At 40.1% G+C, this 115,343-nt stretch carries 100 protein-coding genes, 2 pseudogenes and 1 riboswitch (1 of these 103 running past the window's edge); of the genes and pseudogenes, 12 read left to right on the top strand and 90 right to left on the bottom strand.

All coding sequences use genetic code 11. From position 1 onward, the window contains the following. Both M3610_RS09115 and M3610_RS09110 read left to right on the top strand, forming a co-directional pair. A protein-coding gene (locus tag M3610_RS09115; protein ID WP_251458589.1) for a VanW family protein crosses the window boundary here: on the top strand, positions 1-432 show its 3' portion. The gene continues 471 nt to the left of window position 1, outside the view; only the last 432 of its 903 coding nucleotides appear in the window; its start codon lies off the left edge, out of view; it ends in the stop codon at positions 430-432. An 88-nt stretch (positions 433-520) separates the two neighbouring features. Then, on the top strand, positions 521-1,666 hold the full coding sequence (locus M3610_RS09110; RefSeq protein ID WP_251458587.1) for an SLAC1 family transporter: 1,146 nt from the start codon (positions 521-523) through the stop codon (positions 1,664-1,666). Between the two features lie 114 nt (positions 1,667-1,780). Here M3610_RS09110 and acnA read toward each other — a convergent pair. The 10 genes and pseudogenes from acnA to M3610_RS09060 all read right to left on the bottom strand — a co-directional run bounded on the left by acnA (position 1,781) and on the right by M3610_RS09060 (position 14,194). Then, positions 1,781-4,279 (bottom strand): annotated as a pseudogene (acnA, locus tag M3610_RS09105) (aconitate hydratase AcnA). A gap of 153 nt (positions 4,280-4,432) precedes the next feature. Next, positions 4,433-5,374: a hydroxymethylglutaryl-CoA lyase gene (locus M3610_RS09100; protein ID WP_251458584.1), complete on the bottom strand. Its 942-nt coding sequence runs from the start codon at positions 5,372-5,374 to the stop codon at positions 4,433-4,435. 14 nt (positions 5,375-5,388) lie between these two features. Further along, positions 5,389-6,600 (bottom strand): CaiB/BaiF CoA transferase family protein, encoded by a 1,212-nt coding sequence (locus tag M3610_RS09095; RefSeq protein WP_251458582.1) that lies wholly within the window; start codon positions 6,598-6,600, stop codon positions 5,389-5,391. 135 nt (positions 6,601-6,735) lie between these two features. Next, entirely contained in the window at positions 6,736-7,923 is a 1,188-nt protein-coding gene (locus M3610_RS09090; protein ID WP_251458579.1) for an FAD-dependent monooxygenase, read from the bottom strand. Positions 7,924-7,956: 33 nt separating this feature from the next. Continuing rightward, entirely contained in the window at positions 7,957-9,096 is a 1,140-nt protein-coding gene (locus M3610_RS09085) for a cupin domain-containing protein (protein ID WP_251458576.1), read from the bottom strand. A 103-nt stretch (positions 9,097-9,199) separates the two neighbouring features. Further along, complete coding sequence (locus M3610_RS09080; protein ID WP_251458573.1) at positions 9,200-10,033, bottom strand: fumarylacetoacetate hydrolase family protein; 834 nt, start codon at positions 10,031-10,033, stop codon at positions 9,200-9,202. A gap of 35 nt (positions 10,034-10,068) precedes the next feature. Next, a complete protein-coding gene (locus M3610_RS09075; RefSeq protein ID WP_251458570.1) occupies positions 10,069-11,532 on the bottom strand; it encodes an MmgE/PrpD family protein in 1,464 nt (487 codons plus the stop codon). Further along, positions 11,498-12,304 (bottom strand): enoyl-CoA hydratase/isomerase family protein, encoded by an 807-nt coding sequence (locus M3610_RS09070; RefSeq protein ID WP_251458567.1) that lies wholly within the window; start codon positions 12,302-12,304, stop codon positions 11,498-11,500. The genes M3610_RS09075 and M3610_RS09070 overlap by 35 nt, the downstream gene beginning before the upstream one ends. A gap of 33 nt (positions 12,305-12,337) precedes the next feature. Further along, the gene (locus M3610_RS09065; protein WP_251458564.1) at positions 12,338-13,291 is read right to left on the bottom strand and encodes an acyl-CoA dehydrogenase family protein; all 954 of its coding nucleotides are present in this window, start codon (positions 13,289-13,291) and stop codon (positions 12,338-12,340) included. A gap of 42 nt (positions 13,292-13,333) precedes the next feature. Further along, positions 13,334-14,194 carry a hydroxymethylglutaryl-CoA lyase gene (locus M3610_RS09060; protein ID WP_251458563.1) on the bottom strand — a complete coding sequence of 287 codons (861 nt, stop codon included), beginning with the start codon at positions 14,192-14,194 and terminating at the stop codon, positions 13,334-13,336. Positions 14,195-14,376: 182 nt separating this feature from the next. Here M3610_RS09060 and M3610_RS09055 point away from each other — a divergent pair, with 182 nt between their 5' ends. Continuing rightward, a complete protein-coding gene (locus M3610_RS09055; RefSeq protein ID WP_251458561.1) occupies positions 14,377-15,546 on the top strand; it encodes an acyl-CoA dehydrogenase family protein in 1,170 nt (389 codons plus the stop codon). Between the two features lie 56 nt (positions 15,547-15,602). Beyond that, the gene (locus tag M3610_RS09050; protein WP_251458559.1) at positions 15,603-16,571 is read left to right on the top strand and encodes a VOC family protein; all 969 of its coding nucleotides are present in this window, start codon (positions 15,603-15,605) and stop codon (positions 16,569-16,571) included. Positions 16,572-16,795: 224 nt separating this feature from the next. On the opposite strand, the gene M3610_RS09045 is transcribed toward M3610_RS09050, so the two are convergent. The 11 genes from M3610_RS09045 to M3610_RS08995 all read right to left on the bottom strand — a co-directional run bounded on the left by M3610_RS09045 (position 16,796) and on the right by M3610_RS08995 (position 29,158). Beyond that, entirely contained in the window at positions 16,796-18,016 is a 1,221-nt protein-coding gene (locus M3610_RS09045) for an MFS transporter (protein ID WP_251458557.1), read from the bottom strand. 83 nt (positions 18,017-18,099) lie between these two features. Further along, the gene (locus tag M3610_RS09040; RefSeq protein ID WP_251458555.1) at positions 18,100-19,326 is read right to left on the bottom strand and encodes a Gfo/Idh/MocA family protein; all 1,227 of its coding nucleotides are present in this window, start codon (positions 19,324-19,326) and stop codon (positions 18,100-18,102) included. 203 nt (positions 19,327-19,529) lie between these two features. Continuing rightward, positions 19,530-20,360 (bottom strand): IclR family transcriptional regulator, encoded by an 831-nt coding sequence (locus tag M3610_RS09035; protein WP_251458553.1) that lies wholly within the window; start codon positions 20,358-20,360, stop codon positions 19,530-19,532. Positions 20,361-20,558: 198 nt separating this feature from the next. Continuing rightward, positions 20,559-21,236: an isochorismatase family protein gene (locus M3610_RS09030; RefSeq protein WP_251458551.1), complete on the bottom strand. Its 678-nt coding sequence runs from the start codon at positions 21,234-21,236 to the stop codon at positions 20,559-20,561. A gap of 59 nt (positions 21,237-21,295) precedes the next feature. Next, entirely contained in the window at positions 21,296-23,263 is a 1,968-nt protein-coding gene (locus M3610_RS09025) for a TRAP transporter permease (protein ID WP_251458548.1), read from the bottom strand. A 47-nt stretch (positions 23,264-23,310) separates the two neighbouring features. Further along, on the bottom strand, positions 23,311-24,393 hold the full coding sequence (locus tag M3610_RS09020) for a TAXI family TRAP transporter solute-binding subunit (protein ID WP_251458545.1): 1,083 nt from the start codon (positions 24,391-24,393) through the stop codon (positions 23,311-23,313). A 99-nt stretch (positions 24,394-24,492) separates the two neighbouring features. Continuing rightward, the gene (locus M3610_RS09015) at positions 24,493-24,756 is read right to left on the bottom strand and encodes a hypothetical protein (protein ID WP_251458543.1); all 264 of its coding nucleotides are present in this window, start codon (positions 24,754-24,756) and stop codon (positions 24,493-24,495) included. A 2-nt stretch (positions 24,757-24,758) separates the two neighbouring features. Further along, complete coding sequence (locus tag M3610_RS09010; RefSeq protein WP_251458540.1) at positions 24,759-26,009, bottom strand: aromatic ring-hydroxylating dioxygenase subunit alpha; 1,251 nt, start codon at positions 26,007-26,009, stop codon at positions 24,759-24,761. A gap of 45 nt (positions 26,010-26,054) precedes the next feature. After that, complete coding sequence (locus M3610_RS09005) at positions 26,055-26,798, bottom strand: class II aldolase/adducin family protein (RefSeq protein ID WP_251458537.1); 744 nt, start codon at positions 26,796-26,798, stop codon at positions 26,055-26,057. Positions 26,799-27,109: 311 nt separating this feature from the next. Next, positions 27,110-28,111: a PhnD/SsuA/transferrin family substrate-binding protein gene (locus M3610_RS09000; protein ID WP_251458534.1), complete on the bottom strand. Its 1,002-nt coding sequence runs from the start codon at positions 28,109-28,111 to the stop codon at positions 27,110-27,112. Between the two features lie 240 nt (positions 28,112-28,351). After that, entirely contained in the window at positions 28,352-29,158 is an 807-nt protein-coding gene (locus M3610_RS08995; protein WP_251458531.1) for an RQC domain-containing protein, read from the bottom strand. A 169-nt stretch (positions 29,159-29,327) separates the two neighbouring features. On the opposite strand from M3610_RS08995, the gene M3610_RS08990 reads away from it, so the two are divergent. After that, positions 29,328-29,957 carry a class I SAM-dependent methyltransferase gene (locus tag M3610_RS08990; RefSeq protein WP_251458528.1) on the top strand — a complete coding sequence of 210 codons (630 nt, stop codon included), beginning with the start codon at positions 29,328-29,330 and terminating at the stop codon, positions 29,955-29,957. 136 nt (positions 29,958-30,093) lie between these two features. Here the strand turns inward: M3610_RS08990 and M3610_RS08985 are convergent, their stop codons facing one another. The 5 genes from M3610_RS08985 to M3610_RS08965 form a co-directional block, all read right to left on the bottom strand. Further along, positions 30,094-31,470: an amino acid permease gene (locus tag M3610_RS08985; protein ID WP_251458526.1), complete on the bottom strand. Its 1,377-nt coding sequence runs from the start codon at positions 31,468-31,470 to the stop codon at positions 30,094-30,096. A gap of 373 nt (positions 31,471-31,843) precedes the next feature. Then, complete coding sequence (locus tag M3610_RS08980; RefSeq protein ID WP_251458524.1) at positions 31,844-33,130, bottom strand: dihydrolipoamide acetyltransferase family protein; 1,287 nt, start codon at positions 33,128-33,130, stop codon at positions 31,844-31,846. 12 nt (positions 33,131-33,142) lie between these two features. Continuing rightward, positions 33,143-34,165 (bottom strand): alpha-ketoacid dehydrogenase subunit beta, encoded by a 1,023-nt coding sequence (locus M3610_RS08975; RefSeq protein WP_251458521.1) that lies wholly within the window; start codon positions 34,163-34,165, stop codon positions 33,143-33,145. Then, entirely contained in the window at positions 34,165-35,232 is a 1,068-nt protein-coding gene (gene pdhA, locus M3610_RS08970) for a pyruvate dehydrogenase (acetyl-transferring) E1 component subunit alpha (protein WP_251458519.1), read from the bottom strand. The genes M3610_RS08975 and pdhA overlap by 1 nt, the downstream gene beginning before the upstream one ends. Before the next feature lie 25 nt (positions 35,233-35,257). Then, a complete protein-coding gene (locus M3610_RS08965) occupies positions 35,258-36,397 on the bottom strand; it encodes a Leu/Phe/Val dehydrogenase (protein ID WP_251458517.1) in 1,140 nt (379 codons plus the stop codon). Between the two features lie 376 nt (positions 36,398-36,773). Here M3610_RS08965 and M3610_RS08960 point away from each other — a divergent pair, with 376 nt between their 5' ends. Beyond that, positions 36,774-37,232 (top strand): Lrp/AsnC family transcriptional regulator, encoded by a 459-nt coding sequence (locus tag M3610_RS08960; RefSeq protein WP_251458515.1) that lies wholly within the window; start codon positions 36,774-36,776, stop codon positions 37,230-37,232. Positions 37,233-37,395: 163 nt separating this feature from the next. Here the strand turns inward: M3610_RS08960 and M3610_RS08955 are convergent, their stop codons facing one another. The 36 genes from M3610_RS08955 to M3610_RS08780 all read right to left on the bottom strand — a co-directional run bounded on the left by M3610_RS08955 (position 37,396) and on the right by M3610_RS08780 (position 81,588). Next, entirely contained in the window at positions 37,396-38,946 is a 1,551-nt protein-coding gene (locus tag M3610_RS08955) for a solute symporter family protein (protein ID WP_251458514.1), read from the bottom strand. Then, positions 38,946-39,296, bottom strand: a complete 351-nt coding sequence (locus M3610_RS08950; RefSeq protein WP_251458512.1) for a DUF485 domain-containing protein — start codon at positions 39,294-39,296, stop codon at positions 38,946-38,948. The genes M3610_RS08955 and M3610_RS08950 overlap by 1 nt, the downstream gene beginning before the upstream one ends. 440 nt (positions 39,297-39,736) lie before the next feature. Beyond that, positions 39,737-40,690 (bottom strand): NAD(P)H-dependent flavin oxidoreductase, encoded by a 954-nt coding sequence (locus M3610_RS08945; protein ID WP_251458510.1) that lies wholly within the window; start codon positions 40,688-40,690, stop codon positions 39,737-39,739. 135 nt (positions 40,691-40,825) lie between these two features. Next, complete coding sequence (gene paaX, locus M3610_RS08940; RefSeq protein ID WP_098571819.1) at positions 40,826-41,725, bottom strand: phenylacetic acid degradation operon negative regulatory protein PaaX; 900 nt, start codon at positions 41,723-41,725, stop codon at positions 40,826-40,828. Between the two features lie 100 nt (positions 41,726-41,825). Continuing rightward, the gene (locus M3610_RS08935; RefSeq protein WP_251458508.1) at positions 41,826-42,602 is read right to left on the bottom strand and encodes an enoyl-CoA hydratase-related protein; all 777 of its coding nucleotides are present in this window, start codon (positions 42,600-42,602) and stop codon (positions 41,826-41,828) included. 261 nt (positions 42,603-42,863) lie between these two features. Beyond that, the gene (locus tag M3610_RS08930) at positions 42,864-44,069 is read right to left on the bottom strand and encodes a 3-oxoadipyl-CoA thiolase (protein WP_251458506.1); all 1,206 of its coding nucleotides are present in this window, start codon (positions 44,067-44,069) and stop codon (positions 42,864-42,866) included. After that, complete coding sequence (locus M3610_RS08925) at positions 44,066-44,941, bottom strand: 3-hydroxyacyl-CoA dehydrogenase (protein ID WP_098571816.1); 876 nt, start codon at positions 44,939-44,941, stop codon at positions 44,066-44,068. Before M3610_RS08925 ends, M3610_RS08930 begins: the two co-directional genes overlap by 4 nt. 84 nt (positions 44,942-45,025) lie before the next feature. Beyond that, positions 45,026-46,543 carry an aldehyde dehydrogenase family protein gene (locus tag M3610_RS08920; protein ID WP_251458504.1) on the bottom strand — a complete coding sequence of 506 codons (1,518 nt, stop codon included), beginning with the start codon at positions 46,541-46,543 and terminating at the stop codon, positions 45,026-45,028. A 15-nt stretch (positions 46,544-46,558) separates the two neighbouring features. Continuing rightward, on the bottom strand, positions 46,559-47,332 hold the full coding sequence (locus M3610_RS08915; RefSeq protein ID WP_251458502.1) for an enoyl-CoA hydratase-related protein: 774 nt from the start codon (positions 47,330-47,332) through the stop codon (positions 46,559-46,561). A gap of 15 nt (positions 47,333-47,347) precedes the next feature. Then, positions 47,348-48,124 carry an enoyl-CoA hydratase/isomerase family protein gene (locus M3610_RS08910; RefSeq protein WP_098571813.1) on the bottom strand — a complete coding sequence of 259 codons (777 nt, stop codon included), beginning with the start codon at positions 48,122-48,124 and terminating at the stop codon, positions 47,348-47,350. Then, positions 48,121-48,426: an EthD family reductase gene (locus M3610_RS08905; RefSeq protein ID WP_251458499.1), complete on the bottom strand. Its 306-nt coding sequence runs from the start codon at positions 48,424-48,426 to the stop codon at positions 48,121-48,123. Before M3610_RS08905 ends, M3610_RS08910 begins: the two co-directional genes overlap by 4 nt. Positions 48,427-48,441: 15 nt before the next feature. After that, positions 48,442-48,942 carry a 1,2-phenylacetyl-CoA epoxidase subunit PaaD gene (paaD, locus tag M3610_RS08900; RefSeq protein ID WP_098571811.1) on the bottom strand — a complete coding sequence of 167 codons (501 nt, stop codon included), beginning with the start codon at positions 48,940-48,942 and terminating at the stop codon, positions 48,442-48,444. 24 nt (positions 48,943-48,966) lie between these two features. After that, positions 48,967-49,779, bottom strand: coding sequence for a 1,2-phenylacetyl-CoA epoxidase subunit PaaC (gene paaC, locus M3610_RS08895; protein ID WP_251458496.1), 813 nt, complete (start codon positions 49,777-49,779; stop codon positions 48,967-48,969). Next, entirely contained in the window at positions 49,776-50,129 is a 354-nt protein-coding gene (gene paaB, locus M3610_RS08890) for a 1,2-phenylacetyl-CoA epoxidase subunit PaaB (RefSeq protein ID WP_098571809.1), read from the bottom strand. The genes paaC and paaB overlap by 4 nt, the downstream gene beginning before the upstream one ends. 25 nt (positions 50,130-50,154) lie before the next feature. Beyond that, entirely contained in the window at positions 50,155-51,111 is a 957-nt protein-coding gene (gene paaA / locus M3610_RS08885) for a 1,2-phenylacetyl-CoA epoxidase subunit PaaA (protein ID WP_251458493.1), read from the bottom strand. A 94-nt stretch (positions 51,112-51,205) separates the two neighbouring features. Then, positions 51,206-52,531, bottom strand: a complete 1,326-nt coding sequence (locus M3610_RS08880; RefSeq protein ID WP_251458490.1) for a phenylacetate--CoA ligase family protein — start codon at positions 52,529-52,531, stop codon at positions 51,206-51,208. Between the two features lie 253 nt (positions 52,532-52,784). Then, the gene (locus M3610_RS08875; protein WP_251458487.1) at positions 52,785-53,915 is read right to left on the bottom strand and encodes a Ger(x)C family spore germination protein; all 1,131 of its coding nucleotides are present in this window, start codon (positions 53,913-53,915) and stop codon (positions 52,785-52,787) included. A gap of 6 nt (positions 53,916-53,921) precedes the next feature. Further along, complete coding sequence (locus M3610_RS08870; RefSeq protein ID WP_251458484.1) at positions 53,922-55,370, bottom strand: spore germination protein; 1,449 nt, start codon at positions 55,368-55,370, stop codon at positions 53,922-53,924. Further along, the gene (locus tag M3610_RS08865; RefSeq protein ID WP_251458481.1) at positions 55,367-56,434 is read right to left on the bottom strand and encodes an endospore germination permease; all 1,068 of its coding nucleotides are present in this window, start codon (positions 56,432-56,434) and stop codon (positions 55,367-55,369) included. Before M3610_RS08865 ends, M3610_RS08870 begins: the two co-directional genes overlap by 4 nt. A 479-nt stretch (positions 56,435-56,913) precedes the next feature. Beyond that, positions 56,914-58,395 (bottom strand): amino acid permease, encoded by a 1,482-nt coding sequence (locus tag M3610_RS08860; RefSeq protein WP_251458477.1) that lies wholly within the window; start codon positions 58,393-58,395, stop codon positions 56,914-56,916. A gap of 72 nt (positions 58,396-58,467) precedes the next feature. Next, complete coding sequence (gene hutH / locus M3610_RS08855) at positions 58,468-59,985, bottom strand: histidine ammonia-lyase (protein WP_251458475.1); 1,518 nt, start codon at positions 59,983-59,985, stop codon at positions 58,468-58,470. A gap of 392 nt (positions 59,986-60,377) precedes the next feature. Beyond that, entirely contained in the window at positions 60,378-61,943 is a 1,566-nt protein-coding gene (locus M3610_RS08850) for an FMN-binding glutamate synthase family protein (protein WP_251458473.1), read from the bottom strand. A gap of 270 nt (positions 61,944-62,213) precedes the next feature. Then, positions 62,214-62,657: a Gp49 family protein gene (locus M3610_RS08845; protein ID WP_251458471.1), complete on the bottom strand. Its 444-nt coding sequence runs from the start codon at positions 62,655-62,657 to the stop codon at positions 62,214-62,216. A 326-nt stretch (positions 62,658-62,983) separates the two neighbouring features. Next, entirely contained in the window at positions 62,984-64,768 is a 1,785-nt protein-coding gene (thiC, locus tag M3610_RS08840) for a phosphomethylpyrimidine synthase ThiC (RefSeq protein WP_251458469.1), read from the bottom strand. 145 nt (positions 64,769-64,913) lie between these two features. Beyond that, positions 64,914-65,028: riboswitch (TPP riboswitch) on the bottom strand. A 121-nt stretch (positions 65,029-65,149) separates the two neighbouring features. Next, complete coding sequence (locus tag M3610_RS08835) at positions 65,150-66,439, bottom strand: efflux RND transporter periplasmic adaptor subunit (protein ID WP_251458467.1); 1,290 nt, start codon at positions 66,437-66,439, stop codon at positions 65,150-65,152. 337 nt (positions 66,440-66,776) lie between these two features. Then, positions 66,777-68,027, bottom strand: a complete 1,251-nt coding sequence (locus M3610_RS08830) for an exo-beta-N-acetylmuramidase NamZ family protein (protein WP_251458465.1) — start codon at positions 68,025-68,027, stop codon at positions 66,777-66,779. Between the two features lie 98 nt (positions 68,028-68,125). After that, on the bottom strand, positions 68,126-70,198 hold the full coding sequence (nagZ, locus tag M3610_RS08825; protein ID WP_251458463.1) for a beta-N-acetylhexosaminidase: 2,073 nt from the start codon (positions 70,196-70,198) through the stop codon (positions 68,126-68,128). A 27-nt stretch (positions 70,199-70,225) separates the two neighbouring features. After that, complete coding sequence (locus M3610_RS08820) at positions 70,226-71,911, bottom strand: serine hydrolase domain-containing protein (RefSeq protein ID WP_396953639.1); 1,686 nt, start codon at positions 71,909-71,911, stop codon at positions 70,226-70,228. Positions 71,912-72,337: 426 nt separating this feature from the next. After that, positions 72,338-74,221: a sigma-54-dependent Fis family transcriptional regulator gene (locus tag M3610_RS08815; protein ID WP_251459011.1), complete on the bottom strand. Its 1,884-nt coding sequence runs from the start codon at positions 74,219-74,221 to the stop codon at positions 72,338-72,340. 300 nt (positions 74,222-74,521) lie between these two features. Further along, positions 74,522-75,901, bottom strand: coding sequence for a dihydrolipoyl dehydrogenase (lpdA, locus tag M3610_RS08810; RefSeq protein ID WP_251458460.1), 1,380 nt, complete (start codon positions 75,899-75,901; stop codon positions 74,522-74,524). A 16-nt stretch (positions 75,902-75,917) separates the two neighbouring features. Further along, positions 75,918-77,150: a dihydrolipoamide acetyltransferase family protein gene (locus M3610_RS08805; RefSeq protein WP_251458457.1), complete on the bottom strand. Its 1,233-nt coding sequence runs from the start codon at positions 77,148-77,150 to the stop codon at positions 75,918-75,920. A gap of 27 nt (positions 77,151-77,177) precedes the next feature. Beyond that, the gene (locus M3610_RS08800; protein ID WP_251458455.1) at positions 77,178-78,206 is read right to left on the bottom strand and encodes an alpha-ketoacid dehydrogenase subunit beta; all 1,029 of its coding nucleotides are present in this window, start codon (positions 78,204-78,206) and stop codon (positions 77,178-77,180) included. A gap of 116 nt (positions 78,207-78,322) precedes the next feature. Next, on the bottom strand, positions 78,323-79,315 hold the full coding sequence (locus M3610_RS08795; RefSeq protein WP_251458453.1) for a thiamine pyrophosphate-dependent dehydrogenase E1 component subunit alpha: 993 nt from the start codon (positions 79,313-79,315) through the stop codon (positions 78,323-78,325). A gap of 264 nt (positions 79,316-79,579) precedes the next feature. After that, complete coding sequence (locus M3610_RS08790) at positions 79,580-80,320, bottom strand: GTP pyrophosphokinase (RefSeq protein ID WP_251458451.1); 741 nt, start codon at positions 80,318-80,320, stop codon at positions 79,580-79,582. 98 nt (positions 80,321-80,418) lie between these two features. Then, entirely contained in the window at positions 80,419-80,874 is a 456-nt protein-coding gene (locus tag M3610_RS08785; protein WP_251458450.1) for a CBS domain-containing protein, read from the bottom strand. 219 nt (positions 80,875-81,093) lie between these two features. Beyond that, positions 81,094-81,588: a MarR family winged helix-turn-helix transcriptional regulator gene (locus tag M3610_RS08780; protein WP_251458449.1), complete on the bottom strand. Its 495-nt coding sequence runs from the start codon at positions 81,586-81,588 to the stop codon at positions 81,094-81,096. A gap of 309 nt (positions 81,589-81,897) precedes the next feature. Here M3610_RS08780 and M3610_RS08775 point away from each other — a divergent pair, with 309 nt between their 5' ends. After that, positions 81,898-82,278, top strand: coding sequence for a MazG nucleotide pyrophosphohydrolase domain-containing protein (locus M3610_RS08775; RefSeq protein ID WP_251458448.1), 381 nt, complete (start codon positions 81,898-81,900; stop codon positions 82,276-82,278). 133 nt (positions 82,279-82,411) lie between these two features. Here M3610_RS08775 and M3610_RS08770 read toward each other — a convergent pair whose 3' ends face one another. From M3610_RS08770 to M3610_RS08755, 4 genes are all read right to left on the bottom strand, one after another. Next, the gene (locus M3610_RS08770; RefSeq protein ID WP_251458446.1) at positions 82,412-82,957 is read right to left on the bottom strand and encodes an HD domain-containing protein; all 546 of its coding nucleotides are present in this window, start codon (positions 82,955-82,957) and stop codon (positions 82,412-82,414) included. Between the two features lie 286 nt (positions 82,958-83,243). Further along, entirely contained in the window at positions 83,244-83,435 is a 192-nt protein-coding gene (locus M3610_RS08765) for a hypothetical protein (RefSeq protein WP_251458444.1), read from the bottom strand. A 389-nt stretch (positions 83,436-83,824) separates the two neighbouring features. Beyond that, the gene (locus M3610_RS08760) at positions 83,825-84,286 is read right to left on the bottom strand and encodes a phage tail protein (RefSeq protein ID WP_098571779.1); all 462 of its coding nucleotides are present in this window, start codon (positions 84,284-84,286) and stop codon (positions 83,825-83,827) included. Between the two features lie 12 nt (positions 84,287-84,298). After that, positions 84,299-84,778 carry a GyrI-like domain-containing protein gene (locus tag M3610_RS08755; protein ID WP_251458443.1) on the bottom strand — a complete coding sequence of 160 codons (480 nt, stop codon included), beginning with the start codon at positions 84,776-84,778 and terminating at the stop codon, positions 84,299-84,301. 111 nt (positions 84,779-84,889) lie between these two features. Between M3610_RS08755 and M3610_RS08750 the strand changes: the two are divergent. Then, positions 84,890-85,111, top strand: a pseudogene (locus tag M3610_RS08750) (helix-turn-helix transcriptional regulator); the annotation flags it as partial. Positions 85,112-85,859: 748 nt separating this feature from the next. Here M3610_RS08750 and M3610_RS08745 read toward each other — a convergent pair. The 12 genes from M3610_RS08745 to M3610_RS08690 form a co-directional block, all read right to left on the bottom strand. Then, positions 85,860-86,729 (bottom strand): sugar phosphate isomerase/epimerase family protein, encoded by an 870-nt coding sequence (locus M3610_RS08745; protein WP_251458441.1) that lies wholly within the window; start codon positions 86,727-86,729, stop codon positions 85,860-85,862. Between the two features lie 40 nt (positions 86,730-86,769). Next, positions 86,770-87,900, bottom strand: coding sequence for a Gfo/Idh/MocA family protein (locus M3610_RS08740; protein ID WP_251458439.1), 1,131 nt, complete (start codon positions 87,898-87,900; stop codon positions 86,770-86,772). A 74-nt stretch (positions 87,901-87,974) separates the two neighbouring features. Beyond that, on the bottom strand, positions 87,975-88,853 hold the full coding sequence (locus tag M3610_RS08735; RefSeq protein WP_251458435.1) for a pyridoxal phosphate-dependent aminotransferase: 879 nt from the start codon (positions 88,851-88,853) through the stop codon (positions 87,975-87,977). Between the two features lie 59 nt (positions 88,854-88,912). After that, complete coding sequence (locus tag M3610_RS08730; RefSeq protein WP_251458432.1) at positions 88,913-89,086, bottom strand: hypothetical protein; 174 nt, start codon at positions 89,084-89,086, stop codon at positions 88,913-88,915. A gap of 104 nt (positions 89,087-89,190) precedes the next feature. Continuing rightward, positions 89,191-90,480, bottom strand: a complete 1,290-nt coding sequence (locus M3610_RS08725) for an ABC transporter substrate-binding protein (protein WP_251458429.1) — start codon at positions 90,478-90,480, stop codon at positions 89,191-89,193. A gap of 107 nt (positions 90,481-90,587) precedes the next feature. Next, positions 90,588-92,270 carry a M20/M25/M40 family metallo-hydrolase gene (locus M3610_RS08720; protein WP_251458426.1) on the bottom strand — a complete coding sequence of 561 codons (1,683 nt, stop codon included), beginning with the start codon at positions 92,268-92,270 and terminating at the stop codon, positions 90,588-90,590. Then, positions 92,257-92,856 carry an MOSC domain-containing protein gene (locus M3610_RS08715; RefSeq protein ID WP_251458424.1) on the bottom strand — a complete coding sequence of 200 codons (600 nt, stop codon included), beginning with the start codon at positions 92,854-92,856 and terminating at the stop codon, positions 92,257-92,259. The genes M3610_RS08720 and M3610_RS08715 overlap by 14 nt, the downstream gene beginning before the upstream one ends. Continuing rightward, positions 92,837-93,814, bottom strand: a complete 978-nt coding sequence (locus M3610_RS08710; protein ID WP_251458423.1) for an aldo/keto reductase — start codon at positions 93,812-93,814, stop codon at positions 92,837-92,839. Before M3610_RS08710 ends, M3610_RS08715 begins: the two co-directional genes overlap by 20 nt. Then, positions 93,814-94,848: a Gfo/Idh/MocA family protein gene (locus M3610_RS08705; protein WP_251458421.1), complete on the bottom strand. Its 1,035-nt coding sequence runs from the start codon at positions 94,846-94,848 to the stop codon at positions 93,814-93,816. The genes M3610_RS08710 and M3610_RS08705 overlap by 1 nt, the downstream gene beginning before the upstream one ends. Before the next feature lie 60 nt (positions 94,849-94,908). Next, positions 94,909-96,027 (bottom strand): Gfo/Idh/MocA family protein, encoded by a 1,119-nt coding sequence (locus M3610_RS08700; protein ID WP_251458418.1) that lies wholly within the window; start codon positions 96,025-96,027, stop codon positions 94,909-94,911. A gap of 101 nt (positions 96,028-96,128) precedes the next feature. Continuing rightward, positions 96,129-96,944: a carbohydrate ABC transporter permease gene (locus M3610_RS08695; RefSeq protein WP_251458415.1), complete on the bottom strand. Its 816-nt coding sequence runs from the start codon at positions 96,942-96,944 to the stop codon at positions 96,129-96,131. Then, positions 96,941-97,780 (bottom strand): carbohydrate ABC transporter permease, encoded by an 840-nt coding sequence (locus tag M3610_RS08690; RefSeq protein WP_251459010.1) that lies wholly within the window; start codon positions 97,778-97,780, stop codon positions 96,941-96,943. The genes M3610_RS08695 and M3610_RS08690 overlap by 4 nt, the downstream gene beginning before the upstream one ends. A gap of 367 nt (positions 97,781-98,147) precedes the next feature. Here M3610_RS08690 and M3610_RS08685 point away from each other — a divergent pair, with 367 nt between their 5' ends. Next, positions 98,148-99,923 carry a cache domain-containing sensor histidine kinase gene (locus M3610_RS08685; protein ID WP_251458412.1) on the top strand — a complete coding sequence of 592 codons (1,776 nt, stop codon included), beginning with the start codon at positions 98,148-98,150 and terminating at the stop codon, positions 99,921-99,923. Then, positions 99,904-101,397 (top strand): response regulator transcription factor, encoded by a 1,494-nt coding sequence (locus M3610_RS08680; RefSeq protein WP_251458409.1) that lies wholly within the window; start codon positions 99,904-99,906, stop codon positions 101,395-101,397. The genes M3610_RS08685 and M3610_RS08680 overlap by 20 nt, the downstream gene beginning before the upstream one ends. Before the next feature lie 354 nt (positions 101,398-101,751). Here M3610_RS08680 and M3610_RS08675 read toward each other — a convergent pair whose 3' ends face one another. Beyond that, the gene (locus M3610_RS08675) at positions 101,752-102,231 is read right to left on the bottom strand and encodes a GyrI-like domain-containing protein (RefSeq protein ID WP_251458406.1); all 480 of its coding nucleotides are present in this window, start codon (positions 102,229-102,231) and stop codon (positions 101,752-101,754) included. Between the two features lie 111 nt (positions 102,232-102,342). On the opposite strand from M3610_RS08675, the gene M3610_RS08670 reads away from it, so the two are divergent. Beyond that, entirely contained in the window at positions 102,343-103,305 is a 963-nt protein-coding gene (locus M3610_RS08670) for a helix-turn-helix transcriptional regulator (RefSeq protein ID WP_251458404.1), read from the top strand. Between the two features lie 203 nt (positions 103,306-103,508). Here M3610_RS08670 and M3610_RS08665 read toward each other — a convergent pair whose 3' ends face one another. Both M3610_RS08665 and M3610_RS08660 read right to left on the bottom strand, forming a co-directional pair. Then, on the bottom strand, positions 103,509-104,633 hold the full coding sequence (locus M3610_RS08665) for an NADH:flavin oxidoreductase (protein WP_251458402.1): 1,125 nt from the start codon (positions 104,631-104,633) through the stop codon (positions 103,509-103,511). A gap of 115 nt (positions 104,634-104,748) precedes the next feature. Beyond that, positions 104,749-106,014, bottom strand: coding sequence for an MFS transporter (locus tag M3610_RS08660; RefSeq protein WP_251459009.1), 1,266 nt, complete (start codon positions 106,012-106,014; stop codon positions 104,749-104,751). 316 nt (positions 106,015-106,330) lie between these two features. Between M3610_RS08660 and M3610_RS08655 the strand changes: the two genes are divergently transcribed. Then, positions 106,331-106,711: a YkvA family protein gene (locus M3610_RS08655; protein WP_251458400.1), complete on the top strand. Its 381-nt coding sequence runs from the start codon at positions 106,331-106,333 to the stop codon at positions 106,709-106,711. A gap of 68 nt (positions 106,712-106,779) precedes the next feature. Here the strand turns inward: M3610_RS08655 and pqqE are convergent, their stop codons facing one another. The 9 genes from pqqE to M3610_RS08610 form a co-directional block, all read right to left on the bottom strand. Further along, complete coding sequence (gene pqqE, locus M3610_RS08650; protein ID WP_251458398.1) at positions 106,780-107,922, bottom strand: pyrroloquinoline quinone biosynthesis protein PqqE; 1,143 nt, start codon at positions 107,920-107,922, stop codon at positions 106,780-106,782. Beyond that, on the bottom strand, positions 107,897-108,241 hold the full coding sequence (gene pqqD, locus M3610_RS08645) for a pyrroloquinoline quinone biosynthesis peptide chaperone PqqD (protein ID WP_251458396.1): 345 nt from the start codon (positions 108,239-108,241) through the stop codon (positions 107,897-107,899). The genes pqqE and pqqD overlap by 26 nt, the downstream gene beginning before the upstream one ends. 43 nt (positions 108,242-108,284) lie before the next feature. Continuing rightward, on the bottom strand, positions 108,285-109,025 hold the full coding sequence (gene pqqC, locus M3610_RS08640) for a pyrroloquinoline-quinone synthase PqqC (protein WP_251458394.1): 741 nt from the start codon (positions 109,023-109,025) through the stop codon (positions 108,285-108,287). Positions 109,026-109,030: 5 nt separating this feature from the next. Next, positions 109,031-109,957 carry a pyrroloquinoline quinone biosynthesis protein PqqB gene (pqqB, locus tag M3610_RS08635; RefSeq protein ID WP_251459008.1) on the bottom strand — a complete coding sequence of 309 codons (927 nt, stop codon included), beginning with the start codon at positions 109,955-109,957 and terminating at the stop codon, positions 109,031-109,033. Further along, positions 109,945-110,199: a hypothetical protein gene (locus tag M3610_RS08630; RefSeq protein ID WP_251458392.1), complete on the bottom strand. Its 255-nt coding sequence runs from the start codon at positions 110,197-110,199 to the stop codon at positions 109,945-109,947. The genes pqqB and M3610_RS08630 overlap by 13 nt, the downstream gene beginning before the upstream one ends. Positions 110,200-110,611: 412 nt before the next feature. Further along, entirely contained in the window at positions 110,612-111,076 is a 465-nt protein-coding gene (locus M3610_RS08625; protein WP_251458390.1) for a hypothetical protein, read from the bottom strand. 120 nt (positions 111,077-111,196) lie between these two features. Then, entirely contained in the window at positions 111,197-113,125 is a 1,929-nt protein-coding gene (locus tag M3610_RS08620; protein ID WP_251459007.1) for an outer membrane protein assembly factor BamB family protein, read from the bottom strand. A gap of 286 nt (positions 113,126-113,411) precedes the next feature. After that, on the bottom strand, positions 113,412-114,593 hold the full coding sequence (locus M3610_RS08615; RefSeq protein WP_251458387.1) for a class I SAM-dependent methyltransferase: 1,182 nt from the start codon (positions 114,591-114,593) through the stop codon (positions 113,412-113,414). An 80-nt stretch (positions 114,594-114,673) separates the two neighbouring features. Continuing rightward, positions 114,674-115,343: transposase (locus tag M3610_RS08610; RefSeq protein WP_251458384.1), on the bottom strand; the 670-nt coding region annotated here is incomplete at its 5' end.

Here is a 115,343-nt window from a genome sequence, read left to right as displayed (position 1 = left end):
GCCATTAATAATTTTGTTCTTTTCCCAGGGGAAATTTTTTCCTTTAATAAAGTTGTTGGTAAAAGAACAGCAGAAAAAGGTTATATGCCTGCAACAGTCATTTATAGAGGAAAATTTTCAGAAGATATTGGTGGTGGGATTTGCCAAGTATCATCTACCCTTTTTAATGCAGTGGATAATGCGGGATTAAAAGTTATCCAACGTGTTTCACACAGTAAAAAGGTTACCTATATTCCACCAGGGAGGGATGCAACCGTTAGTTGGAATGGACCAGATTTTGTATTTAAAAATAAATACCATGAACCCATTCTAATTCAAGCAAAAACATTAGGGAACAAGTTAACCATTGAGTTATATTCTTCAGAATTCATTAACTTTAGTCCAAGAAAAGTTCCACATCTTCCTAATGATCAAAATCACCAACCCAAGTGAGATCACTTGGGTTTTTTGGTGCTTATAAATTTCAACACAATCCCTATATTTAGAACCTGAACAAATGTGCAGACCTCCAGATGGATTGATGGTATACTTGATAGATACTACTATGGTAATGGTGATAAATGTGGTTTATTTATTGATATTGATTTTCTTCATGGTTTGTATTATTTTATTTTTCACTTTTAAAAAACTTTATATTAGAACTTCAACCATGGCTATGGTTATGGCAATTGGGATTGTTACGCAAGGTGTTCTATTAAACTATTTCGGAATCCAGTTCTTCCAACATATAATTGGAAAAATTCTAAGCATTATTAACTTATCCCTTTGGTTTGCCTTTATTCTTTCTTTGATCATTGCCAGTTTGGATGGGAAATTTAAAGACATCCATTATGCCAATCGGATCAATCGTTTTGGGATCGGCACATGGGTTGCTGGCACATCTATTTGTGGCATTTTATTTTATAAACAATTTATCGAATTGGGATTTATTTCGGTTATTCTTGCTTTTATTAATATCTTCCTGTGGATGATTTATATTGGGATCAGTGTAAAAACTTTTATAGAAATCTCTCGGACAAAATCATATTCGAATGTCCATGGAATACTTCTTCTTACTACTGTAAGTACACAATCAATCGTCCTGTTACTTAACACTGTTTTCAAAGAATGCCCTGATTTCATTAATCTACCTTTACTAATCATAGGATTTAGTTTTTATCTTGTTTGTGTTTTCTTTATTTTATATAGATACATAAAAAATCCTTGGTCTATTGAAAAGGATTGGAACAATACGAACTGCATTTTACATGGGGCTTTATCTATTTCAGGGATTGCCTGTTTAGTCACCGGCATCGTTAGTATTGAAACGATAAGATGGATATGGCGAGCAGCCCTACTTATTTTCATTATGGTAGAATCTATTGAAATTTACAGGCTTTTTAAACGGTTTAAACACTACGGCTTTAAAAAAGCAATCTTTATTTATGATGTTACACAATGGAGTAGAGTGTTTACTTTTGCCATGTTTTATACTTTTACATCCCTTATCCATACCCATTTATTGATCGGATCCATTGTGATTGACACCATCTTAAACGAAGGCGTATGGATAGTAATACTTCTTCTAATGCTTGAACTAATGCTTTATGTTAGTGATCTCATAAAAGCTAATAAACAATTATCAAGACAAATTAGTAAAGAAAACGAAGTAAGCTCTCCATTTTAATTGGGGAGCTTTTTCATTATGCCTATTTATTGTTGGCTGCCAATTGAAGCATGTGCTGCCAGCCAAGTCTCTAAAGAATTCCTTAATTTTTCATTTTACACCATGCTAATCTTTCTATCTCTCTACCCATTGGTCTAGGATACTCTGAAAAACACCCTTTTTCGAATAAAGCTCAATCTCCATGCGGGTATCCAAGCGCAATACTGTCTGGAACAGGGTCCTTGAGCCATCCGGTTTAATGGCTTCCACTCCCACCTTTTGTAACGGACTGAGCGGTTCGCTCAATCCTATAATGGAATACGTTTCTAGACCATCCAGATTCATCGATTCATAGTTTTCTCCAGGCAAAAATTGAAGCGGCACAATCCCCATCATAACCAAGTTACTTCGGTGAATTCTTTCAAAACTTTCCCCGATAACTGCTTTGACGCCAAGGAGGGAGGTACCCTTTGCGGCCCAATCCCTTGCACTCCCCATTCCATAGTCTTTGCCGGCTAAAATAATCAGCTGCGTATTTTCCTGTTGGTAGACCATGGATGCGGAATAGACATCCATTTCTTCCCCGCTCGGTACATAGAGAGTTGTACCTCCTGTTTTTTCTACTAATTTATTCTTAAGCCTTGGATGGGCAAAAGTTCCTCTGACAAGTACCTCATGATTTCCTCGGCGCGAACCGTAAGAATTGAAGTTGGCGGATTCGACGTCTTGCTCAATAAGGTATTGTCCAGCTGTACTCTCATAAGGAATGTTGCCGACCGGCGAAATATGGTCTGTTGTAACCGAATCACCGAGCATTAACAAGACTCTCGCTTGGTGAATATCTCCTGGCTTGGATTCTTTGATCTCCGCTTTGAAGAAAGGGGATGCTTTAAAGTACGTGGACCGATCATCCCACCTAAAAATCGGATGATCATCATATGCTAGACCCTGCCATTTCTCGTCCCCTTCAAATACATTTTCATAGGCTTCACGATATAAATCGGATGAAATTGTAGAATCCACTAGGCTGGCAATTTCCTCGGAACTGGGCCAAATATCCTTCAAATAAATCTCTTTACCCAAGGCAGATCTGCCCAATGGTTCTCTCTCCAAATCAATATCCATGGTGCCTGCGATAGCAAAGGCGATAACTAAAGGAGGAGAGACCAAATAGTTTGCTTTTACTAAGGAATGAATGCGTCCTTCAAAATTACGATTTCCGCTTAATACGGCAGCAACCGTCAAACCCTGCTCCTGAATCTCATTTTCTACTTCTTCAGCCAGTTTGCCGCTGTTGCCAACACATACTGCACATCCGTAACCGGTATGATAAAATCCCAGCTTTTCCAAATAGGGAAGTAATCCTGCTTTTTGCAAATATGCCGTTACTGCCTTTGATCCTGGTGCCAAAGAAGTTTGAATGGTTTTAGGTACGGTTAAGCCGTACTCCACCGCCTTCTTTGCCAAAAGCCCTGCCCCTATCATATTGAAGGGGTTTGATGTATTCGTACAGCTAGTTATAGCAGCAATCACGATGGAGCCATCCTTCAATTGCGTACTCCTATTCATCCCGTTAGAGCTAAGTGAAAGGGACTTGGGAAACGATTGTCTCACCGCAGAAATCGGCAATCTGTCTTGCGGTCGACTTGGACCCGAAACACTTGCTTCCACAGTCTGTAAATCAAACTTTATTAAGTCTGAGTACGCTTTTCCATTTCCACTGGAATCGGGTATATGGAATAATCCTTGTTTTTTACAATATCGCTCCACAAGATCAACTTCCTCATCCCGTTTGCCCGTTATACGTAAAAATTTTAATGTCTCTTCATCAACCGGAAAGAATCCGCAAGTTGCCCCATATTCTGGCGCCATATTGGAGATGGTCGCCCGATCAGGGAGGGAAAGCCTGTTCAAGCTGGGACCAAAAAATTCGACGAATTTACCCACAACATTGTGCTTTCTTAGGATCTCCGTTAACGTTAAGGCAACATCCGTCGCCGTAACTCCCTCCTTCAGCTGACCAGTAATTTTGACCCCTACCACGTCGGGTACTGATATACTTACAGGGATACCAAGCATGGCTGCTTCTGCTTCGATTCCTCCAACACCCCAACCCAACACTCCTAATGCATTTACCATTGTGGTATGGGAATCCGTACCGATTACCATTTCGGGATGAGCGATGCTCTCATCACCTTGATTCGTTAATTGTACGACTTTGGTCAAGCATTCCAAATTAACTTGATGAATGATGCCATTAGCCGGTGGGATGACGCGAAAGCCTGCGAAGGATTGCTGCGCCCATTTTAAAAACCTGTATCTTTCCTGATTTCGTTCATATTCTATTTGAAGATTGTTTGAAAAAGCAGATGTCGATCAATAGTAATCAACTTGAACCGAATGATCGATAACCAAATCAACGGGAATAACGGGATTTACGTGACTTGGATCGATTCCTTCCTCCATCAATCGTTGACGAAGCGACACCAAGTCGACTAAAGCCGGAACACCCGATGCATCTTGCATAATAACTCGTGTGGGCATTAGCGGAATTTCAACCGATTCATTAGAGCCTCTTGAAGCCACTCGGATCAAATCCAGTTCTGTAAGTCCGAGTCTGCTTTGATTTCGCATGAGCGATTCAAGCAGTATCATCGTTGTATATGGCAAGTTATCCATATTCACAATACCACTTTGTCCCAACGACTGCAGGCTGTTAATGGTAATCGATCCATTGGCAGTACTTAACATTTGCTGAAACACTCGAAGTCCTCCATTTCTCCCTAGCTATAACTTTACTTTTTGCTGAGCCTTTGGACTTGCAGATAAGTCCGAACATTTGCCAGCTTTCAAAACAAAGCTGTCTACATATTGCGGAAGACTCCGCTGAATATCCATTGCCGCCTCCAGTACGCTATTTAATGAAACACCGGTATGAATTCCCATTTCCTCAAATCCGTGAATCAAATCCTCAGAAGCTATATTTCCGCTGGCTCCGGGTGCATAAGGACAGCCTCCCAATCCGCCAGTGGAGCTGTCAAAATGAACAATGCCTTCCTCCCATCCAGCCACGGCATTGGCAAACGCCATGCCTCTTGTATTATGAAGATGAAGTGAAAAAATGAAGTCCGGAAATCTCCTCATTAATTCACGAACATTGTTTTTAATTCGCAATGGATTTGCCATACCCGTTGTATCGGCAAGTGAAACTTCCTTAATTCCTAAGGAACGGTACCGTTCACATATCATCACAAGACGTTCAACTGGAATTTCACCTTCATAGGGGCATCCAAACGCAACAGAGATCGACCCCGATACCTTCATGCTGTTTTTTTCTGCTAGATCAATTAGCGGTTCAAACTTCTGAAAAGCCTCTAGTGTCTTGCAGTTTGCATTACTTATGCTATGGGAATCGGAGGCAGACAGCATCAGCTTCACCTTGTCTACGCCAGCTACAATGGCTCTTTCCAAGCCGCGGGTATTTGGAACCAGTGCCCTCAGCTTCACATGTTCCGAGCGTTTGATTCTTTTCAACACTTCATCCGCATCTTTCAATTGCGGAATCGCTTTGGGATGAACAAAAGAAGTAACCTCAATCTGTTTGTGGCCGCAATCAATCAGTTGATTAATAATTCTGACTTTTTCTTCCGTTGGAATCCATTCACTGACGCTTTGAAACCCGTCCCTTGGACAAACCTCAGTAATTATAATCTCTCTATTACTCGCCAAGTTTGAACACTCCTTTATATCACTTTTTTCTCTTTTAAACTAGCAATGGTTCCTTCGTCCAGTTCCAAGAGTATTTTTAGAATTTCATCATTATGCTCGCCTAAATCCGGAGCAATTTGCCTGATGGAACCCGGTGTTTCAGAAAATTTTGGAACCACACCTGGGATCTTAACTTTCCCTAGACGCGGATGGTCGACTTCCACAATATTTTCTCTCGCCTGATACTGAGGATTTTCAAAAATATCCTTAATACTGTAGATTTGACTCATCGGTACGCCGCATTCGTCTAGGAGATGCTGCAGTTCGTCCTTTGTTTTCGTTTTCACCCAATCGGAAACAATCCCATTGACTTCATCAAATCGCGTCAAACGGACCGAGTTGGTATGATAGCGTTCATCCGTCAGCATATCTACACGATTCATGGCTTTTGCCAAACGCTCAAAGGTCTTGTCGGAGCTCGTAACCAAAATCACCCACTGTCCATCCTTGGTTAGAAAATTCCCTGCAGGTGCTGAATGACCGCTCAATCCCGGTGATCTCTCTTTGATGGTGCCAGTCTGATCATAGTCCGTAACCAAAAATTCCATCATTCTAAACATTGATTCATATAAGCTGACATCTACGTATTGACCTGAGCCCTGCTCCTGACAATCCCTGTGATACAAGGCTGTAACCGCAGCAAAAGCGACATAAATCCCTGTAATATAATCCGTTAAGGAAAAAGAAGGACTGATTGGCGGGCGATCAGGGTATCCATGCAAATACGTAAAACCGCTGAAGGCTGTGGCGGGTGTACCGAAACCTGCTTTGTGTGAATAAGGGCCGGTCTGTCCATAACCTGTTACCCTGATCATGACTAAATCAGGATTGATTTTTCTCAGATCCTCATAGCCAATCCCCCATTTTTCCAATGTTCCGGTTCTGAAGTTTTCAATGACCATATCAGATTTGCTAACCAGTTTTCTTAGTATTTCCTTGCCCTCTTCCTGGTGTAAATCCAACGTAATTGATTTCTTATTACGAGCCATACCAGGCCATCTTAATCCTTCTCCTTTATAATAGGGTCCTAGATTACGCAGTGGGTCACCGACATCGGGCATTTCAATTTTAATAACTTCTGCCCCAAAATCACCAAGAAGTGTAGCACCATAGGGAGCTGCAATAACAGTTGATAAATCGAGAATACGGATACCCTCTAAGGGACATTTCGATTTATTAAATTTCATGTATGATCACGCCCTTGAATTTATATTAAATCAAATGATTTCTCTTCAAAAAAGGTATACGTAAAGGCTATATCCATAAATGTAAAAAGGAATATAGCCTTTGAATTACTTGAATTAGAACCTGCCTATTTATTATTATACAGTAGTAAGCACTTTCTCTTTGTAAAGCCAATCTAAATAGTTGTAATCGTCTTCTGAACGGTTCAGCATGATTGTATTACGCAGAAGTCTTGTAACTGAATCTTCTGCATGCTTGATTTCTCCCCAAGTCCGTGCTCCACGCTGCACCTGTGCCGTTCTTGGCATACGATCTTGTTGGTATTCGTCCAATGCTTTCGCTATATTTGAACCGTTCGCACGGATTTTTTCAGTTAAACAAACTGCATCTTCAAGTGCTTGACATGCCCCTTGTGCAAGATATTGCAGCATCGCATGAGCACTATCTCCCAGGAGCGTCACGCGATTGGTTGACCATTTATCCAGTGGTTCGATATCAAACAGCTTTGTGACCAAACCGCGTTCTGCAAACTTCAGTGATTCTTTAATGGTCGAACAGCTATCGCCAAACATTTGATGGAGTTCCTCCACAGTCCCCCAATCATCGGAGTTCTCATTAAATTTGTAGCTTTTGAATACCGCTACTTGGTTAATAACACTCTTATGACGTACCGGATACTGTACCAAGTGAATGCCAGGTCCAATCCACGTTAACTTTTCGTCCCAATCAATATCAATCGTCATTTCAGACATCGGGACAGTAAAGCGATAGACCACATACTGAGAGATAACTGGATCTGCTTGACTTACTAGTTTACGTGCCATTGAACGGATACCATCCGCACCGATGACTGTTTCCGCTTGCAGTACCGCTCCGTTTTCACAACATAATTCTACATAATCATCGGATTCTTTAATGGATTCCAATTTATGATTGGTTAAAAATGAAACATTATCTAACGATTGACAAGCCTTCAGCAAAACACTATGCAAATCAGAACGATGGATAACAATGTACGGATATCCGAAACGATCACGGAATGAATCTCCAAATTGAACGGCCGACAGCTCCTTACCGCTTAACGCGTCCATGAACACATGACGGCGGGGAAACACCGCCAGTTTATAGACTTCATCCAGAACTCCCAAAGCATCAAGCGCCCGTAAGCCGTTCGGACCTACCTGCAATCCGGCGCCCACCTCACCAAACTGTGGTGCCTGCTCGAGCAGTGTTACTTTTTTTCCTAATTTAGCAATTCCGTAAGCAGCAGCTAAACCCCCTATTCCACCGCCTACAACGATAACCTCTTTAACTTCTCCCACCATAATCACCCCATATATGAAATTAGATTATTTCTACTAATCTATCGCTATTACATCTGAGAGTTCAGGCTCAAAAACTGATAGAATCGCCTGGTAACCGACATTTTCTGGATAAGCTTCTTCTCGTTCAAAGCCAAATGGCTCCAAAATTGGCAGATCGTTCGTAGAAAATAAAAATGCCTCTTCTATTTCAGATGTATTCACATGCTCATGCCAGGTCCAGGCCGGCAGTGCGAAGAAGTCGCCTGCTTCCCAGTCAAAACGAACACCGTTCATCACCGTATACCCGCTTCCCTTGTGCACATGATATACCGAGCTGTGCATATGGCGATGCGCTTTACCCCTATATTGAATCGGCAGCTTCTGCATTCTGGCGCCAACTCTTCCATTTGCGTCCTTGCCGGTGGATGGATTGATATATTCCACGGCGAATCCGTCGAATGGATCTGGAGCTAATTCACTTTGTCCATCCAGTGCTTGTTTTGTCAAATCCCATGTGTATCGGCCGAGCGGTGCAGGTGATGGCTTGCGATCCGAAATCGGCCGTACCATCCCTCCCGCATAACGCTTTGTGCCGTAATCATCAGGAAACTCAACTGGCTGCTGCTCCTGCGGATACAGTTCGAAGAATGAACTTGTCAGTGCAGAAGTGAATGGGATATCTAAACAGTCCATCCAGAGTACCGTTTCGTCTCCTTCATTTACATGATCGTGCCAGCACCACTCCGGCGTAATAACGTAGTCCCCCGGTTCGAAATGATATTTCACACCGTTCACAATGCCGGATGCACCCTGGCCTTCCATAATAAACCGCAGTGCTGAAGTCATATGCCTGTGTGATGGGGCAATTCCCCCAGGATTAAGCGCTTGAACGGCAGCATACAGTGTTTGCGTTGCCCCGCCCCATCCGTGTGGCTCCAAATGCTTCATACCTGGATTGATTAAATAAATGGCTCGCCGATCAATGGATCCCGTCCCTACCTCGAGTAGCTCCTTGGCTTTATCCAGGGCCTCAAGGATTTGCCTTTTTTTCCACAAATACGGAACAGCTCGCGGCTTAGGCTGATGTGAGCTGAATACGGAAGCCCATAAAGGACCCATATTCTTATCCTTAAGCTCTTGGTGGAATTCCAACAATTCTGGTGTCCATTGTTGTTTTGATTTATGTTCAGACATATTACTTCCCCACTTTCGTAATAACGTACAGTAACAATAAAATCATTTAAGTAGTCACATACTCGAATCAAATAGTATTAATTTAAACAAACAAATAATTTGGTCATATTCCCGGCTTGAAGTCGACCTGTACAGAAAATTCACCGATTCTTTCGATGTGAATTCGAACAATATCACCTTTAGTAATTGGAGCAACTCCTTCCGGTGTTCCAGTCGTAACAATATCTCCAGGAAGAAGCGTCATGACACTGGAAGCTGCCTCAAAAAATTTATAGCAATCGTAAATGAGATCACTCGTGTTGGCAGATTGTCTGATTTCATCATTAACCCACAGATTCATTTGCAGTTGATTAGGATTTTCCACTTCGTCACCCGTCACAATCCATGGACCGATTGGAGTAAAGGTATCAAAGGATTTTCGCCATGGTCGATCTTCCTTACCGCGGACCGTAATGTCCATTAAAGCAAGGTATCCGAAGATGTACTTAGACGCATCCTCCGCCTTAACATCCTTGGCTTCCTTACCGACAACGAAAGCAATTTCCGCTTCATGATCCACTCTTCGGTCTCTGAACGGCAGCAGCACCGTTTCATCAGGTCCAATAATCGAAGAAGGCGATTTAAGGAAAAATTCGAGACCGTCCACCGTTGAAGCGGTGTTCATCTCTTGTTTGTGCAGGATATAATTGATAGGAGCTGCTACGATTTTGCTCGGATTTGGGACAGGGGCACGTAATGACACGTCCGATACTTGATATACAGGACAAGAAGCTATGCCAGCTTTAATTTTGGGTTTCAAAACATCGAATTCTCCCATCAGTTTGACTAGGGAAGCTTGCGGTTCCTCGTTACTCCAAGATGTTAATTCAGTAATATCGATCACACTGCTGCCATCGACAACACCAACGCGATTTTCATTGAACAATGCAATTTTCATTTTGATACTCCTTCCATTTGATTCATCCATTGAAATCAAATCATTTGTTTTTGTTTATAATCATTCAATTGGTTGTGTATCTCATTTATCCAATCACTGAAGTATGTGAATGTGTCGATTCGTAAACCTTGATCATATAGTTCATGGGCGATTTGCTCCATGCTGCCATAATTAAGGAAGGACTGGGCGTAATAACTCAAACAACTGATCCACTTCTCTCGGTGCTCTTTTTCGCTCAGGGGGTATTCTTTGGAACCCGGTGAATGTTGAAGCGTTTTTGCATACATTTGACCGTTCTTTGTCTTAATTTCTATTTCTACAGGCAATCTTCGATTGAGTCGCTTGTCCTCCTCCGTTTCCTGCAGTTCTATCACCTTGACCATAGGCAGCAATTTCTGAATGTCCATCCGCTGCACTTGCTCATCCTCAAAACTGCTCAACCTAACATGTCCATCGGCTATCGCTGCAAGGACGGTATATTCGGCACTAAACTTTCCCTGTAAGCCTGTCACAGGACGTGAATGTACCAAAGGCAAAAGACTTCTCGGCTGTGCCCGAAGCACAATTGCCTGTACAGCATCCAAACTCAACTGATATTCCGCTTTGAGATCAAGCGCCCCTTGGATAAATCGGTGTGTACCAAAGCAGCAAGGGAACTTCTTGACGGATAACCCCTCTAACATATCGTAAGGCTCTCCGAATCTGATGCGGTTCATCGCGTACAGGAGATCCCCCTCATCGGCCCCGCCGCTAAACGCCATGAAAAAGCCTCGTTTTCCAAAAATATCACGATTCCCTGTAAAGCCCTGTCTAGCAAGCATTACCGCCTGAATGCCGTGTGATGCCGACAATCCAACATGCAGCGACTTGGTCATGGAACCGAAATTCTTCTGTAGCCCACCTGTCATCGATGCAGCGATAGCAATGGCATGAGAGCATTGCTCCGCATTGAGATGAAGCAGATAGGAGGAAGCAGCAGCCGCTCCAATCGTACCCAACGTATCGGTGGCATGCCAGCCGAGATTGTAATGCCGTATCCCCATAACCTGCCCAATGCGGATCATAACTTCCGTGCCGATGCTATAGGCCGTAATGACCTCCTTCCCCGAGCTCTTTAGCTTCTCGGCAAGGGGTGTTATCGCAGACAGAATCGGAGCACTTGGATGGATGACGACACCAACCGAAGCATCGTCATAATCCAACACATGGGAAGCCGTCCCGTTTATGATGGCTGCTTTATCGCAATCAACTTTCACAGGCTCCCCCCAAAGAGAGGAGACACCGCCCTGCCCGCTCTCCTGCGAGACATAGACCTTTTTAGCCCTTTCTACAGCAGGTTCCTTCCATCCTGCTAAAGCTACTCCCATCGTATCAATAATGGCCCTCTTAGCTAATTCCACCATTTCTTCTGGAAGCTGATGATAGGATGTTTCCGTAATAAAGGCAGCGAGCCTTGTCATGAAATTATTGATTTTTCCATCTTGGTCTACGTTTTTCATTAAATGCTGCCACTCCCTCTAACCGGTCTTCCGATGTCACTAACTGGTTGTATGCTGCAATATCCAGAGCGTAGGCCGTATGGTAGTCTGTTTCGGATCCTTGGTTAATCGAGACTTTTGCTGCTCTTACTGCCATTGGCGCGGTGTTTGCAATCAATTCTGCCAATTCCAGTGCCGTTTCCAGCGCGATTCCTTTGGAAACGACTCGGTTGACCATACCCCATTCGTATGCTAATGCTGCATCAATTTTTCGTCCTGTATAGATAAGCTCTTTGGCACGGCGTACCCCAATTGCTCGAGCCAGATTTTGCAGCCCTCCGCCACCAGGTAAAATTCCTCTTAATGCTTCCGACAATCCGAAAACAGCTGTTTCCGAAGCAATGATAAAATCAGTCGAAAGTGCCAATTCACATCCTCCAGCAAGTGCATAGCCTTCCACGGCGGCAATGATAGGTACCGGGAATTCCCGAGTCAACAGGACCAAGTCCTCAATGATATGATGTTGTCGTTTCCACGTGCCGTCACTCATTCCGTTACGTTCTTTTAAATCGCCTCCGGTGCTGAACGCTCTCTCCCCTGCTCCGGTAATAACAACGCATCTTAACTCTTCGTTATAGGCCTGCTCACGGAAAAGCCTTAGCCTTTCCTCAAGCATTTTAGTATTCATCGCATTCATTACTTCAGGTCTATTTAGCGTGACAACCAGAATTTCGTTATTTTCACCCTTAAATTCAACCTTCAGCATTTCATAAGATTCTTGCACTATACTCACAGCATTCGCTCTCCTTTCCTGACTTCTTCTTACTTAATATGATCTTGGCATTTTCAATACGTGCTGACCTACATAGCTTAATATCAGATTCGAAGAGATTGGAGCTATCTTCATCATTCTTGCTTGCATCCACTTGCGGTTAATGTGATACTCGTTTGCTGCAGCATAGCCGCCGTGCGTTTGCATACATGCTTCAGCCGCATGATACGCAGCCTCAGAGCAAAGGTACTTCGCCATATTTGCTTCTGCACCCGCCTGTAGATTGTTATCGAATTTAGTTGCAGCTTTATACATAAGTGCCTCCGCAGCTTGAAGCTCCATATACGCTTGAGCAATCGGGAATTGGATGCCCTGGTTTTGGCCGATCGGACGGTTAAATACAACACGCTCATTCGCATACTTGACAGCTTGGTCAATAAACCACTTCCCATTGCCAAGAGCGGAACCAGATACAAGAATCCTTTCTGCGACCATTCCGTCCATCACGCAGTAAAGTCCTCTTCCTTCTTCACCAATTAAGCATTCCTCAGGAACTTCAAGGTCGTTGAAGAACAATTGATTCGTGTCTCCGCCTAGCATAGTAGAAATTTTCGTTGATTCAATTCCGTTTCCAACTTCACGGGTATCAATCAGGAACAAGCTGATGCCGTGAGTTCTCTTTTCTACTTTGTCAAGTGGTGTGGTACGGGCCAGAAGCAGCATCAAGTCTGTGTTATTGAAGCGGGAAATAAAGATTTTTTGGCCGTTAATAATGTAACGGTCTCCCTTTTTCTCGGCAAATGTTTTAATTTTAGTTGTGTCCGTACCAGCATCCGGCTCTGTTACTGCAAAGGTCTGCAGTCTTAAGGAACCGTTTGCAATTTGCGGTAAATATTTACGCTTTTGTTCCTCATGGGAGTGTCTCCAATAATCTAAATCAAACCGGGAACAAACCTCTCTCACGCCAGCGCGAATATCATTTTGCAGGTCAGAAAATTCAAAATCCATCTTTAATTCCTCCACGTTCTATGATTATTTTTTTCTATTAATTTATGATCCTTGTACCTGCATCCAGGATTGTGGTCTAATTCCAGGAAGAACCCCGCCCTTGGACAGATGCCCAGGAAGCTCTCGGCCCACAATTTGTTCAACCATCTTGGAGCATTCGACTAAAGCTTCTAAGTTAAGTCCGGTATCAATGCCCATTTCTTCGCACAGAAATGCGACATCCTCTGTAGAAATGTTTCCTGGTGCTCCTTTCACTGCAGCAAATGGACATCCTCCTAGTCCTGCAACCGCCGTATCGAATTCCCAAAGGCCTTCCTGTAGCGCAGCGTATACGTTTGCGAGACCCTGTCCGCGTGTATCATGCAGATGCAAATGTATATTAATTTCCGGCCATTTATCCTGAATGGCACGAACCGTTCGTTTAATCTGTTCCGGGTTGGCCCAGCCCATCGTATCAGCTAATTTGACTTTTTGAATCCGTTCTCCATAACTTTCTGCCAAGGAAATGACCTTGCCCATGATGTTAAGCAAATGATCCAAATAGATGTAGCCTTCAAAGTTACAGCCAAAGGATGCCATAAATCCCATCTGTTTCACAGGAATGCCTGCTGCCTGATAGGCTTCAATCCATTCTGGCAACGCTTTCAGCATTTCACTGGTCGATTTATTCAAATTCCGCCTCGAAAAGGCATCACTTGCAGATAGAACAAGACTTCCGTCCAATGTAACGTTATTGGCTAGCGCTCGCTCCAGCCCTTTCAAATTCAGATATGCTGCACGATAAGCCACCCCTTGCACTCTCTCAATCTTTGCTAATACTATTTCCGCATCTGCCATCTGCGGAACCCACTTCGGACTGACAAAAGATGTAACCTCTATGTTTTTGAGTCCAGTCTGGCTCAATGCATTAACGAAAGCAATCTTATCCTCTGTGGGAATCTTGCTTGTTTCGATTGAAAGCCTTCCCTTGGCCCTACCTCATACAATTCAACGTGTTGGGGTAATGTCATAGTCTTACCTCCTAACCAACAATGCTCTTAACCGTTAAATAATTATTTAAATCCATGTTGAAAGGAACTGATTGTATGGCAGTACTTGTTGAAAATAAATTGCTTTTTAATGAAATAATCGAAAAAGCGAAAAGAATTGGTGAAGCAGCAGAGCTTGAAGCGTTACAAGCCGATCAAAATGCCACAATATCTGAAAATATTGCAAATATTATTCGGAACGAAAATATTCATCGTTTAATTCTTCCGAAAGAATATGGTTACCCACAACTTGATTGGCGTACATTTGTCGATATGGTCAGCACAGTTGGCTATTACAATTTATCGGCAGCTTGGCTCACATACTTTTTTTCAGTGCACAATGCATGGGTGTCATATTTACCAAAGCCGTTACGTGACGAAATCGTTAACCAAGGCGGCTTTGTAGCCGATGTTTTTGCACCTATAGGGCAAGTAGAAAAGTGTGAAGGCGGCTACTATGTTTCTGGTAAATACAACTTTGTAAGCGGTATCAATTATTGTGATTGGGTTGGCGTTGGAGCGATGATGAAATTTGACGATTCTGAGAAGCCTGAACGAGTAGGTATTTGCTTAAAAGTGTCTGATTTAGAAGTTGTGAAAAACTGGGATTCTCTTGGATTACGCGGCTCAGGCAGTAATACACTGATTGTTGATAAAGTTTTTGTAAAACCTGAATCGATTCTTCGTTTTAGTAAAATTATTGAGTGCAGTCAACCGCCAGAAAAGGATTTCGATCAAGATTATTTATATTACAACACCCCCTTCTACCCTGGCTTCTATGTTGGATTTGCTGCAATGGCGGTAGGCGGCGCTGAACGTGTATTACAAGAGTTTGAAAAACATACAGCAGGTCGAATTCGCTTCTCAGGTGTCGTTGAAAAAGAATCTCCTACAAGTCAGCGCGTACTTGCAGAATTAAGTATAGAAATGGAATCAGCTAAAGCTTTATTAAACCAATACATTGTCATGATGGAACAAGATAAAGGCGGTCCATATGAAGGGGCTAGATATAAAGCAATACGAGCTGCAATTATCGATAAGTGCGTCAATATTGGTGTTAAAAGTTTATTAACACTTGGCGGACATGCCTTATTGAAAGGTCATCCTGTTGAATTGTTTGCACGTGACTTAATTGCGATAGCTACTCATATTACATCTTTATACGAAGATGGTATTTACGGTTATGGCAGACATTTATTTGGTATCAAAACAGGTATCCAAGGATAATAGGTTGCCAGTTTTACAACCTACTGGTTCACATTCTTTAAATTGAGGTGAAAATTATGGAAAAATTTATTTATGCTCCAGAAATTGCAAAATTAGGTCACGTTGCATTAGTAACAGAGGACTTAGAAACATCACTAAGGTTCTTTAAAGAAGTAATCGGTTTAGAGGAAACACGTGCAGTTAATGGTACACACTATTTACGTGCCTGGGGTGACTTTGAGCACCATTCCCTTTCAATCAAAGCTGGAGAAAAGTCTTACATCGACCACATCGGATGGAAAGCAAAACGGCGTGAGGATGTTGGAACCTTTGCACTTCTTTTAGAAGATGCTGGCACAGATGTACGCTGGATTAAAGATGGTGAAGAAGCAGGTCAAGGAGAAGCGATTCGTTTTGAATTACCAAGTGGGCACCGCTTTGAAATTTATTACGATATGGAAAAACCAGCAGCTGAGGAAGGTCGTAAATCAGTGCTGAAAAATCAAGTATATAAATCTTGGGCAAAAGGTGTTTCACCACGACGCATCGACCATGTCAATTTGCAAACTTCAATGGATAATAATCGAATAGTAAACTACTTAACCGAAACATTAGGCTTTAAGCTTCGCGAATACTTCGTTAATCCAGATGATGAACAAGTAGCTAGCTGGATGAGTGTTACAAACTTAGTACACGATGTTGCGATGATGACGACGATAAATTCAATTGGACCCAATGAAATGCACCATATCGCCTACTGGCTAGATAACTCTCAAGACCTTTTACGTGCAGCTGACATTTTATGTGAAAATGAAGTTGGCTTTGTTGGACCTGGTAAACATGGTATTTCACAAGCGATGTACATTTATGTAAAAGATCCAGGCAGCGGCCTTCGTGTTGAAATCTTTACAAATAGTTATTTAATCTTCGAGCCTGATTGGGAGCCTATTAAATGGAGCTACGATGAATACCTTAAACATGGCTCTACCTATTGGGGCGATCGTCGCCGCGATGATGTAAATCGGGAACAACCAGTAAAAGCATAACTTAGTTTCCTGCCGTCACCACACATATCATTCACTCATAGAAGAACGACAAATCCCAAATTCTCAATTTTAATTGTGATAATTTGGGATTTTTTATATGACGCTACCCCTTGCTGGTACATCTAGTAGTGCATTTTTATTAACAATTTTTCCATTCAAAGAATTTCACATCAGTTCAAACATTAGAAGAATTAAGACTTCCCCTATTTATTTTGGGATATGTTTTAATTTGTTTTTTTCGCTAGTCTTTCTTTTTCATCTCTAGATGAAAAAGATAAATCACTTATACTATCATGTGCATTTCCATTTTCCACCTTCTGCAATCGAGTAAAAAAAGCTCCTAAAAGGAGGACAATCCCGGATACCATAAAAATAGCTGAAACCCCGGCTATTCTTCCCACTGCCCCAAAGAAAAAGGGCGAGACGAACTGGGAAGATCGGTTAAAGGTCAACCGTAAGCCCAATACTTCTCCCTGCTTATCTAGCGGACTTACCTTCATTGCATAAGCCAGACTAAGGGGCTGCCCTAATCCTAACCCAATCCCTAGAAAGACAGCGATGAGTCCGTAGAGAACTGGAAAATCACTTACATTCAATAACATAAAAGAAAGCCCGCTGATTATCAATGTGGAGGTTAAAATTTTACCCCGCCCAAAGATTTGCAATAGGCGAAATTGTATGAGACGAACTCCAATAGATGATGCGGCCACAAGGGATAAAACGATGCCGATGCTGCTAGCGTTCATTCCGACTCCAGTACCCAAAACAGGAAAATAAGCCACAAAAAGATCTTTTGAATACAATACTAATCCGCTGATAATAAGTGCTTTCCGTAAATTATCATGTTTTAGCATTTTCCATGAGGATGTTTTATTACCCGCTTTTTCTATTCTAGAGGCAACTGCACTTTTCCAGAATTTAATTGGTACAAGCAAGCAGCTGATTAAGACGATACCGACAATGACAGCAGCCATGGCGAACGTAAAGCGAAAACCAACGTACTCATACCCAAACCCGCTTGCGAGGGGCCCGATTAGCTCGCCTAGCGAACCTGTTAGGCTAAACATAGCAATAAGATTATCCTGGTTCCCTGGAAGGTTTCCAACCGTTTTTTGCAATGAAATGAGACAGCAAATTTGCGAAAAACCCATTAGTAATTGCGAAAAAAAAAGTGTTGGAACAATCGGGATGATGATCGGAATCAATACAGACACTAACAAACCAATACTTCCTAACAAACACATATGCCGAGCGCCGTATGCATCCAGCCACTTCCCAGCTTTAACGGCAAAAAGCATTGGAAAAAATGCATAAGCCGAAACCAAAATTCCAATGACACTCACGGATATACCTTGTGAATCGGCAAATAAAGAAACAATGGGTCGTGTTCCCTGCACTGCAATAGAAATTAACGTTTGAATGATTAAAAAGTAAGAAAGAACCACCCTTCCCTCACCTCATATAAAGGATAACAAGCTTCAACACCTGGTGTGTTGAAGCTCGTCTTGCACCCTTTTCCAAATTTTTATCAATATTTATTTCTCACTATTTGCTTAGATGAGTTAATAGCTACTTGATGCTTCAGGTAAATTTCCTTGCGTTCCCTGGCAGATTTCAGGACTGCTTGACAAACTTCTAAATTTGCTTTGCCCCATTTACCATCATGAATAGGAGGTTTATCAAAGGCAACCGCATCATATAGCTCGGCAATCATTACATCCCGCCCGGTTTCATTCCCAAGCTGAATCTCCACTTTATCGCTTTCTCCGTAAACGTACAACCCATTCGGTGATTGACGGATGTCGCCCCGCTCACAACTAACAACCGTTAATCCAAAAAACGGCTGATGAGCTTTTTCTTGATCATAGTTTTTTGCATGTTTTCCACCGTATCCTTTTAGACTTTTTAACCTCCTTTCCTCCTCACTGCTGCTCAATTGCTGAATAGCTTTACGAGAAGACCCGTAGCCTTGATCCCTTTGTGATGGACCACCTTCACCAATTCCAAACGTAAGTTCCGTAGTTAAAAAATGATCATATCCATTATAAACAGCAGTTGCTGCAGTACCATCTTCAAATTCTAAAAAGGCTGCATGGGCCCCTTCTGTCGGACGAGATTCATCCCACCGGCCAGCCATTGCACGGACACTTCTAAGCATACCTCCGCCAATATATCGAATAACATCAAACTGGTGAGAACCTTGTCGGTAGGTTACACCACCACCGAGCTCTGTATCTAGCTCTTCAGGTGTACGCGGACGGTACATCCAGTCATTATAATACCAATTGTTAATCATCCGCACCTTCCCAAGCGTACCTTTTTCAATAATTTCTCTTATCTTTCGTATAGGCGGTTCAAAACTAAACGAATGTCCGACGATCATATGAATCCCCGCCTGTTCAGCAGCCTGAATAAGCAAATCAGCCTCTTCAACTGATACTGCTAAAGGCTTTTCAACAATAATATGTTTTTTATATTGCGTTGCAATTCTCACATGTTCTACATGAAATTCCGTCGGACTTGCTATGTAAACAGCATCAACCTGCTCACTTTGACATAAGTCCTCTACACTCAAGTAATACTCAGCCTGATAATCCCCAGCAAACTTCTTCAACCGTTCTTCATTTCTACCGCTTGCTGCTGTAACCTTTACATTTGGGTGTTTTGCAATACTTGGAAGCAGGGCACTACCCGCATTTCCCAATCCGACAATCCCTATGCGGAGCAAATACGGATGATCTTGAAAATTCATCATTATATCATTCCTTTCATTTGTGATTAGTTGATAACTTTTTCATCTTTTTTCACAATACGGAACGCATTCCACTTTATTAACTTAAGAAAATTATAGCATTTTTTTGATTTTGTTTTCAATGATTGTTATAAATATTCTGAAAATAAAATAAAACTGCACGAATACCAATCTAACTTTGTATCCGTACAGTTTTTTATCGTTAATTACTGTGTTATTTGCATGTTGAAGCGACTTTGCGCACCACTGTCTCCCATGGATTCTGAAATCTTGTAAGCAGTATACATAACTTGCTTAATAATAAATGGCTTTCGATCTTCTGATAATCGATGGATTGGCCCAGCTGCTGTTAATCCACCAATAAGTCTTCTAGTATGATCGAAAACGGGTGAAGCAATCGCAAATGAACCTTTAAGTCGATCATCAATAGAGAGAACGAATCCTTGTTTGCGAATAATCTCAAGCTCATTTTCTAATACGATTTCCTCTATAGGCAATTGATTAAGCTTTTTCGCATCGGCAATAATTCTCTTACGTTCGGTTTCCTCCAGGTTTGCTAGCAGGATTTTACCGGAAGCCCCTGTCCATAAAACATTACGCTGGCCAACTTTGACAATATTACGAATTTCCTCTGAACTTTCCACCATTTCAATGCACACTCGTTGATCTGCTTCAATAATATTTAGATCAATTGTTTCTGACAATTCTTGAGATAGCCTTTTCATAAACGGTAATGCTGTGTCCCTTAAAGACATATTTCCACTCACCACAGCACCTAAATTAAATAGCTTAAACCCTAAACTGTATTTTTGGGTTTGTTTATCCTGTTTTATGTAGCCGCATATCGCCAGTGTAGCAAGCAAGCGATAAATGGTGCTTTTTGACAAATTTGTTTCGGCGGCCAGTTCACCTAATGATTTTTGCGGATTTTCAAGTGTAAAACATTCCATAATTCTCAAAGCTCTTTCCACAGATTGTACTGTTTGAATTGATTCTTTCATCAAAACTCCTCCGTCTCTAAAACCAATATGTACCAACACTTACCTCCTACGCAAGAAAATACCTAAATTAAACTATATATACATAATAGTTTATCATGTTTTTATGGGTAAGAGTTACTACTGCTTTTGGAAATGAACGGGTAATCAATCAAAAACCCTTTTAGGACCAGAGCTGTGGATTATCATTACCACAGTAGTTTAATATATAAAGAGTGAACTAGGTTCGACTGATTTTTAGAACGCACTCAATCTTAAATCAAGATGCCCTTTCACCTCACCAAGGCTCATAACATCTGCATATTTATGGTGAAGGTCAAACAAGCTTACTTTATGAGAAATAATACTACGGTCAAATGTACATTCTTCTACTATAACCGGATGAAATCCGTAAGAATAAGCATCTACAGCCGTAGCTCGAACACATCCACTTGTGCTTTCACCGCAAATAATTAAAGAATCAATGTCCATCCTAGTTAGGTAAGCGATCAATGGAGTTCCAAAAAAACAACTGGCGCGTTCCTTTTGAATGATAATATCGGTTGGTGCTGGTTGGAAAGCTTCATGTATTTCATAAGAGTTATCATGTACAACATTTCGCTGCCTATTTGTTGCTTGAATGCGATTTGTACCTTGTGTGGAGTAAATCAATGGTATTTGATGACTTCTAGCCAATGAAATCAATTGTTTTGTTGGCTCAATGGCATTCCAAGCATGAATCCCGCACGAACTTGGATACTTTTTCACCACATCTTTTACAGGCAAAGAACCACCTTCGTAGACCAGATTATAAAGATCGATCAGAAGCACAGCAGGCTTCATTCCAATGAACGTTACCCGTTCATATGATTGATAAATATCCCTCGTGTCAGAATCTATCACATCATGCCAACAATATTGTTTCACTTCACTCATTTCAAGCCTCCTTATCATAAAAAGTCTCCAGGTTTTAATCTGGAGACACATATTACCGCTTATGCTTCAAGAATATTGACATCCTCTGTATTCTTATCTGGGTTTAGGCTCTTCTTGGCTTTTATTCGATTCAGACTTATAATCGTTACAGTAATAATGAGTCCTATTACGTCACTAATCACCCCCGGTGCAATTAGTAAGATGCCGCCCACTAATAAGATCACTTGTTCCAACTTGTTCATTCTTGCTTTATACCAGCCTTCCACAGCAGCAGCAATCGCAATAACGCCAATCACTGACAGTACGATACTGGAAGCGATATCCCACCATGTACCTTTTAAAAGGATTCCTGGATCATAGACAAAAATAAACGGTAAAATAAAAGCGACAATCGCTAGTTTACAAGCATTCAGACCAATTTTTACCGGGTCCGCCTGTGCGATACTTGAAGCTGCAAATGCCGCCACTGCCACAGGAGGAGTGATAGCCGATAAGCAGGAGTAGTACACGATAAATAGATGGGCGTTCAACGCAGGTATATCCATATTGATCAATAATGGTGCCGCTAACACTGCCGTCAAGATATAAGCAGAAGAAACAGGCATCCCCATTCCAAAAATAACACATAAAACTGCCGTGGCTACTAATGTTAAGAATAGACTTCCAGCTGTTAGCGAGAAAATTAATGTTCCAAACTTGGAGGCAAGACCTGTCAGCATAATTCCATCAATCAGTATTCCAGCTGCTGCACAAGCCATGGTCACAGGGACCATTCGTTCAATCACTTCTTCAAAAACTAGGATCAATTTTTTATACCCGATCCGATATTCTGGTTTTAACCAGCTGCACACAATGACAATTGCCGTTGCCAATACAGCAGCCAAGGAAGCGGTCATTCCGTTCATAATGCCAATTACCAAGAATACGAGAGGAACTAGGTAGATCCAGCCTTCTTTAAACACATCGCTTATTTTGGGGATCTCTTCCTCTTTTAACGTAGGCATATTTTGTTTGATGGAACGGAAATGCACCTGTAAAAAGATTCCTAAATAGTAGAGTAAAGCAGGAACTGTCGCCGCTATCACGATTGCACCATAGCTGATTCCTGCATATTCAGACATCAAAAAGGCAGCGGAACCCATGATCGGCGGCAAAATGCTGCCACCTGTGGAAGCGGCTGATTCCACTCCTCCAGCAAATACGGGTGAATAACCCATCTTTTTCATCGTAGGAATATTAATCGATCCTGTGGTTAACACATCTGCAGTCGGACTGCCAGATATCATCCCAAACATTCCGGATGTGATAACCGTAATTTTGGCAGGTCCGCCAACACTTCTGCCTGAAATGGTTGCCGCTAAACGGAAGAAAAACTCTCCCCCTCCAGCTGCAGTAAAAAACGCGCCAAACAAAACAAATAGAAAAACATAGGTTGCTGCCACGCCAAGCGGCGTACCAAAAACTCCATTCGTTGTGTAGACCATATCATCTAAAAAGTGATTATAGTCTATTACGCGATGAGAATACGCGCCAGGAATATACTGCCCCCAAAAAACGTAGGCTAAAATAACGAGGACAACAGAAGTAAGTGTAAAACCCAATGTCCGTCTTGTTGCTTCGAGTGTTAATAGTACCGTCGCAATTCCTATTGCCATTTCTAACGGGGTTAACGGATTAAATAATGGGATACGCTTCAAATAAAGTTCAATATTCATTAAGAAGTAAACACCAATACCAAGTGACATTGCAGCCATAAAAATATCCAGCCATGTTGGCTTCTGCCCTTTCACTCTCTTCGTCGAACTAAATTGCAGGAAGGCAGCGGTTAAAACTAAAGGATAAAATACGGTGGTATATTGGTATAGATCCATTGTTCCAATTGCCCCAAGCCATACTTCAAAGATAGTCAAAATAATAGCCATCGTTAAAATCATTTTACGAAAGAAACCGGTTAGGACTCTTCGGTTGCCTTCCTTAAAAAATGCCCGGAATAGTCCCATTTCTTTTTCAACTTTTTGAGAACCCAATTAACTCCCACCTTCCTCGGTTCATGCAAATGGTCAGATATTAGAAATTACTTAATAGCCCCAATTTCTTTATAGAATGCTTCTGCTCCTGGAGCTAATGGAATCGCTCCAGTATCTGCCAGATTTTCTGCTGTCATGTTTTTCACAGCCGGGTGTAGAGCTTGAATGTTCTTTAAGTTGTCAACTAATGACTTGGCCATCTTGTATTGATCGGTAGCACTGACTTTGTCGCTGACTAAAATAATCCCGTTGATTCCCACTGTTTGTACATCTTCCTTCTGAAATTGATAGGTTCCTTTTGGAATGGTGTATGCATTTAACTTCCACTCTTTGCCTAGAGTATCGATGGTATCCTGATTAACAGACCAAAGCTGAAGGTCAGTCTGAACCGCATTTTCTTGGACTTTCGCGTCTGGAGCAAAAACAAAGTCAATCGTAATATCCATTCGGTTACTTCCCATTGCTTCCCAACGCTGTGAACTGCCTTCCCATGTGAGGGATCCTCCCCAATCTTTCAATTTTTTATCTGTAATTCCGTTTGCTTCAAGTGCTGTATTGGCTGCCAAGGAGTTCAGGTTTCCTTGTTGATTAATCGCAATCCTTGCAGGTACTTTTTTCTCAGCTATTTCCTTCAAACTTTTAACTTTGTACTTTTTCGCAAAGGCATCACGGACGGATATCTGCATGGATGCATTTTGGTAGATACTTCCAATCGCGTGCATATTTTCATATTTCTGGGCAAACGGTGGTAACCCTTTGATTGCTGCAATCCCTTCCACATCTTGAATAAGCCCAAGCTCAACTTGTCCCTCATCGACTAACTTAATATTTCCAGCACCGCTCCCTGGTTCATAGGTTGCCGCTGATCCCGGATAACTGTCAGCGAATGATTTGGAAACAACTTGACCAAGACCGGACCAAAAACCGCCTACTGAACCGCCAGCCAATGTCACTTTTATGGCATTGGTGTCTGTTTTATCAACTGGCTGGCTTTTCACAGTTCCAGTATTTGCAGCTGGTGAAGAGTTTGATTTTTGAGTCGACTCACCGTTGGAACATGCCACCATTCCAGTTAACAACGTACAGCCAATGATTGTAAGACCCCATTTAGAAAATTTAGTATTTTTCACGATTTCGCCCCCTGTTTTTTGGTTCTCAGTCCTTATTACTGGAATCGCTTTCAAAAACATATAGAGGATTACACCTTCCAAGGCGTATCCAAAAAAACCTTAATCTTCTTCTTCCAGCTCCATTGTTGTCAGTTGCTTTACCTCTGCTGACTCCCAAAGGTACCCGCAAGAATGGCACCAGCAAAAATATACATTTTGCTCTGATCTCCAATATTCCGTAATGAAACTGCGCGAGTCGCTCATCGACTGACCGCAATGGCTGCAGTAATTGACTGTTGGGGCAAATGTAGTGTCTCTCTCACCCTTTTGGATTAGGGAGGAATCGACAAATGGTTTGTCTTTCCCCCGCAGCATATATGTCATTATTACTTAACCCCCACTTTGTCAAATAAAGCGACTACATCGTCAATAATTGGTGAGAAACGCGTCTGGAATCTCTTAAATACACTTTCAAAGCCGTCACTGAAATGATGCTTTTTTCTCTCCAACGGCAGGACGATGATATGGTTATCCGCCTCATTCCGAATCGTTCCAATCGGGTCTTCCCCCTGTGCCACTTTTTCAATTTCCTTTTTAAGCATTTGCCGATAGAAAATGATCCCCTTATCCGTAGTCCCCAAACGTTCTTCCGTTCGGTCTGCGATTGTCCCCTGCGTAATCCAGCACATAATATCCTGTCCATCAATGTAATCGGTAATAAATTCGCCGTTTTCATCTCTGTAAGGAACATCATATAATGGAATTTCTTTTAAATGATCAGGAATTTCTACATCAAGTCCTGGTGCATACGCCATATACCAGATATGCCATGTGGTTTCATCATCAATCGGAACTCGGATCTGGAATTGATAAGACCCAAGACCGCCACTGCCAACCGCCAGCATAAAAGGAAATACGACTGGATGTCCGATGCGCCAATCATCACTGTCTTCTGACTGTCCTTCTAGCAATCTCCTTTTAACAACGCCATATTCAAATGGATCAAAAGCAATTTTGTTATGCTTGCGTTGGAAGGCCACTTCCTGTGTTTCTCCTTTTAAACCTGTTACATAAGCATGATAATGACCATGGAGCCACTCAGTATGGACGGGGTCAAGTGAATTTTCCATAATTTGCAGCCAGTTACAAGGGATAACCGCGCTGCCAATCATACGCACAGCATGCTCGACGACAAAGCCGTCAAAACGTGGAAGCAATGGTGCCGGTGCTGGACCGAGATAAGCAAAAATGAGTCCACCCATTTCCTCAACCGGATATGATTTTGTTTTAATCCGGTCTTTAAAGGTACTGGTATCTGGTTCATTTGGCTGCTCCGTACATTGCCCTTTTTGATTAAAGCACCATCCATGATACTGGCAGCGCAATCCCTCTTTTTGAGGCATTCCATATACTAAAGATACTTTTCTATGAGGACATCTCTCGTCAATTAAACCTAGATTGCCAGACAGGTCACGGTAAAGAACCAAATCTTCACATAAAACTCTGACTTTTTTTGTTGGCTTGTTTTCTAGTTCACTCACTGCAGCGACTGGAATCCAATAGCGGCGCATTAAATTTCCCATTGGTGTATCGGGTCCAACACTAGTTAACAACTCGTTTTGTTCTTGACTTAACATCTAAATGCCCTCCTATTATTCATAATCATAAGATTTACCCCTTACCTATTTAGACATCATTGTTTGTGGTGATTGTTCATTAATACCTTCTAAGATGCCTTGTTTTAATGCCCTTTGTTCATGGTAGGTCCATACTTTCTCAATAATACTTGGCTGCCAGGCTGTCTCTCTTGTTCGGACTAGATTATCTCCGGTTAGCACCCTAATCTCTCGTCCCAAGAGCAAAGCATCATATTGTTTTTTTGCATTTTCTTCAATAAATACTGATCGAGCGAAAGCCGCCTTTACACTTTCAGCGGCAACAACCGTTCCGTGATTACGCAGCTGAACAGAAATTTCCTTACCGATTGTTTCGGCTAATTCTGCTCCCAATTCCGCGGTGTTAATTAAACTTGATTTCTCATAAACAGGTACGTTGTCCACAAAGGATCCGATTCCGAAAACTGGCTTCATTGCCACATCTGCTATTCCAAGCACGGTTTGATAATGCGGATGGTTGTGAATTACACTTAATACGTCACTGCGTCTTTTATAGATTTCTGTGTGAATATGGTATTCGCTTGGCGGTTCTGAATCTCCCTCTAACAATTTTCCATTTAAATCACACATTACGATATCACCCACTGTAACAGATGCTCTGCTTGCTTTTCGGGAATTAATGAAAAAACGGTCAGTACCTGGAATCCTACAACTGACATGCCCATTCATATCCAGCAGTTCAACCGCTTCTAACATGCGTATTGCTTTTGCTACTTGAAGCTTTAACTCTTTTTCATCTACTTGCCCCATGATCTTTCCCCTTTTTAAAATTTTTTTGTCAAAAGGATTAAAATTATTTCATTAAACCGCTTTCATTGAGGTCTATAAAAACCACCAAGTTATCTTTTTGAGTAAAAATTTCGAACGTTCATAGTTTGTTATAATTCCATATAGCGGAACGCGTTCCATAATGTGGTTATTATGTTTTTTATTATACTGACAGTGAAAACCTTAGTCAATACTGAATATTATTTATTTTCTGAATTCATTTTTTCAAAAAAAGGTAGCAGCAGCTCTAATTGAACATAAAGACTAGCTTTATGGCCAAATAAGCTTTAAGTTTATAGTGTGTATGCTTCTAGAGTCGATTGTGCAAACAAATCCTCCGCACTTAATCGATTATTAATCATTCCTTGCTCATACGAATACGTAACAGCTGCTTCTAAAGTTTTTCGATTTTTCTCCAACCCATATGGCCAGAAATCTTCTCCCATTAATTGACGGGTATTTTCCCATTCAGAAACAAACCAAGGCAAAGTTACTTTTAAAGCTGCTGTTTGGTTAAATCCGTCATAAACTTTCTGCTTTGCTTCCACAAAAGCCGAATAAAGATTGGCAGCAACCCATGGATGCTCTTTCAGAATTTCATCCTTAATAGCAACAACATGCATAATTGGGAAGATGCCTGTTCGTTTATAGTAATCTTTTTCGATAGATACATTGTCTGGAAACAGCCGTTGCACTTTCGGCGACCCCTTTAAAAAACAGGATGGAGCTCGTGGAGCAATAAAAGCATCTATTTCTCCATCTTCAAGCATTTGATTTAAGGTTTGTTCTTCATTTATTGGCTGGATATTAATATTGTCTGGTAACGAGAGTTTTATTTTTTCAACTCGGCCCGGGGTCTCCTGTCCACCTGTAAACCAGTTCATTTCGGACGGATGAACACCATACTCATGTTGTAATATTCCACGAATCCAAAGGCAGGCCGTCAACTGGTACTCTGGAATTCCAACCCGTTTTCCTCTTAAGTCCTCCGCTTTTTCAATTCCAGAATATTTATTAATATAAATCCCTGAATGACGGAAACTTCGAGACATAAAAACAGGTATTGCCGTGAAGTTTGGAAAACCGCGGTCTTTAGCAATTAAATAAGAGGATAGCGATAATTCGGATACATCAAATTCCTGATGGCGCATCATTCTCCAAAAAGTTTCTTCAACCGGCATGTTCAGCCAGTTTAAATCAATTCCTTTTGCTTGAACAGTGCCATTGGTTAAGGCTTGAATTCGGTCATAATCCCAACACGCAAAATTTAAATGCAGCTTTGACAATTTGATCACCCTTTCCGTTTCACAATGCGAAATACATTCCACATCATGATTTGATTATACTGCTGATGTAGTGTTTAATCAATACTGAATATTAATTATTTTCAGAATTTATAGTTTAGAAAGAAAAACATCTTTAGTAAAAAACAAGCCAAAAAATCCCCAATCCTTAATTGGATTGGGGGGGGATTCCATATAGTTCAAAAAAACCAATCTCATAGAATGATTCAGGTAATTTATCCGATCCGCTGCTTAGTCAATAACTCTTGCCACATCATTACCACACTTTTGACATTTCCCTTCCAACACAATTCCACCAGAAAATTCTTTAACAGTATATTTCTCAATTTTAACAACATCACAACAATAACTACACCAAACATTTCGTTCTAATTGCCTCCGGAATTCTACAGGAATCGAAAGCCATTTTTTATTGGCAGAAAAAGAGACCAATTCTTGGTTTTCTTCTCTCTTCGGTTTTTCTTCTACTTTCTCCAATAAATCGATCACTTCTTGAATTTTTGTCCTAAGTTTTTTAAATTCAATCGTTTGCCATGCATTCAAGATTGTGATTAAATCTTTATTGCCTGAATTTGCGATTTTCTCTAATAATAGTAGAATTAAGCTTCGGTTCCGGTCTTTTAAGGTTTCAACAAATTCATATCTTTTATTTTCAGCAGCATCAATAAGCTTTTCCAATAATTCATCCGCATAGGTCTCGCGTTCAATGTTCCAGCCTTTATCCGTATAGACTAGCATTGGCAGTCTGCCGTCATACTTGATAGCTAAATAATGATGAAGAATTAGCCAGTCTATTTTTGCGAGAATCTCTTTTTGAGAATTACCTTTCAACGCCCCGTATACAGGGCTGTAGTCCAATCCTAATTCTAATAACTTTTTATCTTTTGACCCTGCTAGAATTTTGGCAAGCATAGCCCGGCCGCCACTCATGATTAAATCATCTGCCCCACGCAAAATGGTTTTAATTTCATTGTCTGGCACAGACTTAATTCCTGTTGGATTAAGCTCATACCTCACCTTATTTCCTTTTTTTACCATAATTATCCCTCATTTTAAAAAAACTCTTTTAATTTCTAGTATAGTACTTTCATGATATTTTATCGAAACTTTAATAGAAAATATGATTAGAATTGCTTTGTGTATCCATGGATATTATAATCTTTCAACAGGAACGATTTTTTAAGCAATTTGTAAAGGAGATTGAGTTATGACGGAATTTTGGGAATCAAGTTTTATCCAAAATCAAATGATGTGGGGATTCGAACCCTCAGACTCCGCAATTTTAACAAAGGACTTTTTCCTTGAAAAGAATGTAAAGGATCTATTGATTCCTGGTATTGGGTATGGAAGAAATGCAAAGGTTTTTTTGGACAACGATATAAATGTAACTGGTATTGAGATTTCAAAAACAGCGATTGAATTGGCAAGGCAAAATGGGCTTACTATTCCTATATTCCATGGTTCAGTAACCGATATGCCCTTTGATAATAAGCTTTATGATGGTATATTTTGTTATGCACTTATTCACTTATTAAATGATCGTGAGAGAGAGAAGTTAATTAAAGATTGCTATAGTCAGTTAAAGCCAAACGGTTATATGATTTTTACTACTATTTCAAAAGAAGCCCCCATGTTTGGAAAGGGTAAACAACTAGGGAAAGACTATTTCGAGATCATGAAAGGGGTAAAAATGTATTTTTATGATGATGACTCCATTAAACAAGATTTCGGGAAATATGGACTGATAGAATTTTCGGAAATTGTTGAACCACATAAGAATGCGGAAAATAAACCTCCATTTAAATTTTTAATGGTAAAATGTCAAAAGGTACTATAATTTAGGATTTGTCTGCATACAAAAATGCACTTACTTTGTAAAGTAATTTATATTTTTAAATGTAAAAAATGATAGGAGCCATTATGGCCCCTATCATTTTTTTATTGTTCACCTATTCTCTAAACTATGGATATGACTATACTACTTTATTCTGTTTTACTATCATGGTATCTTTTTCATTCACATTTTTAAACTTAAAGATGGAAATCAAAGATAGCACCGCTAAAACAACGAGACAAGTAATAATACTCACTCGATTCTGTTCATCTAACAAAAATATAACTGTTATGATGCTTAACGTAACGACTGTAATCGCAGTTACATATGGGAATCCCCACAATTTAAAGCTTGGTTCTTTAGGATAGGAATTGCGAAGTTTTAAATGTGCTAGACAAATACCAATCCAGACCAACGATACAACAAAACCCGGAACCGCCATTAATAAAGTAAATACCTTTTCCTGCGCAACAAAGGCAATCATGGAGCCGCCGACTAATATAATTGCTGTTAATATTAAACTGTATAATGGAACACCCTTTTTTGATACAAAAGAGAAAGACTTTGGAGCTTCCCCTTCAACCGCTAGGGAATGAAGCATCCGTGTACAACCGTATATACCGGAGTTGGCTGCAGATAAGACAGCTGTAATTAAAATAAAGTTCATAAGGTGAGCTGCCCCCTTCAGGCCGGCCATGGATAACACCTGAACAAAGGGACTCGCTTGACTGATGCCAATTTCATTCCAAGGAATTAAACCACAAATGACCAGAATTGGCAGCGTGTAAAACAAAATAATTCTCCAAACAAAACTTTTAATCACCTTAGGTAAAATCCGTTCTGCATCTTTTACTTCTGTGACTGTTAATCCTATTAATTCAGAACCTCCATAAGAAAACATTACGATTAACAGAGCTGTAAAGATTGACATCCACCCATTCGGGAAAAAACCGCCTTGCTCTGTAAAATTGTGAAGATAGTTGGATTGATTGCTTGGGATAACTCCAAATAGAATACCTGCTCCTAATATGATAAATACGATAATCATGGTGATTTTAATGCCTGCAAACCAAAATTCAAATTCCCCATAATTTTTAACATTCATCATGTTAATTCCAATAACTAAAGCGGCACAGCCTAAACTTAATTCCCAAAGAGGAATGGATGGAAACCAGTATTGCAAGAAGCTGCCTGCCACGACAATCTCGATCACACATACAGCCAGCCACATGAAACAATACATCCAGCCTATAACAAAGGAAGCACGCTTACCAAATGCTTTCTGAACAAAGCCTTTCATATTTGTGTTTGGATAGACGATGGCCATTTCTGCTATAGCTCCCATAACAACAAGAAGCAATAGTCCTGCGAACATATATGTAAAGATAACACCTGGTCCTGCTATTGATACGGTTTCTGCACTACCTTTAAAAATCCCTGTCCCTATTGCTCCTCCCATGGCCATCATACTTATATGCCGCGGCAACAACTTCTTTTGCAATGATGCATCTTTCATTAACTAGTCCTCCTAAACTCTTTTAATTAATATACTAGAACGACAAGATCAAAATGAGCTATCAACGGTTTTCCTTGATGGTAACGAACTTGTCCAACCGGATAAACCTTTAGTGCAAACGCTTACACATTTTGCCGTTGTTCTTTTTTGGAAATTTGATTGCACCCACGCCTCAGGTGAGGTCCGATTTATTTTCGGGAGATCTGTTTCTGCAACTTATCTGCTTTTTGAGATAGGAAGACTTCAACCAATCTATTGGATAATACTTTACCAAAATAATGTGGAGTAGTCTTCCTAATTTGGTGTTCTATTGTCCCTGAGCTTTGTGGGACTTACTAGTTATATTCTTGGAGTTTAGTGGATTTATTGGTTACTATGCAAGTTCTATTGGCCACAACTTAGGGTTTTCAATTAATTGTTTAAAGCGGTTCGTAAAGGCTACTGCTGTTGCACCGTCTGCAACGCGGTGGTCAAACGCCATCGACATGGTCATGATCGAGCGAATCGCAATCTCATCGTTTTCCATAACAACAGGCATTTTTTTCGTCTTATGGAAGGCAATTAACCCTGTTTCCGGATGATTTATAATCGGAGTAGCGCCAATACTTCCTAATGGACCGACATTACTGATGGTAAATGTTCCTCCTTTTAATTCAGCCGACGTCAGCTTATCCTCTTGCGCTTTTTTCGTTAACTCTTTCAATTTGTCATGAATTTGACGAACAGATAATCGGTCAGCATGATGAATGATAGGTACAATTAAACCATTTTCCGTATCCGTGGCAATTCCAATGTTATATTCCTTCTCTAAACGGATTACTTCATTCTCTTCATCAAGCTTGGCATTAAATACAGGGAATTGTTTTAATGCCACTGCAATCGCTTTGATAAAGAAAGCTACAGCCGAAACATTGATATTCATTTCTTTTAAATCATTTCGATAGGTGAGCAGCTCAGTAAGATCTGCTTCTTCAAAATGTGTCACATGAGGAATCGTATAAAGTGACTGGGTCATTTTCTTTGCAATTTGCTTTCGACGGCCTCTAAACGGAATTACTTCTGCATTAGTTTCATTTATGCTCGGAACTTCCTGCTTTTGAATCTCTTGTTTAGGTTCTGCTTTTGCTTTAGTCAGGTCGGCGGAAGGCGCTTTCATTTCCTTAGAAGATTGGATTTCATCACGTTTTTTAACAAAGTTATATATATCTTCCACCGTGATGCGCCCAAATGTACCAGTACCTGTAACTTCGTTAATATCTACACGAAACTCTCGTGCAATTTTTCTTGTGTAAGGCGCCGCGATGATGAATTTTTTTTCTCCTTTTTGCTCAGTCACTGCTACTTGCTGCGGTTGTGATTGTAACGCCTCTACCTTATTAGAAGCTGCTTCTGCATGTTTCTCTTCCATCTCAACCGCTTTTGCTCCTTCTGTTTCCAGTACAAGAAGAGTGGTACCAACGGAGACCGTATTACCATAGTCCACAACAATTTCCTTTACTTTCCCTGAAGCTGGGGAAGGAAGCTCAGCTACCATTTTATCTGTTTGTACCTCTACAAGAGGCTGGTCCACCTTGACCGAATCCCCCACTTTGACGAAATAGTGGATAATTTCTCCCTCTGTCATCCCTTCACCAATATCATGAAGTTTTACTTCAACCAATGTTTTCCCCTCCTAAAAATGCATAACTTTTTCGATTGCGTTAAATACCCGCTTTGGTGTAGGTAAATAATGTTCTTCGAGCGCAAATAATGGTACCGGTACATCAAAACCTGTCACGCGCTCAATCGGAGATTTCATATGCAAAAATGATGTATCATTTATAATGGAAACAATATCATTACCCACTCCGCCTGTAGCATGGGCTTCATGAACAATCACCGCACGTCCGGTTTTTTGAACAGATTCTGCAATAATGTCCTTATCAAGTGGATAAAGGGTCCTTAAATCAATGACATCACAAGTAATGCCATATTTTTCTGCCTGTTCCGCTGCTTTCATGGCTACCGGTACCATCGCACCCCATGCAAAAACAGAAACGTCATTTCCTTCTTTGAGCCTTTTCCCTTTTCCAATTTCAACTATATACTTTCCTTCTGGAACCTCTTCACGGGTAGCACGGTAGATTCTCATGGACTCTAAAAATAAAACGGGATCCGGATCTTCGATAGCTGCAATGATCAGACCCTTTGCATCGTATGCAGATGAAGGGCAAACCACTTTTATTCCGGGCATATGTGTAAACAACGCTTCCACACTGTCTGAATGAACCTCCGGGGCACGGATGCCGGCACCGTATGGAGCACGGATGACCATTGGAACGGTATAGCTTCCCATCGTACGCATACGAATTCGTGAAACATGTGTCATGATCTGCTCATACGCCGGATAAATAAAACCAAAAAACTGCATCTCCGCTACGGGTTTGAATCCATTGACAGCCATTCCGATAGAGGTTCCGATAATCCCTGCTTCGCTCAGCGGCGTATCAATAACGCGTTCTTCCCCAAATTCTTTTTGCAACCCCTCGGTAGCACGGAATACACCACCGTTTTTACCGATATCTTCACCAAGTAAAATAACTTGCTCATCCTCTTTTAACATCGTGCGCAACCCATCTGTTACGGCTTGAACGAGTGTAAGTTCGTTCGTTTTTCCAGTTTGGATATCTGCCGGTCTTTCTACACTTAAAATCATCAGGCTTCCCTCCCGATCAATTGAAAATATTCTTCTTTTTGTTTTGCAATTGTCCAAGTCGGCTTTTCAAATACATTATCGAATAAGTCATTGATATTTGGTTTTGGATAGCTTTCCATATCTTTTACCGCCAGTTCGACTTCGGTTGCGATTTCTTCTTTGATCTTCATCACCCAATCTTCATCCCAGAAGTTATTTGCTTTCATATAGCGTTCTACACGAAGAATAGGATCTCGATTTTCTCGAATGATGTCACTCTCGGACTGATCGCGATATTTCGTTGGGTCATCTGCCGTTGTATGAGCACCATATCTCCATGTCATAGCTTCAATTAAAGTTGGGCCTTCACCTTGACGGGCACGGTCAAGTCCTTCCATCGTTTGGAAATACACAGCAAAAATATCATTTCCATCGACACGGACACCCGGCATATCATAAGCGAGTGCTTTTTGGGCAATCGTTTTTGAATTCATTTGTTTTTTAATCGGCACTGAAATCGCAAAGCCGTTATTTTGATTAAAGAAGATAACTGGAGCTTTAAACACACTGGCAAAATTCAATCCTTCATGGAAATCGCCCTCTGAAGTGGCACCGTCTCCAAAATAGGCAATCGCTGCATTTTTCGTTCCTTTTCTTTTTTCCGCCATAGCAGCCCCTGCTGCATGCGGGATTTGTGTTGCAATAGGAACGGCAGGTGGGAAAATCTTTTTCCCTTCTTCAGGCACGCATCCCTCCACACGTCCATTCCAATATAAATATGTACGGGCCATGCCGGCTCCAAACGTTAACGTGGCACCATGGTCACGATAAGTAGGGAATACCCAGTCATCTTTTTCAAGCGCAAGTGCACTTCCAACTTGAGAAGCTTCCTGACCCTCAAACGGAGCATACGTTCCAAGTCTACCTTGACGTTGCAAACTTATGGCTTTTCGATCAAAGGTACGAATGCGAACCATATTATAGTAGAATTTTTTAACAAGATCTTCAGTTATTTTATCTTTGTAATCCTCATTTATTACTTGGCCGTACTCATCAACAATTTGAAATATTGGAAATTCCGTTAACATGTCATCACCTCATAAACAGAAATTATTATTTACGAATATCCCATTTAGGACGTTTGGTATGAGTGAAAAAGCTATTATGCTTTTTTCTGTCTTCTATTCGTTTTTCACATAGTCGGTTTGCAGCTTGGATGGTCGTGATATCATCCAACTCTGCCTGTCTGTACACTTCCAATAACGATGTGTAAATGGATTTTGTTTTCGATAATACACGCTCTTTATTGTAGCCATATTGTTCATCTGCTACTTGAATTAGACCTCCAGCATTTACAATGTAATCTGGAGCATATAAAATTCCTTTTTGTTTCAGTACTTCTCCGTGTTTCTCAGTAAGAAGCTGATTGTTTGCCGAACCAGCTACTGCTTTTACTTTTAACCGTTCGATCGTTTCATCGTTAATAATTCCACCAAAAGCACATGGAACAAATACATCTGCTTCTGCGGAATACACATCATTTCCACTTACTACACGAGCAATGCTTCCTAATTGTTTTGCACGGTCTTGAATGGCTTTTATGGCTTCTTCATTAATATCACTTACGTATAAATCAGCGCCGGATTCAAGCAATTGTTCGGCAACTTTGAACCCTACTTTTCCAAGACCTTGGATAGTGTAGGTCTTTCCGGAAAGATCATCTGAACCAAAAACGACTTTATTCGTTGCTTTGATACCGTAAATGACTCCAAGCGCAGTCGGAATGGATGAATCACCGCCGCCTCCGTATGCTTCAGGAATTCCTACGATGCAATTTGTCTCTTTTGAGGCATGGATAAAGTCATCCATTGAAGTACCCATATCTGTTCCTGTGTAAAAACGTCCGTTTAAAGAATCAACAAACTGGCCGAAAGCTCTAAACATAGCCGGTGTTTTATCCGTTGAAGGATCACCGAAGATTACCGCTTTACCTCCACCGAAATCGACATCGGCAGCAGCGCATTTATATGTCATCCCTTTAGATAAACGCAGTACATCTTCCAAGGCCTCATCCATTGTACGATACGGGCGCATACGGCAGCCCCCCAATGCAGGTCCGAGTGTTGTATTATGGATAGCGATAATCGCTTTCAATCCTGTTGTCGGGTCGTTACAAAAAACAATTTGCTCATGCTCATGCATTTTTTCAATAACTGATTCAGTTTTTTGTACAGAATGTTCTAACACGTTCATTTAAATTACCTCCATTAGCACTGTGATTATAGTAGAAAATCATTTAAAAAAAAGAGAAAAAACAACGTCTTTTCCTGTGTTAATGATGAAGAACCTTCATTTTCGACGACTTGCTTGACTCTTCTTCTCGAATGACCATCTCTAGCTGCCTGCTTTTCGCTTTGGCAGCGATTACATTTAATTAAATAGATGCTTAGCAGTGGATATCGTTTATCTTTTTATTTGTTTAAAAATATGAATGATTACGCTTCCATTTAATAATAATCTATAATATAATTGAAAAACATACCAAAATGTACAAGTTTTGGTGATAATCATTATATTTTGCATAAGTTTTTCAATATTTAACTTCATTTTTAAAAAGGGGAATACTTCTATGGACCAATTAGATATTCGTCTGCTTGAACTTCTTCAAATGGACGGACGGATTACTTTAAGTGAATTATCGAAGAAATTATCCCTTAGTCGTCCAAGCATTACTGAGCGTTTAAAAAGGCTACAAGATAGGGAAATTATTGAAGGATTCAGTGCCCGGGTATCTCTCGAAGCCATTGGACGTGATGTAATCGTTTATATTCAGGTAAGTGAACTCAAGTTATTATCTTATACAGAATTTGAGAAGCGGATTATCGATGACCCTGACATCATTGAATGTCATCGATTAACTGGCTCAGTTAGCTATTTACTTAAGGCTGCCGTTACAGGGATGGATCATCTAAGCAAGCTTATTGACCGGCTGGCTCCTTACGGAAATGTAAATACATCAATCGTTTTATCATCACCCGTCTCATTTCGCTGCATCACTCCACATGATGTTATTGAAGAAAAAAAGTAAACCAGGTGCAATGGGTAGAAAAAAGGAAAAACTACGCCACTAAATGTCCAGTTTCATTTCATCCTGGAATCGTTCTTAAAACAACAACAAAAATGAAGGTGCTACCGATTAAGGTAACACCTTCCTTTACTTTATTTTAAACTTAAAGTCTAGTACCTATATATCAATGGTCTTTCGCAGCACTAATCCCATACCCCGTGTTTGATTTATATATAACCTCTGCAAAGCTTTCTGCATTCGATTTTTCCCTAGACAGAACTGTTCCGAAATATGCTCCAAGGAAACCTAGCGGCACCGTGTAAATAGTTGGATTTAGCATCGGGAAAATAGGATCCCCGGTAAAAATGGCAGCTCCCGGCGTTGGACTCCATACATTCGGGCTCAATAACACAAGGACAACCGAGCTGATTAATCCAATCAGCATTCCTGTAATAGCCCCTGTTGAATTAAAGCGCTTCCAGTAAATTGTGCATAAGATTACAGGAAGATTTGCACTAGCAGCAATACCAAGAGCCAGTACAGACAAGAAAGCGACATTTAATTTTTGGGCAGACAATGCAAGTAAAATAGAAACAACAGCTACTCCGATAGAAGCCATACGTGCTACAAATACTTGCTGCTTCTCTGTTACTTTTCCGCCTTTAATGATTTCTCCATAAATATCATGAGCAAACGCAGATGCGGATGTGAGCACAAGTCCGGAAACGACGGCAAGAATGGTAGCAAAAGCAACGGCAGAAACAAAAGCAAATAAAAAATCTCCGCCCATCGTTTGCGCCAACAAAGGTGCTGCCATGTTTCCAGCAGGATTCGCAGCAACAATATTTTCAAAGCCTACAAATGCAGCTGCACCAAAGCCTAAAAAGATGGTCATAATAAAAAACGCGCCAATGAACCATGTGGAATAAACGACTGATTTACGTGCGGTCGCTGCATCTTTTACGGTAAAGAAACGGACAAGAAGATGCGGTAAACCTGCTGCCCCTAAGACTAGTGCCATATTAAAGGAAATCATATCCAACCCATCTTTGTATTTGTTTCCTGGATTCAAGAACGCTTCTCCCAATGGCGTTGAGGACTTGACATGCTGAAACATATTCATAACACTGAAGTCAAATTTAGCAAACACAATAAACGTGATAACAAATGATCCGATGAGCAATAAAATAGCTTTTGTAATTTGCACCCAGCTGGTAGCGGTCATTCCGCCAAAAATAACGTAAATCGTCATCAGGATACCGACAAGCAAAACGGATGTCGCATAATCGATTCCAAGCAGTAACTTAATAAGTCCGCCTGCCCCAACAAGCTGAGCAATCATATAAAAGATCGAGATAACCAGCGTGTTAACTGCAGCTACCCCTCGAACTTTTTTGGAATTGAAGCGTGCCGTAATCATGTCGGCCATTGTGTACTTTCCTAGATTTCGAAGTGGCTCAGCAACCAGATAGAGCAAAAATAAAAAGGCAACTAGATTTCCAATACTCATGTAAAATCCATCAAACCCCACTAAAGCGATAGCTCCTGTAATTCCCAAGAACGAAGCGGCAGACATAAAATCCCCGGCTACCGCCAGACCGTTTTGCCATGCCGTCAATCCACCTCCGGCTGTGTAAAAATCGCGGGCATTTTTTGTTCTTTTAGATGAAAGATAGGTGATGACCAATGTTAAAGCGATGATTCCCAGGAATAAGGATAATGCCAATAGACTCATTAATACAATTCCTCCTTATGTTTCGCTACGATAGCTGCCGCTGAATTATCAAATTTTTCAGATTTCTTAATGTAGACAAAACCACATACCCATACGAGTACAAATTGCAGTAATGCATATACCCATGCCCAAGTGATATGACCAATTGCCTGATAATTTAATATTTTCGTATAAGCGGCTAAAATAGGTAAGGCAAAATAGAATAAACAGAAAAAGACGGCCATTGGCAAAATAAATGATTTCTTTTTCTTTACCAGCGTTTGAAAATCACTCGTTTGGATCAGTGATGTGTAAGAAGCCTTTTGTCCTATCTGCGTGTGTAGTTTCTGTTCTTGAAATTGCACTCCCATACATGTTCCCCCTTTTATAACAAATGTAAATAATCTCCACAAACATTCGTTATGTATTTAAATTCCCCAAATCAAAATCTTCTACCAAAGCCCTTAAATTAAATAGTAAATAGCAATTTTTCTATCTATCACACTCCTGAAGATTAAAAAACGCAACGTTTATTTAACAACAAACAAATTATAAACGACGGTTTAATATCTGTTATACTTTACTTGATTAAAATACCATAGGATTGAACATTTGTAAATAAAATTCAGACATTTCTGAACAGAATTAGTTTTTCTCTAGTTTTATATTAAATAACCTTTCATCTGCGAGATTCTTGCTGCCCGTTATTTCAATATCAGATAGGAGGAATTGAGCTATTGTGGCAAGACTTGCACGCCAATAAGCCCAAAGGAAACTTCCTTTGGGCGCTTTAAAGGTATATTTTTTTATTTTAACGAATTATGTCCATAGCTACTCTATTAATTTGCCTGCTGGCTTCTTCCATCATGCCGTCCAACAGCTCTTTCACGCTAGGGATGCCAGAAATCAATCCTGCTACCTGTCCGCTATTAATAAATCCATTTTCTAAGTCTCCTGCTATCGCTCCCGTTACATGCTGTTTTTCGGACGTCATCTCATTATATTGTTCTAAAGTCATCCCTTGCTCTTCTATATTACGCAATTTGTGTGCATATGGGGTTTTTAACATTCTTCTTACACGCCCCACAGAACGCCCTACAATGACTGTGTCGGTGTCACTTGCGTGAACCAAATTTTGTTTATACGTGTTATGAAAAGGAGCCTCTTTTGTAGCAATCAGCCGTGTACCGATTTGGACACCGCTGGCACCTAGCATCAACGCCGCCGCTAGGCCTTTTCCATCTCCTATTCCCCCAGCAGCAAGTACGGGAATGCCCACAGATTGAGCAATTTGCGGAATAAGTGTGAAGGTTGTCAGTTCAAGATTGGAGTTAATTCCAGCTGCTTCAAATCCTTCCGCTACTAAGATATCCGCTCCGGCCGCTTCTGCTTTTTGCGCATGCTTTACAGAAGCGACAACAGCAATGACTTTTACTCCATGATCATGAAGAACCGGAATAACAGGAGCAGGATTCCCAGCAGATAATGATACAACTGGAATCTGATGTTTTATAACTAACTCTACTAGTTCCTTTATATAAGGTGTAACAGTAATCGCAATATTTAAAGCGAATGGCTTATTTGTTCTCTTCTTCGTTTCTAGAATAATGTGTTCTACTTCGTCCGGCGACATGGTACCGCTTCCAATTGTTCCTAGGCCTCCCGCTTCTGAAACAGCCGCCGTGAGAGGCGCATTGCTGATGTTTCCCATGCCCCCTTGAATGATAGGGTATTTAATATGCAATTGTTCCGTTATATATTTCACTTTTACCACTCCCCTTATAAATAATGTTATAATAGAATCAACTTAAACACAATCATATTCATACATAAAGGGCCATAATATGCATTTTTTTCAAAAAAGAATGCACCAAAAAAATTCCTAGAGGCACGCTTCCCTCTAGGAGTTTTTTATTTGATCGCTTATTAAATGATGGTCAGAAGCATCGTATGATTGATCTTTACGCCTTAAATCATTATCTTCCTGGAAAACCTCTTCAAAGAAGCGGTTAGCCGGCTCAGCTAATAATTTATAATATTGACTAAACAACAACGCCGCATGGTTACCGCTCCAGCGCGCAGGTAAAAGCTCCTTCGGCAAACCGGGATCAGTGAATAAAAACTTCCGATACTCGTGAACAAGATTCGTTCTCTCAACAAAACATTCCGCATCGGTCATCTCGCCTCTTTGCATGATACTTTGATGCACAATGTATTTCCTGCTGTAATCCGAGATAAATTGTTCATACTTTTCTTCAATCTCAGATAAAGGCCAGCTTCTCTCTACTAGCGATTGGCTTTCCTTCGGCCCCTTATATTCTGATAAAAAGAAATCAACGTATGGCCTAATATCATATTTGTCGATTAAGAGCTCAACTTCCTTATCTAAGGCGTTGGGAGATATCCAGCAGCCATTGGCAAAACTTCCAAAGCCACTCCAAAGTAATTCTTTTCTGAGTTCATCCCGAATTTGTCTTTTTTCTTCCGGAATGGTATACATAAGGATTCGCCACTTTCCATCCCATTCATGAGGATTCAGCTTGAAAATTCTTCCCGCGGCTTCTTCCATACGGTTAGCACCTCGAGAAGTTAGAAAATAATAACTTTTATTCCCCTTTTTCTCTGACTGAATCCACCCTAGTTTCAACATACGCGAAACAGCAACCCGAACAGCCTGTTCATTATGTCCAAATTCTTTTAATAAGCGTATTAAACTTCCAATCCAAATCTTATTTCCATAATGGCGTAAGTAATCGCCATAAATCGTAAAAATCATGGACTGCGTATTAGCAGTACTCATTTATCTCCCTCTTTCTGTTTGCACCGCCTGGATCTGTTTGATTATTAAAGAAGTGGAGACTAGAGAATCTATTATTGTCCAATGCTGAGTATCGCAACTTTTATTTTCCAGTGAAATTAGCCGTTCTCCGCTCGCTAAAAGCTTGCAAAGCCTCTAATCGATCTTCGGTTGGAATTGTTATTTCATAGGCTTTCGACTCAATTGCCAATCCAGTTTGCAAATCTGCATTCATCCCTTGATTAATTGCATATTTCGCCTGCTTTAAAGCAATTGGACCATTTTTCAGCATTTCTGCTGCAAACTCTTCACAGGACTTCATTAGTTCATCACGCTTTACAACTCTCGTCAGTATTCCCCATCCATAAGCATCTGAAGCAGAGATTTTTCGCGCGGTAAAAATCAGCTCTTTCGCTTTTGCCTCGCCAATTAACCTCGGTAAACGCTGCGTACCTCCAGCTCCGGGAATGATCGCCCAGCTCGTCTCTGTAAGTCCCAGTTTCGCTTCCTCTACTGCAAATGAAAAATCACAGGCCAACATTAATTCAAACCCGCCGCCAAACGCATACCCATTTACCGCCGCAATCGTTGGCTGTGGAAGAGATGCGATGCTGTTGAATACATCCCGAATTGCTTTTACGTTTCTTCTTACTTGTACATCGGTTAAAGTTTTACGCTCTTTTAAATCAGCACCTGCACTAAAAGCCTTCTCACCTGCTCCAGTGAAAATAACTACTCTCACTTCAGGATCTAGCTCAATAGTATCTACCACTTCTTGTAATTGCTTTAATGTCTCATAATCAAAACAATTTAATACGTCAGGACGATTTATTGTTACATACCCTATACTATCTTCTATTTTATACAAAACATTAGACATTTTCTACACCTCTTTTTATTTGTAGGCTGTGTTAAACTTATCTGTTGATTTCCGTTCCAGGCACTTCGCTTTCCGCGGGCGTGCCGGGGAGCCTCCTCGGCGCTTTTAGCGCCTGCGGGGTCTCCCCTGCCCCGTACTCCCGCAGGAGTCTTCGTGCCTGGAACGAAGGTCAACAGAGCGCAAAAAACAACATTAATCCTTAACACAGCCTATTTGTAAAAAAACCCTTACTTGGCATGTCGTCAAATAAGGGCCCTCCCGTTATTCTGTTACATTCTCTACGATCGCCGCTATTCCTTGCCCAACACCAACACACATCGTCGCAAGGCCGTATTTTTCATCACGTTTCTTCATTTCGTATATAAGGGTTGTTAAGATACGGGCTCCGCTTGCCCCAAGCGGATGGCCAAACGCAATCGCCCCTCCGTTTACATTCACTTTAGTTGTATCCAGTTCCAATTGACGGATGCATTCCAAAGATTGAGAAGCAAATGCCTCATTCAATTCAATTAAACCTAGATCCTCTACCGTTAGATTAGAACGCTGCAGCGCTTTTCTTGTAGCAAAAATCGGTCCTAATCCCATGATAGCCGGCTCTAACCCTGCTGTCGCTCCTACTACATACTTCACTAAAGGCTTCAATCCTAATTCCTTCGCCTTATCGGCACTCATGATCAATAACGCTGATGCTCCGTCATTGACACCTGAAGCATTACCCGCCGTAACCGTGCCTCCTTCAAACAGAGGCTTTAATTTTCCCAGTTTATCTAATGTTGTATCTGGACGAGGATGCTCATCCGTATCGACAACAATTTCATTTCCTTTTCGATCTTTATATACGACAGGGACAATCTCTTCTGCAAAACGATTTTCTTCCATCGCTTTTTTCGCTCGCTGCTGACTCTCAATAGCGAACTGATCCTGATCACTCCGCGAAACATTAAAGCGCTGAGCTACATTTTCAGCTGTTTTCGGCATTGTGTCTACGCCGTACATTTCTTCTAACTTTTTGTTTGTGAAGCGCCAGCCAATCGTCGTGTCCTGAAGCTCCATACCACCGCGAGGGAATTCTTTATCAGGCTTTGCCATAACGAAAGGCGCACGTGTCATACTTTCCGTTCCGCCGGCAATGTAAATATCCCCTTCTCCAATCGCAATCGCTCTCGCTGCATACATGACAGCATCTAATCCAGAACCGCACAAACGGTTCACTGTTGTACCCGCAACGCTAACAGGGAGACCTGCCAGTAAAGCCGACATTCTGGCTACGTTACGATTATCTTCCCCTGCCTGGTTTGCGTTTCCAAAGATTACTTCTTCAATTTCATCAGTTGGAAGAGCTGGATTGCGTTCTACAAGCGCCTTGATGACAACCGCACCTAAGTCATCTGGACGTACACTTTTTAATGCTCCGTTATATCTGCCAATTGGTGTTCGAACAGCATCTACGATTACAACTTCTCTCATTTTTTAACCGCCTCTTTTTCTTTGGTAGTATAATCATATACTCCCTTGCCTGATTTTCGACCTAAACGTCCTGCCTTCACATATTGCTCTAATAACGGAGCCGGACGATATTTTTCACCAAGCTTCTCATGCAAATACTTTAAATTATTTAATCGGGCATCTAATCCTACCAAGTCTACAAGTTCAAAAGGACCCATTGGGTAGTTCAATCCCAGTTTAATGGCTTTATCAATCTCCTCAGGTGTACCCAGCCCTTCTTGAAGCATGTAAAAAGCTTCATTACCGACCAAGGCGCTAATACGGCTTGTGACAAATCCAGGGAACTCATTAATGACAACTGTTTCTTTTCCCATCTTTTCCGCCACTTCTTTAATCACTTGTGCTGTTTCATCACTTGTTTCCAAGCCGCGAATAATTTCTACAAGCGGCATTTTATGAACCGGATTAAAGAAGTGCATCGCTATTGTTTTTTCCGTACGGTTTCCGTATGAAGCAATTTCCGTAGGACTCATTGTTGAAGTGTTTGTCGCAAAGAAACAATGAGCTGGTGCATATTTTTCAATGGTTTCAAATACCGCTTTTTTGATTTCAGCTTTCTCAGGAACCGCCTCAATCACTAAATCCGCTTCACTGGCCGCTTCTTGTAAATTAGTAGCATAGTAAAGATTTCTCTTGGACAATTCTACCGTTTCAGCAGATATTTTCCCGCGGGATAATCCTTTTTCAAAAATGCTGTTCAATTCCTTTTTGGCATTTTCTAATGCCGCTTCATTCACATCCACTAATGTAACCGAGTATCCGCCGACTGCTCCTACATAAGCAATTCCTCTTCCCATTACACCCGAACCTACTACTACAATGTTATTAATCATGGTTGTCCTCCTTATTCAACACACTATTATGCAAATGAGTACGAATAAAACTCGTTCGGAGCTTTATCCGTACTCATCATAGATTTACACACCAAATGGATTTAACGGACGGCTGCCATAGTACGAAATAATGCTTTTTGTTTCCGTATAAAGATCAAGCGTCTCAATGCATAGCTCACGGCCAAAACCGGATTGTTTATAACCGCCAAATGGTGTTCCAGGCATGGCTGAGAACGGACAGTTCACCATAACGATACCAGCTTGAATTTGATTTGCTACACGAGTAGCACGTGCTCCGTCTTTCGACCAAACAGCTGAACCTAGCCCAAATTCCGTATCATTAGCTAATTTGATGGCTTCTTTTTCATCTTTAAATTTCATGATCACGACAACTGGTCCAAAAATTTCTTCCTTAACTACTTTCATGTCATGATTAACATTGGCAATAACAGTTGGCTCGTACCAGAATCCATTTTCAAAGCCTTCGACTTTTGCCCCTTTACCACCGGCCAAAATCTCTGCCCCTTCCTCAATGGCAGATTTCACATAACCATCTACAACATCCCATTGACCTTGATCAATAATCGCACCAACATGTGTTTCTTTGTCAAATGGATTTCCTAATTTCAATTTCTTTGTCTTTTCAACAAATTTACTTACAAATTCGTCATAAATGTCTTCGTGTACGTATAAACGTGAGCGGGCTTCACATGACTGACCTGTATTGTAGAAAATACCGTATAAAGAACCGTCTACCGCAGCATCGATATCAGCATCGTCAAATACAATATTAGGAGATTTACCGCCTAGCTCTAATGTAACACGCTTTAACGTTTGTGACGCTCTTGCCATGATATCTTTACCGATTGGTGTAGAACCAGTGAAGGCTACTTTATCCACTTGTGGATGCTCCACTAAGTAGTTTCCAACTTCTGCACCTGAACCAGGAACGATATTCACGACTCCTTCAGGTACTCCCGCCTCAAAACAAATTTCTCCAAGAATAATAGCTGTAAGCGGTGTTAAACTAGCCGGCTTTACAACAACTGAACATCCGACAGCGATGGCAGGAGCAATCTTCCACGCAGCCATCATTAATGGGTAGTTCCAAGGAATGATCTGCGCGCAAACTCCCACAGGTTCTTTTTCAGTATAGTTGTGGAATTGTCCTGGCAGAGGGTTCACCGTACCGCCATGTCCTACGATGGCACCTGCATAAAATTCGAAGTCTTCAATTGCCTGCATCACTTGACCTTGTGCGGCATGCAGGGATTTGCCTGTATCTAAAATCTCTAACTCTACTAATTCATTAAATCTTGAACGCATGATCGAAGCGATTTTATTTAATACACGAGAACGTTTATTAACTGGTGATTTTTTCCATTTGCCAAAATCAAAGGCATTGCGCGCGGCTTGAATGGCTTTTTCTGTATCTTCTTTTGTCGCTTTCGCTACTTCCGCAATGACTTCGCCAGTAGCAGGATTATATGTTTTAAACGTAGCGCCGTTGCTGCTTTCTACCTTTTCGCCATTGATGATTAAATGGTAGAATTCACGTTTCATAGTAGGTTTTTCTGTTTTGATTTCTTGAACTGTTGTCATATTATCCCACTCCTTTTATTTTCCTGTGAAAACAGGTTTGCGTTTTTCTAAAAATGCGTTAACACCTTCACGAGAATCTTGTGTTAATCCTGCAATACGTTGCCCTTCTGCTTCTTTCTCTAAAAAAGAGTCAAAAGAAAGGTTGTTAGCCAAGGTTAAATAACGTTTGATTAAGCCGATTGCTTTCGTTGGCATTTGTGCAAGTTTCACAGCAAACTCCTCGACTTCTTGTTCCCAAGTATCCATCGGAATCACTTTTGTCACTAGCCCGAGGTCAAAAGCCTTCTCAGCACTAACCTTTTCTCCCAAGATAGACAGCTCTGCCGCTTTCGCGCTTCCGATTAATTTAGAAAGGAAGTAAATATTACCTGAATCTGGAATTAATCCGACATGGATGAAGGCATTAAGGAAGCTTGCTTTTTCTGAAGCTATTCTAAAATCGCAAGCAAGTGCTAAACTAAATCCGGCCCCTGCTGCTACACCGTTTACGGCAGCAATAATAGGCTTTTCACATTTCACAATTTGTTTCACCATTGGGCCGTAATGATCTCTGAGAACTTGGCCATGATCCATTTCCTCATTAACTTCCACTAAGTCTTGTCCGGAGCAAAACGCACGCCCTTCACCAGTTATGACAATACATCGCACGGTTTCATCTAAGGATGCTTCTCTTACCGCCTCTTTTATTTCGCGATTCATTTGAGCGATAAAAGCATTCAGCCTATCCGGTCTATTCAATCGCAGCCAAGCTACGCCATCTTGCACATTGTAGCGAATCGTTTCAAACATATCTCTTCCGCCTCCTTATCTTCCATTGAAGTGCGGTTTTCTTCTTTCTATGAAAGCCTGCATTCCTTCTTTTTGATCTTGTGAAGAGAACAATAAGTAAAAATTCTTTCGTTCATACTGCATCCCTTCGTATAAGGAATGGTCCACCGCTTTATTTACCGAATCTTTAATAAGTCGCAATGATAAAGGAGGTTGTTTTGCTAGCTTATTGGCAAACTTCATTGCTTCTTCCATCAATAGTTCTTCAGCCACAATCCGATTAACGATTCCGTGCTCCTGCGCTTGTTCTACCGAAATTCTATCCCCGGTCAAAAGCCATTCCAGTGCTTTTGTTCTTCCAACCAGCTTCGTTAAACGTTGGGTGCCTCCGGCTCCTGGCATTACACCAATATTGACTTCTGGAAATGAAAATTCAGTACCGCTTGCTGCAATTAACAGGTCGCAGCAAAGCGCTAGCTCAAAACCCCCACCCAACACAAATCCTTTCACCGCGCCAATTATCGGTTTTTTGATAAGACCTAAACGATCCCAATCAGCAAACTGATTTAACAGCTCTAAACGAATGGAATCATCATTTGCCATTTCATCAATATCAGCACCGGCTGAAAAAGCACGTCCTTTTCCGGTAATTAAGATCGTGACCACTTCATCCTGCTGATCAAATGATTCCATCGCTTCGACAATTTCTCTTACCATTCTGCGGTTTAATGCATTGTATTGCTTAGGGCGGTTTAGTTCAATTAATCCTACCCCGTCTATAATGGAAGTTTCGATAAATTGAAAACTAATCATTTCACTTCTTCACCTATCATTAACGTTACAAGTTCTCCAGCAAAGCCCATTAAATCTTTCCCAGAAGCCTTGCCCTCTACAGAACGCATACCTTGCTTAAGGGCTTCATAATCGTCGTAGTACATTTCACACATTAAGTAATACTCTCCTTCTCCCCCCATAGGAGAGCCGGTGATTTTGGTTACATCCATTTTACGAAGGCCGGGAATCTTCTCTGTAATAGGACCGTGAACATTAAAGTAATGCTCGTCAAATGCTTCTTTGTTTTCAGGATGTTTATATAATGCAATCATTTTCACCATGGTTGTATCCTCGCTTTACATTAAATTTGAAATCGGCTTCATTGCCTCAAATGGGTTTTTGCAGCTTTTGCAATACAAAATGCTTCTACATGCTGTTGGGCCAAAGATATTTTCCAATGTTACATAAGTAGATCCACAGTACGGACAGTCTACGTGCCAGGAGCCGTCTTCCTCCATCCGTTTTGGAGGAGGGGCTATTCCGAACGCCTTTAGCCCCTGTTGTCCTTTTTCCGTGATACGGTCTGATGTCCATGGCGGGGATTGAACAAACTCCACCGAAACTTCTTCAACAGCCGGAAGCCCTTTCACCGCAGAAACAATATTGTTTTTAATAAACTCTAAAGCCGGACAGCCTAAAAAGGTCGGCAATATTTTAATCGATATAGCACTGTTTTGGATAGAAACTTCTTCCACCATTCCTAAATCAATTATACTTACTGTATCAATCTCAGGATCTTTTACATTTTCCAATATGCTTAACACGTCTTCCTGTGTTATCTGCAAGGGTGCTATCATTATTTACACCTCTTTTCTGATTGATTACCAAGGCGCAACAGGATCGAGTTTGTATACTTCACCGAGTGTTGATAACGCGTCATCTAATTCTTTTGTGTGTTCTCCGTTGCGTCCATTTTGGCTTTGAGGATTTACTTTTCTAGGAATTTCTAAATCTAGCGATTCAAATATATTAGCAAGAGCAACAGTCCATTTTTCTTTTAAAACGCTTTCTTCTTCAATCAAGCCAAACTGTTTCATTTGTTCAGCATGACTTCCTAATGAAAATACATCATCAAAGTCACTCATTACTTTGTCCATTGCTTGGATCATTCGCTCTTTCGCATCTTCTGTTGTACTTAAAAGCTGAACAAACCAAGTTTTCCAATGAAGCAAGTGATAGTAAAGTTCCATATTTACTTTCACCGCTACTTCTGCCAGCGGACCGTATGCGCTTTGTTTCAGCGAGTCTATTTTCACTTTCTTTGCTAGTGTGTAGAAACAATTTCTTACTACCGCGTAAGCCCAATCATATTGTGCATCTTCCATATAATGACCCGGGCCGTTTAAGCGTTCTACTAAAATACTATTCTTTCTTTCATGCGCAGGACGAGCATGCGCTAGATCGTCTGCTTTCCCTAATCCTAATTCTTCCAACAAGGTATAGAACATTGCCGCATGTCCCATGCTGTCCTGGCTGATGGAGGAAGATGCCACATCCTCTTCAATATGCGGAGCTAATCCAAGCCATTCAGAACCACGGTAAGCAAAAAAGAAATCATCATCTGCCAGCTGAAATAATAATTCAACCAATGCCTCTTTATATTCTGGGCTTAATGTTTTTGCTGCTTCACTCATTTGTCTTTTCCCCCTGCCCACGACAAAATCTCTTTTTCATCAAACATCTTCTGTTCGTAATGACGCCATTTTTTCTTTAAATATCCGTATCCTTTAGTTGTACGGTAGTCTTTATTATCTAAACGTTTTAATATTTGCTTTTCTTCTGGAGCTAACGCTCGAATGTCTGATCTGTTAACCACCCAAATGTCAGCAACCGGTTCACGGCGCATAAAATTTTCTTGAGCCATAATCAAAGCCATTTCTGCGTTTGGAGCGAGCAAGCTGAACTGATGCTGGAACGCAGAGCTAGGTGTACGTTTACTAAACACTTCATACTCTTGATAAAATGTTTTCTTGTTATTTTCCATTTTTCCATCTACCCCCTTCTGCTTCTCAGCGAATCGCTGCACTTAATGCTTCTCGTACCCAAGCGTTACTCTCGTAAGATTTCCGGCGAAGGTTCAGACGAGCTTGAGATCGCGGACCTTGGTTTTTGCTGATTTTCTTTAACTCATCCCAATTAGGCTGTTCATACACCCACTGTTGCTTTTCCTCATCATAATGGAGTGTCGGGTCCGGAATCGTTAAACCTAATGATAAAATTCGCGGTATATATTTCGTAAAAAAGGCTTGACGTAGTTCTTCATTGTTTTTTGTACGAATCTTGTATTTAATGGTTACATCTTGTTTCGAGCTGCCCATCGTAGTGCTGCTGGCAGGTCCAAAGAATATAAGCAAAGCCTCCCACCAACGGTTTAGTGCCTCTTGAATCATGGCTTTTTGCTCTTCTGTTCCTTCCGCCAGAGCAATGATGATGGATTCACCATGCTGAGCATGGAACACTTCTTCTGCACAAATGCGATGGAGTGCTCTTGCATATGGGCCGTAGGAAGCACCAAGCATATCCGTTTGAGTGATGATTGCCGCTCCGTCTACAAGCCAGCCGATTAATCCTGCATCACCCCAAGTTGGTGCTGGCATATGAAACACATTGTGAAACTTAAGCTTCCCTTGAAATAAGTCTTCCATTAAGTCGCCTCTTGATTTTCCGTAAGGCTTTAACAGGTCTTCTGCTACACGCAGCAATAACTGGCCATGTCCCATTTCATCCTGAACTTTTGCCATGATACCGAGTTTCCGACGAAGAGAAGGTGCTTTCGGTACCCATTCTTTTTCCGGCAGCGCTCCCATAATTTCGCTCATTCCATGCATCGAAATTAATTTAATAAGTGCTGTCCTATATTCATCAGGCATCCAATCGTCTACTTCGATCTTCTCCCCCGCTTCGATGCGCATCATAAATTGTTCTAACTTTTCCGCCTCAGTTAATGTTTCTGTGAGATTAGACATCGTCTATTCCCTCCCTTTCGTATAACACTTCTATAACGATATTATAAATTATTGTTATATTAAAAATCAAACTATTTTTTAAAAATTTATTATTTTATACAGTAACAGCAACTTTCCGCTCATCCACAATGCGGACTGCTTTGCCTTCAGATCTAGGAATACTTCTTGGAGCCAGCACTTTTACCTTCATGCTCACCAAACAGTTATTCTTCATCGAATGCTGTACTTTTTTCATAACAAGTTTAATACGTTCATGCTGAATGTCGTTATTTACTTGTTGGTAAACCTCTTCAGTAACTTCCACATGTAATTCCACTACATCCAACGTTCCTTCCCGGCGCAAACGGACCTGGTAATGCGGAGCGAGATCCTCAATTTGGATTAAAAAATGTTCAATCTCAGACGGAAAGACATTTACTCCACGGATAATGAGCATATCATCGATACGGCCCTTCACACGTGACATTCTTGTGGTTGTTCTGCCGCATTTGCATTTTTCCCTCGTAATAGAAGCGATATCTCCTGTACGATAACGTATAACTGGAAATGCCTCTTTCGTTAAGCTAGTGAAAACCAATTCGCCTTCTTCACCATCTGCTACAGGTTCAAGAGTATCCGGATTGATGACTTCCACGATAAAATGATCCTCGGCAATATGTAATCCATCTTGCGATTCATGACATTCCATCGCTACTCCCGGTCCCATTACTTCACTCAATCCATAAATATCACAGGCTTTAATCCCAAACTTGTCTTCTAAAACTTTACGCATTTCTTCCGACCATGGCTCTGCCCCAAAAATACCAAATTTTAAAGAGCTGTTTTTTGGATCTTTCCCCATATATTCCATTTCTTCTGCAACTTTCAGAATATAGGAAGGCGTTCCAGCAATTACTGTTGGCTTAAAGTCTTCAATGACAGTAATTTGGCGGTCTGTATTCCCCCCGGATATCGGAACTGTCGCCATGCCAAGTCTTTCTGCTCCATAATGAATTCCTAATCCACCTGTAAATAATCCATATCCGTACGCATTTTGAAATACTCCATCTGGTTCCCCACCCGCTATTGCAATGGCGCGGGCAACCATATCTGCCCAATTATCAATATCGTTCTTTGTATAGCCCACTACAGTTGGCTTTCCGCTTGTACCAGAAGAAGCATGAATGCGAATGATGTCTTTCATGTCAGCCGCAAATAAGTTGAAAGGGTAATTGTCACGTAAAGCTTCTTTTTTTGTAAATGGCAGTTTCCTAACGTCTTCTACAGTTTGGATGTCCTCTGCTGTTATATTAAGTTCATTAAACTTTTCTTGATAAAAAGGTACTTTAGCCGTCACTCTTTTTACCGTTTCCTTTAACCGCTTCAACTGTAGCGCTTTCATTTCCTCTTGTGAATACGTTTCAACGTCATGAATAATCATTACTTCATCCCCTTTGTTTGACTCAATCCTTTTAAACGCTTACAAAAAATCTCATTGCAGGAAAAACATGTAACGTTATTTTTGTTATCAGTGTGATTTTTGTTACACTTTATATTTATAAGGTATCACATATAACAAACGTTGTAAATATTTCAAATATTGTAATAGTGAAAATATTTTAAAAAACTTTGATGATTGCCTACCCTTTCTTTTCAAAAGTGATATATTATCATCACAAAAGAAAGACACAGCATTATGCCGCGTCTTTTTTTGCATTTCCATATTTGTAATTCCCCGGTTCCAATTTGATCTTGACCTGTATCTGTTTTACCGAATGAACGTTAAATTTCCTTATTGTGGCGATACTCCAATGGTTCAAATAATATTTATACGATTTCTCACTAATGTTCAAGACATCTGTATTCAGCTGGTCACCTTTTTTTACAGTCGATAAAATTTCGTTTTTTATTATTTTATTGATCTCCTTTTCCACTTCTTTTAGTGTTTTATTTTTGCTATTTTGAGTCATAATTCCCTTCCCTTTGACCACAATCTTATATGTAGGGTCCTTTTCTTTTGAAACTAAGATTTTTGTTTTAAGGTTTCTCACTCGTACTGATAGATTTTCGTTCCCAGGCCGGATAAAGATATCTTGGTTTTGTCCTGTGAACCAACGTAGTCCACTAAACTCCTTTTTGCTCAACCAACCTTTAAAGTGCTGCTTGGAAAATACATATTCTCCATTGATCAGGGCGATTGATTTTTTCTTTCCTTCCGTAAAATGGGTGTTGTCAATTTTTAACGACGGGATTAAAGTCGTTCCAACCGATCGGGAATATCGGGTAGTAAATTGATGATATTTAATGATCGGGAGTGAAAAATTATAATGGATGGTCTCTTCGGGTCTATGGATGACCGTAAACAATTGTGGATAATTAAAAAAGCTTTGCGTTTCCATTAATGATTTTAGGTTCTCTCCTGTGCCATAAAGGACGATGTTGTACCTCATTAATGGAGACCGACTAATAAGATCCATCACAGCCTCCATTTTTTCTTTCAAAATACTGTCGCTAAGTATGATGGTTGTAACATGTCCATAATTTAATGGCAATGCGGACAGTTGTTCCAATACGCCAAGAGCTGCCGCGAGACTTTCTCCTTTCGCCTCCCCGATTAAAATGGGCTGTTCTTCTAAAGAACTTCCTTCTCCTTTAGCGATATTCCCAAAATTTAGACCCTGAATATAGAGTTTAAATTCTCCCTCTTTATAGTCCATTCCCAAAGCGGTAACATACGTCTCGCCTTCGATTTGTTTTGCCCCAAAACAACCTGTTAAAAGAAACATAAGGCATGTTAGGATGATGAAAGAAATCAGGTTCCTCATGGAAAACTACTCCTTTTGTCTGGTAGTGTCCTTTGGTTGAAATATTGTATTGCGTTTTTTTAACAGCTTAGGGGGAAATTTAATGATCATTTGTAAGATGTTATTCAAATTTGGAAATGCATATATGGCTACATAGGGCTGCCCGAAACTTTCAAGTGAAATAGCAAGGGTTATGATGATGAAAAAGGAAAGAAAAAATCCATACATCCCAAACATGGATGAGAGGATAAGAACGAAATAGCGAAGAATAAGCACATTCCCCGACAAGTTTTGGTTAACCAATGTATACCCCGAAATGACGGTAATGGAAATCACGACCAGCATGGAAGGAGACGTTAATCCGGCCCTGATTGCCGCATCTCCGATTATTAACCCGCCTAAAACGGCGACGGTTTGTCCTACCGCTTTCGGAAGCCTGAGCCCTGCTTCCTTAAACAGTTCAAATAAGGTTAGCATGATTAACGCCTCCATAGATCCTGATAAAGGCAGCCCTGTTCTTGACACCGCGATGGTGGCAAGGAGGTTATAAGGAATCTGCTCGGTTTGGTGCGTGATTAAGGCAATGTAAAAGCCCGGCAATAAAACGGTGGTGATTATAGCGGATAACCTAAGTAAACGAACGAAACTAGTGTAAAAAAAACTGGTGTGCACATCTTCAGGCGAATACGATAATTGCATAAGAGCTGTCGGGCCAATCAAACAACTAGGACTTCCATCCACCAAAATAGCAAATCTCCCTTGATTCAAAGCTTCCACAATATAATCGGGTCTGCCAACGTAATCAAGTAACGGAAAAATGGAAAAGGGGTGGTCGTAGAGCATTTCTTCTAATTGATTGCTGCTGCTTAAAATATCGATCGTAAAAGATTTTAATCGACTTTCAACGTCATCCAAAATAGAGGGATTAATGATATCCTCTATATAAAGCAGGGAAATTTTCGTTTTGCTTCTTTCACCAATCGTATAATCCACGCTTTTTAAGGTAGATGTTTTTAATCGTTGACGGATCAGGGCCATATTATCGGAGATACTTTCGACAAATCCGTCTCTTGGCCCTCGAACAGAAGCTTCCAAATTGGTTTCTTCCGGGCTTCTCTTTGGTGCATTAGAGACAGGAATAAAAAATACATCGTTTGTTTCCTTATTCAAAATGACTAATTCTCCAGAAAAAAGCCTTTGTTCTATTTCATACTTGACATTAGCATCATCAGAAAGCTTAGTGACCCCCAAGAGAAAGTCTAAGCGTTCAATTCTAAGTGTTCGCTCTTTTTCCATCGCTTCCTTGATGTTAGGGAGAATGGTTTCGTTTATTACCTTTGTATCCACTAAATTTGGGCAATACAAAAAGGCGAGAGAATGGGTACTGCTTTGATAGGATTTGGTTTGCACGACAATATCGGAAGAATCTTTAAACCACTCTTTCCATTTGAGTATCGTAAGGTTATTTCTTTTCACGGAGAATCCCCCTTGATTCGACTAAGAACGAACATCAGCCCAAATATAAAAAGTAGAAAGACCAGGCTTGCAGGAAAATAAACGGAATATAAGATTGAAAAGAAGGAACTGAAATCCCATGGAATTAACACACTGGTGATGAGCAGCGTATAAAGCAAGGGAAGAATCCAGCTCTTTTTTTGGTCGCGATTCAATAATTGATTTACGATAAACATACTTAAACTGATCCGTATGAATGCTCCAGAGCGCCATTGAAAGATTGACAAAAAATCCACGCGTTCGATATTGATGCCAATTGTTAGCATTTTCCATTGTTCATAGGCAGGAACCTTCATCTTTTCTGCCTCCTCCGCACCAAATAAAGCGATTCCTCCCATCAAAGGCCCTAATGCTAGGAAGAAGATGACGATGCTAACAATCATCAGCGGCTTGATTTTGATCCGGTCTTTTATAAAGGGTGTGATAAACAGAAAGTAAATGATTTCAAATGAACTGGAGCATGCATACATGATTCCTAAAAAGAAATCTTTATATCCACGCTCAAAAACAGGGAACAGCATGCTGTAATCCTTATATTTTATATTTCCAATTCCCACTAAAAACCCTAACATCACAACAAAAGGCAAAAAGAAAATCGCTAACGAGCCGATGGTTCTAATTCCTTTCAGTGACGCATAATAGCAAAGAGAGGCAAAGGTAACGACAGCCAAGAAATCAGGTATGTCAGCCGTGTAATTTAATTTAGCCCAAAATCCTGTATACTTGAACGTGATAAATGCAGTAAGAAAAAAATAAAGACCAAACAAAATACGAATCGAATAGGAAATGAAGGAAGGTAATGAAAATAACAAAGAGAACATATTTTTTTGCTCAAACTTTTTATTGAGAAAATAAATCATGACCGTCCAAAGGATTAAAGGAGCAACGCTGCCGATTACAGAGAGCCATGAGTCCCGATTGGATGCGGTTAATATCATAGGAAGCAGCAAGACATGGACTATAAATCCGGTGGACATGATGAGCAGAATATAAATATGTGTAGAATGAATCACCTTTTGGATCAATCCAATCCTCCTCTCTTTTAATTCAGCGGTAAAGTTCCGTTCAAACAACGGTTTTCGGTAGTTTACCCTTTTTGGAAAATATTATAAAATTTTGTTTGACCCTTCCAACGAAGTAGTTTTATTAAATGTTCACTATACCATTTCCTTAATGAACTGCCCCCGAATTCGTAGACAACATAGGAATCGTTGAACACAAAAAAGGATACTAAATGAACAGTATCCTAGAAATTAAATATTTTATTATGAACATTACAGCGAACATTAAAGAAATTATAAAATTTACTTCTGTTCTATCAAAATGATTAATTAGCTTAACCTTCATTTTTCATTACTTCTTCGAGCACTTGGACCGTTTCCTTTTTTCTGCCAGGAAAGATGGGGCCAGTCTCCCGGTGGAGTAAAGTTTTAACGCACCGGGGAACTTACCCCAAACTAGAAATCCTTCTATAGCGTTCCTGCAATAGCTGAATAATATACCATTAATCTCTGCTGAAATCGGCCTTTTTTAATGGCACGATTTTTGTTTTGTTGATACTTTTATAACCTAAATAACCTATTAAGAATAGAGGTAGTCCAATATAAGAAACCAATACGCCATACCAGTCAACCTTTGAACCAATAAATGCCCCGTAATTTGTTCCAAGCATGGCGATTAAACATAATACTGTTGCCAAGATCGGACCTAATGGAAACCATTTTGCTTTATAGGGCAGGTCTTTGAAATCTCTTCCTTGTGCCACATATGCTTTACGGAATCGATAATGTGTAACCGAAATACTTAACCAAGAGATATAACCAGCTAAGCCAGCAGCGTTTAATAGCCAAGAATAAACCGTTCCATCACCAAAAAGGGAGGTAAGAAAGCACAGCATGCCAACAAGAGTTGATATGTATAATGCGTTAATCGGTACTCCACCTTTATTTACTTTTTTCAAGAATGACGGAGCTTTTCCTTCTTCTGCCAATACCCAAAGGACGCGCGATGCAGCGTATAAAGTGGAATTTCCTGCTGACAGTACGGAAGTAAGGATTACTGCATTCATGGCAGCAGCCGCAAAGGCAAGTCCTGCGTTTTCAAATACTAACGTAAACGGACTCACTGCAATATTCTCTAAATCAGAGCTTAATAATTTTGGATCGGAATAGCTGATTAAACAACCAATAATAAAAATCGCCAACACATAAAACAATAAAATTCTCCAGAAGATCTGTTTGACTGCTTTAGGTAAATTTTTCGCTGGATTTTCACTTTCACCGGCTGTAATCCCGACGAGCTCCGTGCCTTGAAAGGCAAATCCCACCACCATAAATACACTAAATATGGATAATAGGCCGCCTTTAAATGGGGCTTCTCCTTTGGTGAAGTTATCAAATCCACCACTATGGCCTTTCATAATTCCAAAGATCATGAGTAACCCAACCACAATAAATAATAAAATGGTTGCAACTTTAATCAATGAAAACCAAAATTCTGATTCACCATACCCCTTTACGGATAAAAAGTTAAGACCAAAAATTAGGACAAGGAAAGTTGCGCTCCAAATGATTCCTGGGACATCTGGAAACCAATATTTCATGATCAATGCCGAGGCTGATAATTCCAAAGCAAAAATAATCGCATTATTGTACCAATAGTTCCAGCCAACGGCAAAACCCAATGCAGGGTCGACAAACCTTGAGGTATACGTACTAAAAGAACCTGAAATCGGAATAAAAGCCGCCATTTCGCCTAAGCTGCCCATGATAAAATAAACCATGATTCCTGCAATGATATAGGCAGCTAAAGCTCCACCTGGCCCAGCATCATGTATCGTGGTTCCACTGGTTAAAAATAACCCTGTTCCAATTGTTCCCCCGATCGCAATCATGGTAAGATGTCGCGTTTTAAGCTTTCTTTCTAAATGTTCGGCAAACTCATGTTCATGTACTGTTTCTTGGGCTTTAAGTGCCGTATTTTGCATATAACACCTCTTTTTATAATAGTAGGTTGGTTAAAGCTCTTCTTCTTTTCTATTAAGTTTAGATGGTGAAATTTACCTTACACTGTCGACTTGCTCAAATAGTTTTGTCAGATTCATTGTTTTCAGACCCTCAGCAGATTTTTCAATATCTTTTGAGAAAATGCGGTCTTTTTTAATAGAAGGAACAAGTTCTCTTCCTTTCTCATAAAGCCGTTTGGTTTGGCTTGCCATTTTTTCAACTCCTCGGTATTCGACCGCCTGCATCGCACAAATAAGCTCAATCGCCAGGACTTTTCTTGTATTCTGAATAATTTGATGAGCATGTCTTGAAGCAATTGTTCCCATACTTACATGATCCTCTTGATTCGCAGAAGAAGGAATCGAATCTACACTGGCTGGATGTGCCAGCGTTTTGTTTTCTGATACAAGTGATGCGGCAACATATTGCATGATCATCGCACCAGATTGTAATCCTGGTTCAGGGCTTAAAAATGGCGGTAAATCATTTAACTGCGGATTGATTAACCGTTCAATTCGTCTTTCAGATATATTGGCCATTTCCGCAACAGCAATTTTCATAAAATCCATGGCAAAAGCAATGGGCTGTCCATGGAAGTTCCCACCGGAAATGACCTTTTCACCATCATCAAAAATGAGTGGATTATCTGTTGCTGCATTCATCTCAATTTCTAATTTTTCTTTTACATAATCAAGTGCTTGCCACGTGGCACCATGTACTTGCGGGATACAGCGTAGCGAATACGCATCCTGCACTCGCAACTCCCCTTGTGTGGTCGTCAGTAAACTATCGCTTAGGTAACCACGGATTCGTGCCGCGGTATCTATTTGCTGTTGATAACCCCTTGCGATATGAACTTCTTCAGCAAAGGCATCAATAATCCCTTGTAATCCCTCAATCGTCATCGAGGAAATTAACTCACTTTGGAATGCGAGTTGTTCTGCTTCAAGATAACCGACAACTCCCATTGCAGTCATGGCTTGGGTTCCATTGATGAGTGCAAGTCCTTCTTTTGCCTCAAGTGTGACTGGGAAAATTCCTTCTAGCTGTAAGGCTTCAAGTGAATCCATTCGATTTCCTTTATAAAATACTTCACCTTCCCCGATTAGCACTAAAGCCAAGTGTGAAAGCGGTGCCAAATCTCCGCTTGCTCCAAGGGAACCTTGCTGCGGAATCACTGGGATAATATCCTTGTTTACTAAATCTAATAACCTCTCAATAACAAGCGGCCTAATTCCAGAATAGCCCTTTAATAGTGCGTTTGCGCGAAGAAGGACCATTGCTTTCGCGACAACCTCTGGAAACGGCTCACCTACGCCGCAAGCATGTGAACGAATTAAATTAAGCTGAAGATCTTGAACATGATCTTTATCAATAAGGACGTCACTAAATTTTCCAAACCCTGTGGTAATCCCATAGACTACTTTTGATTCTGAAACAATTCTTTCTACGGCATCCCGACTTTTTCTAGCCGCCTCCATACTCAGTTCTGAAGCGCTTACCTTCTGATTACCAAATAAAATCTCCTTCATTTGTTTCAATGTTAAATCTTGACCTGTTAATGTGATCATTTCTCCCACTCCTCTATCACTTTAGTATAATAAAGAAAGAGGCTGGATTCCGATTCCTTTTAGAATTGGAGTCCAGCCTCTTTTATTCCCATTTTTGAATGTGTAACCATTTCTATGCGCTGCCTCATACGTTTCCTTCCCTTCTTCATAGTCTATTATTCTATTACCATGTTAATTATAGGTGATGTTAATTCTAATAGTCAACAGGAAAATACCATATTTTACCACGATAATACTTTAGCACAATAGTTAATAAAAGGAACTTCCCACTAAAGATGGGGTCAGTCCCCACGTGAAGTAATGCTTAAACTCACCTGGGAACTGACATAAATTTTGGTTGATGCTTTCTGTGGAGGAGTTATTTTTTTACGTTGAAAACTCAGATATCCGGTCTAAGAATCAATCATTGGAAACAGTTCAGATAACTTTTTTATTCTTCCATCGACATCTTTAAAGACAATGTGCTCACGAGTGAATTTACATGGGCTATCAATGCCACAAGCCGCAGCTAAAGCAAACAAACCTTGACGGACATTAATAATATAGTTCATGACTCGCCATTTCTTTTCCTCTGGCACAAGTGCCTCTTGATACTTGGGATCGGTGGTCGTTACGCCCGTAGGACATTTACCAGTATGGCATTGAAGAGCCATAATACAGCCGTTAGCAATCATAAAACCTCGCGCAGAGTTCACCGCATCAGCACCAATTGCAAGGGCAATGGCAATTTTATCAGCTGAAATTAACTTTCCTGAAGCAAATATTTTCAGCTTCTTTCGTACCCCAAACTGATGGGCCTTATCAACAACCGCGATTAAAGCAGGATATAGAGGAAGCCCCATCGTATCTGCCATTGATTTGTAAGTGGCGCCTGTTCCACCCTCACCGCCATCAACCGTAATAAAATCTGGGTAAATCTTTAGAAGAATCATAGACTCGAACAATTCATTCAAGCTGGATGGATGTCCAACGACGATTTTGATTCCGACAGGTTTTCCGCCTTCCTTTTGCAGCATTTTGATAAACTCCAATGTTTCAAGGGCATTATGCAAAAATGGAAAGCGATTGGGGGAATTAATGGTCTGCCCCACTGGAACCTTCCGAATAGTTGCTACCTTTGTTGAAACCTTCGACCCCTCCAGATGTCCGCCACGGATCTTTGCTCCTTGACCGAATTTAAGCTCAAAGGCTTTGATATTCGGTTCCTTTGCTTTACATTTAAATTCATCCAGCGAAAAATTTCCCTCATCATCGCGAAAACCAAATAAACCAGGGCCAATTTGAGCAACCACATCGACACCACTTTCTAAATGCTCTGGTGCAACTCCGCCTTCTCCCGTATTAATCCATGAACCACCTGCCAAATAGCTGCCATGACCTGTTGAAAGGATATAGTTTTCCCCGACGGCTCCATAAGATGTGGCCGAAACACCAAATGGACCACTAAGTCTCCATGGAAATTTCCGATCACCACCAACGATGATTGTCTCTTCCTCATGGTAAAGCCAGCGTGTGGTTTGGTCCTTTTCAAGCTGTTCGTGACGAGTAAACAACCCTTCATGATCAATTTTATATTTCATGGAGTGGACTTTTTCTTGATTGTTGACCCTTAATTCTTCATTTAATAAAGGAAACAATCCATTCGCAATATAATACCCAGGCTTATCAAAGTCACGTTTGGAACCAAAGCTTAAAAGATCACTTCGATATTTGGCGGAAAAAACAATCCCTAAAAAATCGGTTCGTGAAAATGGTTTGCCGCTATTGTCATCATCAAACCAATATTGCCTGAATTCCGGACCAATCTTTTCTAATATGTAGCGCATCCAACCCAAATAAGGATGTGCTCTGATAATCGAATGCTGTGGTTTCTTTGCTAAAATATGTAACCATATGAATAAGGCAATCGGTCCAATAATAAACACAATCAGAAGAAAGATAAAAATAGTCCATACCATCAAACTATCTCTCCTTTTCTAACGAATATTGAGACAAAATCTGAGTTTACATATTGAGCGGTTATTTTTTTCACTACTATTACCTTATTTATAACATTCCTTCATGTTGCCTAATTTTTATTTTAAAATGAAATATCCCAATCCTTATCAAGCAGCAATATAAAAACCCTAGAAGCGTTGATATCACGCAGTCTCTAGGGTTTTTTTATTTAGGTAACTTGTCACTGCTTCCATCCAGCAATTTTATTTCCCATAATTCTTATTACTTGACTATAGCTCTGCACTTTGATTTTTGTAAGCTTCGAGCTCACTAATTTTATGTTTAATCCGTTCCAAACAAATCTGAGTGTTCGTTTCTTCGTTATAGGATGCCTCATCTACACTGGATACCGATTCGGTGATGATAAACCCATTGGGCAGCATGACTGCAACCACTGTGCATCGATCAAAAACCTTAACAACCTTAACCTGAGATTTTTCGATCATATCATTGCTATCCGCTGGTTCGCTTTGATCCATCACTTGTGGATTTGCTTGTTGTTTTGCCATAAAGGAATACTGTGATGATGGTTCAAATGCCATTTCAAAGGCCTGTGCTGTTGTTTCTATGACCACATCATTGTTGATATCCCTAAGCTTTACTTTCCCATCCTTTGTGATTTCCAACAATTCCATTACATTATCAGGCGACCCTTTCACTTGGTATATCTTCAAGCTCTTTCCCTCCACCATGTTTTTTAATAAACTTCTTTTAAACTAGTCTATTCAACATGTAGAAAAGCTGTGAAACTTAAAAAAAGATACTTTTTTCATGTTATGGCGGCGAATTACCTTCTCTTACATTTGTAATAATAAAAAGTGATTAATAGTTTTTACTATGGATTTTAGGGAAAAATAAAAAACCTTACCCGATTATTAATCAAGGTAAGGTTACATGCCTGTCTTTTTAATACCCCTCTAAAAAAGCAAGGCTAGTTTTCATTTGGGTAATTTCCTCTTTAATCTTTTGAACATTCATCCGTATAACCTCCTAAGGAAAGTTACTGATATATGCTGCCCCCAGATTCCTTAAACTCTTTAGCTTTTTCCTTCATACCTGTTTCTATAGCTTCCTTCGTATCAAGTTTATTTTCTTTCGCATAATTACGAATATCTTGAGAGATTCTCATGCTACAAAATTTTGGTCCACACATTGAACAGAAATGAGCTGTTTTTGCACCTTCCGCAGGTAAAGTTTCATCATGATATTCTATCGCTCGTTCAGGATCTAAAGATAAATTAAACTGATCTCTCCAACGGAATTCAAAACGAGCTTTTGATAAGGCATCATCTCTTTTTTGTGCTCCTGGATGTCCTTTTGCCAAATCAGCAGCATGGGCGGCAATTTTATAAGTAATAACCCCTACACGAACATCCTCTCTATTCGGTAAACCTAAATGTTCTTTAGGCGTTACATAACAAAGCATAGCTGTCCCATACCAACCAATCATGGCAGCCCCAATAGCAGATGTAATGTGATCATACCCAGGTGCTATATCAGTTGTAAGAGGTCCAAGTGTGTAGAATGGCGCTTCCTGACACACTTCCAGTTGTTTATCCATATTTTCTTTAATTAGGTGCATCGGTACGTGGCCTGGTCCTTCAATCATCACCTGTACATCATGCTCCCAAGCAATTTTTGTTAACTCTCCAAGAGTCTCTAATTCTGCAAACTGCGCTTCATCATTCGCATCTGCAATAGACCCAGGACGTAAACCATCCCCTAAAGAGAATGCAACATCATAAGATTTCATTATTTCGCAGATTTCTTCAAAGTGAGTATATAAAAAGCTTTCTTTATGGTGGTGTAAACACCATTGTGCCATGATTGAACCACCGCGGGATACAATACCTGTTAACCGTTTTGCCGTTAGTGGAACATATCGTAAAAGAACACCGGCATGAATGGTGAAGTAATCAACACCTTGCTCCGCTTGTTCAATCAAGGTATCACGGTAAACCTCCCATGTAAGATCTTCAGCAACACCATTTACTTTTTCAAGTGCTTGATAAATGGGGACGGTGCCGACAGGAACGGCTGAGTTTCGAATAATCCATTCTCTTGTTTTATGAATGTTTTTACCTGTTGATAGATCCATAATATTATCAGCACCCCAACGTGTCGCCCATGTCATTTTTTCAACCTCTTGTTCGATGGATGATGAAACAGCAGAGTTACCGATATTCGCGTTGATTTTAACATGAAAATTACGTCCTATTATCATAGGTTCTGACTCTGGATGATTGATATTAGAAGGAATAATCGCTCGACCCTTTGCAACTTCATCACGCACAAATTCAGGTTTCATATTTTCCCTTATTGCGATGAATTCCATTTCAGGAGTAATAATTCCCTTTTTTGCATAGTGAAGCTGTGTAACATTTTTTCCTTTTTTTGCACGTAATGGTTTGCGCTTCAAACCCGGAAACACGTTATGATTGGCACGAGGATCTTTTTCATCCTTATACCCATTATCTACAGGCTTAATTTCTCGACCTTCATATTCTTCAACATCTGCCCGTTCATGGATCCATGTGCTTCGAATGGCAGGAAGGCCTTTTGAAATATCAACAGAATAATTCTGATCCGTATAAGGACCGCTTGTATCATATACGCGTATAGGAAGGTTTTCCTCTTCACCAAACGTTCCCGTTGTAGGGCTTAACTCAATTTCACGCATTGGTACTTTAATGTCGGATCTCGAGCCTGTTACATATACTTTTTTACTTCCTGGAAAACTAGACATGATGGAAATATTTTGTTCGTTTAATGCAGTCGTTGACATAATAAATCTCTCCTTTTTTTTTTGAATATAAAGGACGAGATACAGAACATAACAAGTAAATAAGCGTATAAAAGTACATCAAAAAGCCGGGACCATAAATGGTTGGACCCGGCTAAAATGTATGCAGAAGTATAGTTGCATCGAAGATTGTCTATTCTAACTTCCCCACGCTGGTATGATCCAGATCAGGTCCCAAGAGTCAAGAAACTTCAGCGTGTTTCTTTCTCAGCCCAACTTATTGGACACCCCTAGTTATTTATATTCAATTAAGCTACATTATATATGAGTATCGGTTAAAATGAAATACATAATATTAATTATAGTAATATAGTCGTGTTTCGATATTATGTTTAGGATGAACCATAATTTACCTGTAAAATACTAATCAAAAAGAGATGTACCAAGGCGAACAATCCAGGATGGGTTTTCTTCTATTTTGTCTTCTTCCTTTAAACCCTTAAGTATGGCAACCCATTTGCCTCCTTTTTGACCAGTTTCTACCTTTTGTTTCTGAATCTTTCCTTTTTTTTGTACATATACATAGGTGGATTTTCCAAAGCCCATGATGCTCGTTTCAGGAACTGCTAGCAACTGCTTTGACTGCACTACTACGTCTAGCATGGTATTGTAGCCAGGATATAGGCCCTTTTGTGAATCTAGACTTGCTTTAAAGGAATAGTATGGATTAGTTTCTTGTTGTATATCTTTATTCTTATTTGCATTTGTTTTATATGTAGGATAATCACTAACCTCCGAAATTTTTCCTTTCCATTTCTTATTGGCTACTACATTAGAAGTTACTGTAATAGATTGGCCTGATGTAATTTTTGCTTTTTCTGCTTCTGTTAGCTTTCCTTCAATTTGAAACGGATCATTTGAAGCGATTTGCATGATTGCTAGTTGCTGATTTTCTTTTGCTCGAAAACCTTGACCTACATTTTGGTTCAGGTTTGATATTACACCAGCAGTGTTGCTGATGACAGTTAATGTTTCGAGCTCAGATTTTAGCTTTTCAGCCTGCAACGTATATTTTTCTACTTTTAGATCTGCTGCAAGGAGCTCAGCTTTTACTTTATTTAGTTCAGCTTGAATTGACTGGATCGTGCTAGCTTTAGTAGCTATGTTAGCTATATCAACTGCATCAGTGGTATTGGTTGTATCAGTTGTATCAGTTGTATCAGTTGTATCAGTTGTATCTGTTGTAGTGGTTGTAGTGGTTGACTCAGCTTCTCGTATATCCTGCTCTAATGAAGTGATTTGCTCTTTCATCTGAGTAACACTTGTTTCTGCTAGCTTTTTATTTACTTCTGCTTGTCCTAGCTCAGCCGCGACTGTTGATCCTTCATAAGAAAAGAGCTTTTGTCCTTTTGTAACAGTTTCCCCTTCTTTCACAAAAATTTCCTGTATAGATCCTTTTGTTACATTTAAATAAATCGTTTCAGCATGACTTTGTACAACACGACCTGACACTGTTTTTGTTTTAATAAATTTTTTTTCTGTTGGATTTATTAACACTAATGGCTTAGATTTACTTTTATTAACTTCTATAACAGCTATGCTTAACATAACAGATATGAATAAAAGAACAAGGACCCCAAGTAAAATCCATTTCTTCTGACGCGAGGTACGAACTTTTTCATTTTCTCCACCAATTCCTTTTGCTGTTTCCATAACCCTCCCCCTTACGTAATAGATATATAGCGAATATTGCAATAAATTGTTGAACCCAACTACTAATATCTATTGTCCATTTTTTTAAAGAAAGGTTCAAGGAATAATTTACTTTTTTTGTCCCGTGAACTTCTCTTGTAATTAATGTACTTGCGATATAATTTAGGTTCTTGTCAGTAATTCCCCCACTAGGCAGAATAATAAAATGGTTTCGTCAATCACTGGAAGATCGTAATAGTTTTTTTACTAGTTTAGTCCATAATATAATTTGATTTTTTCTTAAAGGATAAATCGTACTAAAAAGAGGCCTCCTAAAAAGAAGGCCCACTCACACCTATTAATATAATAAATACTTCTCACGAACCCCGTTAAATTCATCTAAACCCGCCTGCCATGCAGCTTTTATTTCTTCAATAGATTTGCCAGCTTCAATATCAGCACGGATCGAACCATTACCGACAAGGTTATCAAAGAAGGAGATTCCTGCTGCATTCGGTGCTCTAAATTGGAAATCGTTTGGATACATATCATGGATTGTTTTTACGATATACAATCCTGTTTCAAACGGCTTATAGGCATTTCGGTCTGTGACATGAATTTGAATTCCATGGCTTAAAACATTCGCATGCTTCGAGAAGGTCGGTATAAATGAAGCCGCTCGGAATGTGACACCAGGTAATTTGTAAGAGTTTAACTTGGCAGCCAAATTGTCGCTATTAATGAACGGTGCTCCAATCAATTCAAATGGCTTTGTTGTTCCTCTTCCCTCGGAAACATTGGTTCCTTCAATAAGGGCAGCCCCTGGGTAGACTACAGCAGTTTCCAGGGTTGGCATGTTTGGTGATGGAAGGATCCATTCTAATGGAGTCTCATCGTAATACATGTTTCGTTTCCAGCCTTCCATTTCCACCACCGTTAAATCGGCTCCAATACCAAATTCGCTATTGAAAAGCTTGGCTAATTCCCCGACGGTCATCCCGTGGCGAACAGGAATCGGATATTCACCGATGAACGAAGAGTACTTATCCTCGAGCACAGGTCCTTCGACTTTTGTCCCGCTGATTGGATTCGGACGGTCAAGAACTATAATTGGAATATTGTTCTCTTTTGCTGCTTCCATCGCTAGTGCCATAGTGTAAATATAGGTGTAAAAACGTGTCCCCACATCTTGGATATCAAATAACAATACATCGACATTGCTTAGCATTTCAGGTGTTGGCTTTTTGGTCTTTCCATAAAGACTGTAAACAGGAAGCCCTGTTTTTTCATCCGTATATTGTTCAACATATTGACCAGCTTGTGCACTTCCACGGACACCATGCTCAGGACCATAAAGTGCAGTTAAATTTACATTGGTGTTATTGTAAAGTAAATCTACGATACTAGTAACGTTTTGATCTACCCCCGTCGGATTAGTGATTAAGCCGACGCGCTTATCCTTTATCAAATCAATCTTATCCTGCAACAAAACCTCTACGCCCAAACGGAATTTTTCATTCTTCTTCTCTTTTGCGTTCTTTGCAACAGCTGCTGAAACGGTCGAAAGTAGTAGAACGAGAGCCAATAAACCTATAAGCCCCTTTTTCAAAAGTACCCCTCCTCTTTTGATCTATCAAAGTTTAAGGAATATAGCCCTACCCCTATTTGAAGCAGTCACAACTAAATTCCCCTCTATCTCTCCCCTACTTAGTATCCTAACCCGTGATCAAATCCATATAAAACACTGCCATCATGGTTGTAAATCGTAACAGGCAGCTTTCCTGTCGGATTATTTTTACCAAAAATTGTACTTGCTGTTGCTTCAAAGCTCTTTGGTCTAAAGCCAAATTGAACAAGATAGGCATCTACATTCGTATAGGACATAACGTCATATGGATTTCTAGCCCCAACAGCAATGACAGGTACACCAGTCTCGATGAGTTGTCTTATCATCACCATTTGACTAGCGTCGTTGGCTCTGCCTCCAACACTTGAGGTGTAGGTTCCAGCAATGATGTATTTTGCATCCTTCACTTGTGCTAATTGTGTAGCATCAAGTGATTCTGAAGCATTGATATAAATTGCGCCAGGATGGTATTTTTGGACCTCAGCTGCAAGGAGATTCATAGAGAAAGCCGCCCCACCAACCACAACAATCTTATCTTCAGGAGAAACATTAAGTGGAAGTATATCATTATTTTTTACAAGCGTAATTGATTTTTCTGCTGCTTCTTTTTCAACTGCTTTATGTTCAGGTGAACCTACTACTTGAATAGCCTTCGCAACCTTTTCATCAAGACTCCTTTCCATTTCCGCCTTAACAATGCTTCTATTTAATTTCAGGGTTAATATCCGCTCTACTGACTGCTCAAGTCTATCTTCTGAGATATCGCCAGCGTTGACTGAATCATAAAGTCCATTTGCCACTGCTTGGATTCCCACTGGCATTAATAGGACATCTGCACCTGCTTTTACAGCACGGATAGCTGCATCAACGGATCCAAAATGATCGGCAATCGCACCCATATTCATCGCATCAGTTACGATAACACCTTTAAAGCCCATTTCTTCGCGCATTAGACCCGTTAATATCTTGTGGGAAAGCGTACCTGGTACAGAGACTTCTGTTCCGTCCTTTTTTGAAATTGCTTTTGTATCATCAATTTTTGGGAACGTTACGTGCGCTGACATAATCGCATCAATACCAGCATCCATTGCCTGCTGGAAAGGATATAATTCTACTTTCTTTAATCGATTAAGATCATGAGGTACCGATGGAAGTCCTACATGTGAATCAACCGCAGTATCTCCATGACCTGGAAAATGCTTAGCAGTGGCCGAAGTGCCCGTTTCATGAAGTCCTTTAATATAAGCATTTCCCAACTTTGAAACTAACTCAGGGTCTTCACCAAAAGAACGAACACCGATAACAGGATTATCAGGATTATTGTTTACATCCAACACTGGTCCAAAATTCATGTTAACCCCAAGTGCGTTTAGCTCTTCACCTATTGTCCTGCCGACTTTTTCAGCTAGCTCTTCAGATTTAGTCGCACCCAATGCCATATTGCCTGGCATATCGGTACCAGTTTGCAGACGTGTAACGATTCCACCTTCCTGGTCAATGGAAATCAACAGTCCATACTTTTCCGCTGCTTCTTGATAAGCATCCACTAGTTTGGTCGTCTGTTCAGCTGTCACCGTATTTTCACGGAATAAAATCACACCACCAAGATGATAATCCTTTACAAGCTTTGCAATTTCGTCGTTCATTACCGTGACATTTTTGCCATTCCAATTTCTAAAGTCAGGCATTAGCATTTGTCCGACTTTTTCTTCCATTGTCATGTGATCGATGGCATTGCCGATAAGGTCATAACGTGCGCCTTTTTCTTTTTCAACAAGGATATTGTCTTGATTTCCCTTAAATTGAATTGAAATTCTGTCGGTATTGCTGCCATCGCTGACAGAGATAAACGTTGTACCATTGTGACCGGATAAAGTTACTTCTCCATCTTCAGATATAGAGGCAACATTCTTATTTGAAGACTTCCATTTTAAGTTCTCAGAGACCAGCATAAAGTGGCCATCCTCATAAACATGAAGTGCGTTTAAATCAAGTTTATTATTCTTTACTTCCCTTGTAACCTGTGGAACATTGAGATCAATCACTAAATCCGCGATTTCTGAAGCTGCTGTTGCTCCTGAAAACGGAATCCCTGTCAACACGAGTGCAAATGCTAGAAACGAGGTCAAAAATGTCTTTAAAAATTTTCGCATGTTTCTCCTCCTCAAGTTATTCTTTTTTTAATAGTCCCTTAGCTCCCATTCATTTTTTGCAAAAGAAAGAGTAGCTCCTGAATCAAGTTTTGGATTCTGAATATACCAGCCGCGGGAATTTGTAGAACCATCGGTTTGATATAAAAACCGTAATTTCGTCGAATCACTAGGTATATCCAATTCTTTCTTTTCCCAGCCATTGCTTGTGCCTGTTAACTGAGCAAGCTGGTGCCAACTGCCATCTCTATAAATCTCTACGGATCCGATATCCCATACATTCTCAATCATGTGCCATGTGGAGAACGTGAGTGTGGTATCCTTGGATAATTGAAGATCAGTTTCCATTACTCGGTTTAACTTGTCGCCGTACCCTGCAAACCAAGCATCACTCTTACCAGGAATCGAGACAGGAATCGAATCAGCTACATTTCTAGCAAATAAGCGACGGGTTTGATTCATTGACCCCATATTTCTTGACGGATGGACACGGTTGGTCAGTAAGATCGCTACGGTTTTATTGTTCGGGCTTACTACAATCGAAGTTCCTGTATACCCCGTATGGCCAAAAGAGTAGGTACCTTCTGATAAAGCATCCATATACCAGCCCTGGCCTAGCTCCCAGCCAAGGCCATGGTCATTCCCAGGGAATGCGGCATTCTGATTTTGCAGCAGCAACTGTTCCGTTTCCGGCTTCAGGATTCTTTTGCCACCATACATGCCTTCATTAATAAAAATATGGGCAAGCTTTGCAAGATCATTTGCTGTTGAGAACACACCCGCATGTCCGGCAACCCCATCCAATGACCAAGCATTCTCATCATGAACTTCTCCCCAGACGAGACCACGATTTGGTGTTGACTGGTATTCGGTCGCAGCAATGCGATTTTTCAAAGAAGCCGGCGGATTGTACATCGTATCCTTCATCCCTAAAGGTTCTGTGATGTGCTCCCGGACAAATTCATCCTGGCGCTGGCCGGACAGGTGCTCAACTAACATTCCTAACGTGATCATATTTAAATCACTGTATTCGTAAGTCGTACCGGGTGCATTTTTCAAAGGTTGGTTTAATACCAACTTCAGCCTATCTTCTCTTGAATTCCCTTTTGAATATAGAGGAATCCAGGAGACAAAACCGGATGTGTGGGTTAACAACTGTTGAATCGTTACGTTTTCTTTCCCGTTTGCAGCAAATTCTGGAATATGTTTTGCCACCGGATCATCAAGATTGAATAATCCTTTTTCAAAAAGAATCATCACGGCCGTAGCAGTAAAAATCTTGCTAATAGACGCTAAGTCAAAAATCGTGTCGTTTTCCATTGGAATTGGATTTTCCATTTCGGTAAACTTACCATCGGTGTATTGAGCTGAATAGCCATAAGCGTCATGTTTCACAATTTTCCCAGCTCTCGCTACAAATGTGACAGCGCCTGGCATTAATTTTTGTGAAATTGCTTGGTTCATAATTTGATAGATTTGCTGGAGTGGAGCTTCCACCATTCCGGCTCCTTGTGCAGAGCTTGGGTGAAGTACGCTCGAAACAGGGATGACAGTCGAATTCCATGTAAAGACAGGGTGTGGTTGCTTTGATGGGAATGTGAGTTTCCCTTGCTTTTCAATCGTTGGATCACTAGGAAGGTCATTGTTGGCAAATACTGTTGAAGTGCCTAGTAGCATGGTACAAACTGCTGTAATCATAAATTTTTTTCTTTTCATACGTCCTCCTTTATACAATTGAATGAATTGCAGGCGGGTCTCCTTATGTATACCGAGATAATGGTGACGCTTACAATTTATAGTAAAAGCATATAGGTAATGGTGTACAGTAGTCTATACCACATAAGTCCCGTAACAGACGTTTCTACAGGTCAAAAGGATTACGTCATTGGAATTATTTTTTAAAATTTATTATAAAAATATGAAATTTTATTTCAATTGTTTAATAAATTGGGATATACACAAAAAGAACCCCCGATAATCTATTCGGGGGTCTAGATAGTTTTTTTACACGGCCACATAATACTTTTTATTCTTTCAATACTAGTAGTGAACAGCACTCCACACGTGTGGAGTCTGAGAACAATTAATTAATTTTATTGATTAATACTTGAATATCCATATATTGTTTGAACAAATGTCATCCTACATTCCAAACTTTTGGAGCCTTTTATAAAAAGTACTCCTTGGTATTTCTAGTAATTTCGCGGCTGCGGTTACATTTCCTTTTGTCTTTATTAATGCATCCACCATTAGGTCCTTTTGTATTTTTTCTCGGGCATTTAACTTCTTTTCAGCATCTTCTTTATTTACTTGAGAATTTGACGAAGAACTGGATGGATGTCTTATTATTAAAGAATCAAAGCTATTAACAAAAATATTCTGACTTGACTGTTCATCAAGAGACATAATGTACAGCCGCTCTAAAACGTTTATTAATTCTCTTATGTTTCCGGCCCATTCATAGTCTTTCAATCTATAAGATAGCTCATCCATATTAGGGATGTTCCATCCATTTCTTTTACAGAAATACCTGATAAGGTGCGGGATATCTTCTTTTCTTTTTCTAAGAGAAGGAACTTCAATTGGAAAAACGTTCAAACGATAATAGAGGTCTTCCCGAAAAATTCCGTCTTCTACAAGTTTCATAATATCACGGTGGGTTGCTGTAATAACACGAACATCCAATGGGATTTCCTTCGTACTCCCAATCGGGGAAACTATCTTTTCCTGAAGTACACGCAATAAGGCCACTTGCATGGAATGCGGAATTTCACCTATCTCATCAAGAAAGATCGTCCCCTTCTGAGCCTGTTCAAATTTCCCTTTATATCCTTGCCTCCTTGCCCCGGTAAAGGCCCCTTCGACATAGCCAAAAAGCTCACTTTCCATAAGTTCTTTCGGAATCGCTCCGCAGTTTAATGAAATAAATGGGCCATCCTTTCGGGGGCTGTTGTCATGAATTGCCCGAGCAATCAGCTCTTTTCCAGAACCGGTTTCACCTGAAATAAACACGGTGGTATCTGTTGGAGCTACAAGCTTAACCTTGGCTAACGTATGTTGAAAAACCTCACTCGTTCCACACTCTCCTTTAAAGATAAAGGGTTTTGAATGACTTTGTACTTGAATTGATACGTTTTTACGATGTGTAAGCACTTCTGAAATAAAATAGCAGCTTCCAATGATCTTGTTGTTTTCCTTCGAATGAAAAGGCATTTCAGCATCAATTTGGTATCCGTTATGTAATAGTTCGTACAAGTTCATTCCGATCGATTGAGGGAACCTATCGCGAAGCGGTTTACTCGCGGATATGATCATTTGTTTTTGATTACATACCAGAAAGAACTGGTTTTGATAGGTCTCTGCCAGATGGCTTGCTTGCTGGAAAAGTGTTATTTCTTCTAAATAGGCCCGCTTGCTGATTTCTTTTTCAATGCCATAAGAAATCGAAGTGACCATTCCAAGCATAAAGGGGTGAGAATAATTAACTGGGCATGAAACATCAATGACGCCCATTAGATTTCCATTATCGTGAAAAATAGGTGTGGCGGAACAGCTCCATTGATGGGAAGCGACGGAATAATGCTCAGCCCCATTAATAGTTACCGCTTCTTTTGTCTGTAACGCTGTCCCTATTGCATTTGTACCGACCTCAGCCTCAGTCCAGCGCACTCCTTCAACAAAATTGATTTTTCTTGCATCCGATAACGTTTGTTCATTTCCGGTTAATGAAAGAACATATCCATCCGGATCGACCAAAAGTGCCATCATTCCAGAATCTTTTATTGCCTGATCCATCTTTTTTATATAAGGGGAGGCTATTTCGATCAGCAGAGAATTGTTTTCTTTTTTGACATCCAATTCTTCTTTTGATAATAAATCAAGACCTTTATTTAAATAAGGGTTTACCCTTTCTTTTTTACAACGGTGCCAGGATTCCGATATTCGTTTGTTTAACCGTGCCGGATCAAGAATTCCTTCTTTTACAAATCGCTTCCAAGCATCAAAATAAAAAGTAGTATTCATAATCCCTCCTGTAATCATAGGAAATATTTTCTACAGTAATTTGTGATAGATTACTTGTTGTAAATCTTGCGAAGAAAAAAGAAGTATTAGAAGAAAAAAGTCAAAACGTGGTGGGTAAACGTACAGTTCTTATTATACAAAACTATGAATGCGCTTTCAATCAGACGATTGCATTATATAGAAAATTCAAAAAAGCCACGCGCAATAAACGCATAGCTTGATAATTTATAGAATAATTATAACGAAGGATCGACTCTTATATCTTTTGGGTTATACCAAAGAGCATAAACATTTCTCCTTTTCTTAAACATGAACCGCATGTCCAACGGCACTAAGTAATGCCTCATGGATTGCCTCAGAAAGACTTGGATGGGCAGCAATAAATTGTTCCAAACTATCCGTTGTCAACTCAGCATGAAGCATGACGGTACCTTGCCCAATCAGCTCGGTGGCGTGGGGTCCGACAATCGAAACCCCAACAATTTCCCCATACTCTGGTTCAACCAACACCTTTACCTTTCCAGATTGTTCATTAGAAATTAACGCCTTCCCGTTTGCGGAGAATGGAAACTCCCCAACTCTTATGTCACCATATTGGTCGATGGCCAGCTTTTCCGTTATACCTACACTGGCAATCTCAGGTGAGGTATAAATGCAGCGGGGAACAGCACGATAATTTACCTGTGTATCGACTCCGCATGCGTTTAAAGCGGCAACTGTTCCTTCATGGAATGCCACATGGGCCAATTGAATCCCGCCAATAACGTCTCCACAGGCATAGATATTTGGAATGTTTGTTTGCATTTGCTCATTTACTACAATTCCTTGTCTTGAAAAATCAATGCCGATGTTCTCAAGACCCAAGCTATTTACCCTTGGCTTGCGGCCAATCGAAACGAGGACCAAATCTGGCTCAACCTCATGGAGACCTTTATCGTTTTCTATAAACGCCTTCTTCTGATCCTTGTTTAAATCTTTTAGTCTAGTCGAAGAAAAGATAGTAACACCGTCGGCTTCAAGCTCCTTATGTAAGATCGCAGCTACATCTTTATCTTCTCCCGGCAGCAGCTGATCCGCCATCTCCACAATGGTGACTTTTGTTCCCAATCTGCTATAAATACTAGCAAACTCACAGCCGATTACACCTCCGCCGATAATTAGCAACGAAGAAGGAATGGACTGTAGCGACATCGCCTGACCACTATGAATGATCCAATCGCCGTCAAACGGTGCAAATGGCAGCTGGATCGGTTCAGAGCCAGCTGAGATAATTATTTTGTCTGCAGTTATCTCTTCTTGGTTCCCATTATGCTCAATCCGTAAAACCTGGCTCGATTGGAAAGACGCCGATCCCTTGACTACCTTTACTTTATTTTTCCTCATTAAATATTGAATTCCTTGAACAAGCGTCGTAACAATCTTGTTTTTACGACCCTGGACGGTATTCCAATCAATTTCAATGCTGCCGGTGGGCAGACGAATCCCAAACTCACTCGCATGTTGAAGTTTATTGTACACTCCAGCACTTTCTAAGAGGGCTTTCGTAGGCATGCACCCTTCATTTAAACATGTACCTCCTAGCGGTCCCTGGTCTATTATTGACACTTCATGACCCTGCTGGGCTGCAGTAATTGCAGCCACGTATCCAGCAGGACCACCACCTATAATTGCGATCAGAGTCATAAGAGTTCCCTTCTTTCTATAAAAGCATAGTTATCGGCTCTTCTAAATACTGCTTGACCGTTTGTAAAAATGCTGCAGCAGGAGCTCCATCAAGTACACGGTGATCAAATGTCAAACTGAGCGGAAGAATGCTTCTTCTTTCTAAATTTTCACCAATATAGGTTGGAGTATCATAAACAGCACCGACACCAAGAATCCCTGTTTCAGGTGGATTTAAGACAGGTGTGAAATGCTCAACACCATAGGCTCCGAGATTACTAATCGTAAACGTGGAACCTTGCATTTCCTCGTGAGTAAGCTGAGTTTGTCTTGCTTTTTGTGCCAGGGTTTTAATACTTCGAGATAAATCAATAAGTGAACAACTTTCAGCATTGCGGATGACTGGAACCACTAACCCTTTTTCAAGCGCAACTGCCATGCCAAGATGAACGTTCTTGAACAAATGAATTTTATCGTCCATATACGCACTATTCATTTCTCCGTGCTTCTGCAGTGAGAGCACAACAGCACGAGCAATAAAATCAGTCACCGTTATTTTTTGATCATAATGATTTTGAACAGTTTGGGCTATTTGCTTTTGTAAAGCCATTAAATCCGTCACATCGGCCTTCATGTTAATCGTTAGTTGTGCTGTTTTTTGCAGGCTGTCAAACATTCGTCCAGCAATCACTTTTCGGATTCCACTGAGAGGGATTTGCTGGTTCTCCTCTATTGGGTTCACCGGAGGTTCGACTGTTTCCTTTTTCTCCTCTGCTTGAGGCGAAGCTGAATTTTTTATGGCTGTCTCTACATCTTCCTTTGTTATTCTTCCTCCAGGTCCCGTTCCTTTGATATTTTCAATAGTAAGGTTGGCTGCTTCCGCGATTTTCCTTGCGACTGGGGAAATTTTCACGCGATTCCGCGCCGCTTTTACTGAAGTGATAGACTCTTGTTTTTCATTTACAGATGTGGCATTTTCCACTTCAGTTTTTTGGGCTTCTTCCACTGCCAACGCAGCAGCTACTTCTTCACCCGGGATTCCGATGTAACAAATCACAGTCCCAGGAGGAACCCCTTCTCCTTCGGGAACAGCAATTTTCAATACTGTTCCCTCCGAAGGAGATTCCACATCAATTTCAATTTTTTCTGAACTGACGCTTGCTATCGATTCACCCTTTTCGACAGGGTCTCCGACTCCTTTATTCCATATCGATACAGTGCCTTCTTTCATCGCCATTCCCAATTTCGGCATCACAACTTCTACCGCCATGTTGATCTCTCCTTCCCGCTCTCTGATTTATACTTCTAGGGGTGCACCTACTAGTTCTGTTGCCACTTTAACTACTGTTTCTGCTTTAGGCAGATAAATATCCTCGAGCACCGGTGAGAAAGGTACAGGCGTGTGCGGTGCCGTAATTCGTTTAATTGGGGCATCAAGTGTATCGAACCCTTTATCGGCAACTAGTGCTGCAATATCCGTAGCAATACTGCATCTTGGATTGGCTTCATCAATAACGATTAAACGGTTGGTTTTTGCTACAGACGAAAGAATCGTTTCTTCATCCATCGGTGACAGGCTGCGTGGATCAACGACTTCCACTTCAATTCCCTTCGCTGAAAGTTGCTCAGCAGCTTCCAATGCAGTATGTACCATTTTGCCAACCGCTACAATGGTTACATCTGACCCTTCCTGCTTGATATCTGCTTTACCAATCGGAATCGTATAATAACCTTCTGGAACATCGCCTGTCATATTATAGAGTGTTTTATCTTCAAAAAAGATGACAGGATCGTTATCTTCGATCGCTGCGAGTAATAATCCCTTTGCTTCATAAGGTGTGGAAGGGACAACCACTTTTACACCTGGAATCGCAGTAAACAGAGCATATAAACTTTGGGAGTGCTGGGCAGCCGCTCTAAATCCGGCACCATGCATGGTTCGAATGGTAACTGGAACCTGGGCCTTGCCCCCAAACATATAGCGAAACTTAGCCCCTTGATTTAATACTTCATCTAAACAGCTTCCAATAAAGTCGTTAAACATTAATTCAGCAATTGGCCTTAAACCGGTTGAGGCCGCCGCCATCGCTGCTCCCATATAACCTGCTTCTGTAATTGGGGTATCCAAAATTCTTTCCCGTCCAAACTCCTGAACAAGTCCTTTTGTAACCCCTAGAACTCCTCCCCATGCATCTTCGTCCTGCAAGTGATCCACTTCAGCCCCGCCGGCCACGTCCTCACCTAATAAAATGACATTTTCATCCTTACGCATTGCAAGTTTCATAGCCTCATTAATCGCTGCTGACATACTCAATTTCCTTGCCATAATCGAATTCCTCCTTTTAATAGTCAATCAATAAAATTACTAAATTCTAAACTTATTAATCGGGGCTACTAATATAAGCCGTCCATTTTGAATCACCAATTTCAGCGTTCTCCATTTTAATAAGACACATAAACATCAGTTAACAACTCAGAAGGACTTGGGTACGGGCTCTCTTCACTGAACTTCACAGCTTGATTTACCGCTTCTTCAACTGAGTTTTCTAATTTGGTTAATTCGTTTTCAGCTAACAGCCCCTGGCTTAGCAAGTGATTTCTAAAAAGTAGAATGGCATCTTTATCCGTTTTATGCTCGACCTTTTCTTGGTCCGTTTTGTATTTTTGGGCATCTCCTTCGAAATGGCCATAATTTCGATATGTCACACATTCAATTAGTGTTGGACCTTCGCCGCGGCGTGCCCTCGCAACAGCTTCTTCTGCTGCTTGGTAGACTGCGAGAACATCTTTTCCATCTACCTTAATACCTGGGATATTATATCCAATCGCCCGATCAACAATGGATTTACAGCTTGACGCATAGGTAAATGGAGTAGCCTCAGCATAGCCGTTATTTTCGGCAACAAAAACGACTGGAAGATTCCAAATAGCAGCAAGATTAATTCCTTCATGGAAAGTCCCGTGGTTTTGGGCGCCATCTCCAAAGAAACAAACGCTTACATCCTTAGTTTTCTTATACTTAGCTGTTAAAGCTGAACCGCATGCGAGAGGAAAGCCACCGCCGACAATTCCATTCGCACCCAGCATCCCTTTATCAAGGTCGGCAATATGCATAGATCCGCCCTTTCCTTTGCATAAACCAGTTACTTTCCCGTAAATCTCCGCCATCATCCCATTTAAATCACAGCCTTTAGCAATACAATGACCGTGTCCGCGATGGGTACTTGTTATACTATCTTTATCAGTTAAATGGGCACAAACACCCACAGCAACGGCTTCTTCTCCTGCATATAAATGAACAAATCCTGGCAAGATTCCCTGTGCAAATAACTCATGCACACTGTCCTCAAAGTTTCGGATTTCTAGCATTTTTTGATACATCCATTGTGCTTTTTCCTTTGTTAAAGCTACATCTTTACTATCCATCGTTCTCATTTTTTCAGCCTCCCTGGAAAAATTCATTACAACTTTATTAAAGCAAGAACCGTGCCAAAAAACGGAAGCCATATTTTCAATGCTTTAACGAAAATTCAGGTATAAAAAAAGAGACAAAACGAAACAACTGTCTCGTTTTGTCTCTTTTTGATTACTTTCCAGGTGGCTACTAAAATTAATTTTCCATAAAGGTTTTTTAAATTTGTTTCATTTATTTAAATTACCTAATTCGCTTGAAAAGGGCTGCCATATCTGGCCGCCCGCTTAGTTTTCTTCCTCTTTAAAGATAGACTTTATTAAAGTTTGAGGGATATTCAGTGTTTCATCGAAAAAAATTGGAACACCTTCTCCATCTCCCCTCTTTTTGAGGGTAGTTACTTCATTATTTATCTTCTCCATTTTGAAATCCAACTCAGAAGCTGAAAGTGCTGCCTCTTTTAAATCATTTTTAATCCTCTCTGGTATTTCCTTGTCATATTTATAGTATATTTTATGTTCCAGACTTGCCCAAAAATCCATGGCAATTGTACGTATTTGCAGCTCCACGAACACCATTTCTACTTTGTCTGACATAAAAACAGGGATTTTTATAATTAGATGGAGACTTTGATAACCGTTCGGTTTCGGATTCTTTATATAATCCTTCCTTTTAACTAACTCTACATCCTTTTGATTTTCAATTATCTGACTTATTTTATAGACATCCGTGATAAAGGGACAAACAATCCGAATCCCTGCAATGTCTTTAATATTCTCTTTAATGGATTCCAAAGAAAAACTAAGGTTTTTTGCATGCATCTTCTTTAGAATACTCTCCGGTGATTTTAGCCTCGAATTTGTATGTTCAATTGGGTTATATTCATGAATGTGAATAAATTCTTCTTTTAAAATATTTATTTTTGTATTCATTTCATCCAATCCAAATTTATACATCAATGAAAACCGTATTAATTCGTTCTTCATATTCCTTAACTTACTCATTTGCTGCTGGGCCAACTCTTCCATTTATATATGTCTCCTTTTAGCAAAGCTGATCAATTAGTAAATAGATTTTCGGATCCAATCTAATCTTAGAACCTTTGTTTTATTTTGCCAAATCGATCCTAAATAATAGCTTTAAATGAATGGCGAATGACATCCCCTCGGCTAATGATCCCAACCAGCACTCCGTTTCTTTCTACCGGCAGCTTTTTAATTTGTCCTTTTCCTAAGAGGGCTGCAATATTTTCTATTTCTTCATTCCATGAAACTTTGAGAACTTTTCTTTTAGCAATTTCAAGAACATTCTTTTTTAGCACTCTTTTTACTCTTTCAAAGAATTCCTCATCATCCCCCTGGATCGTAAAGCTATAGGAAAAAGGATCAAAAAATCGATCTTCATGCTTTCCAATATATCGCAGGATATCACCATCACTCACATACCCAACAATTTCGTTTCTGTCATTGACCACAGGAAGTCCGCTGATACCATACGTAATGAATTTCTCGATGACCGATCGCACTGAATCGTTTTCCTTTACTTTATAGACTTGTTGAATCATGATCTCATATGCTTTCATTATTTATTCTCCTATGCAAAGTTTAGTGAATGAATTTCACATTAACCCATAAATAGTTGGCCTTTCATTACCGTGGATTTATTCCCTTCATTCCTTTAGAATACCCTATATTAAAAAAATTGCTGAAAGAGATTAGTTGGAACCGTAGAATTATTACGGTACCTAACTATCAGCATAGACGGCCCCATAATACTTTTTACCATGCTGCCCGTAGATTCTTTATGTCGGGAAAATATTGTGTTTTTTTGCCTCATGTAAACCATCTTTAATTTTTACTAGCAAATTCACCAAGAGTTGTTGTTCTTCTTCAGTTGTCTTTGAGAAAATCTTTGTCACATGGTTACTATATAAGGGCGATAATGTGTTCAAAACACTGCTTCCTTTTTCAGTTAAATAAATGGCTGTTTTTCTCCGATCATGGAGAATATCCCTTCTAATAAAACCATCCTTTTCCAGACCATCTAGTAAACCCGTCATCGTGGACCTGGTAACTCCTATTTCATCCGCTAACTCTGAAGGGTTTAGAGGACGTTCATGGTTTAGAACTGATAGTAGAACTTTTAATTTTCCATTAGACAATCCGAAATACGATAACTTGGAAGTCACCTCATATTCCAACTCTCTTGCCACTCCCAATAGTTGAATCAATACTTCAAAGTGACGATCCCCAATAAAAGGGTTCATTGTTAGATTTGGATTGATATTCTTGTTCAATCGATCACCCCTACATAATAGTAAGCCACCTAATTATAAGGCGGCTTATTATTTATTGTCAATTCGATTAATGGTAACAATATGTTAAAATTTATAGTTCGCTGTAGATCTCACATCCATTAATTATATTATATGTGTTTACTTTTTGTATCTAAATTACTCCATCAACATTTAGGATTTAACTGGGTTCTTAAATAATAACCTTCCTGTATGTCATCGAGAGATTTCTAATTTGACCAACTCTGAATTAATAATATATCTTAGGACTTAGGAAAGCTTACGAAAATTAACTTTTTATGAGGTGGAGTAATGAAAGAATTACAGAAATTCGCAAAAGTCTATCACGAAGAAATGAATTGGGAAATTAATAAAGATAATTATGAGAGAACTCGTGCTTCACTTTTAAATAATTATATGCTGCTAACAACAGAAGTGGCGGAAGTTGCTGAAGAACTTCGAAAAGCTTTTAATTTGACCAATAGTCACATAGCAAAAGGCAGGGATGAAAAAGAGGCATTTGATTTAGCTAAAGAATCAATCAAAGAGGATTTAGGTAAAGAATTTGCTGATTGCTTAGCCTATATTATTAAAATGGCAAATTACTTTGAAATTGATTTAGAAGAGAGCTTTTATTCAAAAATGGATGAAGTAAAGAACCGAAAAAATAAGGATGTCGGGTTAGTAAGGTAAGGATGTAACTTTTATTACAAATGTTCAGCATATTGAAACAAAAAAATAACCGAAAGAGACTTCTTTCGGTTAAATATAGAATAATCCTCTGTCCACTTAATAGAATAAGCGTATTTTTATCATTTGATGGGAACTATAGAGACCCAAACAAATGGATTACTTCCAACTCCAATTCCCGTATCAGTGTAAATTCTTCTTTTCTAGGTGCTAATTCTTTTACAATACTTGCATAATACCAATGCTGATCTTTCATGCCATGGTTAAAACGCTCCCATACCATCTCGCCAATCATTTTACGGTCTTCCTTAATGGATTGTAGATTATGCAATTTATCCGCAGTAATGACTTGTATTTCTTCTATAGATAGATTTTTTAACATATCAATGGTATGTTGTTTTCTTACACGCCAAGGGAGGGTTTTATCAGGTTCCGAAGCTGCTCTGACCAAATTCGCAATATGCTCACCAAATTGCTCTACTAATGTTTCATAATTTGTATCGGTATCTTCAAGGGTATCATGAAGAATACCTGCAGCAATGACCGAATCCGAACAGTTCTCCTTTTGTAAAAGCATCCCCACGGCAAAAGGATGAGAGACATATGGGATATCTGTTGCTTTTCTTGTCTGATTTCGATGGGCTACTGCTGCAAAATTTATTGCTTTTTGAATGATATTCATCTTTATTTCCCCCCTGTATAACGGATTTGATGATATTAAAGTTTATTTTATACTGATTCCTCAAAAATTACTTGGAATGGCAGCAACCCTTCCAATATCTGTAGTTATAATATTAGGATGTCCCCTTACCGGTAAAAACCTCATCGTTACGTTGAACATGTTTGTTAATAGGATTGTCATTCAGTTCCGTTCAGCTTACTTGGTACAACAAAAAAATAATCCCCCGTCTTCCTTGATTCGGAACAAACGAGGGATCATTAACTTATATTTTTTTTCTTTTTAAACATTAAAATACCTCTCTTTCTTTTTTATTTAAATTCTCTCTAATTGCCTCTTCCCACCAGCGATGGTCCTCTGGAATACGATTTTTCAAAAAATCTAACCTTTCATTCACATGCTTTGACTTGATTAACATTTCTTCCTCTTCCATCATTCCACAACAGATTTCAATGATATCATCAAAGTGAGCGAGTGACATTTCCAGCACCTTCTTTCATAGTTTTGAGAAATAATTGAATCTTTGCCCTCCTTCTTTACTTAAATTATACGATGGATAAAGCTTTATATTATTTCAAAATTTGTCAATATATTGAATTTAGACACACCTTCTTACTGCTACGTCCTTTACAAAATTGATGAAGGAGTCTTCTGTCAGTGAACGATAAAAAATGAGTTCCAAACCCATAAATAAGGAATCTGGAACTCATAATTTTATAGTTTATAAATCAAAAACAATGATATAAGAGAAACGAACAGGTCTATCTACTCCCCATACAATGTTTACCTCCATGTCAGAGGAACTATTTGAACCACCCTCTATTTGATAGAGAGTGCTGCTATATGAATGAATTGTAGTATTTGTTTACGTTAATATTCTCCTTTAATGACAAAAAACGAACCCCGAATCGTTCCAGCTAGTTTCGACTTCTGCCTGGCAAACTTGAACTTCCCCTCCAACTCCTTTGGTACCTCCATCCCCTCAGAAAGCTTAAAACCAACGGCCCGCTTCTTTGGGTTATCAATCGTATACATGGCATTGACACTAAGCCCATCCTCATAAAAAACGTAGGCCATTTTGATATTTTCCACTTGAAAAAGCGACGTTTCCAAAGGTTTGGCCGCAAACTCAATAGCACGTTCTTTTAAAATTTGGTTCACATAATCAAGGGTTTCTTGGCTTTCACTAGCTGGTTCTACCGTAAATTCATGTTTGTATTTATTCATAAAGTAACGAGCTTCATTTGCACGTAAACCAGCAAGCGCTTCTGCGACTGGTGAAGACTCTAAACCCACCGTAGATACATTTTTAAAATCAACACGATAGGACATTTCCATCCCTCCTTATTTCCTGACAACAGGAATCCACATTTCACCATATACTAAACCGTTTCGCTGCCCCATCACAACCGACGTATTGGGCCCGCCAACATAGGCAAATTCCTGTGCTTCTGGCAAAGCTTGACCGAAAGCCATACCAGTAAGCATATTGCTCAACTCTTCCGCACTGTTCCCTTCCCCTTTAACAACTAGGTATTCACCTTTAGGAAATTGGATCATTCGAGTTGCCTCTGGCAGCGAAGTCTCTGTCATAACGCCCGCATAATGCATCATCTTGTTATTCACCGCTTCGTTCACAGCAAAAACGTAGTCATTTGTCGCAACAGATTTTAACGTATCAAGCGTGCCATCTTGTTTGACAGACTGCCAGAAGTCTGATTTTTCTTTGGTTATACCCGCATAGTCCGTGTAATTACTCTTAAGCTCCGTTCCAAAACCTAACACGGTAAAGCTGTCTTTTTCTTCAATCGTATAATTTGTCATATTCAAAACCTTCCTTTTTTTAAAATGGAATCAAATGATTTCACTTTTCACCTGATGAGTTTATAATAACGTTAAATCATGTCAAAAAATGATACTGTTTTGGAGGCCACGATGAAAAAAGTTGAACGGATTAATACCATCATGCGGTATATCAACAACCGTGCCCACTTTACCATTACCGAAATTATGCAGGAATTTAACATCTCTCGTTCAACTGCTATTCGGGATATCAGAGAAATCGAAGCCATGGGGATGCCGCTAGTCGCTGAAGTTGGAAGGGATGGGGGTTATTTTGTCAAGGATATCTCTGCAGTGCTTCATGATCCTATCCTTCACAATCCACTTCAAATTGTACGCTCTTCTTATTTTCTACACCGCATACTCTTGTAGGTGGAATAACGTAGTTAGAGGTGCTATATCCAAGGGATTGTTTTTCATTGGCCATTAAAGCGCCGTTATAAAAACCTCCAATCTTATTATTTTGAGTCGAATCTGCAGGGACCATGATTGCATTTGTTAAAGGAGAGTTACCATTATTGGCTACAGGGTCATTCTTGTATGCCTTTTCAAAGGATTCACTTGTTAAATCAAACATATCAATCACTTTAACACCCTGCTCCGTACCTAACTGCTCAACAGCTGTTACATAGGCATCATTGGAAGTTGTAATCGTTCCCGTTGTCGTATCAGTAGCATCATGATGAGGTTTTATTGTGTCATCTGAATTAAAATATTTTCTTGAAACAGGCGTAACTAAAATAGGTGTTGCACCTGCATTTTTTGCTGCTCAACAGAAAAAATTGTTTATGGTAAGATGATTTGGTATGTCCACACTAAAAAATGGTGCAAGGTAATTCATCATTAATGACAATAACCTTGCATCCTTAATAATCTAATATTTATTTTCTTACTTTTTCAACTAATACTTTTAAAAAAGTTATATTGAATCTATTGGTTATACTAGGAAACAAGGTTATTAATCCCCTTTAAGATCCCTCGATAAAGTAACGTTTAAAAATATCGGGGGATTGATCCTGAAATTTAGCGCAGTAATCCGTATCCGACAGGATACCTGCCCTCGTTACTTTTTTTCTACTCCAGTATATTTTTGGAAGCCTTTCATGCTTTGTTGGATTGATTCGATTTCGTTGAGTTGTGTATGGTCTTGTTCTAAGAGGATGTATTCTAAGTTAGGTGCTTTAGCCGCAGTATTAATAATTTCTTGTATTGGCATGATACCTGTGCCAACTTCTATAAAGCACAGTGGATTTTTTGTTTCTTCAAATAGTGGATAGGTGATTTCTCGATTTGCATCTATGATTCCGTTATACATAACAATAGGTTGTGGAGATTCTTTTGGAAAATCCTTTTGATGAAGAAGAACCAGTCGATCTTTATATTTTTCCATTAACTTAATAGGATCTTCTCCGCCTCTCATAATCCAATAGGTGTCCATTTCTATGAATACCAGGTTTGGGTCTGTGTTTTCCATGATAATTTCATATACTGATTTATCATCAAATTTTTGAAACTCTTGATAATGGTTGTGGTAATAATATCGCATTCCGCGTTCCTTACATAATTCACCAACCTGATTAAAAAACTCACATCGACGAAGTAAATAATCCATGTCTCGATAAGGATAGAATTCGATATCACATCCTATTTGCTTATTTCCTATTTCTTGATGGTAATCCAAAATGGCCGGAAGCCGTTCAATTGTTAAAGGATTAACGTGGCAGCCCACAATTGACAAGCCAAAGTCATTAAGAGCCTTCCTCATTTCCCTGGATGATACCCCGAACCCTACACCATCATCATCGAGGGCATCATGGTTGGCGGCTTCTATATATTTATATCCTGCTTTTGCAATCTTTTCTAACGTTTGAAAAGGTTCTTTTTTTAACGACCGTCGTACTGAAAAAAGTTGAATACCTACCTTTAGCCCCACGGAAATCACTCCTTAGTTTATCTTTTGCTTTTAATAGTCACTACTGAATTGTGATAAATTGTTGAGATTCAAGTTCCACTGCTTTTCCTGTTTTTGCAGATTCATAGATAGCTTCTAATATTTGGGTAACAACAAAAGCCTCCTCAGGCTTAACTAGTGGTTCGCCGTCATTTAATATACAATCCATCCATTGTTTTGCTTCCAAATATCCCACATCTATTTCTTCTTCGCCAAAGTAAGCAACCCCGGAGGCTCTGGTTGTCTCTGATGTGATTCTTTCGCCATATTTTGTTGTATTGAAAGTAACATAACCCTGATTCTTATCCGGATTTCCAAACATTTCTGCTCCTGCTTCCGTTCCGCATAGGGTAATCTGTGCCTCTTTTTCATTTAGGATATTTAACGCCCAAGATGCCTCCAACATAATGGTAGCACCATTTTCCATTTTTATATAACCAAATGCGGAATCCTCCACATTAAACTCATTCGGGTTCCACGGTCCAAAAATATTCCCATCCGGTTTGTCATAAAGTTTTTTATAGGCAGAACCAACAACCAGTTTGGGTTTATAATTATTCATCATCCATAAAGTAAGATCCAAAGCATGGGTACCGATATCGATTAATGGGCCGCCGCCTTGTTTCTCAAGATCCATAAATACTCCCCAAGTTGGCACCCCTCTACGTCGAATCGCATGAGCTTTGGCGAAATATATTTCTCCCAAATCCCCTTCTTCACATGCTTTTATTAAAGCTAGTGAATCCCTTCTGAAGCGGTTTTGATACCCTATTGTAAGCTTTTTACCAGTACGTTTCGCTGCCTCTACCATCTTCTTTGCTTCTGCAGAATTAATGGCCATCGGCTTTTCACACATAACATGTTTCCCAGATTCTAATGCCTTTACAGTTATGAAGGAATGTGAAATATTAGGCGTTAATACATGAACAACATCTATAGATGAATCTTCTAACAGTTCCTTATAATCTGCGTAAACATTAGCGTTCTCCACACCAAATTGTTTTGCTGCTTTTTCAGCTCTTTCAATTAATTCATCACAAAATCCAACAAGTTCAACCTTATCTCCTAACTTTGCCAATGACGGTAAATGTTTTTGAAATGCAATTCCGCCACATCCTATAATTCCAACTTTTAATTTTTGAGTGTTTGACATACCTATACCCCTTTTCAATCATTCTATAAATATAGATTTCTGGCGTTTTGAAAAGAATTCCCTGAAAGACTCACTTAGCAGCCTTTTACCGCAGCTTCATCTAAATTCTGTAAAGCATAAATGAGTTTGTCATTTTGCTCTTTTGTTCCAACGGTAATCCTTGCATGAGTCGATAATCCCCATGGGGCACATGGTCGGATAATTAACCCCATTCGAAATAATGTAGTAGATATTTCAGTGGTATCTCGTAACATATTAACAAATAAAAAATTGGTGTAAGAATTGGTAACTTCATATCCAAGCCTCCGAAGTCCCTCAACCAATCTAACTTTCTCACTCTTATTCTCTTTCAACACTTTAAGTTTGTGCTCCTTATCCTCAAGTGCGGCAATTGCTCCTGCAGAAGCAACTCGGTTACAGGAAAAAACTTCGCGTACCCGTTGCACAGGCAAAAGAAGTTCCTTGCTTGCGACTGCATAACCTACTCTAATTCCAGCTAAACCGTATAATTTCGAAAATGTGCGAATGCTAATGACTGAAAAGCCTTCTTTAATGAAGTCAATTCCTGTTGGGTAGTCTTTGGTCTCAACATAATCTATATACGCTTCATCAAGAACGACAATTACGTGTTCGGGTATTCTATTTAAGAACGATCTTAGCTCTTCTTTATTGGCAATCGTTCCCGTTGGATTGTTGGGATTAACAATTACTACTAATTTTGTTTTTTCGTTTATTGCGTTGTACATAGCCTCTAAGTCAATGTCATAATTAGCACATGATGGAACTTCTACCGGAATACCTCCCATAAGCAGAACAATACTTTTATACGCAGTAAAAGTGGGAGTGCAATACACAACCTCATCACTGGGATTGATGTATGCATTTCCGATTAACTTAATAATGTTGTCGGCACCGTTGGCGACAACGTACTGTTCCGGGTCTAAACCATCCAATTCCCCTAATTTACTCCGAAGGTCTAAATATGTTGAATCCGGGTACAGATGACTTTCTTCTACTGCCTTTTCATGGCAATTATTGCTTTAGGAGAGGGACCTATTGGATTTTCATTCGAACCAAGGCGAGTAATCTCTACTATTCCTTGTTCACGTTTCAGTTCCTCAATGGATTTCCCGGGTATATACGGATCCATGTCCCTAACACTATTTCTCCATAATTTTTCGAACACGAAATATTCCTCCCTTCGTGTCTATATTTGATAAAAAATATAGTCTATGATCCAATCCATTACTATCAGACCATAGACTAAGAGTTACCTAGTTAAGATAAATTCTACTTATTATTTAAACGTTCTACTTCCTTCTTCATGACATCGGAGTAATCCTTTGGCGTGATCCGATCAGCTAGAAGTTCTGCTCCCTGTACACACATGGTATCCCAAATTCCATTTGGTAAATATACACGGTCGAAGTACGGAACAACTTGGACATCATTATATTTTTCATAATACCCTACCAATTCGTGACTGGCCGTAACTCCCTTAATTCCTGATGGTAGCTTTGTTGCGTCTGAAAGTCTGGCAAGGTTCTCTTTTTTAGCAAAGAACTGGAGGAGTTTTTTCGCTTCTTCCGGATGCTTGGAATCTTTCCAGATTCCCATTGAACTATGTTCTCCACCCGAGAAGTTAGGCTTATCACCTTCTGCAATAGCCGGTACAGGCATTAGACCGATCTTAATATCCGGATTAATCTTATGAACCTCATCACTAATATATGGACCTACTAAAGCAAAAGCGGTTCTCTCTTCTGCAAAGGACTTAGGTAAGTCACTATATTTTGCTGTTAAGACATCCTTATTAATTAAACCCTTTTTCTGAATTTCTTGGAATTTCTTTGGAAGTTCATCCCATTTTCTCCAGTCAAAAGAATTATTTAATAAAGCTTCCTTATCATTTTTTTCCGGTGTAATAAATAGGGAATTGGCAAATAAATCAAAGAACTGTCCAATGGTCCATTTGTCTACTCCGGAGAAATAGAATGGAACAGTTTTTCCATTACTCTTTTCCAGGATTTGTTCCGAAGCAGCAATCAGTTCATCCAAGGTCTGTGGTACTTCAATCCCGTACTTTTCTAACAGGCCGGCATTGTAGGCAATCCCTTGTTTAGCTTCAATGACAGGAAGGGCATACACCTTACCGTCCTCATCAGATACGACTCCTTTTATGGAATCTGTCAATTCATCAGCCCAAGGTTCATCTCGAAGGTCAGCTAAATAGTTACCATAGCGCACCTTCGCCCATCCGTGCGTATCAAAGATATCAGGTAAATCGTTGGCTGCCATTTTCACTTTCATAACATTTTCATACTCACCGGGAAATTGCATTTCAACATTAATATCCGGATTCTCTTTCATGAATTCTCCTGCAATTTCTCGATATAAGTCCTGACGGGATGGATCATTGATAAACATAAAAGCACTGATTTTTGTCTTACCTTCATCAGAACCTTTTGCCCCGGACCCTGGCTTCGGATCATCTGACTGCCCAGTTCTGCTAGAACAGCCAACTAATGTAAGACATAGAATCATAAAGATGATAAAGCTTTTCATTAACCCTTTTGACATTGTTTACGCCCCCTGGATCCGATTGGATCAAATTTTATTTTATTTATTTATAACAGCTTCCGCATCATATAAAGAACATCTGCTTATTACCAAGGGTGAACTCCATCCTATGACGAAAAATCAACCGACGGAAGGGACAACTCCACATCAGGTTTAGCTTCCTTAATGGATAACATTTTCGAAATCGTTTTACTGATCATCGCCGGAACTACCTCAAAAGAATAGTAGGCTTCTACTCTTTCCTTTTGTCCGTGAGCATCAAACCCATAAGGGCCAATATTAACCACAGGCAGATCCATCTGTCGCATTGTTTCTAACTCAACAGAGAATAATGAATCCCATCCGGCCATATTATTTTGGATTGAAGCGCATGAATCCTCATCTTCACTGATGCCAAACCAACTCATATCAGAGATAAACGGGTAAAATTTCCGGGATTCGATTTGTTCATTAAATTCCTCATTCGCTTCTTTGATAGATTCTTCCACTGCCTCCATAAAACACCGTTGTTTTTCTGTTTGACCATCCATATAAATCCGTGGAAAAAATGGAGGTGCCAGATAGATGACAATGGTTGGCTCATCATCCTTAATCCCGGCTTTGTTAAAGGTCCGTTGAACAATTTCCATGCTTATTTCATGCAAATCCCTCTCTTGTTGAACTAACGTTGTATTCCTTTGACTCCCTTGAATATCCGGAATACCTCCGGATAACTTCACTAAGTCTTCATAGGTTAAAATATTCGTTTTATAGTTAATAGAATGAAAGGGAAGATTTTTCTTTTCACAATACTTTTTATATTCCTTATTTACCTTTTGCAAGACCTCATCTATTGCGTTCTTGGCTACTCGTTTCATCTCCGCGATGATTTCTTGGCTGGTTTTCCCATGACTGTATACGTTAAAATAAAGGTGAGATAAAAAAGGACTCTGCACATCATAGCTTGTTTTTAAATCCTTTTGCTTGAGTGTAACAGGTGGTGGAGTGATTTCTCCATCGAGTTCATCACAAAGTTCTGTATTTAGATCAACCTGTCTTACCAGTTCTGATGAAATTAAATTGGAATCCAATCCTCGGAACACTTCCCCTACATGTGAGGGTATACCTTTAATATAGAAGGATACAAGATACTTCCCAATTGTTCCGTAATATACGTAACGCGAGGGATCCCCCGGATATCTTGCTGTAGTATAATCCGAGTTGATTAATCCTACATAATTGAAGTTTTTCTCTTTTGCTAAATCTCTAATCGAGCGGCTTGCCGTTATGGCACCAATTCCAATTGCTTCTTCATCAGGACAAGTTAAGAAAACCAATTGCCCTTTAAAGGTGTCTCGATTTTCCGTGTAGGCTTTCAACACTGCTATATTCATTGCTAATCCGCTTTTCATATCGAGGATTCCACGTCCATACAACCATTCACGATTATCCCCAGTATTATTTTCACGATGATAATGCTTCGTGAGCTCGTTTGGGTTAAATGCAAGTTCCTTTAACTGTCCATAATCTTCTACCGGCACGGTATCATAATGACTCAATAATAATACGGTATCGTCACTTGTTTCGAGACCATCAACCCAGGCTACAACAGAAAATCGATTCCACTTATCATCAGGGATTGGGATTTTTCGTATGTTGGTTGGATTTAATTTAAAATAAGGAATTTCCATTAATTTCGATATTACTTTTTCACCAAAGACGACTTCCCCCTTTGTGCGTACGATGCTCGGAGTCTCAACCAAATCTATCGTCAATTCTTTTACATCATCGTAAAAGCTATTGAACTTCACAACCGGTCCCCCCTTCCACCCAATTTCTTCCTTGCCACTCCAGGTTTACATATATATCAATCGTAGAATCCGGTCTTATTTCCCCCTCCCTTTCTACAGAACATACAATACCTCTGAGTCCGTAAGCTTCCTTAACAAAGCGTTGTGGTAATTTCGGTATATCCTCATAGTAGGATTGGATTATTTGGCCGGGGTAAATGCATGGGAAATTTTCACCCTCACAGTACAAACTGGCACCACTGGGAAATAGAATCCGTGAACCACTGGGAAGCTGTGATAGACTTGGAAAACCGCTAATGACCATATTCGCTCCCAGCCATTCCGGTTTGATTGTCTTAATTCCCAGTCTTCTGGCAGCTTCATCACATTCCTCTTGTGATAGAATACTTACCTGTCTTCTATTTCGTATTTCAGTCCCCCGCGGGTACATCCGCTCTCTGCCATTAGACAGCTTAGTATAGCCAAAATGCCGATCCCCGGGAATTCCTTCATACATCAAATCAATTTGTGGAACTCGTGAGGTAACAAAGTTTTCCGGATTCTCCGTAGTCAACAAGGCTTCTACTCTAGCATTTAGTACCTTCACCTTGGAATAACCCCCCCGAATATTCCTCATTTAAGTCAATAAGATCCAACCAGGAAACGTCATTTTTGCTAATATTAATAGGAAGTGCTTCCATACTTGAATGAAGTTCTTCCACACTTCGCGGTCCAATGATGGCACAAGTTGGAAACGGCTGGTTTAACACATAGGCCAGTGCAATGTGATTGGCTGATACGCCTTTTTTCAATGCCAATTCTTCCGCTCTCCGCAAACGCTCCCAGTTAGCATCACTATAATAAACCCGAACCATATGTTCGTCGTCTTTTATCTCCGGAGTATATCTTCCGGTGAAAAACCCCGCAGATTGTGAAGACCAAGAGAATAACGGAATCTGCTTCTGCTCATGCCATTCACAATACGCACGATCAGCTGAAACACAACCGGCCCATCTTGGTTCGTTTGGCTTTGCCAGACTTAGGTTTGGACTATTTACGATAAAGCCGGATAACCTGTTTTCAGCAGCATATTCATTTGCTTCTTGAATACGTTGAAAGCTCCAATTAGAGGTGCCAAAGGCTTTAATTCTGCCTGCTTGTTGATGTTCATTTAACGCATAAATAATCGGAGCAACAGGAACGGTCGGGTCATCACGATGCAATAAGTAGAGATCAAAGTAATCGGTTTGAACACGGTCCAAACTGGCAAGCAAATCATCAGTAATACATTCAGGGTTCAACCTATTCCCATTATCATCATGGTGGGCTCCTTTGCCGATTAGAATCATTTGGTCTCGGTTGTTTCTAAGTTTTAGCCATTTCCCAACTGCGCGCTCTACTTTTGCCCCATAATCATAGGCCAAATCGACAGTATTCCCTCCTACTGCTACATATGCATCCATAATCTTGCAAACTTGCTCCATATTATCTTCGGTGAACATGGCGGAGCCCATGATGATCTGGGAAACTCCTTCTTTTAGACCCTTGATTGCAATTTTTTTCATTAAAGAACGCCTCCGACACTTTTGTTAGTTATTTCAGATAATTCCACACGACATCGTCCTTTTGCAGATTTCAGACATGCCTGAAGGACATGTGTATTATTCAAGGAATCTTCCAGACTAATGGGATATGGCTGTTTTTGTAAAATACTGTCGTGAAAATGATCGATTTGCAATACATATTGATTAACCTTTGAAACCGTAATCTCCTTACGTTCACCCTTAGAAGAAAAATAGAAGTTTCCTGTTTCCTCACTACATGAGTAAGCGAACGGAATTTCAATTCTTCCTTTTGTGCCAATGATATGCAAAGTATTCTTATAATCAGCCCACATACTGCATTGAAAGGTTGCGGAAACTCCCTTTGAAAATTCAAGCAGTCCGGACGCCATCATATCTACATTTCCATGTAAAGGTGAATAGAAAGCATTGACGGTTAGAGCTTCCGGTTCTTGATTTAATAAATATCTAATCGCGTTTATTGGATAACAACCCACGTCGAGGATAGAGCCGCCCCCCATATCCGGCTGATATCTTACATTGTTATAATCTTCCGAATTATTAAAGCAGAATTCGCCATGAAATCCTCTAATCCCACCGATTTTACCTTCTTCAATCATTTCCTTTATCATTGCATAGCGAGGGTGATGTCGATACATATACCCCTCAGCCAGGACTCTATTTGTTCTTTTACTAGCTTTAATCATTTCCTCTGCCTGATTAGTATCTAAAGCAAATGGCTTTTCGCAGAGTACATGCTTTCCTGATTGCATGGCCTTAATGGTCCACTCGCTATGCAGATGATTAGGAAGCGGGATATAAACGGCATCGATGGAGGGGTCGGCCAGTAAGTCTTCATAACTGCCATATGCTGCCGGAATTCCACATTGTTCTGCCGTTTTCTTTGCTTTTTCGATATCCCGACTCGCGATTGCCCTGACCTCTCCGATTTTTGATTGTTGGATGGAAGGGATGACGGCTTCCTTCGCAATACTGGCACATCCAAGAATCCCCCAATTGATTACTGAATCAGTCATTCTGTACCTCCATATGAATTATTTAACCTCACCCCTCATCGTCTAGATAAGAAGAATAGATTAGTAATAAACGGTTTCTCCATTAAACGATTCAAATGACATATCACCGGCTAAAGGTTCCGGTTTGGCACAAGTACTTTTCATTTGATAATGTACCTGATTACTAGATGAAAGATGAAATCCATGCATAATTTCAAGCACATGAAAAGCCATATCCCCATTCGCCCGATGTGGTCGTTTAGTCAGTAGAGAATTAGCCATGTCGGCTAGGCCGATTCCTCTGCTATTTTCAATAAACCCATGTGATAATGGCACTTCCGTCCAAGATTTCTCTCCTTGCTTTTGAAGATAGACCGGACCACCAAATGTATCAGGATCAGGTACCTTTAAAGAACCTGCTGTTCCATAGATCTCAATATATGGAAGATGGTGCCCCCATACATCAAAGCTTGTAATCATCGTCCCGACAGCGCCATTTTCAAATTCGAGAACTCCCGCCACGTGTGTGGGAACATCCACCTTAATGGAAGTACCGAAACTTTGTTTACTTGTAATCGTTCTTTCAGGATAGGTTATTCTCGTACTCCCCGTAACTTTGTGAACCGGACCAATTAAATTGATTAAGGCCGTAAGATAATAGGGTCCCATATCAAACATGGGTCCGCCGCCTGTTTGATAATAAAACTCCGGATTCGGATGCCAATGTTCCGGTCCATGGTTCATCATAAAGGCAGTAGCTGCAATCGGTTGACCAATCCATCCCTCATCAATTAATTTCCGGCACGTTTGAATTCCTCCGCCTAAAAAGGTATCCGGTGCAGAGCCAACCAATAAACCTTTCTCATTGGCCAATCTCATGATTCGATGTCCGTCTTCTAAAGAAACAGCCAACGGCTTTTCAGAAAAAACATGTTTTCCTGACGCTAACGCGGAAACAGAAATGTCAGAATGAGCAACCGGAATAGTCAAATTTAGGACCAGGTCAATGTTTGGATTTGACAGCAATTCTTCCACCGAACATCCCTTTGGAATGCCAAATTCCAGAGCTTTGTCTTTCGCCTTTTCCACATCTAGATCTGCACAAGCAATTATTTCAATTATAGGTAGTTGTTTGCATGTCTTAATGTACATAGAACTAATGAAACCACATCCGATAATCCCAATATTCACCTTTTTCATAGTATAGAATTGCTCCTTTACGAAACCTTTTCTACCGGAATTCTAATTCCGGACCATTTCTTATACTTAGTGGATTATTCCGAGTAACTCTTCTTTCACCATTACCCTTTAACACTGCCGGCATTTAGGCCTGTGATAAAGTACCGTTGTAAAAATAAGTAGGCAATTGTTATAGGTAATACTGCGGTTAGAGAACCTGCTGCAACCCAGCCAATGTTGTTAGTGTACTGACCAAAGAAAGATGAGAGTGAAACGGTTATCGTCCGTGATTCAGGAGCTGAGAGGAAGAATACTGAAAATTGATAGTCGTTCCAAATCCCTACCCCGATAAGTATGACGACGGTTGCGGTTACAGGTTTTAAAAGCGGCATGATGATTCTCAGAAACAGTCCCACTCTCGTACAGCCATCTATCATAGCAGCTTCATCCAACTCGCGCGGGATCGTACCGATAAAGCCTGTGTATAGGAAAATGGTTAATGGTAAATGAAAGGTGACGTGTAACAAAATAATTCCCCAATAAGAATTCATCGCTCCTACATCCACGAACATTTTGTAAAGAGGCACAAGAATCGTAAGAGGTGGAACAATCAATACCGAAATAAATAAGGTATACATAAATCGATTCAAACGTGATTTGTAACGAGCTAAGGGGTAAGCGGCAAATGCACCAATGATAATGGTTAACACAACTGAGACAACCGTAATAATGATGTTGTTAAAAAACGCCTGCCCAAGATTTGCCCCGTGCCAAACATTAATAAAATTATCAATATACCAATAACCGGGGAAGGCCCATTTCGAACTTACATCATCCACTGCTTTAAAGGACGTTGTTGTGAGAAGGTAGAACGGCAGGATATGAAATAAACTAATAATAAATAGCAGCGCAATAAATCTCTTTTTCGTTTTATTCATTCCTGAACCTCCCTTTTACGTAAATAGAATAATGCTGTTAAACTTACGACGCAGATGATCACAAACATCAGGTTACCTAGTGATGCAGCATAACCTGCATCCTGCCGTGCGAAGTAAATTTGATACATCATGGTTGATAATGAAGCGGAAGCATAACCCGGTCCCCCATCAGTCATCGCTTTAATTACATCAAATAACTTGAGACCTCCTATGAGATTTAATACGATATTAATCGTTATAGAAGGAGCTAAAAGCGGCAGGGTAATGTTTTTAAATTGAGATAAAGCAGATGCTCCATCCAATTGGGCAGCTTCGTAATAATCTTTTGAAATGGATTGGAGTCCGGCAAGATAGACAATCATCGCAACACCTATATACTGAAAGGTATTGACAAAAGTAATAATCCAAACATTCAGCTTTGGATCTGCCAATAGATTGGCGGGTTGGTCTGTAAATAATAAAATGATATCATTCAGTGCTCCGCCATTATATTGGAAGAAAAAATACCAAATGTATCCCATAATCAAGGGACTAATAATGACTGGCAAATAAACAATCGTTCGTACAATCCCTTTTCCCTTTATACTTTGATTGAGTAAAATGGCATAACCTAAACCAATGATATTCTGGAGTAATGTACTACCTACCCCATAAATGAAGGTATTTTTGATAACATTGAGAATATCCGGGTCAGATAGCATTCTTTTGTAATTTTCCAATCCAATCCTGCGAAATTCTTGAGAATAACCATCCCAATTGGTGAGGGAAATATCGATACCTTTAATAAAGGGAAAAAAAATAAAAGCGGAAAACAGAATCAACGTGGGGAGATACATTAAATTTAGAAGAGCTTTACTATTCAATAGTTTTTCAAAGAATCGAGTCTTTTGTTTTATCTCAGGCCGGGTACGACTTCTTTCAAGCTTGGATTCAACATGCATTTATTTCCCCTCCATTCCTACCATGTCTGCTTTGTTGTTATCTGCGAAGTTCACTTTTAATTTCTAATTACTACCCATAATCCAGCGATTGTCTTCCACTTCCTCGTAGTAAAATAAATCTGCCTCCTTTACAAATAGATTAAATTCTGTATATTTAGATAATATATAATAATCACTTAATTTCATATGTACCAATTCTACAATGTAAGCGCTTATTTTTAATCTATTTTCGTAAATACATAGGCTTCTAGAGTTAAATACGTTGAAATGGAGTAGAATTATGCACTTTACCTATTCTTTACGTTTTAGGCTTACGATTCTTTTTATACTGACCACCGTAATCCCAGTGTTAATCATCGGCTTTACGATGCCCTATTATTATCAATCACTTCTATCAAAAGAATCTCAAAAGCTGACAGAAAGCACATTACTCTCATTGAGCCAGAATATTGAAACCTATCTAGATGATTTGGAACGTTTAACAATTACTCCTTACCTCAATGATAATGTAATGTTCTCTTTAAAGTTAAGAGCCAGCGGTCAATACGAGGAAGCCAATGATTATACTAAGTTAAAAGCTGAACAAGCATTGTATAATACGTTACCCAACTATTTAAAGAATACGAGACACGATATTCTTGGAACCATTCTTCTCCCGTATGACGGTTCTGTCTTTGTAACTTCTACTAACTATTCAACGGAAGTTAAGCCCAATTATCCATTTAAAAGTCAAAACTGGTATAAAAGAGCCGTGTCGGCGGATGGTAAAGTGACATTTATAAGTGATCATTCTCAGGACTACTTAAAAGATGAGAAAGCTCACCAGGTTTTTTCAGTCGCCCGGCTGATTAAAGATCCCGATACATCTAAACCTCTTGCCGTCATGATGGCAAATGCGGATACGGTGATTCTAAAGAAAATACTTAGTGAGATAAAATTTAATGTAAAGTCTACTACTGCAATACTTGATGATAAAGGACAGCTAATCTATTCCAATCATCCCATTCCTGATTATGTGCTGCAGCAGGTCGATAATAACAAAAATATCATCAAGAGTGATGAAGAGAGCTATGTAACAGTAGAAAAAGACATCAAGAAAACGAAGTGGAAAGTAGTAGCTTTACTGTCAAACTCAGAGTTGAAAGCTAAAGTGAGATGGATGTACATTGCAGGTTTATGTATTTCAATCGGGGGAATGGTTTTAATCCTCATCATTTTCTCTTTCACATCGCGCTGGTTAATTAAACCCTTTAAAGAAATGACGAAGGTTATGAAGGAAGTACAAGAGGGGAATTTACAGGTGCGTTTTCATACTCACGGTAAAGATGAGGTGGCTCAACTAGGAAATGCCTTAAATACGATGATTTCACAACTTAATAAAATAATAGACCAAGAGTTTAGAGCCGCCCTCAATCAGAAGAATGCTGAGTTTCGTGCACTTCAGTCACAGATACAACCCCATTTTTTATATAATACCCTTAATGGGTTTATTGGGCTAAATCGCCTTGGGGATAAGAAAGGACTTGAAAAAGCCATCTTAGGATTAAGTGGCATGCTTCGATACATTCTTGACCAAGGTGATTGGACCACGGTTAAGGAAGAACTCCAGTTTTTACAGAAATATTGTGATTTGCAGAAATTGCGCTTTTCAGAGCGCTTAAATGTTCTCGTTCACATCGAGACTGAAGTTGAACAGTGGAAGATTCCTAAACTTCTATTACAGCCATTGGTCGAAAATGCAATTATCCATGGAGTAGAGCCACTGGAACGTCCCTGCAATGTGACAATTGAAGGGAAAAGTGAAAAATATGATAGTGAATCCTATTTAGTGATAACCATTCGTGACAATGGGATTGGATTTAATTTTAATGGTGATTTTAATCAAAATAATAGAATCGGCATTAACAATGTGAAAGAAAGATTAACAATGAGTTTTCCTCGTGCACAATTTGACATTCGAAGCCAATTAGAAGCAGGAACGGTGATTGAAATCAGAATACCAGAGGAGGATAATAACAATGAGAGTCCTAATAGCTGACGATGAAAGTTTAGTAAGGTCCAGTTTAATTAGTATGCTGGAAGAACTTCATTTACCTCTTACGTTGATAGGTGAAGCGAAAAATGGCGACGAGACCATTCAAATGGTTAAAACCTCCAATCCGGATATTGTGTTTGTTGATATTAGAATGCCCAAATGTAATGGACTGGACGTCATCCGAAAAGCAAAACCCTTCTCCCCCGAAACCCAGTGGATAATATTATCCGGTTATTCCAACTTTGAATATGCTAAGGAAGCAATAAATTTAGGTGCTGTCAATTATCTGAATAAACCTGTTAGCCCTGAAGAATTAGCTGAAACTCTAACAAAACTTCAAGAGCAGTATCAACAGAAAAATCATAAGTTAAATAATCAATTTGAAAGCGAAATAATTTCTCATTATTATAGCTTACCTTGTTCGAATGAAAGTAACTGTTTATTAATGAATAAACGGTTCTACGGTTCATTTTTACTGATCGACAGCCACTTACCGGAGACTTTTCAGGCTGAACAACTTACAAAAATCAGTCACCATTTACGAAAGAATATAAACGAATCTCAAGATAATCTGTGGAAAAGTGCCCTCATGCTTCTATCCAATGGGGAATTGGCTTCTGTCAGGGGCTGCAGCGACCAAAAAACAACAAAGAGAACTCAACCATTCACCGACTTTAGGGAGAATAAAGAAATACTTCTACACGCTAACAAGCAGCCATTCTCTATCACTTTCTTTCAGTCAAACCTTTGCTCCAGTGTAGAATTACTCTTTCAACAAATGAAACAACTACAAGAACTCTCACCTCTCCGTACTGTGGTTGGTGTGAATAAATGTCTGTCTGTTAAAGATTTAACCAGTTGGGGTTCATACCCGGAGTTGCTTGAACTTAGCAAGTTATTGATAGATTTAGCCGAAAGCTTTAAAAATCTTGAGTATTTGACTTATATGAATATAGTAGAATCTATTGAAACCATCTTAAGGGATATTTCTAACAATCTGTTCACAAAAATACAAGCACATATAGCTCATTTCCTTCATGTTTCAATTGGTCTCCCATTATATATGGATTGCAGTCCCAAATCTTTGGCGGAAGATTTATCCAAGTACAGTGAGCAGGTGCTTAAAGAAAAATCCAAAGACTCCTTTAGTCCAACTGACCTTATTACCCAAGTGGTCTCATACATTGATCAACACTATGCGACAGAAATTGGGCTTAATCAAATTGCTAATCAGTTAAATGTCACCCCGAATTACCTAAGTACGCTATTTCGCAAGAAAATGGGAATCACCTTCCTTAAATACTTGACTCGTATACGTATGTTAAAGGCAAAGGACCTCCTATCCAATCCGCACATCCAAGTTCAGACTGTCGCCGAAAATGTTGGCTATTTTAGTACTCGGCACTTTACTAAATTGTTCTATGAATATTTTGGTTGTTATCCTTCGGAATTTCGTGATCGTCGCCGAGCAAATTGATATGAATTTAGCTCCAATGGCAGTTTCCTCAACTGTAATAATTGCTTTTTGCATAATTATCTACCTTTAGCAATGGCCCATTAGGACAATCTATTCGGCCGTATATTTTTGTTATCAAGAAAATGGCGAATAGTGAATGTCACTATTCGCCACGTCATCCTCATAATTAAGCTCTTTTTAAAAATCCTTTTTCATAGTTTGAATTTTAATCAACAGTCACTTCCTAAAGAATAGCATACTGCATGAGGATATTCATAAAAAATAACTGCACCCTCGATTTGATTGAGAGTGCTGTTGCATGTATTCTTGTATTTCTATACTTTAATCAAAACTATAGGGCATTTCCAACCCATCTTATTTCTTCACCACCGGAATCCACATTTCACCATATACTAAACCGTTTCGCTGCCCCATCACAACCGACGTATTGGGCCCGCCCACATAAGCAAATTCCTGTGCTTCTGGCAAAGCTTGACCGAAAGCCATACCAGTAAGCATATTGCTCAACTCTTCCGCATTGTTCCCTTCCCCTTTAACAACTAGGTATTCACCTTTAGGAAATTGGATCATTCGAGTTGCCTCTGGCAGCGAAGTCTCTGTCATAACGCCAGCATAATGCATCATCTTGTTATTCACCGCTTCGTTCACAGCAAAAACGTAGTCATTTGTCGCAACAGATTTTAACGTATCAAGCGTGCCATCTTGTTTGACAGACTGCCAGAAGTCTGATTTTTCTTTGGTTATACCCGCATAGTCCGTGTAATTACTCTTAAGCTCCGTTCCAAAACCTAACACGGTAAAGCTGTCTTTTTCTTCAATCGTATAATTTGTCATATTCAAAACCTTCCTTTTTTTAAAATGGAATCAAATGATTTCACTTTTCACCTGATGAGTTTATAATAACGATAAATCATGTCAAAAAATGATACTGTTTTGGAGGCCACGATGAAAAAAGTTGAACGGATTAATACCATCATGCGGTATATCAACAACCGTGCCCACTTTACCATTACTGAAATTATGCAGGAATTTAACATCTCTCGTTCAACTGCTATTCGGGATATCAGAGAAATCGAAGCCATGGGGATGCCGCTAGTCGCTGAAGTTGGAAGGGATGGGGGTTATTTTGTCATGAACAACTCTGTCCTGCCCACCGTTCGCTTTACGGATAATGAAATTAGAGCTCTATTTATCGCCTTTATGGCCACAAGAAATCAACAACTCCCCTATTTAAAGAGTCGACAGTCGTTAGCTGAAAAATTACTTGGCCTCATCTCAGAAAACCAGCAAGAAGACCTTGTACTGTTAAATCAAATCTTGCTTTTTGAAGGGACGAACCCCCATAATCCCGACCTGCTTGATCTATCAGACCTTCCCCATCCGATGTTAGAAAAACTAATCCAACTCCTGCTGGTGGATCGTTATTTATTAATTACGATTGAAGAAGAGAAAATAATTAAGTCTTACCCCATTTATCTCTTACACCTGTACCGTGAAAAAAGCTTTTGGCTAATTGAAGGCTTTGACTTAATGGAAGAGAAGCAACGAATTTTTCCTGTCGACAATCTCACCAATGTAGAACTTTACACTACGAAGCAAAGACTAAGTGAGAAAAGGATTTTGGAAAGACTCAACAAACAGGAAAAAATAATCAATCTGGTCCTTGAATTGGGTCCAAGGGCGATTGCCCAGTTCAAAAAATACCATCCTTTAAAAGTTTCCATTTCCTATATGGATCCTTACCAAACCACGGCGGTTCTAAAGACCTTTATCAATATTAATAACACAGAAGAAATGGCCGAAATAACCAATTGGCTGCTTTTCCTAGGTGGGGATATCAAGGTCAGGGAAATGCCGGAAGAAGTCTTGGATGGTATAAAAGAGAGATTATTCCTATATTCCCCATAATCACCACTAGTTAAAACCACATAAAGATCGTTACGGTGAACCGTGACAAAATCAAGTGAGGTAATCTCTTTAAATAGAAACAGCACCATTCCAATGAGTGTGGATGGTGCTGTTTACATTAGATGAACATTTCCTCAAGCAAAAAGATCAGTACAGGACTTCCCTTTCGAGGAGGGACACTATTCTATCAAAACTATATGTAATTAAATCAAGTATTTCTCGGATTCCTTCGTATAATGCACGACTTGATTAAGATGACCATTTTTGAGCTTTACTGCCCATTCTGGATCCGCTAGTATGGCACGGCCAACGGCTACATAGTCAAATTCGCCTGCTTTGATTTTTTCATCGACAATTTTAAGATTGTCTTCTATTGATACATGATCATTATCCTGATTGCTCAGAAAGGCACGGTTAATTCCGACAGATCCGACCGCAATTGTTGGTTTATTGGTTATTCTTTTCGTCCAGCCGGCTAAGGTTAATGAAGGATCTTCCTCTTTAAATTCAGGTTCCCATATACGTCTTGTAGAGCAGTGGAAAATATCTACACCAGCTTCAACCAATGGGGTAAGTAATTGTTCCAATTCTCTAGAGTTCTTTGCTAATTTAGCTTGATAATCGGTTCCTTTCCATTGTGAATAACGAAAGACAATTGGAAAATCAGGCCCGACTTCTCTCCGGCAAGCCCGAACGATATCTGCTGCGAATTTTGATCGCTCTCCTATATCCCCGCCATACTCATCTGTACGTTTGTTCGTTAGTTCCCAAAAAAATTGATCAATTAAGTATCCGTGTGCACCATGCAACTCAATGCCATCAAAGCCGATACGCTTTGCATTTGCGGCCGCTTCAGCGTATGCATCAATCATTTCAGCCACTTCGTCTTTCGTTAAAGCCTTTATGTTCTCATTTCTCTGGCCTTTTAACGTAAATCCAGACGGACTGACTGGGGGTGCGTCAATATTTGGTTCACTGCCTGCTTTTCGGGCAGCACCTACATGCCATAATTGTGGAATGATTTTGCAGCCTGCTTGGTGGACTTCCTTCACTACATTTGCCCAGCCATTTAAGGCTTTCTCCCCATAAAATCGGGGAATATTGGGGCTCATGACTGCAGCTGGGTGATTAATCGCTGTGCCTTCCGTAATGATGAGCCCAATCCCATTCTCGGCACGTTTTCGGTAATATTGTGCAACATTTTCCCCCGGGAGCCCATCTGGTGAAAACATTCTTGTCATTGGGGCCATCACTAACCGGCTAGCTAACCTTTCATTTCCAAATGGGACAGATTGTAACAAAGTATGACCTGCAAACTTTTGATCCAAGGCGAGCACTTCCTTTTATTTATTCGTTTGATCCTGCTCCCCTTATTCTATAATTCTAATTTATAAATATAAACTGATAAGTTCTATGTTTATACTAATTAGTTCAACGCTCTGATTACCCCGATGAAGCATGGGATTTCATTCGAATTTCGTAGGAGCTGAAGACTTTTCCATATAAATAAGCAAAACTGAATTGTAAACCGGAAGCTATGTAGAAAGGCAGGGCCAGTGAACCAAATCCAAAAAGATAGCCGGTAAAATACGGTCCAATCGAGATGGGCAGCCTGATTGAAAAGATATTGATGCTTGAAGCGAAACCACGGCGCATGTCACGAGTCAAACTCACACTCAACGCTTGCTGTGCCCCTTGTGTACCTCTGTTTAAAGCCGTTCGTATGATATACAAGACAGAAACAAGTGCATAGGATGATAGTAAGGGCATCAAAATCAAAAGCAGGCTTGCAATGAAACGAACCAGCACAATGGACCTTATTGTCCCGTGTTTGTTGGATAATCTTGCTTGTAAGACCGAGGTAACACCTGTCGCAAAAAAAGTGACAGCCAATGTGCCTCCAATCTGTATACTGCTTACCCCGAATTTAGCCGAAAACCAATACGACATCATGGGTCCCGTAAGCCCAATGGCAATCCCATTAAGGATGTTAATGGCTGCGAGCTTAAAGACCGCAGAATTTTCTTCGCGCAGGATTCTCTTTTCTTGATTCCCTGACTCCTCTTTAATATATCCTGGTTGTTTATCAATTTTTCCTTCCTGAATGGTTAAAATGATTGACGCTGTCACAAAGGAGAAAACGAAGATAAAGAAGAATATAGGGCGATAGGAAGTATCTCCATTAAGATTATGATTCCATAAGGCCGTAATCCCCGCCAGCAATGCACCTGCCGCCATTCCGAAAAAGCTAAGAGCATTATTCAGACTATATACCTTTCCACGCTCTTTTTTTGGGATAAAGGCCGCTAGCCAAGCCTGCTCCGCCGGGGCACAAGGACTGGGAGAACCGGCGTCCGCTTTCCCAAAACCTGAAAGTGTGATTGCCATAAATAACAAAATAGTATTTGTAGATAATATCCCAATCAACGCACATCCGGCTGTTAATAGTTCAGAAAAAAAGATAAAGGGTTTTCTCCCCAGTCGATCGCTATAAATACCTATGACTGGGGCTAGTCCTACACCAAGCAAACCTCCGGCAGCAAGCACACTTCCAATGGCCGCTGTACTCCAACCCAGTGCAGCGAGGTATAGAGACAAATCAACAACTAACATGCCTTGTCCAATACTTCGAATAGCATTGACCAGCATAAGTTTTTTGGCCGCCGGATGAATTTGTCCGGCTCCTTCTTCATCGTTCTTACCAAACACAAACTTCAAGTTTATCACTTCTTTTCTATTTTTCTTCCATCATTTTAAATAATTATGGGGGATATCTGTTAACCATTGGTGATTTACTCTACTTAAAAGAGTTCCAAATTCTCCTGTGATTTATTCACATCCATTACGGTTTACCTATAAAGGAAACATCACAATGGGTGCATTATGTCCTTTAGAAAACAGAAACCCAAATAGCGGATACAGCATAAGTTGTTTAAAATGGTGATGTTCGAAGCAAAATAATCCGAAAGGATCTGGCTGATCGATGAAAAACGAGGATAGTTTATTAGAGAGGGAAGGAAGCGACATGATTAAGCATCCAAACAAATGGAAGGAATTCATACAAAATATTAAACAAAATATCTATATTGTGTATCTCGCATACCGTCATCCAAAAACACCATGGTATGCTAAAGCATTTTCATTATTGATTGTTGCCTATGCGTTAAGCCCCATAGACCTTATTCCAGATTTCATTCCCGTATTAGGTTATTTGGATGAAGTTATTCTGCTTCCCTTGGGGATATTAGGAGTGTTCACCCTGATACCGAATCAAGTATTGCAAGAATGCAGGGTGATGGCCTCCCGAACGCCTATAATGCTGCGGAAAAATTGGGCCGCAGCGATTGTTATTCTCCTCGTTTGGATCAGTCTCGCCACCACGGTTCTTTTCAAATGGGTCATATAAAAAAGGTGCAAAGGTTATGTACGCAGTCCCTTAGCACCAAATTTGTAATCATATATTTTATTAGAGTTTTATGTTTTTTTTGATGCGGGTCTGTCAAGCTGAAATCTCCGATAGATGATAGGTGATGACTGTATAATGGGGGTGCAATTAGCGTCCTGTACAGCTTTTTCAATCAGATAATGTTTTGGCGCCCATTGGCAGACTGGATCCGTCGCATAAGCGTCCCCAGTTAAAGCAAAAGCCTGGCAACGGCACCCACCTCCGTCTTGGTGTCTTAGTTCACACGAAAGGCAGGGTTCTGGCATCCATTCTTCACCGCGGAAATGGTTAAAAGACTCTGATTCATACCAAATATGACTTAGTGAAGAATCAAGAACATTTTCAAAGGAAAAACCCTCAATCATCCCGGCTGTCGGGCAAGGAAGGACTGCCCCATTTGGTGCTACCGTTAAGCCAATCGTCCCCCATCCCCCCATACAAGGCTTAGGTGCTTGAGCATAATAATCAGGAATAACCCAAATGATTTCGATTTTTTTCCCAATGCGCGCTTTTGCGGCGTCATAGATTTCACGGGCACGCTCAATCTGAACACGGCTTGGCAACAGCTGCTCCCGATTGAGCAAAGCCCAGTTATAATACTGTGTATTCGCCAGTTCCAGACGTTCAGCCCCCACCTCCTCGGCGAGTTTAATAATCTCATCCAAATGATCAATATTCATTCGGTGCAACACGACATTTAATGATAAATACAATCCGGCTTTTTTTACTGCTTTGCACGCTTCCCTTTTCTTGTCAAAAGCTTTAAAACCGCCGATGATGTCTGAAAGCTTTGCATCGCCTGCCTGAAAGCTCACCTGCACATTTTCCAGTCCGGCATCACAGAGCCGGGCCGCCTTTTCAGTTGTTAATCCAATGCCGCTGGTTATGAGATTAGTATACATTTCTAATTTATTTGCATGGCGGATAAAAACTTCCAAATCGTCTCGTAAAAGAGGTTCTCCACCGGAAAAATGAACTTCTACAACTCCCAGATCAGCCGCCTCAGATAAAACACGGCACCACTCCCCGGTCGATATTTCCATTGCCTTTGAAATCATTTCTAAAGGGTTCGAACAATATGGACAATGCAAAGGACAGCGATGAGTTAACTCCGCGACCAAGGAATATGGAGGGGGTGCTCCCTTATTATTCTTTGTTATCGACTGAACCATGTTTATGGATCACCACCCAACCCTGATCCTCCATTTCCCGGAGAAACTCAGAAATATCTGCCTTCATCGTTTTCAAATCAGGCAGAGCACTTATATCTGAATTTTCTGTGTCTTCCTTTAGTGAAGCCCTTATTTTTTCAGTGATGGTGTTCACGGTTTGTCTCCCGTCACACAAAGTAAGAATAGTTGCAGCCGTTTCGTTCAAGACCACGACCTTTTCCGGTAACAAAAGAAGATTCTTCTCCCTCACCTTATCAAATTTTAATCGCGCCTTTGCTGCGAGTCTTGGAATACTGTCAGCTAAAATTGACTCCACCACCTTTCATTTATTCTTCGGTGAGTGATAAAATCATCGTTCACTCTTATAGGGGATATGCGTTTTCGATGGCATCAAGTTGTGCCCACAACACATCACACTTGAAACGCAGTGCGGCAACAGCCCGCCTTTGATCTTTTGGAGTTTGGCAATAGGTTAACACAAGTTTAAGGGCTGTATCGGCATCACGCGGCGCCTGTGAAAGGCGATTTTGAAAATATTCCAGTCCTGCACGGTCAATCCACGGATAAAGGCGCTCAATAACCTTCATTCTCTTTGACATTAAATCAGGAGAAAACAATTCGGTTAGGGAGGAAGCGACGGCTTCGATCCATGGTTTTGTCCTCGCGAAGTTTACATAAGCATCCACGGCAAATCGAACACCCGGAACGACTCTGACTTCCTGTGCAACTTCTTCCCGGGATAACCCCACAGCTTCACCAAGCCGAAGCCATGCTTCAATTCCACCTTCTTCCCCTTGCGTTCCGTCATGGTCAATGATTCGCCCAATCCATTCACGGCGCATATCCCTTGATGGCAGCCTAGAAAGAATAGCTGCATCTTTAATCGGAACTGATTTTTGATAATAGTACCGGTTAGCCACCCAACCGCGGATCTGTTCTCTGCTTAATTTTCCTACATGCATCGCTACATGAAATGGATGTTTGTCATGATAGAAGGAACTCCCAACAGCTTTTAATTGCTCTGTGAATTCATCCCTCGTCCATAGTTCTTCCTCTGTTTCATTTAACACCTTTTCTAGGCTAACGAAATCACCTTGATCCAAAATGTTCACACCTCCACTTCCATACCATCATAGGCAATCTCAAAACCAAGCCGTTCCAATGTATGCCTTTCTATTGAGTCCTTATTTAGAATCGGGTTGCTGTTGTTTATGTGAATCAGAATTTTCCGTTTGGATGAGTATTTGGCAAGCTTTTCAGCAATGCCCGATGGCCCGCTAATTGGTAGATGTCCCATATTTCTTGCATCGCGCTTGGTTGCACCCAACTCAACCAATTCGGTTTCTGACCAAAAGGTTCCGTCCACCATCAAGATATCCGCCTTCTGAAAGCAAGCTTCTATAGCCGGGGTGATCCTTTCTAAGGTAGGAAAGTAAGCTAGGCATCTGCCGGTACTCTCATTATGAAGAACCAGCCCAACCTCCCAACAATCTCCGGTGTCATTCTCCCCCTTATTTGACCGGGTATAAAGCGGCGGTTTTTTAGAAACGGGGACCGTCTCGATGACGATGGTTTCTTCTTTTCCTACACCCGTATGTCCTATCCGCTTGCGATGATCAGGGTGAAGAGACTGCCATTCCCATGAACAATAGTTTTCTAGTAGGGGTAACACTGGAAAAAACGACTGCAAACTCTTTCGTACAGTCTCAGTCCCATAGATGGTTAAACAAGAACCCTCCCGTAATGACAATAACCCAATCGTATGGTCGAACTCGGCATCAGTTAATATAACACCTGCCAGCGGAGTCTCTCTAATACCTGGACCCGGATGCAGGGCAGTAAACGATTCAATCTGTTTGTGAACATCCGGTCCCGCATTTATGAGATACCAATCCATTTCATTCGCACTTACAGCAAGCGATGATTGTAATAACGGCTGGTGCGAATCGTTTCCTTCGCGGACACTATGGCAATTTGGACATGCACAGTTCCACTGCGGAAAGCCGCCACCAGCCGCTGCTCCTAAGACTTTAATTCGAATTTGGCTTCAGTCCTTTCACTAGAGACTTGAACACCTTCTTTGCCAATATCCCTAGGTTTACTTAATGCCCTTCCCACTTGCCACCCAATCGCCATATTCACTACAGCCATGAGGGGATACAGGAGATAGTCACCCAATGGTTCTGGGAGCAGGAGATCGACGACCAGCCATCCTCCGGCCATTGCACACCCAATAATCACGCCAATTATTGATTTTAGGTAACGCCTTATTTTCATATGCCCCACCTCCATTGATTTATAAAACTATGCATGCGCAAGCAAGCTGTGCTGCTAGTCAATATAGGCATACATTGTCACCTCAGGAGATGTATTGATCACTTCATACTCAGGCTTCACCCACATGTTAGATACCCCCTTTCATGACACCCACCCTGAAACCTGCGCGGGAGTGTCTGGTTTTCCCTTTCAAAATAATCATATGTAGAGAAATATCTCAAAATAACCTTAATTTTGACATGAAGTTGTCCTTATGTGGCATTGGATTTGGCAATATATTGCAAAAAGGGACAAGAACAAAAAAAGAAACAACCTGAGTCTGGATGATGATTGAACTCAGGTTGTTTACGTTATGATTATCTACTTACTAATATAATGATTTATTAAATGATCTAACTCACGTTGTTTTATTTCAGTACTGACTGCTCCTTAAATGAAAATTAACGGTCCATTGTCCATTTTGATTCATTATTCCATGTGTGTGAAATGACAATTCAGAATTATCTGATCTGTAATGTTGCAGCTGTGCTATGATTGTTCCTTTATACTCATTATCACTTATTTTCTGAAACGATTCTGATTCCTCACGAACTAACGTATTCCCAATCCAAATATACGGGTTCCCAATCAAACTTTTAGTATCCGGACTAACTGGAATATTTGAATTTGTGGTTATCGTATAATGCAACTGAATGTCTTGGCCGTGGTTTATGATCGAATAATCATTGATAGTTAACCTGATTCCGTTATCCTCGGATGAACCTAAGCCATTACTTGACTGAGCATTGGTCAATGTTGGATAGGCAAATCCAAAGAGTAAGGAAATGCATAAGGCGGCACCAATGAATCGCACGGTATAAATCGGTAATTTCCTCATTTTAACACCATCCTTATTTTTCGTGAATATCTGATGTTTCGCCAATTTATAATTATCCTTTTAAGAAACAATCTGAGTCCGAATAAGAGAATCAGACTCGGATTGTTTCAGGAGTAAAAATCATTTCTTTTTGGATAGCCATTCCGCTAGTGCTTCAGCCTCTGCACCTTTGGCCATACCTGCTGGCATACGGTCGCCACCATTAAGAATTTTATTCAAAATGTCCTCTTTAGACATCGTTTTACCTATGTGTTGAAGATTTGGTGCTGTTGCGCCTTGAAGATTATCCCCGTGACAGGAAATACAACTTTTTTTGTAAACCTTTTCCGGATCGATAACAACGTCTGCTTCCCCTTGTAATTTTGCATTTTTATTTATAGCTCCAGGTTTTAACTTACCTCCGAGACCATAAACAACAACTTTCGTACCACCAGTAATGACTGCAACATATTCTTTGCCGTCAACAGTATATATGGAAGGTGCCATTTTGATTTGTTTTCCTCCACTTTGCATGCTCCATAATACTTTACCTGTTTTAATATCAAGAGCATTTACCTTTCCATCCAATTCTCCGTAGAAGGCAAGACCGGCAGCCGTACTTGTGAATCCGCCATACATCGGATCTTTCGTTTTATTTTGATAGACTTTTTTCCCTGTATTCATATCAATTGCTGTAATGGTACCAGAAACCTCAACATCCTTTGGCAAAGGAAGGATCTTTGTTCCTGGGAAGGTATTATTATCTTTTGCAATCTCTTCTGCATCTTTAGCGGCTACCATTAAATTAGGACTATTAATACCTGGAATAAGCACATAGTTGGTGTCAGGGTCATATGTCTGTGGAGCATAGCTTTCTCCACCTGGTGTTCCTGGCCATTGGAGAACGGCTTTACTCTCATCGCTTGGTACGTCCGAATGCTGAATTTTTACAAAAGGTACCCCATCATAAATGGTCTTCCCTGTTTTTGCGTCCCACGCATACCACTTTCCATTCTTACCGCCTTCAACCACAACCTTTTGCTTTTTCCCGTCAACCTTTGCATTGAGAATCATCGGAGTTGCGGCAGCGTCATAATCCCATATATCATGATCAACTTGAGTAGAATACCACTTCAACTTCCCTGTTTTACTATCTAAAGCGGTGATCGAATCGGTATATGGATTTTTTCCTTTTCTATCTGCATCATAAAAGTCCGGAGCTGGATTCCCTACTGCAAAATACATCATATCAGTTTCTGGGTCAAACGACATCGGTGTCCATACGGAGCCTCCGCCTGTAAATTTACCTTTCGCCCAGCCCGTTCCTCTTTTAGGAACGGTCCAAAACGGCTCTTTCCATAGCGGTTCCAGGGTATCTGCTTTAAACGCCCAAACAAAACCTCGTGTACCATTATCACCGCCGCTGCTTCCAACGTAAACGTTGCCATCATAATACATCGGAGCTGATGATTCATAGTATCTGTTTTCTAATTTGATCGTAGGTTCATAATCCCAAAAGTTAACCATTTTTAACAGTTTTCCGTTCTTCGCATCCAGTTTGGCCAGCCGATTATCGATCATCAAGACAAATACATTCCCATTGGCCACTGCGACACCCCTGCTTGCCACATTGGACTGCCATGGCAAACCATTAATATGATCAAGTACTTCCTTGGGCGGTGTCCATGCCCAAAGCTTCTTTCCACTTGCGGCATCGATTGCAAATACATGATTTTTCGAACTAGTCACATACATGACCCCGTCGTGGACGACAGGGAAATCTTCTTGTAAATTTGGAATATCCTTATTCCAATCTAAGATATCCTGCTGCCATGCAATCCCCATTTTTTTCACATTATCTTTTGTAATCTCTTTATAGGGCACATGTCGGGTATGTTGAAGGTCATACCCCCAATTTGGGAACCCTGTCACATCTTCCTGACTTGCCTGGTTGGATTCCTTGGTTTCCTCTTTTTTGTTTTTTGCATTATTCTTGTCATTATTCGACTGACAGCCAACTATAACCATACTCGATAGCAAAACTAAACCTAATGACTTTAAATATCGCATCACGAAAATACCCTCCTGACATTATGAAATAAAACATCGATTTTTGATGATGAATTTTTCCACTTTCAGACTTTAAACCTCCTTAAGTTATTCAAATTTTTATAAGAACATTGGTATAATTACCTAAGGCACAAAAATTATGCAAATAATGACTAATTCTTCCTTCCCTCTTTTAGTTTAATTGTACTGTTGGACGACCCATTACATACAAAAACCCGAACAATGGACTTGTTTTAAAAGGTCCATTGTTCGGGTTATAGTTAAAATAGCATGGGGATTGTAGCTGCTATTCTGGTCGTTCATCCAAGGTGTGATACCGAACAAACGGACCAAGGTGACCGAACTCCCCAACCGCCTCCTCCATCAAACGGTGTGCCTCTTCATATGCGCCGGCAGGTAAAATATCCAATTCATGATACCCCATATTTCCATAGTTATAGACAAGCAAAAACCTATCTGTCTCCCAAAGCTCAAGTCGAAACACATGCCAATGGTTCCTCACTTTCAATTGAATCCCTGTGTAGAATGTTTTCTCCCCCAGCTGTTGATAAGCAAATTCCGCTGTCCCTCCCTTATAGGACCTACCCTCCTCAAATACAAGCGGGTAACCTTTCGTATATAGGTGTTCCATACCTTTCAAGGTTTCAAGACTGGTTTCCCTTTTTGTCGCCACAATCACAGGAGACAGCCTATCTACTCCTATTTCATGGTATTCGATGGTACCACTGTCATCCCATTGAATATGTAAATCCGCAGCCTGAAGCACATTTGTCCACCTTCCGAGATCTGCGGAATTTTTCAATTGTTCGCAAGAGAGAAACAATCCATCCTCCGTTAACAAACGATGGACGATTTCTAAATAACGACTGTCACCATAAGTTGGATTCTCCTTCATGTACTCTTGAAGTGACCAATAGTTTGAAATCATGATAGGCCCCATAATCTCGTGAAAGGTCCGTGATGAAATGATTAAATCAAAAGAATTCAGGGAAAAGTGCTCAGTTACCTCCATAAAATCCATTTGGTAAAAACTCACGTTATTAAGCCCTTGCTTTATTGCCAACTGCTGTGCACATTGAATTCCATTTCGACACTGTTCAATGCCAACGATCTCCGCATCTGGAAAAATCGAGGCGTACCAACAAGACAGCAACCCATTATCACACCCAATTTCCAAAATCCGCTTCGGCTTTAAATGAGTTTGCTGACTGATCCAGTTGAGCAAGGACTGATGGAAATTCATCGTCCATGATTCTACCGCCAAACTGAAGGCCAGTGTTCGGTTTTTCACTTCATAAAGATTTCCTTTTAGTTTGCGCTCCATAATGGGTTGGAGTTCCTTAGCCAAGAAGGAGTCAACCTCGGTTACATGCCTCCAAAAGTCTTCTTTGGTAAAGCAGTTTTTGATACCCAGTGACTTAAAATAGTCAGAAACACTTTGTGACTTTAATTTATTATCTATAAACATAGTACTATCTCCAGTTTAGGCGTATTTAGTTTGTTTAACAGGGCCAGCGCCTATTAGTTGATATTATTATCTGGTACTAATTATACCATAAATAGAGTAGGCGCATGAAAAAATTTCATGCGCCTCTCACAGATCCGTACGTGAGTCTGTCTAACAATTGTTGTTGAATTTATCAAAGCTTTAATAAATTCAACAATATTTATGGCGAAAATAATAAAAATCCCAAAAATCATATAAAAAGGGGGCGAATCCCCCCTAAATCTTGTTATTAATTCCTTTACTCCGATTATATTTATCATTCTTTTAAAATTATAGGCAAGACAAATAAAGCTTACCTCAGTGTTTACTGATTCAAGCCCTCTTGTTAAAAAATTTGTATAACCAAAATGTCGTTTTATGGTTCCAAAAAGATGTTCTATTATAGAACCCCTTTTCTTGTAAATATTATCTTTTTTAATTGTATTTTCAGTCACCTGGTCAATGATTTCTTCATTATTAAACCTAACAATAGATCTGCCGCCTTTTGCAGAAGTACATAACTCCTTTTTCCCACATTCATTAAAGTTTACACACGTGTAACGTTTGGAATCTTTGCCGTTTTGCTTTCCATTCCATTTAAAATTCAAACAGTAGCCCATCGGGCAAATAAAAACATCATCTTTTTGGTCATACTTGAAGTTTGATTTATCAAATCCGTTTTCAACCTTTTGTTGTTTTCCTTTTTGAGGCTTTATTAAGATCTCAGTCTTC

The sequence above is a fragment of the Neobacillus sp. MER 74 genome, assembly GCF_023714155.1.
The sequence above is the reverse complement of the archived record's forward strand: the minus strand, read 5'-3'. Positions and strand labels throughout refer to the sequence as shown.

What these genes read in the sequence shown, in the direction of transcription:
- M3610_RS09110 (WP_251458587.1), top strand. Translation starts at nt 521, where the DNA reads ATGGTATACTTGATAGATACTACTATGGTAATGGTGATAAATGTGGTT.
- M3610_RS09095 (WP_251458582.1), bottom strand. Translation starts at nt 6,600, where the DNA reads ATGAAATTTAATAAATCGAAATGTCCCTTAGAGGGTATCCGTATTCTC.
- M3610_RS09090 (WP_251458579.1), bottom strand. Translation starts at nt 7,923, where the DNA reads ATGGTGGGAGAAGTTAAAGAGGTTATCGTTGTAGGCGGTGGAATAGGG.
- M3610_RS09085 (WP_251458576.1), bottom strand. Translation starts at nt 9,096, where the DNA reads ATGTCTGAACATAAATCAAAACAACAATGGACACCAGAATTGTTGGAA.
- M3610_RS09080 (WP_251458573.1), bottom strand. Translation starts at nt 10,033, where the DNA reads ATGAAAATTGCATTGTTCAATGAAAATCGCGTTGGTGTTGTCGATGGC.
- M3610_RS09075 (WP_251458570.1), bottom strand. Translation starts at nt 11,532, where the DNA reads ATGAAAAACGTAGACCAAGATGGAAAAATCAATAATTTCATGACAAGG.
- M3610_RS09065 (WP_251458564.1), bottom strand. Translation starts at nt 13,291, where the DNA reads ATGGATTTTGAATTTTCTGACCTGCAAAATGATATTCGCGCTGGCGTG.
- M3610_RS09055 (WP_251458561.1), top strand. Translation starts at nt 14,377, where the DNA reads ATGGCAGTACTTGTTGAAAATAAATTGCTTTTTAATGAAATAATCGAA.
- M3610_RS09050 (WP_251458559.1), top strand. Translation starts at nt 15,603, where the DNA reads ATGGAAAAATTTATTTATGCTCCAGAAATTGCAAAATTAGGTCACGTT.
- M3610_RS09040 (WP_251458555.1), bottom strand. Translation starts at nt 19,326, where the DNA reads ATGATGAATTTTCAAGATCATCCGTATTTGCTCCGCATAGGGATTGTC.
- M3610_RS09030 (WP_251458551.1), bottom strand. Translation starts at nt 21,236, where the DNA reads ATGAGTGAAGTGAAACAATATTGTTGGCATGATGTGATAGATTCTGAC.
- M3610_RS09015 (WP_251458543.1), bottom strand. Translation starts at nt 24,756, where the DNA reads ATGACATATATGCTGCGGGGGAAAGACAAACCATTTGTCGATTCCTCC.
- M3610_RS09010 (WP_251458540.1), bottom strand. Translation starts at nt 26,009, where the DNA reads ATGTTAAGTCAAGAACAAAACGAGTTGTTAACTAGTGTTGGACCCGAT.
- M3610_RS09005 (WP_251458537.1), bottom strand. Translation starts at nt 26,798, where the DNA reads ATGGGGCAAGTAGATGAAAAAGAGTTAAAGCTTCAAGTAGCAAAAGCA.
- M3610_RS08995 (WP_251458531.1), bottom strand. Translation starts at nt 29,158, where the DNA reads ATGGTAAAAAAAGGAAATAAGGTGAGGTATGAGCTTAATCCAACAGGA.
- M3610_RS08990 (WP_251458528.1), top strand. Translation starts at nt 29,328, where the DNA reads ATGACGGAATTTTGGGAATCAAGTTTTATCCAAAATCAAATGATGTGG.
- M3610_RS08985 (WP_251458526.1), bottom strand. Translation starts at nt 31,470, where the DNA reads ATGAAAGATGCATCATTGCAAAAGAAGTTGTTGCCGCGGCATATAAGT.
- M3610_RS08975 (WP_251458521.1), bottom strand. Translation starts at nt 34,165, where the DNA reads ATGATTTTAAGTGTAGAAAGACCGGCAGATATCCAAACTGGAAAAACG.
- pdhA (WP_251458519.1), bottom strand. Translation starts at nt 35,232, where the DNA reads ATGTTAACGGAATTTCCAATATTTCAAATTGTTGATGAGTACGGCCAA.
- M3610_RS08965 (WP_251458517.1), bottom strand. Translation starts at nt 36,397, where the DNA reads ATGAACGTGTTAGAACATTCTGTACAAAAAACTGAATCAGTTATTGAA.
- M3610_RS08960 (WP_251458515.1), top strand. Translation starts at nt 36,774, where the DNA reads ATGGACCAATTAGATATTCGTCTGCTTGAACTTCTTCAAATGGACGGA.
- M3610_RS08955 (WP_251458514.1), bottom strand. Translation starts at nt 38,946, where the DNA reads ATGAGTCTATTGGCATTATCCTTATTCCTGGGAATCATCGCTTTAACA.
- M3610_RS08950 (WP_251458512.1), bottom strand. Translation starts at nt 39,296, where the DNA reads ATGGGAGTGCAATTTCAAGAACAGAAACTACACACGCAGATAGGACAA.
- paaX (WP_098571819.1), bottom strand. Translation starts at nt 41,725, where the DNA reads ATGAGTACTGCTAATACGCAGTCCATGATTTTTACGATTTATGGCGAT.
- M3610_RS08935 (WP_251458508.1), bottom strand. Translation starts at nt 42,602, where the DNA reads ATGTCTAATGTTTTGTATAAAATAGAAGATAGTATAGGGTATGTAACA.
- M3610_RS08930 (WP_251458506.1), bottom strand. Translation starts at nt 44,069, where the DNA reads ATGAGAGAAGTTGTAATCGTAGATGCTGTTCGAACACCAATTGGCAGA.
- M3610_RS08925 (WP_098571816.1), bottom strand. Translation starts at nt 44,941, where the DNA reads ATGATTAATAACATTGTAGTAGTAGGTTCGGGTGTAATGGGAAGAGGA.
- M3610_RS08920 (WP_251458504.1), bottom strand. Translation starts at nt 46,543, where the DNA reads ATGACAACAGTTCAAGAAATCAAAACAGAAAAACCTACTATGAAACGT.
- M3610_RS08915 (WP_251458502.1), bottom strand. Translation starts at nt 47,332, where the DNA reads ATGTTTGAAACGATTCGCTACAATGTGCAAGATGGCGTAGCTTGGCTG.
- M3610_RS08910 (WP_098571813.1), bottom strand. Translation starts at nt 48,124, where the DNA reads ATGATTAGTTTTCAATTTATCGAAACTTCCATTATAGACGGGGTAGGA.
- M3610_RS08905 (WP_251458499.1), bottom strand. Translation starts at nt 48,426, where the DNA reads ATGGTGAAAATGATTGCATTATATAAACATCCTGAAAACAAAGAAGCA.
- paaD (WP_098571811.1), bottom strand. Translation starts at nt 48,942, where the DNA reads ATGATAGCACCCTTGCAGATAACACAGGAAGACGTGTTAAGCATATTG.
- paaC (WP_251458496.1), bottom strand. Translation starts at nt 49,779, where the DNA reads ATGAGTGAAGCAGCAAAAACATTAAGCCCAGAATATAAAGAGGCATTG.
- paaB (WP_098571809.1), bottom strand. Translation starts at nt 50,129, where the DNA reads ATGGAAAATAACAAGAAAACATTTTATCAAGAGTATGAAGTGTTTAGT.
- paaA (WP_251458493.1), bottom strand. Translation starts at nt 51,111, where the DNA reads ATGTCTAATCTCACAGAAACATTAACTGAGGCGGAAAAGTTAGAACAA.
- M3610_RS08880 (WP_251458490.1), bottom strand. Translation starts at nt 52,531, where the DNA reads ATGATTATTCATGACGTTGAAACGTATTCACAAGAGGAAATGAAAGCG.
- M3610_RS08875 (WP_251458487.1), bottom strand. Translation starts at nt 53,915, where the DNA reads ATGAGGAACCTGATTTCTTTCATCATCCTAACATGCCTTATGTTTCTT.
- M3610_RS08860 (WP_251458477.1), bottom strand. Translation starts at nt 58,395, where the DNA reads ATGCAAAATACGGCACTTAAAGCCCAAGAAACAGTACATGAACATGAG.
- hutH (WP_251458475.1), bottom strand. Translation starts at nt 59,985, where the DNA reads ATGATCACATTAACAGGTCAAGATTTAACATTGAAACAAATGAAGGAG.
- M3610_RS08850 (WP_251458473.1), bottom strand. Translation starts at nt 61,943, where the DNA reads ATGGTATGGACTATTTTTATCTTTCTTCTGATTGTGTTTATTATTGGA.
- thiC (WP_251458469.1), bottom strand. Translation starts at nt 64,768, where the DNA reads ATGTCAACGACTGCATTAAACGAACAAAATATTTCCATCATGTCTAGT.
- M3610_RS08835 (WP_251458467.1), bottom strand. Translation starts at nt 66,439, where the DNA reads ATGGAAACAGCAAAAGGAATTGGTGGAGAAAATGAAAAAGTTCGTACC.
- nagZ (WP_251458463.1), bottom strand. Translation starts at nt 70,198, where the DNA reads ATGCGAAAATTTTTAAAGACATTTTTGACCTCGTTTCTAGCATTTGCA.
- M3610_RS08820 (WP_396953639.1), bottom strand. Translation starts at nt 71,911, where the DNA reads ATGAAAAGAAAAAAATTTATGATTACAGCAGTTTGTACCATGCTACTA.
- lpdA (WP_251458460.1), bottom strand. Translation starts at nt 75,901, where the DNA reads ATGACTCTGATCGCAATTATAGGTGGTGGTCCTGCTGGATACGTGGCT.
- M3610_RS08805 (WP_251458457.1), bottom strand. Translation starts at nt 77,150, where the DNA reads ATGGCGGTAGAAGTTGTGATGCCGAAATTGGGAATGGCGATGAAAGAA.
- M3610_RS08800 (WP_251458455.1), bottom strand. Translation starts at nt 78,206, where the DNA reads ATGGCAAGGAAATTGAGTATGTCAGCAGCGATTAATGAGGCTATGAAA.
- M3610_RS08795 (WP_251458453.1), bottom strand. Translation starts at nt 79,315, where the DNA reads ATGAGAACGATGGATAGTAAAGATGTAGCTTTAACAAAGGAAAAAGCA.
- M3610_RS08790 (WP_251458451.1), bottom strand. Translation starts at nt 80,320, where the DNA reads ATGGAAGAGTTGGCCCAGCAGCAAATGAGTAAGTTAAGGAATATGAAG.
- M3610_RS08785 (WP_251458450.1), bottom strand. Translation starts at nt 80,874, where the DNA reads ATGAAAGCATATGAGATCATGATTCAACAAGTCTATAAAGTAAAGGAA.
- M3610_RS08775 (WP_251458448.1), top strand. Translation starts at nt 81,898, where the DNA reads ATGAAAGAATTACAGAAATTCGCAAAAGTCTATCACGAAGAAATGAAT.
- M3610_RS08770 (WP_251458446.1), bottom strand. Translation starts at nt 82,957, where the DNA reads ATGAATATCATTCAAAAAGCAATAAATTTTGCAGCAGTAGCCCATCGA.
- M3610_RS08765 (WP_251458444.1), bottom strand. Translation starts at nt 83,435, where the DNA reads ATGTCACTCGCTCACTTTGATGATATCATTGAAATCTGTTGTGGAATG.
- M3610_RS08760 (WP_098571779.1), bottom strand. Translation starts at nt 84,286, where the DNA reads ATGTCCTATCGTGTTGATTTTAAAAATGTATCTACGGTGGGTTTAGAG.
- M3610_RS08755 (WP_251458443.1), bottom strand. Translation starts at nt 84,778, where the DNA reads ATGACAAATTATACGATTGAAGAAAAAGACAGCTTTACCGTGTTAGGT.
- M3610_RS08740 (WP_251458439.1), bottom strand. Translation starts at nt 87,900, where the DNA reads ATGTCAAACACTCAAAAATTAAAAGTTGGAATTATAGGATGTGGCGGA.
- M3610_RS08725 (WP_251458429.1), bottom strand. Translation starts at nt 90,480, where the DNA reads ATGTCAAAAGGGTTAATGAAAAGCTTTATCATCTTTATGATTCTATGT.
- M3610_RS08710 (WP_251458423.1), bottom strand. Translation starts at nt 93,814, where the DNA reads ATGAAAAAAATTGCAATCAAGGGTCTAAAAGAAGGAGTTTCCCAGATC.
- M3610_RS08705 (WP_251458421.1), bottom strand. Translation starts at nt 94,848, where the DNA reads ATGACTGATTCAGTAATCAATTGGGGGATTCTTGGATGTGCCAGTATT.
- M3610_RS08700 (WP_251458418.1), bottom strand. Translation starts at nt 96,027, where the DNA reads ATGAAAAAGGTGAATATTGGGATTATCGGATGTGGTTTCATTAGTTCT.
- M3610_RS08695 (WP_251458415.1), bottom strand. Translation starts at nt 96,944, where the DNA reads ATGAATAAAACGAAAAAGAGATTTATTGCGCTGCTATTTATTATTAGT.
- M3610_RS08690 (WP_251459010.1), bottom strand. Translation starts at nt 97,780, where the DNA reads ATGTATCTCCCCACGTTGATTCTGTTTTCCGCTTTTATTTTTTTTCCC.
- M3610_RS08680 (WP_251458409.1), top strand. Translation starts at nt 99,904, where the DNA reads ATGAGAGTCCTAATAGCTGACGATGAAAGTTTAGTAAGGTCCAGTTTA.
- M3610_RS08675 (WP_251458406.1), bottom strand. Translation starts at nt 102,231, where the DNA reads ATGACAAATTATACGATTGAAGAAAAAGACAGCTTTACCGTGTTAGGT.
- M3610_RS08670 (WP_251458404.1), top strand. Translation starts at nt 102,343, where the DNA reads ATGAAAAAAGTTGAACGGATTAATACCATCATGCGGTATATCAACAAC.
- M3610_RS08655 (WP_251458400.1), top strand. Translation starts at nt 106,331, where the DNA reads ATGATTAAGCATCCAAACAAATGGAAGGAATTCATACAAAATATTAAA.
- pqqE (WP_251458398.1), bottom strand. Translation starts at nt 107,922, where the DNA reads ATGGTTCAGTCGATAACAAAGAATAATAAGGGAGCACCCCCTCCATAT.
- M3610_RS08630 (WP_251458392.1), bottom strand. Translation starts at nt 110,199, where the DNA reads ATGAAAATAAGGCGTTACCTAAAATCAATAATTGGCGTGATTATTGGG.
- M3610_RS08625 (WP_251458390.1), bottom strand. Translation starts at nt 111,076, where the DNA reads ATGAGGAAATTACCGATTTATACCGTGCGATTCATTGGTGCCGCCTTA.
- M3610_RS08620 (WP_251459007.1), bottom strand. Translation starts at nt 113,125, where the DNA reads ATGCGATATTTAAAGTCATTAGGTTTAGTTTTGCTATCGAGTATGGTT.
- M3610_RS08615 (WP_251458387.1), bottom strand. Translation starts at nt 114,593, where the DNA reads ATGTTTATAGATAATAAATTAAAGTCACAAAGTGTTTCTGACTATTTT.